Raw genomic sequence first — 115090 nt, 5'->3', positions numbered from 1 at the left:
AGCTCGGCCGGGGTGTGATCCCGCTTCTGAAACAGCCGCTGGAACGGCCGGGTGCGAGTCAGGAGGAAGAGCGTCATCAGCATCAGCGCAGCCCGCTCAAACACCGCCAACAACATCATCTGATTTTCGAGCATGGGGCCCTCCGGCCTATGGCCACGAGGGGCGCACTATAGAAGGAATCTGGCCATGGACGGCTGACCCCGATCAAATCAGGGGCATTAGACCACAACGGCTGGGTTGAAAAGAGAGGGGCCCTCTCATCGGGCCCCAGTGTACCGCAGGCAGGTACCAGAGAGGCATCGGGCTGCCATATTCAGCCCGATGGAGAAGGCAAGGACGGCATCAGGACGACAGGGTCGCCAGCCTGGCGGCGAAGCCCATGAAAAACAGGCCGATCAGGCCATTGCCCAACCGGGCAAGCCCCTGTTTACGGCGAAAGAAGCGGGCAACCAGAGTGCCGCCGAAGATCAGCAGGGTGAGATAGACGAAGCTCATGGCTTCCAGCATGCCCGCCAGCACCAGGTAGGAGACCCAGGTGTGGGCATAGCTGAAGTCGATGAACTGCACGAAGAAGGAGACGTAAAAGAGGATCGCCTTGGGGTTGGTGAGGCTCAAGGTGAGGGCCTTGGAGAAATAGCGCTCCCCCAGCTCCACCGCAGACTCCTGTCCTTCGCGCCGGGCAATGAAGTTGGCATGGAGGATCTTCACCCCCAGATAGAGCAGGTAGATGGCGCCGAGGTAACGCACCAAGGTAAACAGCAGGGGGGTGGTACGAATGAGGGAGGCAATCCCCAGGTAGGCGCAGAAGATCAGAATGGCATCGCCGACAAAGACGCCGAGGGCGGCGCGATAGCCCGGTCCAATGCCCCGTACGGTGGCGGTACGCAGCACATAAATGGAGTTGGGCCCCGGCGCAATGATGATGAAGAAGAGTCCCACCAGATAGGTCCAGACGTTGATGACTCCCAGGCTTTCGAACATGTTCCCTCCATGGCGGGCGATGGGCCGGATAGCGGCGGCAGGCTTTCTATACTAATCCGCCGCGCGCCAAGCACAAGATCTGACCTGCCATCCACACACCTTCAGGATGAACGCCTTGCACACCGATCGCGAGCAACCCTGGCGTTCGCCCACTTTGGTTATGTCCAGATGTACCGGGATAGGGCATGGTAGAGGGAGTATGAAACCGCAGATACCTCACCCATGGACAAGACCTTGATTACCGACACGCCGATCGCCGCGACACCCTCGGCCGACCCCCTGAACACCACCGCGTATCCGGTGATTGCCGCCATCAGCTTCTCGCACCTGTTGAACGACATGATGCAGTCGGTGCTGCTGGCCATCTATCCGTTGCTGAAGCTGGGGCTCGATCTGTCGTTCACCCAGATAGGGCTCATCACCCTTACCTACCAGTTCACGGGCTCGTTGTTGCAGCCGCTGATCGGCCTCTACACCGACCGCAGACCTATGCCGTATTCGCTGCCCCTCGGCATGGGCTTCACCCTGCTCGGCTTGCTCTCCCTGTCACAGGCGGGCAGCTTTGGCGCCGTGCTGCTGTCGGCCATGCTGATCGGCATGGGTTCGTCCGTCTTCCACCCGGAATCCTCCCGGGTCGCCCGCATGGCGGCTGGCAACCAGCCAGGTCTGGCCCAATCCCTGTTCCAGATCGGCGGCAACCTCGGCTCTGCCATAGGCCCGCTGCTCGCCGCGCTCATCATAGTGCCGCAGGGACAAGGCAGCGCGGCCTGGTTCTCGCTGTTCGCCCTGGTGGGCGTCATGGTGCTCTGCCTGGTCGGGCGCTGGTCCAGCCATCACGGGGCCAACTTCCACAAACGGATGAAGGCCCATGCCGGCAGTGGCCTGAGCCGCCGCCAGATCGGCTGGTCTCTGGCCATCCTCGGTCTGTTGATGTTCTCCAAGTTCTTCTACATGACCAGCCTGAGCAGCTATTACACCTTCTATCTGTTGGACAAGTTCAATCTGTCGCTGGATAGCGCCCAGTTCCATCTGTTTGCGTTCCTGTTTGCCGTCGCGGCGGGCACCGTGCTCGGCGGGCCGGTCGGTGACCGCATCGGCCGCAAACGGGTGATCTGGATCTCCATCCTGGGCGTCGCCCCCTTCACCCTTCTGCTGCCCCACGTCGACCTGTTCTGGACTTCGGTGCTCTCGGTGATCATCGGCCTCGTCCTGGCGTCGGCCTTCTCCGCCATCCTGGTCTACGCCCAGGAGCTGGTGCCCGGCAAGGTCGGCACCATCTCCGGCCTCTTCTTCGGCTTCGCCTTCGGCATGGGGGGCATAGGCGCCGCCCTGCTGGGTCAGCTGGCCGATGCGACCAACATAGAGACCGTGTACCAGCTCTGCGCCTACCTGCCGCTCATCGGCTTGCTGACCGCCTTCTTGCCGACGATCCGCAAGGGCTAGCGGCCACCCCGCGAGGGATACAACCCATAAAAAACGCGGCCTGAGCAGGCCGCGTCTGAAGTTGATGAAGGCAAGGGTAGGTCAGCAGTACTGGCCAGCTACCCAGCCGGAAGACCAGGCCCATTGGAAGTTGTAGCCACCAAGCCAGCCGGTCACGTCCACCACCTCGCCGACGAAGTAGAGACCGGGCACCTTGCGCGCCTCCATGGTCTTGGAGGAGAGCTCGTTGGTATCCACCCCCCCCAGGGTCACCTCGGCGGTGCGATAGCCTTCGGTGCCGTTCGGCAGTATCTGCCAGTCCCCCAGCAGGGTGGCCACCGCCTCCAGCTCCCGCTCGTTGTACTGACGCATGGGCTTGCTGTGGAGCTGCCCCAGCTCCACCAGCTTGTCGACGAAGCGCTTGGGCAGCTCGCGTCCCAGCACGGTTTTCAGCTCCTGGGCCGGATGGGCCTGGGCCCAGGCCTTGAGGGCCGCCGGTATATCCAGCTCGGGCAGCAGGTTGATGTGGATCTTCTCCCCCGCCAGCCAGAAGGAGGAGATCTGCAGGATGGCGGGGCCGGAGAGGCCGCGGTGGGTGAACAGCATGGCCTCCTTGAAGCGGGTGCCATCCTCGGCGGTCACCGCCACCGGCAGGCTGACCCCGGCGAGATCGGCGAAGGCCTCTTTCTGTTCCTGATGCAGGGTGAAGGGCACCAGACCGGCACGGGTGGACAGCACAGTGAGGCCGAACTGCTCCGCTAGCTTGAAGCCGTAAGGGGTGGCGCCGAGTTTCGGCATGGAGAGGCCGCCGGTGGCGACCACCAGCGACGAGCAGGCGATCTCGCCCTTGCTGGTGTCGAGCAGGAAGCCGTCGTCCGTCTTGCTGACGGAGAGGATCTCGGTCTGGCACTGCAGGGTCACCCCGGCCCAGTCACACTCGGTGAGCAGGATGTCGACGATATCCTTGGCGCTTTCGTCGCAAAAGAGCTGGCCCAGGGTCTTCTCGTGGTAGTTCAGGCCATGCCTGTCCACCAGCTCGATGAAGTCCTGCTGGGTGTAGCGCGCCAGCGCCGACTTGCAGAAGTGCGGGTTGCCCGAGAGGAAGGCGTGGGGACCGGCCTGATGGTTGGTAAAGTTGCAGCGACCGCCGCCGCTGATGAGGATCTTGCGCCCCGGTTTCTTGGCGTTGTCCAGCAGCAGCACGGATCGCCCCCGATAACCGGCCTGGGCCGCACACATCAAGCCGGCCGCCCCGGCCCCGATCACCACCACATCCACCTGCTTCATCGTCACTCACCCATCAAAAGAAAAACGGCCCCTGCCAAGGGACCGTCATCGCATCCGGCAGAAACCACAGCGGCGGTTTCATGGCTGCATCAATCGAAAACGGCCCACGAGGGGGCCGTATTGTACTGGCTGAACACTAAGTGTCCACGACTATCAGGCGTTGCCGTCCATGATGCTGGCAGGGGCGCCCTTGGCCAGCTCCGCCAGCTCCTTGTCGATGAAGTAGAGACCCTTGCCATCCTCCCCCACCAGTGACAGGCGATCGACGATGCTCTTGAACAGCTTCTCCTCTTCGTGCTGCTCGGCCACGTACCACTGCAGGAAGTTGAAGGTGGAGTAGTCCTGGGTGGTGAATGCCACATGGGCCAGGCCGTTGATGCACTTGGTGATGTGGTACTCGTGCTCCAGGGTGGTGCGGAAGATGTCTCCCAGCGAGTTGAACTCGTGGGGAGGCGCATCTATGGCCCCCAGCAGCGGCATGCCACCGGTCTCGCTCACGTAGGTGAACAGGCGCTCCATGTGCTGGCGCTCCTCGGCGGCGTGCTTGCGCAGGAAGGTGGCAGCCCCTTCGAAGCCCTTGTCCTCGCACCAGGCGCTCATCTGCAGGTAGAGATTGGAGGAATAGAATTCAAGATTAATCTGCTCGTTCAACTTCTCGATCATGGCTTTGGCCAACATGATGATTCTCCACTGTGATTTGGTCACGATTGTCGCCACTGTTGCAGTCTGACGCAACCAGATACGACGGCCAGCACTCGCAGTTGTGACCCGGACGCATCTCATCCTGTCACCCATACGGTTATAGAGAAGCAAAGAAACATGGTGTAGGTAGCGTCAGCCATTATGATGGCGCCAGTGGTCGGGGAAAGGATTCAATGAGATTCATTATGGCACTGGCGCTGCTCTGGATAACCCAGTTGCAGGCCACTCCCTCCTTGCTGGAAGAGGCAGAATTGCAGGCGGCGCAGGATCCCGTCGGCTACTTGCAACGCCTCGACGCCAGCCCGCAGCAAAACATGGAGCTGTTCTACGCCAGAGCCCTGGCCCAGGCCGCGCTGGGCCGTTACCAGCAGGCCCTGCTGGACAACGCCCGCGCCCGCGGGCTGGCCAGTGCCCAGCAGGAGCTCCGGCGCCTGCTCGACTTCAGATTGCAGCAGATTGCCCTGACCCTGGATACCGAGGCCCCCGAGCAGGCCCTCCACCTGCTGACCCAGCTCAGGCCGGCCGTCCTGGGCTATGCCCAGCAGGAGTCCGAATGGCATGCCCTCAATGGCCTCGCACTCTACCGTACCCAGCAGCTGAAGGAGGCGATCGCCGAGCTCAAGACCGCCTTCCAGCTCAAGCAGAAAGGGCCAAGAAGCGCCCTCGCCACCCTGCAGCGTGCCCGCCTGCTGATGACCCTTGGCAACCTCTATGCCGATCTCAGCCTCCACCGGGAGGCCGAGAGCTACTATCAGGATGCCCTCGGGCAGATGGTGCGACTGAACGAGCCCAACAGCCAGGTCATCATCCGTGCCAACATGGCGCGGCTCTACATCGACATGGCACGCCCCGATCGGGCGCGCGAGCTGCTCGATGCCCTGCTGGCCACCCCGGGGCTGTCACCGCACTATCGTGCCATCGTGCTCGGCTATCAGGCCATGGTGTTCAATGCACAGCGAGACTGGCACTCGGCCTGGCAGAGTCTGGAAGAGGCGCAGGCCATTTATGAGGGGCTGGGTTACCCTCAGGCGGCCTCCCGGCTGACCGAGATCCGAGCCAGAACGCTGCAGGGACGGGGGGAGACCCAGCTGGCCTTGCAACTGCTGACGACCCAGCCAGGCCCGGTCAGCATAGAGGGCAAGGCGATGCAGGCCAGACTGCTGGCCGATCTGGGGCGCTACTCCGAGGCCTACGGGGTCATGACCCGCTACATGCAGCACTACAAACAGCACTTCAACCAGACCCTGAGCCAGCATGCCGCCGCCTTCCAGGTCGAGATGGACCTGGCCCGCAGCGAGGCCAGCAACCTCGCCTTGCAGCAGGAGAACGAGAACAAGCGCCAGCAACTGCTGTATCAACAGAGCGCCCGTTACTACCAGATGATGCTGGTCGTCCTGCTGATCGGCGCCCTGATCCTGCTCGGACTCACCACCCACAGGCTGCACCGCAGCTCGCGCCACCTCTACAAGCTCGCCACCTTCGATCAGCTGACCGGGCTGCCGAATCGGCGCGCCCTGCTGGAGCGGCTGGAACAGCAGTGGCAGCTGGATGCGCCGCTGACCCTGCTCATCATCGACATCGACCATTTCAAGCAGATCAACGACCGCCACGGCCACCAGACCGGCGATCAGGCCATCCGGCAACTGGCTTGGGAACTGAAGAACTGGGCGCCGGATCTGCAACAGGTCGGGCGCTGGGGAGGAGAGGAGTTTCTGGTGGCCATGGCGCAGGATGGCATCACCTGCTGGCGGCTGGCCGAGCAGTTGAGAAACCGGATCGCCTACCTGGCCGCCCCTCACATGACCATCAGCATTGGGGTGGCAGAGCGATCACCGGACGACGACAGCCTCAGCCAGCTGATCCACAGGGCCGACATGGCCATGTACCAGGCCAAGCGTCAGGGACGCAACCAGACCATACTGGCACCGACCTCCAACCAGCCCGTCAGCAACGTCGCCTGAGGCCGGGTCGGGAAGCCATCGTGACTGCTTGATGATCGTGCATCAGACAACAGATGCCAGGGGCGCAACCAGACCATGCTGGCGCCAGGCCCCAACCAACCCGCCGAACTCACCTGCCATGTTGCCTGAGGCAGGTAACGGACTCAGGGCAACAGCTCGGTCATGGAGGCGACATCTACCGGCGCCCCATAGTCGACGCCCGGCAGCTCGAAGCCGTTGAGCTGCATGAAGTCCTGGCGCAGCCCGGCGAAGTCCCCCAGGGCATGGAAGTTGTCCGGCGTCACCTTGGGCCAGAGCGCCGAGACGGCGGCCTGAATGGCCGGGTCGAGCTCATGGTCATCCATCCGGATCAGCCGGTTGCCGTCGGCCACCACCCCTTGCGGACCGTACATCTTGGTGGCAAACAGCCGCTGCATCTGCTCGATGCAGCCCTCGTGCACGCCCCGCTCCTTCATCACCCCCATCAGCAGGCCGAGGTAGACAGGCAGCACAGGAATATAGGCGCTCGCCTTGGTCACCAACGCCTTGCAGACCGACACCCAGGCGTGGCCGCCGAGCTCGGCTAGTTGCAGGTTGATGGTCTCTGCGGTGGCGTGCAGGTGCTCCTTGGCGTAGCCGATGGTGCCGTCTCTATAAAGGGGATAAGTGGATTCCGGGCCAATGTAGGAGTAGGCGACTGTCTGCACCCCTGGGGCCAGACAATCGGCCTGCTGCAACGCCTGCAGCCAGAGCTGCCAGTCTTCACCCCCCATCACTGTGACGGTGTCGCGGATCTCCTCCGGAGTGGCAGGCGCCAGGGATTGCTGCACCAGGGCGTCCTGTTCCAGATCCAGCCCCCAGCCGCTGAAGGGCTGGCCCGTGGTCTTGAGCACCGAGCGTACCTGCCGGCCATCCGGCAGCACCCGGATGCCGCTGGCCAGGGAGTAGATCACCAGATCCACCTGCCCCAGCTGCTGACGGATGGCGTCGATGGCCTGCTGACGCATGGCGTCCGAGAAGGCATCGCCGATCAGGTTGATGGCAATGCGCCCCTCCTGCTCCGCCGCCTGTCGAAACCAGATGTTGTTGTACCAGCCCGCGCTGCCGAGCCCCTTGTCGGAGGGCCCGCGTTCGAACGAGATGCCCAGAGTATCTGCGCCGGCGCCGAATGTCAGCGCGATGCGCGACGCCAGCCCGAAGCCGGAGGAGGCACCCAGCACCAGCACCCGCCTGGGCCCGTTGAAGGAGCCCGCCGCCTTGACGCTGGCGATCTGCTGCTGCACGGCGGCACGGCAACCGATGGGGTGGCAGTTGCGGGCGACGCAGCCCTGGATCTGGGGATGAATGATCATGAATGAATCTCCAAGGAATCGATGGAATACGAGGAGCGGCGGCCGCTAGCACATCGATCATCGCCAGCGTCTCCACGGGAATTGGCTAGAGCATAACCAAGAAGCCGGTGATTACCTTGATGTCGGGCGGCATATGGGCAAGAAAAGGGGGCATAAAAACAAGAGGGAGCACAAGGCTCCCCAAAGCGTTATTCAGATGCTTTTTGTTGTGTTGTGTTCATTGCGAAGCACGGGCACATCCTATTCTTCTCCCTGGATCGGGGCAATAGACCGGTTGTGATCGGCTTCAAACTCCTGTTCAAAATATGTGCAACCCGGTCCCCAAGATGGCAACCAGGGCGTACGGGTTTTCCATGCAAATCCCGAAACTGTGGTGACATCGCCGTTTTAGTTTCAGCGGACATTGGTATAGTGAATCCAGGATCAGTGAGGAGAACTCCCATGAGTGGAACCTATTACAAGCACATACTGGCCGCGATCGACCTGTCGGAAGACAACCGCAAGGTGATCGACAAGGCGGTCGACCGGGCCCGTTCCAATGGCGCCAAGCTGTCGGTGATCCATGTGGACGTGGACCTCAAGGATCTCTACACCGAGATGATCGATATCGACATCGACAACGTGCAGGATCAGGTGATCGCCGAAGCGAAAGAGAAGCTCGAGACCTTCCTGGCCTCGGTGGACTACCCCATCGAGAAGAAGCTGGTGATCTGCGGCGATCTGAGCGAGCGAGTCAACCAGGCGGTCAAGGATTACCAGATAGATCTGCTGGTGTGCGGCCATCGCCAGAGTTTCTGGAGCCTGCTCACCTCCAGCGCCCGCCAGCTGATGAATACCGTGCCCTGCGATCTGCTGGTGGTGCCCTTGCAGAAGTGATTAAACAGGCGTAGCTTGTTTATCCATGAACATCACAGCTTTCAATCGCAACAACTGGTGGTGCTGCTTATAAACAGGCGGCACCGCTTTTCTATGTGAAATTCCCAGAAGAAAACACCGTGACCGCCGAGAGGCGGTCATTGTTTTCATCCCTTTGTCGCCTCCCGGCCCACCCCAATCGGAGAGAGTGACATGCAAGACCCCGTTATCCTGACCGGCGATCGCCCCACCGGCAAACTGCACATAGGCCACTACGTCGGATCTCTGCGCCAGCGCGTCGAGGCCCAGCACCATTACCGCCAGTTCGTGATGATCGCCGACCTGCAGGCGCTGACCGACAACGGCCACAACCCGGCCAAGGTGACAGATCACGTGCTGGAGGTGATGGCCGACTACCTGGCCGCCGGCCTGGATCCGGCCAAGACCACCTTCTGCCTGCAGAGCGCCCTGCCCGCCCTCGCCGAGCTCACCACCTATTACCTCAACCTGGTCAGCGTCGCCCGGCTGGAGCGCAACCCTACGGTGAAGGCCGAGATCCAGCAGAAAGGGTTCGAGCGCAGCCTGCCGGCCGGTTTTCTGGTCTATCCCGTCAGCCAGGCCGCCGACATCACCGCCTTTCGCGCCACCCATGTGCCGGTCGGCGAGGATCAGCTGCCCATGCTGGAGCAGACCAACGAGATTGTGCGCCGCTTCAACGCCCTGGTAGGAAAAGAGGTGCTGACTGAATGTCAGCCCATCCTGAGCGACACCGGCCGCCTGCCCGGCATCGACGGCAAGGCCAAGATGTCCAAGTCCCTCGGCAACACCATAGAGCTCGGCATGTCGGCGGAAGAGATCAAGCAGGCGGTGTTTGCCATGTATACCGACCCCAACCACCTCAGGGTGAGCGATCCGGGCCAGGTCGAAGGGAATACTGTGTTCGCCTATCTGGATGCCTTCCACCCGGACAAGGCGCTGGTAGCCGAGATGAAGGCCCACTACCAGCGCGGCGGGCTCGGCGACATGCGCTGCAAGCAGGTGCTGAACGACTGCCTGCAGACCCTGCTCGCCCCCATGCGGGAGCGGCGCCAGGCGGCCATCGCCGACAAGGAGCAGCTGCTGCGCCTGTTGCAGCAGGGCACCTTGCAGGCCCGCGCCCTCACCGACGAGGTGCTGGCTGAGGTGAAGGGGGCGATGGGGCTGGACTACTTCGCCGGGTTGCGCTGAGTCGGCGCCCCCAGCGCGTCTGCACCGTAGCGCTCGAAGGCGAGCCGGTGCAGCAGCCCCTTGAACCAGCCGATCGCCTCGTCGTGGGCGCTGAGCGGGTGGCCCGCCATCAGATAGACGATGGGAATGGCGGGCTCCAACTGATGCAGCCGCAACGGGTAGTAGCGGCAGAAGTGGCGCCCGATCATCTCGGGCACCACCACCAGATAGCGGCCGGTCGCCATCAGCTGCGGCACCGCCATAAAGCTCGGTAATCGGACACCCAATTCGCGCTCGACCCCGAAGCGGGCCAGCCAGAGATCCACCATGGCCTGGCTGTGCCCCCAGCTGGAGGTGTGGATGTGGGGGCGGCTCACCAGCTCGTCCGGCCCCAGCTCATCGGGCAGCTCGCTGCCGAGCGGTGACAGGCAGACCAGGGGATTGCTGAACCACTCCTCGCGCCACAAGCGAGGGGAGAGATGGTTGGCGCCCGCAAAACCGATCACCAGATCCAGCTCCCCCTTCTCCAGCTCCCGCTCGTAGTCGCTGTCCGCCAGCTCGCACACCTCCAGCCTGCAATGGGGCGCCTGCTGCACCATGCGCTCCACCAGGGTCGGCACCAGGCCGTGCTCCACCGAGCCCGGGGTGGCGATGCGAAACACCCGCTGGGCGCTGGCGGGATCGAATCCCTTGGCCTGGCGCAAGCCCTGCTCCAGCATGGCCAGCGCCTGGCGCACCGGTCCGGCCAGCGCCTTGGCTCGCTCGGTCGGCATCATCTCGCGCCGGCTCATGACAAACAGGGGGTCATCCAGCGCCGTACGCAACCGCCCCAGCGCATGGCTGACGGTGGACTGGGAGAGGTGCAGCCGCTCGGCGGCACGGGTGACGTTGCGCTCCTGCATCAGCATGTCGAACACATTGAGCAGGTTGAGGTCGAGGCGGGAAAGGGGGATTTCCATCGATATTGGCCATAGTTGAATGACGACAATTCATTTTTGGCATAGTAGCAGATTGCATAGAATGCGCAGGCGAATTACACGGAGATTAAAATGCGTAGCTATCTGTTGTTGCTGGCGATTGGCCTGTTGTGGGGCTCCCAGTTCATTTTCATGCATCAAGCCGTCACCGAACTGCCCCCCATCATGGTGGCGGCCGGTCGCGCCCTGTGCGGCAGCCTGACCCTGGGTCTGCTCTGCCTGTTCATGCGCCTCAAGAGCGAGCACACCCCCTGGCGCACCTATATGTTGATCGCCCTGCTCGATGCCACCATCCCCTTCATCATGGTGGCCTGGGGTCAGCAGTATGTGGACAGCGCCATCGCCGCCGTGGTCATGGGTTGTATCCCCTTTGTGACCATTCTGGCTGCGCCCCTGTTTATTTCTGGTGAAAGAATCACCAAGGGCGGTCTGCTCTCGGTGGCCATCGGCTTCGTCGGCGTGCTGGTGCTGTTCTGGCCGAAACTGGCCAACGGCATGAACGCCGGTCTGCTCGGTGCCATGGCCATACTGTTTGGCGCCAGCTGCTTCGCCATCGGCCTGCTGATGATCAAGCGCTTCGCCAAGGACCACCCCGTGGTGGTGGCCCGCAACATCCTGATCTCGTCAGCCATCCAGCTGCTGCTGGCCGCGCCCTTCGTCACCGATCTGAGCGCGCTCACCCTGCCAAGCCAGCAGGCCATCGGCGCCGTGACCGTGCTCGGGGTGTTCTGTACCGGTCTGGTCTACTTCCTCTACATGGCGCTGATCCAGAAGGCGGGCCCGACGTTCGCCTCCTTCAGCAACTACCTGGTGCCGCTGTTCGGCGTCATGCTGGGCGCCTTGTTCCTCGGCGAACAGGTGCATTCCACCACGGCCGTGGCACTGGCGCTGATCCTGGGATCGGTCGCTCTGAACCAGTGGGCCCAGCAGCGCCGTACTCGTCGGGAGGCCAGCCTATGTCAGGCATCCTGACCACCCTGTGCGGCGGTCTGGTGCTGATAGCTGGCTGGCAGTATCGCCACCGACTGGCCGGACTGCTCGGCCTGCTGATGCTGACCCTGCCCTGGTTCTTCGACAGCAAGCTGCAGGCCATGCTGAGCTATGCCCTGAATGCCTGAATGCCATCTCTAATGTGTGACGAGAGTGTGTCTCTCCTGTTTTTGGGACCGTTTTTAAAAAAACCTCCGATTTGTCCCCGCTACCGGCGCTCTGCGCCGGTTTTTTTATGCCGGTTTCCCGCCCTCCGAGCAATAGCGGTAGCTGAGCCGCTCGTTCTTGCGCGGCCCCGTGATCTGCCAGGCGAGCAGGAAGCCCTCGCCGGTTTCGGTCAGCTCGGCGCTGTAGTGATCCTGGCCGCACAGGTGCGCCTCGGCGGTGAGCCAGCGCCCGTCCCCCTGGGGCAGCAGCTCGAACAGCAGCACCGGCGCCTGGTGGCGAAGGTGGGAGAGGCTGATCCCCCACTCGCCGCGCTGCCACCAGAAGCTGTTGTGCATGGCGAGCACCCGGCCATGGGGCGTGGTGTAGCGCCCCTGCTCCGTAAACAGCCAGCCACCTTGATGATCGGTCACCCGCACCTCTCCCTCGCCACGGCCGTTCCAGTCGGTCGCAGAGCCCGCTCCGTTGCTCGCCTCGAAGGCAAAAGTGCCGATCCGTGGCAACTGTTCCCATAAACGCTGGATCGCGCTTTCCAACTCGGCCATCATAGCGCCCTCCAAATTGACAACTGACGACAATTCAATCACATGAACTACTTGATAGGGGTTACCCTGCTCTGGTCCTTCTCCTTCAGCCTGATCGGGGTCTACCTCGCCGGCCAGGTGGACGCCTACTTCTCGGTGCTGACCCGCATCGCCCTCGCCAGCCTGGTGTTCCTGCCCTTCCTGCGCCGCCGCTGGCTGCGCCCCGATCTGGTGGTCAAGCTGATGGCACTCGGCGCCATCCAGCTCGGCATCATGTATCTGTTCTATTACCACTCCTTCCTGCTGCTGACGGTGCCGGAAGTGCTGGTGTTCACCATCTTCACCCCCATCTACGTCACCCTGATCCACGATCTGCTGGAAGGGCGCTTCAAGCCGACCTACCTGTGGGGGGCGCTGCTGGCGGTGCTGGGGGCGGCCGTCATCCGCTTCGACGGCCTGACCGAGAGCTATGTGATGGGATTCCTGGTGGTGCAGGGAGCCAACCTCTGCTTCGCCCTGGGCCAGGTGGGCTACAAGGTGCTGCTGGCGCGAGAGGCGCAGCAACCGCCCCAGCTGGCGGTGTTCGGCTGTTTCTATCTGGGGGCCCTGGTGATCGCCCTGCCCGCCTGGTGGCTGCTGGGCCAACCACAATACCCGACGAGTGGATTGCAGTGGGGCATTCTGTTGTGGCTGGGGATTGGCGCTTCCGGGCTCGGCTACTTCCTGTGGAACAAGGGGGCCACCCTGGTGAGCAGCGGCGTGCTGGCCATCATGAACAACGCCCTGATCCCCGCCGGTCTGCTGGTCAATCTGGTGCTCTGGGGCAAGGATACGGATCTGTTCAGGCTCAGCGTCGGTGCCCTGCTGATGCTGGCCTCCCTCTGGATCTGCCAGCGTCAGCCGGCGCATAGCGCGGACTGACGAACCACCAGGCCTGCGGGTACAGGCCTCCTTTGACCCACAGGCGTCAGCGGGTGAGTGAGCGCTGACTAAAAATCAGCCAACCACAGTGTTGCGTTCCCGTCTGGCCTGGCCGTGGCATGAGGCCAGCCGGGCCAGCAGGTGATCGAGCTGCTCGGCGTTCTGGCTCTGCACCAGGCCTATGCTGACGGTCACCGGCCGCTCGGGCAACAGGCTGGCATCGGCGATCTCGAGACGTAACCGTTCGGCAATCTCGAGACCGCTCAGCCGATCGGTCTGGGACAGCATCAGGATGAAACCGTCCTCATCCCAGCGGGCGAAGGGATCTTCCCGCCGCAATTCGCGGCGCACAATGCGGGCCAGCTTGGCCAGCATAGCGTCACAGGCGGCCTCGCCAAACAGCTGCAATATCTTGCTGCGGTGATCCACGGTGAACTGCAGCAGGCAGAAGCTGCCGCTCTCGCTGGCCAGTCGCTCGTCCAGCAGCGACTCGAAGTGGCTGCGGCTCTCGAGTCCGGTGAGGGGGTCGGTGTCGTGGCGATCGTCCAGCTGGGGCATGGCCGCGTCCAGATGGCGCACCACCCCCAGCAGCTGGCCCAGTTCGTCGCGGCGCACCCGCTCTTCCAGCCGGATGTAGTGGCCCTGATGGTGCAGGATGCGGTACTCGAGCCGCAACCCGCTGCTGCGCCCCTCCCGACAGGCATCGATGGCCTCCCCCAGACGAGGCCCGTCATCCGGGTGTACCCTATCCAGCCAGCCGAGGTCATCCAGCTCGTTCCCCGCCAGCCCCAGCAGTTGCAGGCAGGAGGGATCGCGCCTCAGGCCCTGTTCGGCCGACCAGGTCCAGATCCCGGCCTCCAGCATCGCCATGGCTGCTGCCATCAGCGTCACCTCAAGCGGGGTAATGACCTCAACCCCGGGAGTCTCATACCTTTCCATCACGCGCCTCGACACCGGATCTGACTATCTGCCCATTCAGCAGCACTCAATAAGTAACATTGGCGATTGCGCCGAGCAACAGCGTCAACCCGCTTTTCCCAGATGCCCCTTTATCCGCACCCGCCACGCCCTCAGCCCTGATAGCCTTTCATCAGCTCTTGCCAGTTCTCCGGCACGAAATGGAAGCTGGTGTGCAGTTGGGACTCCTTGCTGAAGGAGCGCTGCAACCGTTCCAGATTGGCCTGCTGCCAGCTGCCGGGGGAGCGGATAGCCCCCTTGTCAAAATCGATCACCCACACCTTGCCCTCCTTGTCGAGCAGCAGGTTGTGACTGTTGAGATCCGCATGATAGACCCCGGCCTCGTGCAGCCGACGCACCGTCTGACCCACCTTGTGCCACACCTCGTCAGTGAGCGGCCCCTGCTTGAGCAGGGCCACCAGATCCTTGGCACCGCGAATGCGCTCGATCAGGATGTCGGCGCGATAGAAGGGCCCCTGCTTGACCATACGGGCCGCGAATGGCCGTGGCACCGGCAGCCCCTGTTCGCTCAGCTGGGCCAGCAGACGATATTCGGCCATGGCGCGGCTCGATTCCACCCCTTCGAACCAGAAGCGATCCCGTACCAGCTTGCCCACCATGCCACCGCGATAATAGTGGCGCAGCACCAGGTGGCGCGACTCATCCTTGACGAACCAGGTCACTCCGCGGCCGATGGCGGAGCCCACCACCTGCCGATGGGTCTGCCACCAGGCCGGATCGAACAACGCGGGGGAAGGGTCGCGGAAGGCGCCTTCGGCATACCAGCAGATCTGGTTGTGGGCGGTCTGTGTCAGCATCATGAGTATTCCGGTCGATAGTGGGGCGCAATGCATCCCGTCATGGGGACTGTGCCGGTCGGGCAGCTGGCGCAATTTTACAATCCACAAGGGAGTTTGCATAATGCCATCCATCCATTTTGCCACCGTTGCGCCACATCATGCCGCTGTTCCAAACGCCGCCCTCCTCCATCTGCATCCTGCGGCTCTCCGCCATCGGGGATTGCTGCCATGCGCTGGCGCTGGTGCGCGTCATCCAGCGAGCCTGGCCAGAGACTCGCATCACCTGGGTAACCGGCAAGATAGAGGCCACCCTGTTTGCCGATCTGCCCGGGGTCGAGGTGATCCCCTTCGACAAGAGCAAGGGCTGGCGTGGCTACCGTGATCTCTGGCGCACCCTCAAGGGCCGAAAATTCGATGCCCTGCTCCACCTGCAGGCGGCTCTGCGTGCCAGCATCGCCACCCTCGGCATCAGAGCAAAGATCAAACTCGGGTTCGACAAGGCGCGGGCCAACGACGGCCAGTGGCTGTTTACCAACCATCAAGTGCCTTCCCCCGCCTCCCCCCATGTGCTGGATGGTTTCCTCGCCTTCGCCAAAGAGCTCGGCATCCAGGATCTGACCCCGGACTGGCAACTGCCCATCAGCGCCGAGCATCAGGCGTGGGCAAAGGAGAAGATTGGCGGCAAACCGACCCTGCTCATCTGCGCCGCCGCCAGCAAGGCGTTCAAGAACTGGACCGCCGAAGGCTATGCCGCTCTGACGGATCACGCCGCCAGCAAGGGGTTTCAGGTCTATCTCTGCGGCGGGCCGGCCAGGCTGGAGCGGGATCTGGCTGCCGACATCCAGCGCCTGAGCCAGAGCAAGCCAGTGGATCTGGTGGGGCAGACAAACCTCAAGCAACTGCTGGCACTCATCAAGGAAGCCAGCCTGGTGCTGGCCCCCGATACCGGCCCCACCCACATGGCGACCCTGACGGGCACGCCGGTGATCGGCCTCTACGCCCATCACAACCCGGAGCGCACCGGCCCCTATCTGTGTCGCGAACACGCGGTCAGCGTCTACCAGGAGCTGATCGAGCAGGAGACCGGCAAGCCGCTGGCGGCACTCGACTGGCGTACCCGTCTCAAGGATCCGGACGCCATGCGCAAGATAACCAGCGAACGTGTCATCGCCGCCTTCGATAGGCTCTGTGCCGAGCGCCAGCTGCCGGGCTGAGGGGCAACTCGGAAATTCCGAGCCCTGAGGCAGGGATAATCTGATGGCCCGAGCCGGGTGCCGGGGGCAGAATAGCGGCCGATGTGGGTAACGCTCCCGCAGCAAGCAACGAATACTTTGATCGGCTGGAATATGATTCCGGCCGTTTTTTTATCCGCCCCCTTCTGCTAACATTCGCCGCCTTTACAACCCCCTGACTCAAGAATTTCCCGCGTTTTGCGAGCGACTGTCTCCCTTTCGGGCACATGACGGCAGCCTCTGCTACAACCAAAACACGGGTCATCGCTTAAAGGTACAGACATGGCGCAACAAGGCACTCTCTATATCATCTCCTCCCCGAGCGGGGCCGGTAAGTCCAGCCTGCTCAATGCCTTGCTGACCCAGCACAACGACGCCGGCAAGATGCAGCTCTCCGTCTCCCACACCACCCGCGCCACCCGCCCCGGCGAAGAGCACGGGGTGCACTACCACTTCGTGCAGGTGGAAGAGTTCAAGGCGCTGATCGAGCGCGGTGATTTTCTGGAGTGGGCAGAGGTGTTCGGCAACTACTACGGCACCTCCCGCGCCGCCATCGAGGCCTGTCTGGCCCAAGGCATCGACGTCTTCCTCGACATCGACTGGCAGGGCGCCCGCCAGATCCGCGAGCAGATGCCAACCAAGTCCATCTTCATCCTGCCCCCGAGCCGGGAAGAGCTGGAGCGCCGCCTGATCGGCCGCGGCCAGGACAGCAGTGACGTGATCGCCGGCCGGATGGCGAAAGCCATTGCCGAAATGGTGCACTACGACGAGTATGACTATGTCATTATCAATGAAGACTTTGAGCAGGCACTGTTCCAGCTCAGGGCCATCATAGAGTGCCAGCGGCTGGAATTGCGCCAGCAGCAGCAGGCCCAACAAAACTTGCTGCAACAGCTACTGGCAGAATAGGCCAAAAACAAGTAAACTTTTGCGTCATTTTTAAACACTGCTTTTTCAAACACAGAAAGCCCAAACACTGGAGTCCTGCATGGCACGCGTTACTGTAGAAGATGCTGTAAAACAGGTAGGTAACCGTTTTGACCTGGTGCTGGTCGCCGCACGCCGCGCCCGTCAAATCGCGGTACAAGGCAAAGATCCCCTGGTCGACGAAGAGAACGACAAGCCGACCGTGATCGCCCTGCGCGAGATCGAACTGGGTCTGGTCAACAACCAGGTAATGGATACCCAGGACCGCTACGAGCAGCAAGAGCAGGAAGCCGCCGAGCTGGCTGCCGTTGCTGCCATCGCCGAAGGCCGCGGTTAAGTCAGTCATTTCTCATGGTCGGCGCCCGCCCGGGTGCCGACTGTTCTTCCCATTTACAACCGCTCGAAAACCTCGCAAACTCGAGGGCATACCCTCAATTCTACGGATTGTCGTTTCACCGCTGCGGGGACTGTCTTGTATTTATTTGAAAACCTTAAAGAAATAGCCAGTTCCTACCTGCCTTCCGAGCAGGTTGAGAAGCTCAGGCAAGCCTATGTGGTGGCCCGTGACGCTCACCAGGGACAGATGCGTTCCAGCGGCGAGCCTTATATCACCCACCCGGTTGCCGTTGCTCGCATTCTTGGCGACATGCGACTCGATCACGAAACCCTGATGGCCGCCGTGCTGCACGATGTCATCGAAGATACCCCTGTCACCAAAGACGATCTCGCCGAGCTGTTCGGCAACGCCGTTGCAGAGCTGGTCTCCGGCGTATCCAAGCTCGACAAGCTGAAGTTCCGCGATCGCAAGGAAGCCCAGGCCGAAAACTTCCGCAAGATGGTGATGGCCATGACCCAGGACATCCGGGTCATCCTGATCAAGCTCGCCGACCGCACCCACAACATGCGCACGCTCGGCTCATTGCGGCCGGACAAGCGTCGCCGCATCGCCCGGGAAACCCTCGAGATCTTCGCCCCCATCGCCAACCGCCTCGGTATTCATACCATGAAGAACGAGCTGGAAGAGCTGGGCTTCGAGGCGCTCTATCCGATGCGATCCCGCGTGCTGCGCGAATCGGTGCGCCGCGCCCGCGGCAACCGCCGCGAGATCATCGACTCCATCCAGAGCGAGATTGAGGGTCGCCTGCGGGAGGCCGGTATAGATGCCCAGGTCAGCGGCCGCGAGAAGAACCTGTTCTCCATCTACAACAAGATGGAGAAGAAAGAGCTGCAGTTCCATGAGGTGATGGATATCTACGCCTTCCGCGTCAGGGTGAAGGACATAGATACCTGTTACCGGGTGTTGGGGCAGATGCACAGCCTCTACAAACCGCGTCCCGGTCGCTTCAAGGACTACATCGCCATCCCCAAGAGCAACGGCTACCAGTCTTTGCACACCTCATTGGTGGGGCCGCACGGGGTGCCGGTGGAGGTGCAGATCCGTACCGAGTTCATGGATCAGATGGCCGACAAGGGTGTCGCCGCCCACTGGGCCTACAAGCAGGATGGTGACAGCTCGGGCACCACGGCCCAGATCCGCGCCCAGCGCTGGATGCAGAGCCTGCTGGAGTTGCAACAGAGCGCCGGCAGCTCGTTTGAATTCATCGAGGGGGTCAAGACCGACCTCTTCCCCGACGAGATCTACGTGTTCACCCCGGAGGGCCGCATCATGGAGCTGCCCGCCGGCGCCACCCCGGTGGACTTCGCCTACACGGTGCACACCGACATCGGTCACGCCTGCGTCGGCTCCCGGGTCGACCGCCACCCCTATCCGCTCAGTAGCCCGCTGCATTCGGGTCAGACGGTGGAGATCATCACGGCGCCAGGCGCCCGCCCCAACGCAGCCTGGCTCAACTTCGTGGTGACCACCAAGGCACGCTCCAAGATCCGCCAGTTCCTCAAGAACCTGCGCACCGAAGAGTCGGTGGTGCTGGGTCGTCGTCTGCTCAACCATGCACTGGGCGCCAAGAACATCGAAGACATTCCCGAGCCGCGCATCAAGCAGGTGCTGGCCGACACCAAGCACGAGAACCTGCAGGGCCTGCTGGCCGACGTGGGACTGGGCAATGCCATGAGCGTCATGGTGGCGCGCCGCATGCTGGGTGACGAGCTGCCCCCGGAAGAACAGCCGAAATCCAGCAGCAAGAAGATGCCCATCAAGGGGGCCGACGGCATGCTGGTCACCTTCGCGAACTGCTGTCGTCCGATCCCCGGGGATGCCATCATCGCCCACATCAGCCCGGGCAAGGGACTGGTCATTCACCAGGAGTCCTGCCGCAACATCAAGGGTTACAGCCGCGAACCGGACAAGTACCTGCCGGTGCAGTGGGAAGTGGACAAGGAGCAGGAACAGGAATTCCGTACCGGCATCAGCATCGAGATCGTCAACCACCAGGGTGCCCTGGCGGAACTGGCCAACGTGATTGCTGCCACCGGAGCCAACATCCACGCCATCAGCACAGAAGAGAAGGATGGCCGGGTCTATCTGGTCACCCTGCTCATCACCACCAAGAGCCGCATCCACCTTGCCAACATCATGCGCAAGATCCGGGTGATGCCCAATGTGCTCAGGGTGAGCCGACAGAAAAACTGAACACAGGCGGCGCAAGCCGCCTGCTGCTTTTCAAGAGACACTCATGGCCCCATGCAGCAGGCCACCGGCCTTGTTGCGTGCACCAGCCTCACGACATAGAAACCGATATGACTCCTGAACGCTTTAAACGGATCTCCGACATGCTGGCCCAACGCCAGCTCGATCTCACTGTCTGCATGGAAGAGGTCCACAAGCCTCACAATCTGGCCGCCATCGTGCGCACCGCCGATGCCATCGGCATCCATCGGGTTCACGCCGTCTGGCCCAAGACCTGGATCCACAAGCGCAAGGGCACCGCCCGCGGCAGCCAGAACTGGGTCGACGTCAAGCTGCACCCGGACATCGGCAGCGCCGTGGCCGAACTGAAAGCCTCCGGCATGCAGATCCTGGCGACTCACCTCTCGGAGAGCTCGGTGGACTTTCGCGCCATCGACTACACCAAGCCGACCGCCATCCTGGTGGGCCAGGAGAAGCACGGCATAGGGGAAGAGGCGCTAGCCCTGGCCGATCACCATATCGTCATTCCCATGGTGGGCATGGTGCAGTCCCTCAACGTCTCGGTGGCCGCCGCCGCCATACTGTACGAAGCCCAGCGCCAGCGCGAGCTGGCCGGCTGCTATCAGCGCGGCTGCCCGCTCGACCTGGAGGAGCAGAACAGCATACTGTTCGAGGGGGGTTATCCCATCTATGCCCAGCTCTGCAAAGAGAAAGAGATGCCCTATCCCCAGCTCGGCCCGGCCGGCGAGATCCTGGCGGACGAGGCCTGGTGGCAACGGATGCAGCTGACCCGCAAGGGCTGGGCCGCACAACAGGACGATCCCCTGGATATGGAGTATCCAACCGATGAAGTTTAACGCTCTGCCCCTGCTGGCCCTGACCCTGTTTTCTGCCGGAGCCCTTGCCGTGACCAATCCCTATCAGCTGACCACGGAAGCCGACGTCCCCGCCCTCCATCAACAGACCCTGCCGGATTTCTGGCGCGACCATGCCGCCCCGGGGGAGTTCAAGGGCAAGGACGGGGTGACCATCCGCTATGCCGCCCTGCGCCAGACCAAGGTGGACAGGGCCATCCTCCTCGTCAACGGCCGGGTCGAGAGCTACCTCAAGTATCAGGAGCTGGCCTGGGATCTGTGGCGTCAGGGCTACAGCCTCTATCTGATCGACCACCGCGGCCAGGGGTTGTCGGATCGCCTGCTGGCCGACAAGGAGAAGGGCTATGTCGCCGACTTCGACGACTATGTGCTGGATCTGAAGCAGTTCCATGACCAGGTCATACTGGCGGACAAACCCGCCAAGCTGTTCCTGCTGGCCCACTCCATGGGCGGCGCCATCTCGGCCCGCTATCTGGAGCGCTGGCCAGATGATGTCGAGGCGGCCGTGCTCTCCTCCCCCATGATGGGCATCAACCTCGGCGGCCTGCCCAAGTGGCTGGCCCAGGGGCTGGCAGCCACCATGGATACGGTCGGCAGCTGGTGGGGCGAGCCCCCCTATGGCCCGGGCCAGACCGGCTATGTCTCCCATGAATTTGCCGACAACGGCCTGAGCCACAGCGAGTCCCGCTACCAGGCATTCCGCCAGCTCTATGAGCAGCATCCGCAGATCAAGCTGGGTGGGGTGACGGCCCACTGGATCCGCGAGGGCATCAAGGCCGGGGATGCCGCCATCGCGGAGGCAGGCAGGATCAAGACGCCACTGCTGCTGATCCAGGCCGGGGAAGACGGCATTGTCGATAACCAGGCCCAGGACAGCTTCTGCGCCCGGCTCCAGTGTGAAGGGGGCAAGCCGCTGCGGATCGAGGGGGCCTGGCACGAGCTGTTCATCGAGGCCGATGCCCAGCGCCTGCCTGCCCTGACCGCGACCCTGGACTTCTTCGCCCGCTTCTAGTGGCCGGTTGCTTGACTTGCCAGGGGCTTGGCCAGCGTCCTGCGTCCAGCATGGCGTCACTTGCCACCCAGGCGCAGTCTGCACCGGCACGGCATCAGACCCCAGGACTGGTTATTTTTTGGATCCCTAAATAAATGGGGCCACACCGGACGCTGGGGTACACTGCCCCGGCGTTCCACTGATGCCGAGGTAATGATGTTCAAGGTAGTTGTGTCCGATCTCGATGGTACCCTGCTCAACGGGCAGCACCAGATCTCCCCCCGCACCCGGGATACCCTGCACCGTCTGGTGGATCAGGGGATCAAGTTCGTGGTGGCCACCGGCCGTCACCATGTGGATGTGCGCAGCATCCGCGATGCGCTGGGGCTGGATATCTACCTCATCACCTCCAACGGCGCCGTGGTGCACGACAAGCAGGACTCTCTCGTCTTCAACCAGGCACTGCCGAGCACGGTGGCGGCCGAGCTGATCGCGCTGGAGCGTGACCCCTCCATCCACATCAACGTCTACTACGGCGACGAGTGGCTGGTGGAAGAGGAGATGCCCTGGCTGCTGCAGTTCCATCACGACTCCGGCTTCAGCTATCGCCTGACCGATCTCGCCAGCCACCCGCTGGACAAGATCAACAAGGTCTTCTACATCGGCGAACACGAGAAATTGCTGCAGATAGAGGCAGAGCTCAACCAGCGTTATGGTGATCGGATCAACGTCACCTTCTCCCTGCCGGATTGCCTCGAAGTGATGCACGCCGGGGTACACAAGGGCAATGCCGTGCGCGCCGTGCTGGAACAGCATGGGCTTGAGATGTCCCAGGCGGTCGCCTTCGGGGATGGCATGAATGACTTCGAGATGCTGAGCATGGTGGGCCGCGGTGTGGTGATGGGCAACGCCCATGATCGCCTCAAGCTTGCCCTGCCGAACCATGATCAAACCCTGAGCTCGGACGAGGATGGCGTCGCCGTTTATCTGGAGCGACTATTCGCCCCCGTTGTCGCCTGATCTCCTCGCCATGAGTGCAAAAGGGTGGTCTATAGACCACCCTTTTTACATTCTTGGTATCCTCACCATATCGAGCTGGGGGGCATCAGACGCTCCAGCAGGCTGCCGGTCGGCGTCCAGGTGAAGCTCTGATTGGCGCCACCGTAGCACTCGGCCAACCGCAACGGCACGGCGGATCTGTGGCGACGACCGGCCACATCCAGGCACAGTGACACCTGTCGGTTGAACAGACGATCCCCCTGCCACTGCCATTGGTGGCTGTCATTCTCGCACCCTCCCACGACGAGGCCGTCTGTGCCCGTGGCGATCAGGCAGCCCTGCGCCAGCAGCAAGGCTCCCGCATCCCAGATAAACAGCTGGTTGGGCCCCTGATCGCAAGGCTGGGTGAGCAGGCGGCCCTGCTCGTTCAGGGCCACGCAGAAGCCACCGTCGGTCACCAGGGTGGCCGGGGGAATCGGTGTTGAGCTGGAGGCGGCCTCCAGCAGCAGGTTCTCTGGTCTCGGCGGCAAGACACAACCGCCGAGCAGCAGTGCCATCAGGGCAAGCAGTCGGATATGAAAGGGCATGAGGTGCGTAGGCCTGTGTCTGAGTGGGTCGTTGAGTGTCCACTGTTCTCGTGGCTCCCGGCCAAGCATAACGAACCCATGGCGAACAGGCGCCTGCAGAAATGTAAGCAGAGGTGACAAAGACATAGATACGCAGAAAAGCAAAAACCCCGCCGAAGCGGGGTCTTCATAATGTGGTCGGTGATAAAGGATTCGAACCTTTGACCCTCTGGTCCCAAACCAGATGCGCTACCGGGCTGCGCTAATCACCGATGGGTATTTCCAAAATACAAAGATGACCATCTGGTCATCCTCGTCATACAGCAAGTATGGTGCGAAGAGAGGGACTCGAACCCTCACACCCGGGGGGCACTAACACCTGAAGCTAGCGCGTCTACCAATTCCGCCACCTTCGCATACCTGACAAGCTGTAAAATGGGGTGGCTGATGGGGCTCGAACCCACGACAACCGGAATCACAATCCGGGACTCTACCAACTGAGCTACAGCCACCACAGCTGTTTTGTTCCACAACAACGCCCGCTTAACCGGCGCACGTTGATGGTGCGCCCGACAGGATTCGAACCTGTGACCTCTGCCTCCGGAGGGCAGCGCTCTATCCAGCTGAGCTACGGGCGCTACGCTGTCGAACGGGGCGCATTATTGATGATGGCGCCCACCTTGTCTACTCTTTTTTTGTCACAAGGAATCAAGCGATTGTTTTTCAATCTTTTTGTGCAGTTTTATACCTATTCTTCACGCTTTCGAGCCAAATCATCTTCACGTGACCCGCTTGTGCATACTCATCTTGCAGTAAACTGACTGGCATCCCTTGACTTGTCCTCTCCTCCACCTAGAATGAATGAACGTTCATTCAGTCACCGAAATCTGATCACCATGGATAAGAAAGAACGCATCTTCGAGGCGGCTCACGAGATCCTCGGCGAGCAGGGCTTCTACGGCCTCTCCATCGCCATGGTTGCCAAGAAAGCCAGGGTCGCGGCCGGGACCATCTATCGCTACTTCAGCGACAAGGATGATCTTGTCCGCCAACTCTACCTGCACACCATTCTCAAGTGTCATCCCCAGATCATGGAGGGGGTGCAAATAGAGGAGGTGTCATATCGTCAGTATCGACGCCTCTGGCTCAATATCGACGCCATCTTCACCAACTATCCCAACGCACTCAAGTGCAAATTGCAGTACGAAAGTTCTCCATTGGGGGCTGAATTGGAGCGGGATCCGGTCATAATGGCGACGTGGGCGCCACTTGAGCGCTTCTTCGAGCAGGGACGCCAGCAGGGATTGTTCATTGATCTCCCCGTCCTGGTGCTACAGGCATTGAGTCTGGATTGCGTGGCCAACCTGGCACAGCAACGCCGGGTTCACGATTTTGTATTGACGCAAGAACAGCTGGAGACGGTCATCCGAGCCAGCTGGAATGCCATTTTAAACCCTAATCATTCCATCACAGGAGCCTGTTCATGAAAAAGTGGATGGCCATCATGTTGCTGATAGCACTCGCCCTGTTCGGCAGTGTCATCGGCTTCAATATGTTCAAACAGAAGAAAATTGCAGAGTTCATGGCCAATCGACCCGAGCCAGAGTTCCCGGTGACCGCCATGGTGACCAAGGCGCAAGACTGGGTCCCCACCATAGAGGCGATCGGCTTCATCGAGCCGAACCAGGGGGTCACCCTCTCCAGTGAGCTGGCAGGCACCATCGACAAGATCAGCTTCGAATCCGGGGCACAGGTCAAGGCGGATCAACTGCTGCTAAGCCTGGATTCCAGCGTGGAAAAAGCCAACCTGAACTCATCCCAGGCCAGACTGCCTGCGGCTCGAGCCAAGTTCCAACGCTATCAGAACCTGTACCAGAAAAACTCCATCTCCCGCGATCAACTGGATGATGCCGAAGCGAGCTACCGCTCTCTGGAAGCGGACATCGAGAGCCTGAAGGGCACCATTAACCGCCGCGAAGTCCGCGCCCCCTTCGGTGGCGTCGTGGGTCTGCGCAACGTCTTCCTCGGCCAGTATCTGGAACCCGGTACCGAGATCGTGCGGTTGGAAGACACCAGCGTGATGCGCCTGCGCTTCACCGTGCCTCAGACCGACATCTCCAAGATTTCCCTCGGCCAGACCATCAAGATCAACGTGGATGCCTATCCCCAGACCCAGTTTGACGGTCAGATCACCGCCATCGAGCCAGCGGTCAACTACCAGAGCGGCCTGATCCAGGTACAGGCCAACATCCCGAACAACGGCGGCCAACTGCGCTCCGGCATGTTCGCCCGTGCCAGCATCATTCTGCCCACGGTGAAAGACCAGATAGTGATCCCGCAGTCTGCCATCTCCTTCACCCTGTATGGCGAGAACGTCTATGTCATCCATGAGGCAGACGGCGTGAAACGCGCCAAGCAGGTGGTTGTCAAGGCGGGCGAGCGTCGCGGCAATGATGTCCATGTGTTGTCCGGCATCAAGGCTGGCGATCAAATCGTGCTGTCGGGCCAGGTTCGCCTGAGCAACGATACCAAGGTGCACGTGGTCGACAACGATGCCCTTGCCGTTCCGGCACAAACCCCGATGCTGTAAGCGCGGAGATCTGCGATGCGATTTACTGACATATTCATAAAACGGCCGGTGCTGGCGATCTCGCTCAGCTTCCTGATAGCCCTGCTGGGCTTCCAGGCCATCTTCAAGATGCAGGTGCGGGAATACCCCGAGGTGATCAACACCGTCATCACGGTCAACACCAGCTACTATGGCGCCAGCTCGGATCTGATCCAGGGCTTCATCACCCAGCCGCTGGAGCAGGCGGTCGCGCAAGCCGACAACATCGACTTCATGACCTCCTCCAGCCAGCTGGGCAGCTCCACGGTGACGGCCTACATGAAGCTGAACACCGACCCCAACGCCGCGCTGTCCGACATCCTGGCCAAGGTCAACTCGGTGCGATCCCAGTTGCCCAAAGAGGCGGAAGACCCTTCGGTCACCTCCTCCACGGGTTCCACCACGGCGGTGCTCTACATGGGCTTCACCAGCCCTGAGCTGAACTCCAGCCAGATCACCGACTATCTGGAGCGGGTCATCAAGCCCCAGCTGTTTACCGTAGGCGGGGTGTCCAAGGTGGACCTCTACGGCGGGGTCGAATTTGCCCTGCGGGTGTGGCTGGATCCGGCCAAGATGGCTGCCTTCGATCTGACCGCCAGCGACGTGATGACGGTGCTCAACAGCAACAACTATCAGTCCGCCACCGGTCAGGCCACCGGCTATTTCACCCTGTTCAACGGCAATGCCGAGACCCAGGTCAGCAATACCGATGAACTCAAGCGCCTGGTCGTAGCGACCCGGGATGGCAAGGTGATCCGCCTCTCCGACATCGCCAAAGTGTCGCTGGAGAAGAGCCACGACATCTATCGCGCCAGCGCCAACGGCCGTGAGGCCGTGGTGCTTGCCATCAATGCCGCGCCGACCGCCAACCCCATCAACATCGCCCACGATGTGCTGGAGCTGCTGCCTAGCCTCAAGAGCAACATGCCGAGCACCATGCAGGTCAACATCCTGTATGACTCCACCATCGCCATCAACGAGTCCATCCACGAGGTCATCAAGACCATACTGGAGGCGGCCGCCATCGTACTGGTGGTGATCACCCTGTTCCTCGGCTCCTTCCGGGCCGTCATCATCCCCATCATCACCATACCACTGAGTCTCATCGGCGTGGTGATGATGATGGACATGTTCGGTTTCTCCATCAACCTGATGACCCTGCTGGCCATGGTGCTCGCCATCGGCCTGGTGGTGGATGACGCCATCGTGGTGCTGGAGAACGTCGACCGCCACATCAAGGAGGGGGAAGAGCCGTTCCGGGCCGCCATCATAGGTACTCGTGAAATCGCCGTGCCGGTCATCGCCATGACGGTGACCCTGGCTGCGGTGTACGCGCCCATCGCCCTGATGGGGGGCATCACCGGCTCCCTGTTCAAGGAGTTCGCGCTGACCCTGGCGGGGGCGGTGTTCGTCTCCGGCATCATCGCCCTGACCCTGTCACCCATGATGTGCGCCAAGATGCTCAGGGCCAACGAGACCCCGAGCAAGTTCGAGAGCACGGTACATCACCTGCTGGATCGGATGACGGCCCGCTACGACAGCATGCTGCATGCCGTGATGCAAAAGCGCATCGTGGTCATCCTGTTCGCCGTCATCGTGTTCGGCAGCCTGCCGCTGCTGTTCAAGTTCATCCCGAGCGAACTGGCCCCGTCCGAGGACAAGGGGGTCATGGCCGTGCTGGGGACGGCACCGTCCAATGCCAACCTGGACTACATCGAAAACACCATGGCGGACGTGAACAAGGTCCTGGATGACCAGCCGGAAATCGCCTACTCCCAGGTCTTCTCCGGGGTGTTCAACGCCAACCAGGCCTTCGGCATCGCCTCCATGGTGCCCTGGAGCCAGCGTGAGGCGAGCCAGAAAGAGGTGCTGGATCGAGTGGCCGGCCTGGTGAAGGACATCCCCGGGATGGCCATCACCACCTTCCAGTTCCCCGAACTGCCGGGGGCCTCCAGCGGCCTGCCCATCCAGTTCGTCATCACCACCCCGAACAGCTTCGAAAGCCTGTTCCTGATCGCGGGTGAGATGCTGGCGGCCACCCAGGCCAACGGCCAGTTCGTCTATTCGGATCTCGATCTGAACTACGATTCGGCCACCATGAAGATCAGCATCGACAAGGACAAGGCGGGTGCCTACGGCATCACCATGCAGGACATCGGGACCACCATGGGCACCATGATGGCAGACGGCTACGTCAACCGGATCGATCTGGATGGCCGCTCCTACGAGGTGATCCCGCAGGTGGAACGCAAGTACCGCCTCAACCCCGAGTCCATCAAGGGTTATTACGTGCGCGCCGCCGACGGCAAGTCGATCCCGCTGGGCAGTCTGATCAAGATTGAAGTGGTTGGCGAGCCCCGCGCCCTGCCCCACTTCAACCAGCTGAACTCCGCCACCATAGGCGCCGTACCGGCACCGGGTGTGGCCATGGGAGATGCGATCAACTGGTTCAAGGCCACCGCCGAAGAGAAGCTGCCGCAAGGCTATCGCTACGACTTCATGGGGGAAGCCCGCCAGTTCGTGACCGAAGGCAACGCCCTGTACGCCACCTTCGCACTGGCGCTGGCCATCATCTTCCTGGTGCTGGCCATCCAGTTCGAGTCGGTACGTGATCCTCTGGTGATCATGGTGTCGGTGCCGCTGGCCATCAGCGGGGCCCTGATTGCCCTGGCATGGGGCATGGCCACCATGAACATTTACTCCCAGGTGGGTCTCATCACGCTCGTTGGTCTGATCACCAAGCACGGTATTCTGATCTGCGAGGTGGCGAAGGAGGAGCAGTTGCTGCACGGCATGAACCGGATGCAGGCCGTGATGCAGGCCGCCAAGGTGCGTCTGCGTCCCATCCTGATGACCACGGCGGCCATGATCGCCGGTCTGATCCCGCTGCTCTATGCGGCAGGTGCGGGCGCGGCCCAGCGCTTCAGCATCGGCATCGTGATCGTGGCGGGTCTGGCCATCGGCACCCTGTTCACCCTGTTCGTGCTGCCGGTGATCTACACCTTCCTGGCCTCCGAACACAAACCGCTGCCGGAATTCGACGAGTCCATTCCGGCCAAGGCAAAGGGAAGTCATTGATCCTCAGCCGACACCAACAAGGCCCCGAAAGGGGCCTTGTTTTTATCCATTTCATGACCCACGACATGAGTCCATGAAGCAGTTAAACTAAGCCGTTCGCAATCCAGACCGCAAGGATGCCATGTCAGGAATCTTCTCCAGGGCCATCGGCCTTAACGGACTCTCTTATCGTCTGCTTTCCTACATTCTGATCTGCAGTACCGTGCTGGCGCTGGTCATCACGGTGCTGCAGCTCGCCTGGGACTACAACAAGGACGTGACCGTCATCGAGGCCAGCATCGACCAGATCGAGGCCTCCTTCCTGCAACCCATCTCCGCCAGTCTGTGGAACCTGGATGAGGAGCAGGTCAAGGTGCAGATCGAAGGCATCATGAACCTGCCCAATATGCAGTTCGTCATGGTCAAGGAGATGCTGGGCAACTCGGAAGTGCCGCTGCTGACCCAGGGTGTGGAGCAGGCGCAATACGACATCTCCCGCGAATTCAGCCTCACCTATCAGGGGGAAGTGGTCGGCAAGCTGTTCGTCGCCGCCACCCTGGAGCAGGTCTACCAGCGACTGATCGAGAAGTCGGTGCTGATCCTGGTCAGCCAGACCATCAAGACCCTGGTCGTCTCCCTCTGCATCCTGGTCATCATCTATTACCTGGTGATCCGTCATATCAACCGCATCGTCAGCTACGCCCAGAAATTGAGCCTGGATCGGCTGGCGGTGGAACTGACGCTGGAGGGGCGCCCCCTGCCCCGCAAGCATCCGGACGAGTTCGATGCGCTGGCCGCCACCCTCAACCAGATGCGTACCCGCCTGAACGACGAGTTCACGGCCCGCCATCAGGCGGCGGATCAACTCCAGCAGGAGCGGGACTTCTCCGCCACCCTGATCAACTCGGCCAACATGGTCATCTGCTGCATGGAACCGGATCTCAACATCGCCAGCATCAACCCGGCCGCCATCCTGCTCACCGGTTACCATCATGAGGAGTTGCTCCAGCACAACTGGCTGGATCTCTTCGTCAGCCAGGAGCAGAGGGCCGAGCTGGCAGCCATCCTGTCGGACCAGGGCTCTCTCGATGACAGGGAGATCATCATGCATGACCAGCAGGGCCACGAGCTCGTCCTGCAGTGGACCTTCGCCCCCTTCTACGAGGGACCGAATCTCAAGTATCTGATTGGTTTCGGTTATGACATCACCCGTCTGAAGAAGGTGGAGCGGGAGATCACCCTGTTCAACGAACAGCTGGAAGGCAAGGTGGTGGAGCGTACTCGCAGCCTGAGCGATGCCAACGACCAGCTGGGCAAGGCCTATGACGACCTGAAACAGGCGCAGCAGACCCTGGTGGAGTCGGAGAAGATGGCCTCTCTCGGTTCCCTAGTGGCCGGCGTGGCCCACGAGATCAACACTCCCATCGGTATCAGCGTGACCGCCTCCTCCTATCTGCAGGAGCAGGTGGCCGACTTCAAGCAGCACCTCGAAGCCAAGCAGTTGTCACGCTCCTACCTCAACGAGTTCACCCAGAATCTCGACGAGTCGATGCAATTGCTGCAGGGCAACCTGAGGCGGGCCTCCGAGCTCATCGCCAGCTTCAAGCAGGTGGCGGTGGATCAGTCGTCCGAGGCGCGCTACAACTTCAGCCTCGCCGACAATCTGCATCAGGTGGTGGTCTCCCTCGGCTACAAGCTGAAGAAGGCCCAGTGCGAAGTCGACATTCAATGCGATCCCAAGCTGGCCATCTACTCCTTCCCCGGCAGCTTCACCCAGATCTACTCGAACCTGATCCTCAACTCCATCCATCACGGTTTCGACGGCTGGGACAGGCCCAAGAAGATCACCATCAGGGTGGAGCAGCAGGGTGACGAACTGGTCATCGATTACAGTGACAACGGCCGCGGCATCCCCCCGGAAATACTGCCGCGCATCTTCGATCCCTTCGTCACCTCCAAGCGGGGCCAGGGGGGGAGCGGGCTCGGCACCCACATCATCTACAACCTGGTGGTGCAGTTGCTCCGTGGCCGCATCCATTGCGCCAGCGAACCGGGCCAGGGAGCCCAGTTCCATATTCGCCTGCCCATCCAGCAGAACTGAGCGTCGGCTCTTGTGAGCCGGCCACTTTGTCCCCATCATGCTGTGATTGCATTCTTAACGAGCGGAGAACCTCGCAATGGCACAGCATTTTGACTATATCGCCATCGGCGGCGGCAGCGGCGGCATCGCCTCGGCCAACCGGGCTGCCATGTATGGCAAGAAAGTCGCCCTGATTGAAGCCAAAGAGCTGGGGGGTACCTGTGTCAACGTCGGCTGCGTACCGAAGAAGGCCATGTGGTATGCCGGCCAGATCGCCGATGCCCTGAGGTATGGATCCGACTACGGCTTCGATACCACCCTCAATCACTTCAGCTGGGCCAGGCTGGTCGAGTCCCGTCAGGCCTACATCGGCCGCATCCACAAGTCCTATGAGAACGTGCTGGGCAAGAACCAGATCACCGTCATCAAGGGCTTTGCCCGTTTCGTCAGCAGCAACACCATCGAGGTTGATGGCGAGCAGTACAGCGCCGATCACATACTGATCGCCACCGGCGGCCGCCCCGAGGTTCCGACCATACCGGGTGCTGAATTCGGCATCGACTCCGACGGCTTCTTCGAGCTGCAAGCCCAACCCAAGCGGGTCGCCGTGGTCGGCGCCGGCTATATCGCCGTGGAGATCGCCGGCGTGATGCAGGCTCTCGGCTCCGAGACCCACCTAGTGGTGCGCAAGCATGCGCCGCTGCGCAACTTCGACCCCATGATCCACGAGACCCTGGTGGAGATCATGGCCCAGGAAGGGCCCAAGCTGCACACCCACGCCGTGCCCAAGGCCGTGGTCAAGAACGCCGACGACAGCCTGACCCTGCAACTGGAAGATGGCCGCCACCTCACGGTGGACTGCCTGATCTGGGCCATCGGCCGCGTGCCCGCCACCGACAACCTCAATCTGGCCGCCACCGGCATCACCCTGGACGAGCAGGGCTTCATCCCGACCGACAAGTTCCAGAACACCGCCGTCGCCAACCTCTATGCAGTGGGTGACAACACGGGGCGCATCCAGCTCACCCCGGTGGCCGTCGCGGCCGGTCGTCGCCTCTCGGAGCGGCTGTTCAACAACAAGCCCAACGAGCACCTCAACTACGATCTGGTACCGACCGTGGTGTTCAGCCACCCGCCCATCGGCACCATAGGGCTGACCGAGCCGGAAGCCATCGCCGAATATGGCGAGAGCCAGGTGAAGGTCTACCGCAGCCAGTTCACCGCCATGTATTCGGCCCTGACCCAGCATCGCCAGCCCACCCGGATGAAGCTGGTCTGTGTCGGGCCGGAGGAGAAGGTGGTCGGTCTGCACGGCATCGGCTTTGCGATGGACGAGATCCTGCAAGGTTTCGGCGTTGCCATGAAGATGGGCGCCACCAAGGCAGACTTTGACAACTGTGTCGCCATCCATCCGACCAGCGCGGAAGAGTTTGTGACCATGCGATAAGCACGTTTGAAGCTGGCCAGTCACTATCAGGCCAGCTTCAACAACTGTGTTCCCACGCCTCATCCCACCAGTGCGGAAGAGTTTGTGACCATGCGATAAGCACGTTTGAAGCTGACCGGTTGCTATCAGGCCAGCTTCAACAACTGCGTTCCTACGCCTCATCCCACCAGTGCAGAAGAGTTTGTGACAATGCGATAAGCACGTTTGAAGTTGGCCTGTCGCTATCAGACCCGCTTCAACAACTGCGTTCCCACGCCTCATCCCACCAGCGCGGAAGAGTTTGTGACAATGCGATAAGCACGTTGAAGCCGGCCTGATCACCATCAGGCCGGCTTCAACAACTCAGTTCCCCTTTCCTCGCCTCCTCCCAACTGCATGACAGTGTGGACCACCACACGCCAACTACTTCCTGTAGCAGCGCTATCACCACACGGCGAGATTCGACCACGGTCTGCGCATCAGTACTGCCATCACACTCCGGTTCTTCCACTGTGGGCTGTCAGATTGAATGGCATGACGAGCGTATCTCCTCGCATTGCATTCAAGCCCAATCTGGCACATTGAGGCGTTCAGGCTTGCGGCTGATATCGTTCGGCCGCATGGGCTTGGCGAAGATCCGACATCAGCCCTTGACGTGCCTCATCTAGAGCTATCCAGCGTTCGGCGACATCAAGCGGCGGAATCGTCACCAACTCGCGGCGATCGAACCCGACCAGTGCGGCATCAACCAGCTCGCCTACTTCCATCACCTCGGGGAGAGTGTTGACATCCACACCAGCATGCGCCCAGATTTCGGTACGGGTTGCTGCCGGCAGCACGGCTTGCACGTAGACCCCTTGGGGTGACAGCTCATGAGCCAGCCCCTGCGACAAAAACAGCACGTAGGCTTTGGTCGCACCATAGAGAGAGATACCGAACTCGGGCGAAAATCCCACCACAGAACCAATGTTGACGATGCTCCCTGTGCCGGATTGCGCAAGGCGCGGTGAGATCGCTGCGGCGAGCCGCGTCAATGCGGTTATGTTGAGCGCGATCTGGGATTCGATGGCCTCGGGAGATTGATCCAGAAAATGCCCGGATTGCGGCATGCCTGCATTGTTAATGAGGATGCCGATACGTGCGTCATGCCGCAGGCGAGTTTCCAGTGCCGGCAGCTCTGCCGAATTGGTCAGGTCAGCCTGCAGCACCTCAACGGCAATCTGGTGTTGCTCACGCAGGCGCATGGCCAGCGCATCCAGGCGCGACTTGTTGCGCGCAACAAGAACAAGATCGTGGCCACGGCGAGCAAAACGTTCGGCATAGGTGGCACCGATACCGCTGGAGGCGCCGGTGATAAAGACGGTCGGAAGTGTGGTCATGTTATTTCCTTGATATGAGTTGCGTGGGTGAACGAGCCAATGCGGCCGTGATCACGGCTTGATGCTGACGACGACCTTGCCCCTGGCGTGGCCCTTGGCGAGGTACTCCAGCGCTTCTTTGGCTTGGTCGAACGGGAATACCTTGTCGATGACCGGCTTGATGCGTTCAGCGTCGAGCAGTTCGCCGATTTCGGTGAGTTGGTCACCATCGGGACGCACAAACAGGAACGAGTAGGCGACGTTCCGCTTGTTCGCCCGCGACCTGATTTTTCGGCTCATCAGCCCGAACAGGAGGCGGAGCAATACGTTCAGCCCCCGGGCCCGCGCAAAGGCAGCATCCAGCGGGCCGGTGAGGGAGATAATCTTGCTGCCCGGTTTGAGGATATCGATGGCTTTTTCGATCGCATCGCCCCTGACGGTCCCCAGCACGGCGTCGTAGCCGTGCAGTTGGTGCTCGAATGCCTGCTGCTTGTAATCGACCACCTCATCGGCCCCCAGCTCGCGCACCAGTTCGATGTTACCTGTGCTGACGGTGGTGCCCACCTTGGCCCCCAGCAGCTTGGCAAGCTGGATAGCAAAGGTGCCGATGCCACCGGATCCGGCAGGGATAAACACCTTTTGGCCAGCCTGCAGATTGGCGCGCTCCTTCAGCGCTTGCCATGAGGTGAGCCCGACCATCGGGATCGAGGCGGCTTGCACGAAATCCAGATTGGCTGGTTTCAACGCCGCAGCGCGCTCAGGCACCACCGCAAATTCGGCCAGGGATCCGCTACCGCGATCGAAAATACTGGCGAAGACGGCATCGCCCGGTTTGAAATGGGTCACCTGACTGCCAACCTCGGTCACGACACCGGCCAGATCGCTGCCCAATGTGGCGGGAAGCTGAAAATGAAGCACCGGTTTGAACATGCCGGTCGGAATCATGTTGTCGATCGGGTTCAGGCCGGCGGCATAAACCTGAACCAGCATTTCGTCCGCCTTCAGTGCGGGACGCGGGAGATCCGTGAGCCCAATCTCCGGCGACTTGCCGTAGCGTTTGAATGTGAGTGCTTTCATGGTTCGGTCATTCATCCTTGGCTGTGCATCGGGGTCAGGTCTGCGTCATCCGCGAGGAATGCCAGCACCTCGGGCACAAAGGCCCGATAGTGCTGAAAAATGCCACCGTGCCCCGAGTCGGGGTAAATCGTCAGTCGGGCATTTGGCAGCCGGCGAGCCATGTCCGCTGACAGTCGGCTATCGACCATCAGGTCATGGTCACCATTGGCCACGAACACCGGTTGCGTGATGACCGAAAGATCATCCGGCGCACTCAATCCCGCACTCCGGATCGCCTTGAGCTGGGCATATCTGGCCTGCAGGGAGATGGGCTGGTCACGGTCAGCCGTGCGCGCTTTCAGACGAGAGAAATATTCTTTTGCCGCACGCTTGCCATCCGGGGTGCGGGGAAAAAACAGGAAGTGCCGCGGATCCTTCAGCGTCAATGCCGCTTTGAGGTAGGCGGTGGCGGCAATCTTGTTGATCTCGTCGATACCGCCACCACCCCGCGGCCCGGTTCCGGCAAGCACAATCCGGCGCACCAGATCCGGCGCCTGCAAAGCCACCATTTGCGCCACACCACCACCTAACGAAAACCCGAGCAGATCGACCTGCGACAATCCCATGGCGCGAATAAAGGCGATGGCATCACGTCCCATCTCCTCAATGGTATGTGGCACCGCTCCCCCCGAGGCGCCGACGCCGCGATTATCGAAAGCGATAACCCGGCGCTTCGCCGCGATGCCATCGATAACACCGGGATCCCAGTCATCGAGTACCGCCATCAGATGGTGCAAAAAGATCACCGGCACACCGGTGTCGGGGCCCAGCGCCCGATAGGCAAAAGATGTTCCGTTCACATCAATGGTGCGGGTCGGCACATCTTTCCAATGCATATGCCCTGTCTGACGTAGTGTTGTCACCGGGCGGTGACCGGCAGATCTCCCGGTTATCGAGGCGATCCCCATCTTCTTTGTAACCATGTCCGAGATCTCCGTGTTGGGTGGATTGTTTGTGGTTGCAGTGTTACTATCAAATTGATATCAACTTACTATCAATTCACAACCAAGTCACTATCAAAACAGTATGAACATGAAAAAAAGTTACGATACCCCATGCCCAATCGCGCGCAGCATGGCGATTGCTGGTGATGCATGGAGCATATTGATCCTGCGCGATGCCCATGCCGGTCTCACTCGCTTTGACCAATTCCGGAAAAGTCTGGGGATAGCACCCACGATGTTGACCCGCCGACTGGCGACGTTGACCGAAGAGGGTTTGCTGGAAAAAAGGCTGTATTCTGAACATCCACCCCGTGAGGAGTATCTGCTGACCGCTGCCGGTCGCGATTTTCTACCGATACTCTTCATGATTGGTGAGTGGGGTCGCCAATATCGGGGCGACGACAACATGATCCGTTTCTTCGATATGGAGGCCGGCACAGAAATCAAGGCCATCGTGGTCGATGAAGTGACCGGGGCAAAGATTGGGACCCGCCCGCTGCGCGTGGTGATGCCTGATGAAAACTGACCGATGATTTGACACTCGCATCGTCTTTCACCCAAACCCGGCTCAGGCCGGGTTTTTTGATCCCTCACCACCCGATCTCCTCTGAAACCGGCGTTCTTTACGCCGATTTTACGATCCCCAAATGCCCCTTTATGGCGCCTTTACGGCCGTTTTACATACCCTTTCAGCGTCAATGACACCAACGGAGTCGATATGGATTTGCATCGACTCTCGGCGCTAATTATCTCAACGGAGTCGTTATGAATTGGCTATACCTGCTGCTGATCCTCGCTCTGATCGGTTATCTGATGCGTGCACTGATGCACAGCGACCACGAGTGAGGGATCTGATATGTGGCAAGAAATAATCTATCCGGTGGCCTTCGTGCTGCTGGTCCTGCTGCCGGCACCCCCGCTCGGCAGCTATATGTATCGCGTGTTCGAGGGCAAGAGTCGCTGGCTCGCGCCGGTCGAGCGCGCCACCCTGGCCTGCTGTGGCACGGACGGACGGGAGCAGGACTGGAAGTCCTACGCCCTCAGCCTGCTGGCCTTCAACGGCGCCGGATTCGGTCTGCTGTTCCTGATCCTGATGGCCCAGGGCCTGCTGCCCCTCAACCCGCAACAGCTGCCGGGCCTGAACTGGCAACTGGCCTTCAACACCGCGGTCAGCTTCATGACCAACACCAACTGGCAAGCCTATTCCGGTGAGGCCAGCCTCTCCTACTTCAGCCAGATGGTGGGGCTCACCACCCAGAACTTCGTCTCCGCCGCCACCGGTGCCACTGTCGCTATCGCACTGTTTCGCGGCCTCTCCCGCCAGCAGACCATACACCTTGGCAACTTCTGGCAGGATCTGGTGCGCTTCTGCCTCTATGTGCTGCTGCCCATGGCGTTGATCATGGCGCTGCTGCTGGTGTGGCAAGGGGTTCCCCAGAGTCTGTCGGCCTATCTGCCGTTCCACGCCCTGGAAGGTCAGGAGCAACTGTTACCGCTCGGCCCTGCCGCCTCGCAGATCGCCATCAAGCAACTCGGCTCCAACGGCGGCGGTTTCTTCGGCGTCAACTCGGCCCACCCGTTCGAGAACCCGACCGCACTCTCCAACTGGCTGGAGATGGTCGCCCTGCTGACCATTCCTGCCGCCCTGGTCTGTACCCTGGGCCGTTACGTGAAGGATACCGGCCACGGCCGCGCCATCCTCACCGCCATGACGCTGCTGTTCGTGCTGGGGCTCGGTCTGTCCGTCTATCAGGAACTGCAACCGGATCCGGCGCTCGCCCAGCTCACCACCCAGGCAGGCAACTGGGAAGGCAAGGAGAGCCGTTTCGGCCCTGTACTCTCCAGCATCTGGGAAGTGGCAACCACATCGGCCTCTAACGGCTCCGTCAATGCCATGCACGACAGCTTCACCCCGCTGGGTGGCATGGTCGGCATGATCAACATGCTGCTCGGTGAGGTCATCTTCGGCGGCGTGGGTGCCGGTATCTACGGCATGATGCTATTCGTGCTGTTGACCGTGTTCCTGTGCGGCCTGATGGTTGGACGGACCCCGACCTATCTCGGCAAGCGTCTCGGGATCACCGAGATGAAATGGGTAGTCGCCAGCATGCTGGTGATGCCGGTCGGGGTTCTGGTGATCGGCGGGGTAACGCTGCTGATGCCGGATGCCGCCACCATCATGGGTCACGACGGTCCTCACGGTCTGTCACGCCTCATCTATGCCTACGCCTCGGCCGCCGGCAACAACGGCTCGGCCTTCGGGGGCTTCGCCGCTGCAGACAACTGGCAGTGCGTCGCCATCGGTCTGGCCATGCTGCTCGGTCGCTTCGGCTACATCATTCCGGTACTGGCCATCGCAGGTCAGCTCTCGCGCGCCTCCCAACAGGATGCCGGCGAGGGTGACTTCCCCATCCGCGGTCCGCTGTTCATAACGTTGCTGATCATCACCGTGCTGCTGATAGGCGGTCTCTCCTTCCTGCCGGTACTGGCGCTGGGCCCCGTCGCCGAGCATCTCCTGATACTGGGGGCGCTCTGATGACCCTGTTCATGTCAGTCACTTTACCGATGCCAATGACCGAACATCTGATGCTGGGAGCATTCAAATGAGCAAGTCCATCTCCATCCCTGCCCGTACCGAAAAGGTGAAGGGCAAGGGCAAGAAACAGACCTCACAAGTCGTGCAGGCCATGATCGAAGCCTTCTATCGCTTCAACCCCAAGGCGCTGTTTGGCAGCCCCATACTGTTCACCCTCTGGCTGGCCGCCGTGATGGCGACCGTGGAGTCCCTGCTGGGCCAGCCCCTGTCCGGGGTCACTCCCAGCCTGGCCTGGCAGCTGACGGCCTGGTTGTGGCTGACCCTGTGGTTTGCCAACTTCGCCGAAACTCTGGCAGAAGGCCGCGGCAAGGCGCGGGCCGACAGCCTGAAGGAGGGCATGAGCCAGCTCCAGGCACGCAGGGTGCGGGATCCGAAAGATGGCCAGGGCGAATGGGTCGCGGCCACCAGCCTGCAAAAAGGGGATCTGGTGCTGGTGCGCTGCGGCGAGATGATCCCGGCCGACGGTGAAGTCGTTGCCGGTATCGCCTCCGTCAACGAGGCCGCCATCACAGGTGAATCCGCCCCCGTCATCCGCGAGTCCGGCACCGACCGCAGCGGCGTGACCGGCAACACCACTGTGGTGTCCGACGAAATCTGGGTCCGTGTGACCAACAATCCCGGCGAGAGCACGCTCGACAGAATGATCGCGCTGGTCGAGGGAGCCAAGCGCCAGAAGACCCCGAACGAGATGGCACTCGATGCCCTGCTGGTGGGTCTGACCCTGATCTTCCTGCTGGTGGTCGCCACCCTGCCCTGGTTCCTCGACTACAACGGCACCCAGGTACCGCGGCTCTACCTGCTGGCCCTCTTCATCACCCTGATCCCGACCACCATAGGGGGCCTGCTCTCCGCCATCGGCATCGCCGGCATGGACCGGCTGGTGAAGCTGAACGTGATCACCAAGTCAGGTCGTGCCGTGGAAGCCGCCGGTGACGTGCGCACCCTGCTGCTGGACAAGACAGGCACCATCACCTTCGGCAACCGCATGGCCGACGAGCTGATCCCAGCCCCCGGCGTCGATCCCTCCCTGTTGGCCCAGGCCGCCATGCTGGCCTCCCTCGGCGACAACACCCCCGAGGGCAAGTCCATCCTGACCCTGGCCGGCAAGAGCATGGCCAAGCCGAGCCAGCTCGAGAGCGACAAGGTGATTCCCTTCAGCGCCGAGACCCGGTTGAGCGGTCTGGATCGCAACGGTCATCAATATCGCAAGGGGGCCGTGGATGCGGTGCTCAACTACCTCTCCCTCGATCGCAAGGGAGTGCCCGAGCTTATCCTGAAGGCGGTCGACAACATCGCCCGTCAGGGCGGTACCCCGCTGCTGGTCTGCACCCACGAGCAGTTGCTGGGGGTGGTGTACCTCAAGGACATCATCAAGCCAGGCATCAAGGCCCGCTTCCAGATCCTGCGTCACATGGGGATCCGCACCGTGATGATCACCGGGGACAACCCGCTGACCGCCGCCGCCATCGCCGCCGAGGCCGGGGTGGATGACTTCATCGCCGAGGCAACCCCGGAGAAGAAGCTGGCCTATATCCGTCAGGAGCAGGCCGATGGCCGCATGGTCGCCATGTGCGGTGACGGCGCCAACGACGCACCGGCCCTGGCCCAAGCGGACGTAGGGCTGGCCATGAACGAAGGCACCCAGGCCGCCAAGGAGGCGGGCAACCTGGTGGATCTGGACTCCAACCCCACCAAGCTGCTGGACGTGGTACTGGTGGGCAAGCAGTTGCTGGTCACCCGGGGTGCCCTGACCACCTTCTCCATCGCCAACGATGTGGCCAAGTACTTCGCCATACTGCCGGCCCTCTTCATCGCCGCCTACCCGCAGCTGGGGGCGCTGAACCTGATGCAGCTCGGCAGCCCAGAGAGCGCCATACTGTCGGCCATCATCTTCAACGCCCTGATCATAGTGGCGCTGGTACCGCTGGCGCTGCGGGGGGTCAACGTGAAAGGCTCTGCCGCCAGCCTGCTGCGCCGCAACCTGTTGATCTATGGTCTCGGTGGCCTGGTCGTGCCCTTTATCGGCATCAAGTTGATCGATCTGGTCATCACAGGCCTGGGTCTGGTGTGATGAAAACGCCGCACGATGGTATCCACAGCCAGATCGTGCCCCCATACATGGGCATCAAGCTGACCGACCTGGTCATCACAGGCCTGGGTCTGGTGTAACCACATAACGGGTGCAAGCCTGGCCTGCATCCCATCAATCTGTTTGGAGCAAGAGAATCATGATAGCAATCAGAACCCTGCTGACCCTGACCCTGCTGCTGGGTGTTGGCTACCCCCTGGCCGTCACCGGACTGGCCCAGCTGCTGTTCCCCTGGCAGGCCAACGGCAGCCAGCTGACAGATGCCAAGCAGCAGCTGGTCGGCAGCGCCCTGCTGGCGCAGAAATTCGAGCGGGCGGAGTACTTCCACTCCCGCCCCTCCGCCAGCGACTTCACCACCATAGGCAGCGGCGCCAGCAACCTGGGGGTGAGCTCCCCCCTGCGCAGCGAATTTGCCAAGGCCCAGGGTAACTACCAGTCCCCCGCCATGCTGACCCGCTCAGGTTCGGGCCTGGATCCCCACCTGCCTCTGGATGCCGTGCTGGCCCAGGTGGATCGCGTCGCCAAGCAACGCGGGCTGGATCCCGCTTCCCTGACGGAGCAGGTCAAGTCGTCGACACAAGCTGGTATCCTTGGCCCCCAGGTGGTCAACATACTCCAGTTGAATCTGTTGCTCGATCAGCACAAGGACGCATGATGGCGCGCCAGGCTGCCCCGAGTTGGAGGGCGACCCAGATTGTCGAACCGAGCCGGCAGTTGCTCCATAAGGATGATGATGCGTAATGTGGTAAAAGCGGGTGCCTTGCTGGCAGGCATGAAGCAGGAGCACGGGAATGCGTGATGAGGCTCGGGCCGACGCCTTGCTGGCAAGCCTGGAACAGGAACACAAGGGCAAGCTGAAGGTCTTCCTCGGCGCCGCCCCCGGCGTAGGCAAGACCTACGCCATGTTGCAGGCGGTACGGGAACAGGCCAGGGAAGGAGTCGACATTCTCATCGGCGTGGTCGAGACCCACGGGCGCCAGGAGACCCTGGCGCTGCTCGACAAGCTCGCCATCCAGCCACGCAAACTGCATCACCACCGCCAGCAACGACTGGAGGAGATGGACCTGGATGGCTTGCTCGAACGCAAGCCCGCCATCGTAGTGGTGGATGAGCTGGCCCACACCAATGCTCCCGGCAGCCGCCACGAGAAACGCTGGCAGGATGTGGAGGAGTTGCTCGGCGCCGGCATCGATGTCTACTCCACCCTCAATGTTCAGCACCTGGAGAGCCTCAACGATCTGGTGTGGCAACTGACCGGGGTCAGGGTCAAGGAGACCCTCCCCGACCAGGTGCTGCTGGAAGCGGACAGCATAGTCCTCATAGACCTGCCCCCCAAGGAGCTGCTTGGCCGGCTCAAGGAGGGCAAGGTCTATGTGCCCCATCAGGCCAAGGCCGCCCTGCAATCCTTCTTCTCTCTCAACAACCTGACCGCCCTGCGCGAGCTGGCGATGCAGACTGCCGCCAGCCACGTGGAAGGGGATTTGCAACTGCAGTGGCAGGCGGCGGGCAAGACCACGCTACCGCTGCGGGGCAAGCTGATGGTCTGCCTCGGGGATCAGCACGGCGCCGCCTTGGTACGTTACGGCCACCGCTTCGCCCAGCGTCGCCAACTGCCCTGGCTGGTAGTACACATCGACAGCAAGGGGCAACGTTCCCCTGAGCTGGAGCAGGCGCTGGCGCTGGCCTCCCAGCTGGGTGCCAGGGTGCTGACGCTCTCCAGCCCGGCGGTCGCCGATGCCCTGCTGGAGACGGCCGAACAGCAGCAGGTCTCACAGCTGTTGCTTGGCAAGCCCCACAGCCCACCCTGGCGCCGCTCCCTGGTGCAACACCTGCTGAAACAGGCGCAGGGATTCGAGATCACACTGGTGGACACCGGGAAGCGCAAACCCAGCCTGAAGTTGCACCCTGCAGGCCCCAGGGAGATTCGCCAAAGCCTGCTGGCCCTGCTGATCATGGGAACGACCTCGGCCATCGCCTGGGGCTTCTCTCACTGGCTGCCCTCCGCCTCCCTGCCACTGCTGTTCGTGCTGGGGGTGCTCGCCACTGCCCTCTCCACCAGCCTGGTGCCCGCCATCCTGGCGGCAGTGCTGGGGTTCGTCGGCCACAACCTGCTGTTCACCGCCCCCTACTTCTCCCTGAGCGTCGCCAACCACAGCGACCTGCTCAATCTGTTCGTGCTGCTCATCGTCGGCATGACGGCCGGGCGTCTCGCCTCCCGCCAGCGCCAGCAACTGGTGGGCTTGCGCGAGACCCAGCAGCTTGGCAACGCCCTGCTCTCTCTCAGCCAGGGATTGGCCACCGCCAGCAGCCCGGTGGAGGTGCTCAGGCAGGGTACCCAGGCCATCTCCCTGGCCCTGGGACAGCCCGTGTTTGCCCTGGATGAGGAGTACCAATACAGGGCCGGAGACGAGGTACGGGGACCTGGCCAGACTGACAAGGCCGCCATCGACTGGTGCCTGGCCCAGAAGCAGAGCGCGGGGGCTCACACCGCCACCCTCAATGCGGCAGAGGCCCAGTATCACCACCTCACCGATGATCTGGTGCTGGGGATACGGCTGGCCAGCCCGCTCGCCTCCTCCGCCGAGCACCAATTGCAGGCGTTGCTCACCGACATCCGTGCCGCCCTCGCGCGGATCGATCTCAACGAGCGGTTGGCCGACAGCCAGTTGCAGGCGGAGACGGATCGGATGCGTGCCGCCCTGCTCTCCTCGGTCTCCCACGATCTGAAGACACCGCTCGCCACCATCATGGGGGCCGGCAGCACACTGCTGGAATACGGTGACCGGATCAGTGCCGAGGATCGCAACGAGCTGCTCCACTCGGTGCAGGAGGAGGCGCGCCGCCTGCACAGCTATGTGCAGAACCTGCTGGACATGACCCGCATCGGCTCCCCGGACTTCCAGCTGAAGCGGGAGTGGGTCGACCTCGCCGACCTGGTGGAGAGTGCCCGCAAGCGGCTGGACTCCTCCTGGCGCCAGCACAGGCTGCTGATCCACTTCGATCAGCAGATCCCACAGCTCTATGTGCACGGCGCCCTGATCGAGCAGGTGCTGGTCAACATCCTCGACAACGCCTCCCGCTACTCGCCAGCCGGCACCCCCATCGAGTTCAAGGTGATGCTGGCGGACCCCGACCTCATCATCGACATCATCGATATCGGGGTTGGCATCGCGGAATCGGATCGGGACAAGATCTTCAATCTGTTCTACACCCAGCCGGTGGGGGATTGCGGTAGTCGCGGCACCGGACTTGGACTCGCCATTTCCCGCGCCATGATAGAGGCCCACGGTGGTCGCATCTGGGCATTCTCCGGCCCCAACGGCAACGGTACCTGCATGCGCATCTCCCTACCGCTCTCCCTCAACACACCTGAGGTATGATGTGCACATTCTGGGTGCAGGATGATATCGCCCCACTTTTCAACACTCGCCGTCGGAGGCTAGATGGCTCATATCCTGGTCATAGATGATGAAGCGGCCATTCGCCGCTTTCTGCGGATCAGCCTGATTGCCGAAGGGCACCAGGTGAGCGAGGCGGTGGGTGTCAACGAAGGGCTGGTGCAGTATCGCCACCTCAATCCCGATCTGGTGATCCTGGATCTCGGCCTGCCGGACGGGGATGGTATCCAGATCTTGCAGGCCATCCGCGAGCATCACCCCAACCCAGTGCTGGTACTGTCGGCTCGGGATTCGGAACAGGAAAAGGTGCGGCTGCTGGATGCGGGGGCCAACGACTACATGAGCAAGCCGTTCGGCATCGGGGAGATGATGGCCCGCATCCGCGCCTTGCTGCGCCAGCGAGCCGGGGTCAGCAGCGGCGAATGCCGCCACTTCCCGCAATGTGGTCTGAGCCTGGATACCGGCAGTCACAAGGTGACTATGAAGGATGAAGAGATTTCCCTGTCTCGCAAGGAGTTCGCCCTGCTGCAGGCCCTGGTGTGTCACCCCGGCAAGCTGGTGATGCAGACCCAGCTGCTCAACGACATCTGGGGGCCAAGCCACAAGGAAGATACCCACTATCTGCGCATCGTCATTGCCAGCCTGCGCAAGAAGCTGGGGGATAACCCCCAGCAACCCAGTCTGATCGAAACAGAACCCGGCATCGGCTACCGTTTTATCGGTAGCTGATGTTTCACGTGGAACGCCGTCCGCTGCACAGTACGGCCACCAGACCACAGCCAAGGATCAGCAGACCCAGATCCTGCAAGCCGGCCGCCAACGCCAGCCCCAGGCTGAGCAGCAGGTAGTAGGCCAGCCCGAACAGGGCACCGGCGCTGCCTGCCACCTCACGATAAGCCAGCAAGGCCTGACTCAATACGTTGGGGATAGCGATACCGTAGGCCACCACAACGCCCATCATGGGCAGCAGGAACCAGAGCGAACTCTGACTCGCCCACACTGCAGCACCCGCTCCCAGTGCCAGCGATGCGGCCAACTGGATGAGTGAGGCCGGTTGCCACCCTTTGCCCAGCAGGCGCTTGTTCAGCAGGCTACCGAGCAGGGTCGCCAACGCCAGTACGGCACCGGAATAACCAAACTCGCTGGCACTCCACCCCTGCTCTGCGAACAGAAAGGGCGCTAGGCTGTAGTAACCGAACAGCATGGTATTGAACAGGGCGACCAGCAGGGCGCTGCGCCAGAGTCCACCATCCCGAGCCATCCGGCACGCCAGTGGCCACAGGGCAATACTGGTCGTGGTTTCTGGACGGGTTTCCGGCAACCGCCAGCTGGCGATCAATCCCAGCACCAGGGCCAGCACCATCAGGCCGCTGAAGACCCCCAGATAACCAAACTGCTCGGCCAGCAGACCACCACTCACCAGCCCCAGCACAGGGCTGATGGACAGGGCCGCCCCCATCACAGAGAAGACCTTGGCCAAATCACTGCCCTGGTAGCTGTCACGCAGCATGGTCTGGGTCACGACCGATCCCACGGCGGCCCCAAAGGCCGAGATGATCCTGGCCAGCAGCAGAGTTTCAAATTCGGTCGCCAGCAACGCCAGCAAGGTACCGAGTCCGTAGGTCAACAGACCGGCCAGCATGGCCGGGCGCCGCCCTATCAAATCACAGAGCCGACCCCAGCAGACGACACCCACGGCAAACGCCAGAAAATAGACCGACAGGGTCTGGGAGGCCTGCCCGTCGCTCACCCGGAACTGGGTGGCGATCTGGGTCAGCGCCGGGCTGTAGATGGTCTCCACTATCTGGGGGAACATCATCAATCCCACCACCAGCCAGAGCGGTGGCAACTTGTTGTTCATGACAAATCTCCTTAAATAAGAGGTTGCCATTCTAGAGAGATTCTAAATGTCTGATTACAATATCCAGGACTATAAACATCAATAATCGGACATATGGCCTTTATTCTTCCCGATCACCCTTTCGACCCCGACCGCCTGAATGGCGGCGTGATCGGCATTGCCTCCGCGCTGGGTTGGCATGATTCCGGCCAACATGTGCATCAATGCCACCAGCTGCTGTTTGCCCAGGCCGGGTGCATGACGATAGAGCTGGGCAACCAGGTCTATCTGTTGCCACCCAGCCGGGCGGCCTGGCTGCCGGCTGGTGTGCCCCATCAGGTTTTGATGCGCGGTGTGGTGGCCTATCGCTCCCTTTACTTCACGCCACAGCCAGAGCTGCCAGCCAGCGTGCAGGTGGTGGCAGTCAATCCACTGCTGCGGGAAATCATTGAACGAATGGCGCTCTGGCCATGGAATAAGCCTGAAGCGGAACAGCGCCTGACATTGGCGCTGTTCATGGAGGAGCTGGCGCAAGCACCGCGGGAAACCTGGCAACTGCCACTACCAACGGATGCGCGACTGGGGGCTTGGCTACAGGAGATAAAGCGGGGCAACATCCTGCCCGAGCGGCTCAACCGGCTGGCCGAGCGGGTGGGTGCCAGTGACAAGACCATAGGTCGCATCTTCATGAAGGAGACCGGCATGAACTATCAGGCCTGGCGCCAGCAGTGGCGATTGTTGCGCGCCATGGAGCTGCTGGCCGAGGCCGTGCCCATCAGCCGGATTGCCGCTGCGCTGGAGTTTTCCAGCGACAGCGCCTTCATCAGCTTCTTCAAGCAACACACGGGGCAAACTCCCCTGCGTTACCTCAACTCTCGGGGTGAGTCGCATCAGCCGAGCTAGCTTCTACCACCAGGGTATCGAGCGCCAGTGGCTTCAAGTTGCTGAGGGCATCCAGCACCACAGCCCGGGATGCCTGCTGCTGCTGGGCAAGCATCTCCTGCCCCAGTTTGGCGGTATCCAGCTCAGGTCTGAGGTTTTCAGTTGCCATGACATTCAGGCTCAGGGTGCTCATTATCAGGGTCGCGATCAGGGTCTTCATCTTGCTTGCTCCGGTATGGTTGAGATGACCAGAGAGTTATTCCAATAGTCGTGCCAATTATGTAAGCAATTGATTATGTTTAAGTAAAATAATTTTTGATGCCATTTAAGACATTACTGACCATACTGTTGGTTATTTTGAAACCCATAAGTGGTTATTTTTACCACATCCATTTTCCGAAGCCCGTTCCACGTGGAACGTCCCATGATTTTGATCGACACCTGCTTTTAAACTGAGATATGGTGCTAGCTCCCCCGTAACTGACTCTGGATCTGTCACCGAATGGAATTCTCCTTGTTCGGCGAGAAGTTCACTCGCCACGCCGGCATTACCCAACTCATGGATGACCTCAATCAGGGTCTGCTCAATCCGGACGCCATCATGCTGGGAGGCGGCAATCCGGCCCCCATCCCCGCCATGCTGGAACGCTTTCAGACCGAGGCCAAGCAGCTGCTCGACAATGGCGAGCTGATCAAGGCCATGGCCAACTACGATGGCCCGCAAGGCAAGGACAGGTTCACCAAGGCGCTGGCCGCCCTGCTCAAGAGAGAGCTGGGCTGGGACATCTCGGCCCGCAACATAGCCCTGACCAACGGCAGCCAGAATGCCTTCTTCTATCTGTTCAACCTGCTGGCCGGCGAGTTCGCCGATGGCCGCAAGAAGAAGGTGCTCTTCCCCCTGGCCCCCGAATACATCGGCTATGCGGACTCGGCCCTGGCGGAGGATCACTTCGTCGCCTACAAGCCCACCATAGAGAAGCTGGCCAACGGCCAGTTCAAATACCATGTGGATTTCGAGAGCCTGGAGGTGGGCGATGACATCGGAGTGATCTGTGTCTCCCGTCCGACCAACCCCACAGGCAACGTGCTGACCGATGAAGAGATTGAGCATCTGGATCAGATCGCCCGCGACAAGGGGATCCCGCTGCTGCTCGACAACGCCTATGGCGTGCCCTTCCCCGGCATCATCTTCAGCGAGGCCAAGCCGTTCTGGAATGCCAACACCATCCTCTGCATGAGCCTCTCCAAGCTGGGCCTGCCGGGCACCCGCTGCGGCATCGTCATCGCCGACGAGAAGATCATCCAGGCCATCACCAACCTGAGCGGCATCATCAACCTGGCGCCTGGCAGCCTGGGGCCCGCCATCACCATCCCCATGATAGAGAGCGGCGAGATCATCGCCCTGAGCGAGCAGGTGGTGAAACCCTTCTACAAGCAGAAGGCCGACTTCGCCGTGCAACTGCTGCGAGAAGCCATTCCCGATCCGCGCTTCCACATCCACAAGCCGGAGGGTGCCCTCTTCCTCTGGCTCTGGTTCGAAGGCCTGCCGATCCACTGCCAGGCGCTCTACGAGCGGCTGAAGGCGAAGAACCTGCTGATAGTGCCGGGTCACTACTTCTTCCCCGGCATCGACGATCCCGAGTGGCGCCACAGTCAGGAGTGCATCCGCCTCAACTACTCCCAGAGCGAGGAGCTGGTGCGACGCGGCATCGCCATACTGGCGGACGAAATCAACGCCATTTACCGCGGCAGCTGACTTGCCTGCAGATAAAAGAAAGGCCTGCGATCGCAGGCCTTTCTCGTCTCTGGTGTCAGGCTCCCCGGCCTGACATTCCCGGCTTAGCTCGGCAGCGCCAGCTGATCGGGTTTGCCGATGGGGATGGCGCGGGGCTTGAGTGCCTCCGGCAATTCGCGGGCGAGATCTATGGTCAGCAGACCATGCTCCAGTCTGGCCCCCTTAACCTCCACGTGCTGGCTCAGCTTGAAGGCGAGCTCGAAGTCACGCTCGGCGATCCCCTGATGGAGGAACTGACGCTCGCCAGCCGCAACGGCCTTGCGCCCCTTCACCTTGAGGGTGCCATTTTCGGTCTCCAGCTCCAGCTCGTCGCGCTCGAAGCCAGCCACGGCAACCGTGATGCGGTAGCCGTCATGCTCCCGCTTTTCGATGTTGTAAGGGGGATAGGCCGCCGCCTTCTGGTCGAACAGACCTTCCAGCTCGCGGGCCATCCGCTCGAAGCCGACGGCATTGGAAGAGAGGTGAGAAAAATCGAGGTTACGCATAATCCTATCCTTCTAGTAAGCAACAGGTTTGACTCTCCACAGGCCCGTCATCGGCACCCGGGAAATTTGAAAATCGCTGTGAGTTCAAGCTGTCAGCCGTTGATCTCGATCTTGCGGGGTTTCATCGCCTCAGGCACTTCACGGGCCAGATCGATGTGCAGCAGACCGTTTTTCAGATCGGCACCCTTCACCCGCACATAGTCGGCCAGCTGGAAGCGACGCTCGAAGCCGCGTTCGGCTATGCCCTGATAGAGATAGTGGCGCTCGGTGTCAGCCTGCTTGTTGCCCTTCACCGTCAGCAGATTTTCCTGGAAGCTCAGCTCCAGCTCTTCCTGGGTAAAGCCCGCCACCGCCATGCTGATGCGGTAGTCGTTGTCACCCAGCTGCTCGATGTTGTAGGGGGGATAACCGGCATTGCCATTGCTGGCCGCAGATTCGATGAGATTGGCCAGACGATCGAAACCAATGGCAGAACGATAGAGCGGAGAAAAGTCGATAGAACGCATAGTATTACCCTCTTATGAGCGATAACGAATTGTTTGCCCTCCATATGGACGGGCACCTGGTCGAAACCTCTGTCGAGCGTTCCGGCCTTGTTACCTATATAGGGGCTCACTTTTTCCTTTCAAGGGATTTTTTTAAGATTTTTTACTTATGAGGTGCTCCATCCAGTTGGCCCGATAGTGATGATAATCGACCCGTGGGCCACTGATGGCAACGCGCTCCGCCCCCCATAATGGGTTGCATATACACCAGCCAATATGGAACCATCCCATGAAGATTACCCAGGTTCGCAACGCCACTCTGCTGCTCGACTATGCCGGCACCCGCTTTCTGATCGACCCCATGCTCTCGGCCAAGGGTGCCTTCCCCGGCTTTGAGGGCACCGCCAACAGCCAGCTGCGCAATCCACTGGTCGAGCTGCCGCTGCCGATCGATGAGCTTGTCGATGTGGATGCCGTTATTGTCACCCACGATCATCCTGACCACTGGGATGATGCTGCCAGAACGTTGGTCCCCAAGCATCTGCCGCTCTTTGTACAACATCAGAAAGATGCCGATGCCATTCGTGCCAGTGGCTTTGAGGATGTCCGCCTGCTGAGCGAGCAGGCCGAATTTGCCGGTATACACCTGCAGCAGACCGGTGGCCAGCACGGCAGCGATCAACTGATGGCGGTACTGGGTGAGCGCATGGGTGAAGTGTGCGGCGTGGTCTTCTCCCACCCAGATGAGCCGAGTCTCTATCTGGCCGGTGATACGGTCTGGAATGCTCAGGTGAAACAGGCCCTGCAACTGCACCAGCCCGAGGTGATCATCCTCAACTGCGGCGATGCCCAGGTGCCGGGGCTCGGCTCCATCATCATGGGCAAAGAGGATGTCGCCGCCGTATATCAGGCTGCACCACAGGCCACCCTGATCGCCAGCCACATGGAAGCGGTCAACCACGCCGTGCTGTCACGCCAGGAGCTGCGCACCTATCTGACAGATCGAGGCATGACGGATCGGGTACGAGTGCCGGAGGATGGCGAGGCTCTCTCACTGTAACTGACAGGGCCATGCCGAACATCGAGCATGGCCCTTAGGCTTTCGACTGCAAACGCTTATGATGATTGCTCTGCGCAGAGAGGATGCCAACGCCATGCCTTCCCCCATCGTTGCCGTGGTGACCTTCGATCACTTCAGCCCTTTTCACTGCGCAGTCCCCTGCCTCATTTTCGGCGATATCCTGCCGGGTCAGCCGCTGTTCGAGCTCAGGCTCTGCTGTGGTGACGCCAGCATCCACTCCCATTCGACACAAGGTTTCACCATTCAGGCACCCTATGGGCTGGAGGGGCTGACCGAGGCGGACATCATCGTCATCCCCTTCTGGCACGATCCGGCAGTTCGGCCGCCCGTGGCGCTACTCGATGCCCTGATCGCCGCCAGAGCCAGAGGCGCCCGGCTGGTCGGACTCTGTCTCGGCACCTATGTACTGGCCTATGCCGGCCTGCTGGAGGGACGCAGGGCCTCGACCCATTGGGAGTACGAGCAAGACTTCATGAGCCGCTTTCCCGCCGTGCAACTCGATACCAATGCTCTCTATGTGGACGACGAGGGGTTGGTCACCTCGGCAGGCACCGCGGCCGGATTGGACTGCTGCCTCTATCTGGTGCGGCAGTACTACGGCTCGGCCATCGCCAACAAGGTGGCGCGGCGGCTGGTGATCCCGCCCTACCGGGAAGGAGGTCAGGCCCAGTTTATCGAGCAGCCGGTTCCCGCCTCCACCCGCGATACCAGGATGAACCAGTTGCTCGATCATCTGCGCGCTCATCTGGCCGAACCCCATACCCTGGATACTCTGGCGGCCCATACCCTGATGAGCCGGCGCACCTTTACCCGCCGCTTTCATCAGGCCACTGGTCTTTCGGTAGGTGAATGGCTGCTGGCGGAGCGGCTCAGGCGCAGTCAGGAGTTGCTGGAGGTGAGCGGTCATTCCATTGAGCGTATCGCGGAACTGATTGGCTTCAAGAGCGCCACCTCCCTGCGCAATCACTTCCGGGCACGTTTCGCCGTCTCTCCCAGCGAGTGGCGCCGAGCATTTGGCGGCAACAAGCCATGATGATGCACTTTGTACCCTTTCAACCCGCTATGGCAGGATAACCAAAAATCCCGAGGAGACATCCCATGTCCCGTTCCGAACGCCTGCTGGCCCTGCTCCAGCTACTGCGCGGCCACCGCTACGCCATCACAGGCACAGAGCTGGCCAGCCGGCTTGGCATCAGTCTGCGCACCCTCTATCGGGACATCGCCACCCTGCAGGCGCAAGGCGCCCATATCGAGGGAGAACCGGGTATCGGCTATGTGCTGCGCCCCGGCTTCATGCTGCCGCCGCTGATGTTCAGCGAGGAGGAGTTGGATGCGCTGGTATTGGGGTCGCGCTGGGTGGTCGCCCACGGCGACAGCGCCTTGAGTGCCTCTGCCTGCAGCGCGCTGGCCAAGATAGAGGCCGTGTTGCCCGCCGACTATCGCCAGCAGCTCCAAAGCAATGCCCTGCTGATCGGCACCTCTCGCGGCGACAGCCCCGTCGACGAGGCTCCACTGCGCAGCGCCATCCGCCAGCAACGCAAGGTAACCCTGAGCTATCGGAATCTCAAGGAGGAGAGTTCGGAGCGCACCGTATGGCCCTTTGCCCTCGGCTACTTCGAACAGGTGCGGGTACTGGTCGCCTGGTGCCAGCTGCGCCAGGGCTTTCGTCACTTTCGGGTAGATCGCATCACCTGGATGAAACAGGAAGAGAGCCGCTATCCCAAAAACAGAGAGAGCTTGCTGAAAGCGTGGCGCGCCACCCAGCAGATCCCGCAACCCAAATTCATTGCTGACAGAAACTGACAGCAGGTGACGCCATGCTGACGGGGTCGGCGCAGATGCGCCCTCCCCGAAACAAGGAGCGTCACCATGTTGTTAGTCCCGCCATTCACCATTCTCTATGTCGCCAATCCGGCGCGCAGCGCCCGCTTCTATCACGAGCTATTCGGCCGCCCGCCGGTAGAGGAGTCCCCCACCTTTGCCATGTTCGCGTTCGAATCGGGAGCAAAACTGGCGCTCTGGTCCAGCGCCACCGTCGAACCCGCAACTACCCAGAGTGCAGGGGCCATGGAGCTGGCCTTCCCACTGCCCGACGAAACCAGTGTCGATACGGGCTTGGCCGAATGGCAGGCTCACGGCCTGACCATCATCCAGCAGCCGACCCGGATGGAGTTTGGCTATACCGGCATGGCGCTTGATCCCGATGGCCATCGCCTACGCCTCTACTGCCTGGCACCGGGACTGGGCTGAGTCGGAATTATCAACACCAAGGTGGTTTCATGTTTCACGTGGAACGTGCTATTTTTCCTCTCCCTGAAAACAAAAAAGCCGCTCACAAGGAGCGGCTTTTTACTGTCTGACCGAGTCGATTAGACGTCGAGGTTGGCCACGCGCAAGGCGTTGGTCTCGATAAAGTCACGACGGGGTTCGACCGCATCGCCCATCAGGGTGGAGAAGAGCTGGTCGGCACCGACGGCGTCGTCTATGGTGACGCGCAGCATGCGACGGGCTTCCGGATCCATGGTGGTTTCCCACAGCTGATCCGGGTTCATCTCACCCAGCCCTTTATAGCGCTGGATGTAGATGCCACGCTTGCCTTCGCCCATCAGCCAGTCGACGGCTTCCACGAAGTTGGCCACCGGCTTCACCTTCTCGCCACGCTTGATGAAACCGCCATCCTCGATCAGGTTGGCGATCTCCTTGCCCAGGGAGACCAGCTGACGGTATTCACCGGATTGCAGGAAGTCGTAGCTGAGCGGGTATTCGCGGTCGACACCGTGCTGACGTACCACGGCGTGGGGCACGAACAGACTGCGCTCTTCGTCACGACGAACCTGGATCTGGTACTGGATGCCGTGGTTGCTCTCGTTGAGCACGGCTTCCATTCCCTGGCACCAGGCCAGCAGATCGCTCTCGCTGGCCAGCAGGGTCTCGTTCAACTCAGGCTGATAGATCAGCTGGGTCAGCACGGCATCCGGGGCGCGGCGGGACATGCGGGTGATCAGGTGAGAGACGGCACGGTGCTGGTTGACCAGACGCTCAAGCGCCTCGCCACCGATAGCCGGGGCAGACTCGTTGACGTGCAGGGTAGCACCGTCCAACGCCATGGAGGTCTGGTACTGCAGCAGCGCATCTTCGTCTTTCAGATACTGCTCCTGCTTGCCCTTCTTGACCTTGTAGAGCGGCGGCTGGGCGATGAAGACGTAGCCACGCTCGATGATCTCCGGCATCTGACGGTAGAAGAAGGTCAGCAGCAGGGTACGGATGTGCGCACCATCGACGTCCGCATCCGTCATGATGATGATGTTGTGGTAGCGCAGCTTGTCCGGGTTGTACTCGTCGCGACCGATACCGCAGCCCAGTGCCGTGATCAGGGTGCCTACCTCTTGCGAGGAGATCATCTTGTCGAAACGGGCCTTTTCCACGTTCAGGATCTTGCCCTTGAGCGGCAGGATAGCCTGGTTCTTGCGGTTGCGACCCTGCTTGGCGGAGCCGCCAGCAGAGTCCCCTTCCACTATGTAGAGTTCGGAGAGGGCCGGATCTTTCTCCTGGCAGTCAGCCAGCTTGCCGGGCAGACCGGCGATGTCCAGCGCACCCTTGCGGCGAGTCAGTTCGCGGGCCTTGCGGGCCGCTTCACGGGCACGGGCCGCATCGATGATCTTGTTGACCACGATCTTGGCGTCGCCCGGGTTTTCCAGCAGGAAGTCCGCCAGCTTCTCGCCCATTGCCTGTTCAACGGCAGTCTTCACTTCGGAAGAGACTAGTTTGTCCTTGGTCTGGGAGGAGAACTTGGGATCCGGCACCTTGACGGAGATGACCGCAATCAGGCCTTCACGGACGTCGTCGCCACTGGCGGCAGACTTGGCCTTCTTGCTGTAGTCCTCTTTATCCATGTAGGAGTTGAGGGTACGGGTCAGCGCGGTACGGAAGCCCACCAGGTGGGTGCCCCCATCCCGCTGCGGGATGTTGTTGGTGAAGCAGTAGACCCCTTCCTGATAGGCGTCGTTCCACTGCATCGCCACTTCGACGCCGATGCCATCCTGCTCGGTGGTGAAGTGAAACACCTTGGGATGGATCGGGGTCTTGTTCTGGTTCAGGTATTCGACGAAGGCCTTGATGCCGCCCTCGTAGCAGAAGTGAGCCTCGCGGCCATCCCGCTCGTCCATCAGGCGGATGGAGACACCGGAGTTCAGGAAAGAGAGCTCACGCAGACGCTTGGCCAGGATCTCGTAGTGATACAGGGTATCGGTAAAGATGGTCGGGCTCGGCCAGAAGCGGACTTCGGTACCTGTGCCCGTGCTGTCGCCAATCTGCTTGAGCGGCGCCTGCGGCTCACCCAGGTGATAGGTCTGCTCGTAGACGTGGCCGTTGCGACGTATGGTCAGCAGCAGCTTGTCAGAAAGGGCGTTCACTACTGAGACACCCACGCCGTGCAGGCCGCCGGATACCTTGTAGGAGTTGTCATCGAATTTGCCGCCGGCGTGCAGCACCGTCATGATGACTTCGGCGGCGGAGCGGCCCTCCTCCTCGTGCATATCGACCGGGATACCCCGGCCGTTGTCACGCACGGAGACGGAACCGTCGGAATGGATCTTGACCTGAATATCGGAGCAGTAGCCAGCCAGAGCCTCGTCAATGGAGTTATCGACGACCTCGAACACCATGTGGTGCAGGCCCGAGCCATCATCCGTATCGCCGATATACATCCCCGGGCGCTTGCGGACCGCATCCAGGCCCTTCAGCACCTTGATATTCGAGGAGTCGTAAGTATTTTCACTCATAGCTTACTCTCTGCCTTCTCTAACGTTTCGGAGATCTTGCCTTGTTCCACGTGGAACAGCTTGCAGTCACTCGCATCCATCATGTCTGCGAGCTGACCGGTATCGATGGCGGTGATAAACACCTGGGACGCGCACTGCTTCAGCCTTGCAGCCAGCAGGCGACGTTTGTCGACATCCAGTTCAGAGGCAAAATCGTCAATTAAAAAAATACAGCCACGGCTGCTATGTTGATTCAAATAGAGCCCTTGAGCCAGTCGCATGGCACAGACCAGCAACTTCAACTGACCCCTGGACAAAATATCCTGAGCGGGTACCCCGTTCGCCTTGAGCCGCACATCCGCCTTCTGCGGACCGACCCCAGTGTACCCCAGCGAACGATCCCGCTCGAACCCCGCCTCCAGCAAGTCGCCGAGGGGAGTCTCTCTCTCCCAGCCCCGATAGAAACCGAGGCTGATGTCGAATTCCGGCAGAAAATCCGCCGTCATCTCCTTGATCAGGGGGGTAATGGCCTGACAATAACTGGCGCGAAACTCCGCCAGCTCACCCCCGAGCCGCACCAGCTCCTGATCCCAGAATGCCAGCTGGCGATACTGGCTGCTCTGGCGCAGCAGCGCATTGCGCTGTTTCAGCAGCCGCCGCACCCGCCCCCACAGGGAGAAGAAGGTCGGCTCCTGATGAAAGACACCCCAGTCCAGCCAGGCCCGACGAGCCTGAGGCCCGCCGGTCAGCAGGTTGAAACCATCGGGGTGGATCAACTGCACCGGCAACAGCTCGGCCAGATCGGCCAATCGCTGGGCCTGGGCCCCGGCGATCTTGAGCTGGGTCTCGCCCCCCTTGTCCTTGGCAAGCCCGATGGGCACCTGACGCCCTTCCAGCTCGCACTGGGCAAACAGGGTAAACGCCCTCTCCCCCTGGCGGATGACCCGCCCGGTCAGGTGAGTACGAAAAGAACGACCGAGACCGAGGTAATGGATGGCTTCCAGCACGCTGGTCTTGCCGCTGCCATTGCACCCGACCAGGATATTGAGGCCGGGGGACAGCGCAAGACTGGCATGCTGGATGTTGCGAAAGTCGCTGAGCTGGAGTTTGACCAGGGACACGACTAGATCCGCATCGGCATCACCACATACTGGGCATCTTGGCTGTCAAAATCCTCAATAATGGCACTGCTGATGGAATCGCTCAGGCTGATCCGGATTTGGTCACATTTTAACGTATTCAGCACGTCCAGCACATAGGAGACGTTGAAGCCGATCTCCATCTCGCCAGCGGCATATTGTACGTCAAGCAGCTCCTCGGCTTCTTCCTGTTCCGGGTTGTTGGCGGTGATGCGCAGCAGGTTTTCCTGCAGATTGAGACGCACCCCACGGAATTTCTCGTTGGAGAGGATGGCGGCGCGGGCGAAGGCCTGGCGCAGATCCTCACGACCGGCGATCAGGGCCTTGTCGCTCCCCCGGGGAATGACGCGACGCCAGTCCGGGAAGCGGCCATCCACCAGCTTGGAGGTAAAGATGAAGCCATCCAGGGCGGCGCGCAGGTTGCTGCGACCGACCTGCAACCGCACCGGCTTGTCTTCCGCCTCCAGGAGGCGAACCAGCTCCAGCACGCCCTTGCGGGGCAGGATGACCTGATGATCGGGCAGCGATTCCCCGACCACTTCGCGGCGACAGGTGGCCAGGCGGTGACCGTCGGTGGCGACGGTGCGCAGGCCATGACCCTCGCTCTCGAACAGCATGCCGTTCAGGTAGTAACGCACATCCTGGCTGGCCATGGAGAACTGGGTCGCATCGATCAGCTTCTTCAGCTCAAGCTGGCTGATGTCGAACTCGAGCACGGATTCCCAGTCCTCGATGTTCGGGTACTCGGTCGCCGGCAGGGTAGAGAGATTGAAGCGAGAACGACCGGAGCGGATGATGAGGCGATCCCCTTCGGTGTTGAGACGGATATCCGCCCCTTCCGGCAGGCCGCGGCAGATATCCAGCAACTTGCGCGCCGGCACTGTGGTGCGCCCATCCTGGCTGTCGCTGCTGAGATAGACCTGGCCTATCATCTCCACCTCGAGATCTGTCCCGGTCAGCGACAGCAGGCCATTGCTGACATCGAGCAGGACGTTGCCGAGGATGGGCAGGGTCGGCCGGCCACCCAGGGCACCGGACACCAGTTGCAGAGGACGTAACAGGGCCTCACGGCTAATTTCGAGCTGCATCTGTGCTCTCCGTTGTGATTAGGAGGAAAATTTTCGGATCAGGTTGGAATATTCGAGCCCCATCTGTCCACTCCGTTCCGTTATCAGGACGAAAGGGTACGGATCAGGTTGGAATAGTCTTCCTTGATGTCGTGACTCTCCTCCTTCAGCTGCTCGATCTTGCGGCAGGCATGAAGAACGGTCGTGTGGTCACGGCCACCAAAGGCATCCCCTATCTCCGGCAAACTGTGGTTGGTCAGCTCCTTGGCCAGGGCCATCGCCAGCTGACGCGGGCGGGCAACGGAACGGGAACGACGCTTGGACAGCAGATCCGCCAGCTTGATCTTGTAGTACTCCGCCACCGTCTTCTGGATGTTGTCGATGGTGACCAGCTTCTCCTGCAAGGCCAGCAGGTCGCGCAGCGCCTCGCGCACGAAGTCGATGTTGATGGCACGGCCGGTGAAGTTGGCGTTGGCGATTACCCGGTTGAGGGCGCCTTCCAGTTCACGGACGTTGGAGCGCAGCCGCTTGGCGATGAAGAAGGCCACTTCGTCCGGCAGATGGATCTGGTTCTCGTCCGCCTTGCGCATCAGGATGGCGACGCGGGTCTCCAGCTCAGGCGGCTCGATCGCCACCGTCAGACCCCAGCCAAAGCGGGACTTGAGGCGATCTTCGACACCGTTGATCTCCTTCGGATAACGATCCGAGGTCAGGATGATCTGCTGGTTGCCTTCGAGCAGGGCGTTGAAGGTATGGAAGAACTCCTCCTGGGAGCGCTCCTTGTTGGCGAAGAACTGGATGTCATCGATGAGCAGGGCATCGACGCTACGGTAATAACGCTTGAACTCTTCAATGGCGTTATTCTGCAGCGCCTTCACCATGTCCTGCACGAACCGTTCGGAGTGCATGTAGATGACTTTGGCGTCTTTCTTGCGTTCCTTGATGGCGTTGCCAACGGCGTGCAGCAAGTGGGTCTTGCCCAGACCGGTGCCGCCATAGAGGAACAGCGGGTTGTAAGCGCCACCCGGATTGTCGGCCACCTGACGGGCCGCCGCTCGGGCCAACTGGTTGGACTTACCTTCGACGAAATTCTCGAAGGTGTAGTTCACGTTGGTGTTGCTCTTGTGGTTCGGCTCGGGCTTGGTTTCAGCCTTGCTTTCCCAGCTCTTGTGAGAGTTATTCACAGGATCGACACCGCGCGCCGGCGCTCTTGCGACCGCGACGGGATGGGGACGATTACCGATGTCAAAACGCAGGGTGGGAGCATCGGCTCCGCACAGCTCGTTGATGATGCCATTGACCCGGAGCAGGTACTTGTCGCGTACCCAGTCCAGAACGAAGCGATTCGGTGCATACAGGGTCAGAGTATTGTCACTCAACTCCGCTTGAAGCGGCCGGATCCACATGCTGAATTCTGCCGAGGGCAACTCATCTTGCAGCCGGTTAAGGCACTGCTGCCATAGCGAAGCAGTCACTCTAGACTCCCGTCAATTGATTAAGTAAAGACCGGCTATTCTACGTTTTTAGTGGCTGGATCTCCAGTTGCCGCCGCACGGATCCAGCAAATAAGATCCTTGACTTTCAAGGATCCAACGCCCCAGGATCTGATTTCATCCCCAAAGTTACCCACAGCCACCGACCGGTGATGTGGACAGAATGAGAGCCTGCTGCTGCGGTTATTTTATATAACCAAATATCATTTATTCTTTATATTTTATTCCAATAACATCAGCGCCAACCCGTGATTACAACTAAAAATACAGAACTACAGAGAGAGGAATCCCCATGAAAACCACCATCAAGCTGATTTCCGGCGCCGCCATTCTGCTGGCCAGCCTGTCCGGCCAGGCCATCGCCCAGGAAACCATCAAGGTCGGCATGTCCGGCAAGTATTTCCCGTTCACCTTCGTCAAGCAGGACAAGCTGCAGGGCTTCGAGGTGGACATGTGGAACCAGATCGGTGAGCGCACCGGTTACAAGGTCGAGTTCGTCACCGCCAGCTTCTCAGGCCTGTTCGGCATGCTGGAAACCGGTCGCGTCGATACCATCTCCAACCAGATCACCATCACCGATGAGCGCAAGGCCAAGTACGCCTTCTCCCAGCCCTACGTCTATGACGGCGCCCAGATAGTGGTGCGCAAGGGCAACAGCACCATCCACGGTCTCAAGGATCTGGAAGGCAAGACAGTCGCGGTGAACCTGGGCTCCAACTTTGAAGAGCTGCTGCGCAAGAACGACCCCAACAAGAAGATCGACATCCGTACCTATGACTCCAGCTTCGAGCAGGACGTCGCCCTGGGTCGCATCGATGCCTTCGTGATGGACCGCGTCTCCACCGCCCAGCTGATCAAGGAATCCAAGCTGCCGCTGCAGCAGGCAGGCGCACCGTTCGAAACTATCGAGAACGCCCTGCCCTTCCTGAAGACCCCGGAAAAACAGGCCGTGCTGAAGAAGGTCGACGAAGCCCTGACCGCCATGCGCAAAGACGGCTCCCTGACCAAGATCTCGGAAAAATGGTTCGCAGCGGACATCACCAGCAAATAAATGATGGAATTTGATCTCGAGTACACGCTAGGGCTGTTTCCCATCCTGCTCAAATACCTGGGCACCACGATGGAAATGGCCCTGTGGGGATTCGTATTGGCACTCGTACTGTCGCTGATCCTGGCGATAGTACGAGTGTTTCGCGTTCCCGCAATTCACTGGCTGGCGATGCTGTATATCTCGTTCTTCCGGGGGACCCCCCTGCTCGTCCAGCTGTTCCTGCTCTACTACGGGCTGCCGCAACTGTTTCCGATCTTCGTGGGAATGGATGCCTTTACCGCCGCCATCATAGGTCTGACCCTGCACTTCGCCGCCTACATGGCCGAGTCGATCCGGGCCGCCATTCTCGGCATCCACAAGAGCCAGATGGAAGCCGCTCTCAGCATCGGCATGAGCCGGCTGCAGGCGATGCAGCGGATCATACTGCCGCAAGCTGCCCGCATCGCGACACCATCGTTGATGAACTACTTCATCGACATGATCAAGAGCACCTCACTGGCGTTTACCCTGGGAGTGGCGGAGATAATGGGCAAGGCGCAGATGGAAGCGGCCTCCTCCTTCAAGTTCTTCGAGAGCTTCATGGCGGTGGCCCTGGTCTACTGGGTGGTGGTCATCTTCTTCACCCGCTTGCAGCACCTGCTGGAAGTACGCCTCAATCGTGCTTACTAAGAGGATGCCAGCGATGATGAACACACCATTACCCATTTGCGGCACAGGCTGGAAGTACCTCTCAACGGCCGCGCCTATTAAAGGAGACCTGTCATGATCAAGTTAACGGGTCTTTCCAAGGCCTATGACGGCAATCAGGTATTGAACGGCATCGATCTGGAGGTGAAGAAGGGTGACATTGTCGTCATCATCGGTCCCTCTGGCACCGGCAAGTCAACCCTGCTGCGCTGCCTCAACCTGCTGGAGACTCCGGATGCAGGCACCCTTGCCATCGATGATCTGCAGCTGGATCTGGCCCATGCCAGCGAGCAGCAGGCCATTGAGCTGCGCAAGCGCGCCTCCTTCGTGTTCCAGAACTATGCCCTGTTTGCCAACAAGACGGCGCTGGACAACATAGCTGAGGGGCTGATCACTGTCTGGAAACAGCCGAAGGCGGAGGCCCGTGCCACCGCCCTTGGCATCCTCAAGGACATCGGCCTCGCCGACAAGCAGGACGCCTACCCGGCGTCACTGTCCGGCGGCCAGCAGCAGCGGGTCGGCATAGGCCGCGCCATGGCGGCTCACTCCAAGGTCATCCTGTTCGATGAGCCCACCTCGGCCCTGGATCCCGAATGGGTCGACGAGGTGCTGGGGCTGATGAAGGAGCTTGCCCGCCAGCATCAGACCATGGTGGTGGTGACCCACGAGATCGAGTTTGCCCGTGATGTCGCCGACCGGGTGATCTTCATGGAGGGGGGCCGGATCGTCGAACAGGGCCCGCCGGATCAGATATTGGTCGATCCGCAGGATCCCCGCACCCGGGAGTTCCTGCGAAAAGTCCTTAAATAGCTCTCTCTTTGGCGGCCTGGCCGCCTTTTTTCTTGGTGGATCCTTGTTTAACCCGGGGTTGCCAGTATAATTCGGGGCCCTTGATCCTCTGGATCCTGCCAGCTTCTCCTGCTTATTGTTGAGCCAGAAGAAGATGAGAGGGAACGGCGGATTGACGAGAAGCCGAACTCTGTTTAGAATTCGGCCTCTTTTGCTAGTCGTCACACGCTATAGCTGGCGCGTCGGCTAAGTGTGACAATCAAAACTGTACAGAAATACGGAATCGAATCATGAAACGTACTTTTCAACCGTCCAACCTGAAGCGCAAGCGCTCTCACGGTTTCCGCGCTCGCATGGCTACCGCCAACGGCCGCAAAGTTCTGGCCGCTCGTCGTGCCAAGGGTCGTGCCCGCCTGGTAGTCTAATGCCTACCCAGCACACCTTCTCTCGGGAGTTACGTCTGTTAACTCCCGAACACTTCAAACGCGTTTTCGCCGAGCCTGTCCGGGCCGCTTCTCCGCAAATTACGCTTCTTGCTTGCCTCAATTCCCTCGAACACCCCCGTCTTGGCCTAGCTGTGCCCAAAAAAGCACTCAAGCGTGCCGTCTGGCGTAACCGTGTCAAACGAGTGGTACGGGAGAGCTTCCGTCTCAATCAAGCCAATCTGCCCGCTATCGACATCGTCGTCATAGCCAAGGGTGGCGTGAAGGAGATGGACAACGAAGAGCTGTTCAAGTTACTGGAAAAGCTATGGCGCACTCTGTCACGCCGTTGCAATGGGTAGCTATCAAACTGATACGCCTGTATCAGCTAATCATTAGTCCCCTGCTCGGGCCGCGCTGCCGTTTCACCCCGACTTGTTCCCAATTTGCGATAGAAGCAATCCGACTTCACGGTTTCATAAAAGGCGTTTGGTTAGCCAGCAAACGTCTATTAAAATGCCATCCCTTATCCGAGGGTGGTTATGACCCGGTTCCGCAACCAAAGCGAAGAAACTGAAGACTATGGAATCACAACGCAATTTACTCCTGATCGGTTTGCTGTTCGTGAGCTTCTTGCTCTGGCAACAGTGGGAGTCCGACAAGGCTCCGAAGCCGGCCCCGACTACCGTGGCCCAAACCGAACATTTCGTACCTGAAGCCGGTCAGACCGGTGATATTCCTCAGGTTTCCGAGCAAGCCAACGCCACCACCGCACGCAAGCTGGTCACCGTCTCCTCCGACGTGCTCAAGCTGACCCTGGATACCCAGGGCGGTGACATCGTCTCTGCCGAACTGCTGGCCCACAAGCTGGAAGAAGGCAAGGAACAGCCATTCACCCTGCTGACCAGCCAGCCTGCGCACCTCTATGTTGCCCAGAGTGGTCTGGTGGGTCGCGATGGCCCGGACAGCCAGCCCCAGGGTCGTCCCACCTATGAAGCCGCCCAGACCAGCTACCAGCTGGCCGACGGTCAGGATCAAGTCGTCGTGCCGATGACCTGGACCGACAGCAAGGGCGTGGTCTTCACCAAGGAGTTCGTGCTCAAGCGCGGTGACTACGCCATCGGCGTCGATTACAAGATCGACAACAAGTCTGCCGAGCCGGTTCAGGTGCAGTTCTATGGTCAGCTGAAGCAGACCGTGACCACGCCGAAGGACCAGGAAGGTCATGCCATGGTGGCCAGCGCCTACCGTGGTGGTGCCTTCTCCAGCGAAGATACCCGCTACAAGAAGTACACCTTCGACGAGATGAAGGATGCCGACCTGAACAAGACCACCAAGGGTGGTTGGGTCGCCATGCTGCAACACTACTTCGTCTCAGCCTGGGCACCTAATGCCGAGGACACCAACAGCTTCTACAGCCGCGTGATCCCGGGTAAAGACCAGGCCATCATAGGCTACAAGGCGCCGCTGGTTGACGTGGCTGCCGGTCAGCAGGCCGAAGTAAGCGGCAAGCTGTGGGTCGGTCCCAAGCTGCAGGATCAGATGGCCAAGGTGGCAAACCACCTGGACCTGACCGTCGACTACGGCTGGCTCTGGTTCATCGCCCAACCGCTGCACTGGCTGCTGACCGTGTTCCACGGTTTCGTCCAGAACTGGGGTGTAGCCATCATCATGCTGACCCTGCTGGTTCGCGGCATCATGTTCCCGCTGACCAAGGCCCAGTACACCTCCATGGCCAAGATGCGCATGCTCCAGCCCAAGCTGGCGGCGCTCAAGGAACGCTTCGGTGACGATCGCCAGAAGATGTCCCAGGGCATGATGGAGCTGTACAAGAAGGAGAAGGTCAACCCGCTCGGTGGCTGTCTGCCGATCCTGGTGCAGATGCCCATCTTCATCGCCCTGTACTGGGCACTGATGGAGTCTGTCGAGCTGCGTCACGCGCCGTTCGCCTTGTGGATCACCGACCTGTCGGTGAAGGACCCCTTCTTCGTGCTGCCAATCCTCATGGGTGCCTCCATGTGGTATCTGCAGAAGATGAGCCCGACCACCATCACGGACCCGATGCAGCAGAAGGTGATGCAGTTCATGCCGATCATCTTCACCTTCATGTTCCTCTGGTTCCCGGCAGGTCTGACCCTGTACTGGCTGGTGAGCAACGTCATCTCCATCACCCAGCAGACCATCATCTATCGTCAGCTGGAAAAGAAAGGCCTGCATACCCGCAGCTAATCGTTCCCGATGGCAAGATGGATGACAAAAGAGGCGGCCTTCGGGCCGCCTTTTTTATTACAATGACCCCACTGCTGTGAACCATCAGCGAACAAATGAGTCAAGCAAGATGACAACAGATACCATCGTGGCCCAGGCCACCGCCCCCGGCCGGGGTGGCGTCGGCATAGTCCGCGTCTCGGGCCCCGCCGCCGAACGAGTCGCCGAAATCGTACTCGGTCGACTGCCCAGGGTGCGCTATGCCGAATATCTGCCGTTCAAGGACGAGCAGGGCCAGCCTCTGGATCAAGGCATAGCCCTGCTGTTCAAGGCCCCCAACAGCTTCACCGGCGAGGATGTGCTGGAGCTGCAGGGCCACGGCGGCCCCGTCATCCTGGACATGCTGATCCGCCGCATTCTGCAAATCGAGGGCATCCGCCCTGCTCGTCCCGGCGAGTTCAGCGAGCGCGCCTTCCTCAACGACAAGCTGGATCTGGCCCAGGCCGAAGCTATCGCCGATCTTATAGAGGCTTCCAGCGAGCAGGCGGCCCGCAGTGCCATGCACTCCCTGCAGGGTCAGTTCTCCGGCAAGATCCAGCAGCTGGTGGAGAGTCTCACCCGGTTGCGTATCTATGTGGAGGCCGCCATCGACTTCCCGGACGAGGAGATCGACTTCCTCTCAGACGGCAAGGTGGCGGGCGATCTCTACGCCATCATGGCAGAGCTGGATGACGTGCGCGGCGAAGCCAAGCAAGGCGCCCTGCTGCGGGAAGGGATGAAGGTGGTGATCGCCGGTCGTCCCAACGCCGGCAAATCCAGCCTGCTCAACGCCCTGGCCGGCCGCGAGTCCGCCATCGTCACCGAGATCGCCGGCACCACTCGCGACGTGCTGCGCGAGCACATCCATCTGGATGGCATGCCGCTGCACATCATAGACACCGCCGGCCTGCGCGATACCCAGGACAAGGTGGAGCAGATCGGCATCGAGCGTGCCTGGGCCGAAATTGAACAGGCCGATCGGGTGCTCTTCATGGTGGATGGCACCACCACGGATGCAGTAGACCCGCGGGAGATCTGGCCGGAATTTGTTGATCGGTTGCCAAAAAAGATTGGCCTCACAGTTGTGCGCAACAAGGCCGACCTGACTGGCGAAGATCTGGCTCCGAGTCAGGAGCAGGGCCACGCCGTCTATCGCATCTCCGCCAAGACCGAGCTGGGGCTGCCCGCCCTGCGCGAGCACCTGAAAGCCTGCATGGGCTTCCAGGGCAACACCGAGGGGGGCTTTATGGCTCGCCGCCGCCACCTGGACGCACTGGAGCGCGCCGCCGAGCGGCTGCTGGTGGCCAGGGAGCAGCTCGAGGTCTTCGTGGCCGGCGAGCTGGTGGCCGAGGAACTGCGCCTGGCCCAGGAGTCCCTCAGCGAGATCACCGGCGAGTTCAGCTCGGACGATCTGCTGGGTCGCATCTTCTCCAGCTTCTGCATCGGCAAATAAGCCTGCACGGCAGGCAATGAAAAGCCCGGGATCATCCCGGGCTTTTTTTGTGCATTTTTTATCCGCAAACCTAGAGGCGGCGCAGGCACCACATGAAGTAAGCGCCCCCTAACAAGGTGGAGACCAGTCCGACAGGCACCTCCTGCGGGAACAGGATCTGCTGGCCGACCCAGTCCGCCAACACCATGAGCAGGGCCCCGCATCCCGCCGCTCCGAGCAGGTGCCAGCGCGCACGCACCAACCCCATCAGCTTGGCCATGTGGGGGGCCAGCAAACCGGCGAAGGAGAGCGGGCCTATCACCATGGTCGCACTGGCGGTGAGCACGGCCACCAGCAGCAGTATGATGAGCTGGGTGCGGTTGAGACGAATGCCGAGCGCAGTCGCCACCGCCGGCCCCATGGGCATCAGATCGAGCCAGCGGCTCACCAGCAGGCAGGCCGCCAGCATCAGCAGCGCCAGACCGGTCAGGCCATAGGCCACCGGCGGGGTGACGTAATAGGTGGAGCCGGACATCCAGGAGAGCAACTGCTGCACCCGCAGGTCGCCGTTGGCCAGGGCGATGGCCTGCAGCGGCTCGAACAGCGCCGTGATGGCGATGCCGGAGAGCAGGATCCGCTCCGGCTGGAAGCCGTTTTTGCGGTTGATCAGCACCAGCAGCAGCAGGCAGACGAAGGCTCCCAGCACGCCCCCCAACAGCATCATGGGCAGCGGCAAGGCAGGCAGCAGCAACGCCGTCACTATCACCCCCATGAAGGTACCGCCGCTCACCCCCAGCAGCTCGGGGCTCGCCATGGGGTTGTTGCTGACCCGCTGCAACAGAGTGCCAGCCAGGGCCAACAAGACGCCGGCGGCACCGGCCGCCAGGGTACGCGGCAGGCGCCACTCCAGCTGGGCTTGCCACCTGAACCAGCTCGGCCAGCCCCAGCCGTTCATCCCCTGGCCAAACAGCAGAGAGGCCAGCATGACGGCCACCAGCCCGGCTACCAGGATAGCGATGAAACGCGCCGGCGCCGGATGCCGCGCCACCACCAGCCCGACAGCCGCTCTGGGGGTCGCCTTGAAGCTGAGGCGCGGGATCAGCCACAACAGCAGCGGCGCCCCCAGCAGGGCCGTCATGGCGCCGGTCGGGATCAGCACGGGCCAGAAGCGGGTCAGGGATTGCAGCAGCAGATCGGTGGCTGCCAGCAGCAGGGCGCCCAGCACGGGGGCCCACAGCAGGCGTAAACCGAGCTGCCTCACCCCCAGCATCCGCACCATCACAGGGGCCGCCAGCCCGATGAAGCCGATCAGCCCCACTACGCTCACCACGCAGGCAGTGATGAAGACCGCGAGGCCGAGGCCGGCGAAGCGCAGCTGCTTGAGGGAAACCCCCAGACTACGGGCGCTGGCATCGTCCAGCTCCAGCACGCCCAGGGGGCGAACCAGCAGCGCCGCCAGCACAACCGCCACCAGCAACCGTGGCAGCAGGTAGAGGACGCCGCTCCAGCTGTTCTGGGCCAATGAGCCGCTGCCCCACACCAGCAGGCCCTTGAGCTCCTCCTGAAAGAACAGCAGCAGCCCCATGCTGATGGCCGCCAGATAGAGGTTGATCACCAGCCCGGCGAATACGATGACCACAGGGTTGAGCTGGTGACGCCAGGCCAGGGCAAACACCAGCGCCATGGCAAGGCTGCCCCCCACCATGGCGATCCACTCGCGCCCGATCAGCAGCCAGGAGGGGGCAAACAGGGTCACCATCATCAGCGCCAGCTGGGCGCCGGAGGCTACCCCTAGCGTGGTGGGGGACGCGAGGGGATTGCGCAGCACCTGCTGCATCAGGGTGCCGGCTAGCCCGAGGGCGGCACCGGCCAGCAGGCAGACCACCAGCCGCGGCAGCCAGCTGAAGTGAATGACCGCCTGGCGGGCGTCGTCCAGATTGGGCGAGAAGATGGCCTGCCACCAGGGCGCATCCGGCAACTGGTGGGCCAGATCCCAACCGGCCAGCACGCCGGTGAGCAGCAGCAGGCAGAGGCCGGGGCGCAGCAGAGAGGCGGGAAGAAGGTGATTCATCGGGTGCCCCCCTTGGTGTTCACATGGGTTGCCGGATCGGAGGGTGACGCCTCTCGCAGGGCCTCACTCAACAGGTCGGCGAAGCGGCGGGCGGCCAATATGCCGCCGAAACTCCAGACGGCGGGCAGATGGAGCACCTTGCCCTGCTTCACCAGCGGTAGATGCTGCCAGAGCCCGGGCTCCTGCAGCCGCTCGCTCACCCCGACCGGGACAGGATCCACCACCACCAGTCGGGCCTCAGGCAGGGTAAGGAATTGTTCCAGACTGACCACAGAGAACCCCCAGGCATTGGTCTCCCCCTGCCAGGCGTTGCGTAGCCCCAGCCGGGTCATCACCGCCTCGAACAGGCTGTGGCGACCGAATACCCGTACGTGGCGCTCGTCGATAAACTGCACCAGCAACAAAGGTGGCAGCTCCGCCGGCAAGCTTGTTTTCATCCGGGCCAGATCCCTGTCCAGTACGGCGAGCTGGCGTTCGGCCTCGGCGGTTCTGTTCACCAGCGCGGCTATGGTCAGGGTCGCCTCGCGCAGCCGCTGCCACAGATCCGCATCGGGTTCATAGAGGGCGATGGATTGCACCGGGGCGATGCGGGACAGGGTTGACTCCAGCGACGCCATCAGCGGCGAGATGAGGATGAGGTCGGGCTTGAGCTCGGCCAACAGCTCGCGGTTGGGCTGCATCCGCAGGCCGATATCCACTACATCCACCGGCAGTGTCGGCTCCCCGACCCAGGCGCGATAGGACTCCACATCCCCCATGGCCAGCGGTGTCACGCCGAGGGCCAGCAGGGTTTCGGCTATGGTCCAATCCACGGTGGCGATACGCGGAACCGTACCGTCGGCAGCAGGGGCTGCGGGCTGTGTCTCGGCCTGCGCCGCCAGCGGCAGCAGCAGGCTGACGAGGCAGGGGGCAATTTTAAGTAGACGATTCAAGAGAGGACCCCGGCTAGACGATGGCGATGGCGTGGTCATGAGCCGGGTGGCGAATGACTTCCATCGGGATGCCATAGATGGCGTGCAGGGTCTCGCCAGTCATGATCTGTTCGGGCTCACCATGGGTCAGCAGACGACCGCCGTGCAGTGCCACCAGCCGATCGCAGAAGCGGGACGCCATGTTGATGTCGTGAATGACGATGATGACCCCGAGGTTGAGCTGGCGACTGAGCTGCCTGACGAGGGTGAGCACCTCCACCTGATGAGCCACGTCCAGGGCGGCCAGCGGCTCGTCCAGCAGGATGAAGCGGCTCTCCTGGGCCAGCAGCATGGCCAGCCAGACCCGGCCCCGCTCGCCGCCGGAGAGGGTATCCACCAACCTGTCGGCAAAGCATTCGGTATGGGTCAGGGCGATGGCCTTGTCGACCTGGCGGTGATCTTCCGCCCCCATGCGGCCCAGCAGGCCGCGCCAGGGATAGCGCCCCATCTCCACCAGCTCCCGGCCGAGCAGGTTCTCGGCGCTCGGCAGATGCTGGGGCAGATAGGCCACCTGACGGGCGAAGTCCCGGTTGCCCCACGCCTGCAGCGGCTTGTCATCGAACAGTATCTCGCCATCGCTCAGGGGCTGCTGGCGTGCCAGCAGCTTGAGCAGGGTGGATTTGCCCGAGCCGTTGTGGCCGATGAGGCCATAGACCTGACCCTGCTCGAAACGCAGGCTGGTGGGTTGCAGCAGGGTGCGGTCGTTGACCGCGAAGCTCGCGGCTTTCATCTCAAACATGATCTGCTCCCGTGCCAGCTCTGTGCTCGACGCTCGGGTCGGTGAGCGCCATGGCTCGGCGAGCGTTCACCATAAAGCCGGCAGATTTCCTCTCAAACATGATTCATTCCTGTGCTGAAAGGGGTTGGCGCTTGCCTCCCCCTTGCGGCCGGTATCAGACCGGCACCTCGCTATCCAGATGAGCGACGGCATCCCGGCTCACCTGCTCGCGCCGCTCGCCGGTCAGCTCGGTGAGCTGGCCCTGACGCATCTCCAGCAGGCGGTCCGCCAGAGAGAAATAGAGATCGTCGTGGCTGATGGCGATCACCGTCTTGCCCATCTCCTTGAGGCGTGGCAACAGCACCTGATAGAAGATGCGGCGGAACTGGGGATCCTGATCCGCCGCCCACTCGTCAAACAGCATTACCTCGCGCTGCTCCGCCAGTGCCAGCAGCAGGGCGACCCGCTTGCGCTGCCCCTGGGAGAGATCGATGTTGGCGATGAAGCCCTCCTCGATGGCAAGCTTGCTGCCCATCTGCAGCCGCTCCAGCCACTCGGCCACCAGGGCCTCTTTCGGCTCTGGCCCCAGCAGGTGCTGGAACAGGTGATAGTCGGTGAAGATGGCGGAGAAGAGCGCCAGGTAGGCGTTGCGATCGGCAATGGGTTCACCATCCAGCAGGATCCGGCCAGAGACCGGCTGATAGAGCCCGGTCAGCAGCATGGCCAGGGTCGACTTGCCGGAGCCGTTGCCGCCAATGATGAAGATCTGCTCCCCCCGCTCAATGGTCAGATTGATGGGGCCCACGGCGAAACCGCCCTCCCCCTGATAGTGAAAGCTCACCTGCTCCAGCTCGATGCGTTGCCAGGCAGTGGGGGCCGGCGGCAGCGGGAACTTGGGCTCCGGCTCCGCCAGATTCAGGGTCGCTATCTTGTCAAACGCCACCTGGGCCGAGATCAGGGTCGGCAGGGCGCCAATGCCCTGCAGCAGCGGAGTGCGCAGGAACAGCAGGGTCAGGGCGAAGGTGGCCGCCACATTGGTGTTGGCCCAGCCGAGGCCATTGGCCAGGAAGAAGACCAGGCCTATGGCCCCCAGCATCATGATGTTCGACCAGTTCACCGCGCTCAGGTGATAGGTATCGGCGCAGATAATCTCCCGGCGGTAATCCTGGGCGTTCTGCTCATAGAGCTGGTGATAGACGAAGTGGGCACGCTCGCGATTGAGCGCCAGCTCCTTGCTGCCCGCGATGATGGACTGGTAGTTCTGGTAGAGCCTGTCTTCGGCCTGACGCATCCGGGCCAGGTGGCGATAGACCCGGTTCACCAGCAGCCAGCCCACCACCATGGTCACGGTGACCCAGAGCGCGGTGACACCGAGCAGGGCGGGAGAGAGCAAGCCGAGGTAGATGATGGAACCCAGAGTGAGCACCAGCCCCTGCACCAGCTCCGGCAGGCGCACGAAGGCGATGGTGATCTGGCCGATGTCGCTGGAGAGGGAGGCTAGCAGCGGCCCCTGCCCTATCTGGCGAATGCGGGCGACGTCGGTGTCCAGCAGTTGCTTGAGCAGGCGGCCGCGCAACCGGTAGACGAAATGATGACCGAGGGTGGTCAGGGCCAGCTGAGAGCCGAGCGTGATCACCAGCAGCAAAAAGATAAGGCCGACAAGCTGACCCAGGATCGGCAGCGGATCGCCGACTGACTCGATAAGGTATTGGTTGATAAAGGCAATGACACCTATCCCGCTGACAGCACTGAGCAGGCTGAGCAGGGTAATGGCGATGAAGGGCCAACGGTATTGGCGGTAAACCAGTGACAAGAGTTCCATGACAGGCCTGTGTACAAAAAGAAGGAGGGCAGGAACTTGAGGCTCCCGCCCGGCCTGTATTTTACCAGCGGTAGTTGACTGAGCCGACGATGCTGCGCGGCTCACCGTAGTAGCAGTAGTAGTCACAGCTCGCTACATAGGTGTCGTTCAGCAGGTTGTTGACGTTGACCTGGGCACGCCAGTTCTTGGCGAAGTCATACCCGATCATCGCATCCCACACCGTCTGGGCCGGCACCTGGGCCGAACCGTAGATGGGGGTGTAGTCCGCATTCACGGCACCTATGCCGACGCTGGATCCGATGTAACGCACCCCGGTGCCCACTTCCAGCCCGGAGACCGGACCCTGCTGCACCTTGTAGTTGCCCCAGAAGGAGGCCTGGTGACGCGGGATCAGGCTGGCCTGGCGATCACCGTTGCCGGTGTCGTTGGTCTTGGCATCGGTGTAGGTATAAGCAGCGGTCAGACGCAGCGCCTCTGTGGCCTGCACGCTCCCTTCCAGTTCGATCCCCTGGGAGGTCACTTCACCGGCCTGGGTCTGCTGGCCGGATCCTGTAGAGACGAGCGAGTTGGTCTGTTCCAGATCGAACAGCGCCAGGTTGATGTAGCCATCGAGGAAGCTGGGGGCGTACTTGATGCCGGTCTCATACAGCTTGCCTTCCAGCGGTTTGTAGGAGTTCTTGGTGTTCGGGTCTATGCCCGGCAGCACTTCGAACGACTCCGCATAGGCGAAGTACGGGGAGAGGCCGTTGTCGGCCAGGTACATCAGGCTGCCGGAGAGCGAAAGGTTGTCGTCATACTGCTTCTCGTTCTTGCTGGTGGCTTCGCTGATGTTGTGGGTCTCCACATAGTCGAAGCGGCCACCTGCGGTCAGCAACCAGCGATCGTCCCAGCGGATCTGATGCTGGGCATAGAGGCCGCTCTGACCCTTGGTATTCTTCTGATAGGTGGCGGTGGACTCGTCGAAGCCGGGGAAGCCGCTGTAATCCGGGTTCATGGTATTGATGGACCCCATGCCGTAGTTGTCGGCCTCGACCCCTTCATTCACGTGGCGCTGCAGATCTATCCCCAGCAACAGGGTCTGCTCGGTGCTGTCCGTGTTCCAGTAACCCACCAGCTGGTTGTCCATGGTGGCACTCTTGGTGTCGCCGTCACGGTAGACCAGGCCACGGTAGGCGGTAGTGCCTTCATAGGTCGGGAAGATATAGGTCTGGCGCAGCAGTAGATCGTTGTAGTTGAAGCGGACGTTCTGCTTGAACTCCCAGGTCTGGTTGAACTGGTGGGCCAGCTCGTAACCGGTGGAGATCTGGGTGTTGCGGTTGCGATCGTAATCCGGCTGACTCAGGTTGGTGGCGGGATCGATCTGGCCGCCCTCGGTATTGAGGGTGCCATAGACGGGGAAGAAGCCGTTGGTGGGCACCCCTTCATCGTGCAGGAAGCTGGCCAGCAGGGTGAGGCTGGTGCGATCCGAGATGTCCAGGGTCACGCTCGGCGCCAGGTAGGCGCGCTCGTTATAGGTGCCATCCAGCACGCCGTCGCGCTCTTTATAGAGTGCAACCATGCGATAGCGGCTGTCGCCGGTCAGATCGTCGGAGAAATCGACCCCGACCTGACGCAGATCCCGGTTGCCCAGTTGCAGATTGACCAGGCCTTGCGGGGTCGCGGTGGGGCGCTTGCTGATGGAATTGATCACGCCGCCGGGAGGCGCCTCGCCGTAGAGGATGGAGGCCGGGCCCTTGAGCAGTTCCACGCTTTCCAGACCGAAAGGCTCCGGGGTCCAGACATAGTAGCCGGTGCCGAACAGGCGGTTGCCATCGAGGTATTGGGCGGCATCGAAGCCACGCACCTTGAACCAGTCGGTGTTGTTGTCGGAGCCATAGAAACCGGTGAGCACGCCAGAGCGGTAGCGCACGGACTCGTCGAGCTGCTGCACGGCGTGCTGATCCAGCTCCTCGCGGTTGACCACGGAGACGGCGCGGGGGGTCTCGGCCATGGGCACCTCGACCTTCATGGCGGTGCCGGTGACCACCATGGTTTCAGCCGCCTTGGGCAGCTCTTTATCCGCTTGTTCAGCAGCCAGCACAGGCAGGCTCGCCAGCAGGCAGGAGAGCGGCAACAGCTGGGCCCCCCTCTTTCGCATCACTGCATTCTGGGTATTTTTTTGCGCAATCATATAAGTGTCTCAAATATCAATGAGTTATATTTTGGTTTCTTATTATGGGTGCCCAATGCGGCCGGTCTGCCCGACTCCTTAGGCGAATAAAGCGGCACAATGCTACTACAGGAGCCATGATCGAATCGATTCAATAATTGCTAATCATTTGCATCTCTATTGTTACCTGCTGTATCAATGGACGATTTTTCCGGCAGAAAGACTCATTCAGGAGAGTGATCAAAAGAAGGGAACACAGAGGAAGATGAAAAAAGATGGCGAGGGCGGCCTCTGCCATAAAAATCGTGAAGGATCCTTATCCCCAAGCTTTATCCATATTTATCCACATCCTTTGGCGGTAGAATCCCGGCTCTCCATTTATTTCGATGACATCAGGATCCATTCCATGGCCAAACTCAATCTTGTCGTCGGCTCCATGCTGGGCGCCGCCGAATATGTCGCAGATCATGTCGCCAGCCTGCTGGAACAGGCGGGCCACCAGACCCGGATCCACAACCCGGCCAGGCTGGCCGAGGTGCTGGCGGAGCCGGATGCCATCCTGCTGGTGATCACTTCCACCCACGGTGCCGGCGACGTGCCCGACAATCTTCAGCCCTTCGCCAAGGATCTTGCCGACCAGCATCCTGATCTCAACGCCTTGAAATATGGAGTAATCGGGCTTGGTGACCGCAGTTATGACACCTTCTGCCAGGGCGGCAAGACGCTGGATCGACTGCTGGCCGAATGTGGCGCCAGCCGGATCGGGGATCGTCTGGAGATAGACGTGACCCAGCATGAGATCCCGGAAGATGCCGCCGAAGCCTGGATCCATGACTGGATGCAGATGATCGCCTGATCAGGACCCGGGAGATCCGGTAAAAACACCTCGATCTCCCCGCTTGTCCACAAATTCCTATCCACCAGGTTATTAACAGATAGATCCGGGAGAGTTGTTCTACACGGTTACCCACAACGCCCAGGGGTATTGTGCATAACTATAGTGTTAAGCTCTGTAAAACCTATAGTTATCCATGTATGAGATCTTGTCCAGTTCTGGTCTGTGTATAAAACCACTGGTTATCCCCCCGTTCACGGCCCTGGGATCCAAGCTTTTCCACAAGCTGGGATCGTCTTTAAACGGATGATCTTTATGATCAAAAAGGGCTTATCAACAGAAATCGTGGATCCTAATAAAAGATCCAGTAAAAGATCGATCTAAAGATCCTTAAGATCTACTAACGGATCCTGCATCCATACTGATCCTGAAGTAGACGTTCCCCTAAAGAGGCGAAACGGATAGAATGATCCGCCCTTCAGCCCAGGCAAATAAAGATCTTCAGGCGTGCAGATCAAGGTGATCCCCAATGCAATACCATGAACAATTTGATGTGATCGTCGTCGGTGGCGGTCATGCAGGAACCGAAGCAGCAACAGCGGCAGCCCGTATGGGTCTGAATACTCTGTTGTTGACCCACAACATCGATACGCTGGGACACATGTCCTGTAATCCGGCGATCGGCGGGATCGGCAAGGGACACCTGGTCAAGGAAGTGGATGCCCTGGGCGGGATCATGGCGCAGGCCATCGATCTTGGCGGGATCCAGTTCCGTACCCTCAACTCCTCCAAAGGGCCCGCGGTGCGAGCCACCCGTGCCCAGGCGGATCGCCTGCTATACAAGGCCGTGGTGCGCCAGACCCTGGAGAATTACCCGAATCTGAAGATCTTCCAGCAAGCCTGTGACGATCTCGTCATGGACGGTGATCGCGTCGCCGGCGTGGTCACCCAGAGCGGGATCCGCATCAGCGGCAAGACGGTGGTGCTGACAGTCGGCACCTTCCTGAACGGTCTGATCCACATCGGAATGGAAAACTACAAAGGCGGCCGCGCCGGGGATCCTCCCTCGATCGCCCTGGCCCAGCGTCTGCGTGAGCTGCCGCTGCGCATCGATCGGCTCAAGACTGGCACGCCGCCACGCATCGATGCCCGTACCGTCGATCTCTCCGTGATGCAGCAGCAGCACGGTGACGATCCTCGTCCCGTCTTCTCGTTCATCGGCAACGCCAGTCAGCACCCGCGTCAGGTGCCCTGCTACGTTACCCACACCAACGAGAAGACCCACGAGGTGATCCGCAACAACCTGGATCGCAGCCCCATGTATGCCGGGGTGATCGAGGGGATAGGCCCCCGTTACTGCCCGTCGATCGAGGACAAGATCACCCGCTTCGCCGACAAGACGGCGCACCAGATCTTCGTCGAGCCGGAAGGCCTGACCACCCACGAACTCTACCCGAACGGGATCTCCACCAGCCTGCCGTTCGACGTACAGGTGCAGATCGTCCGTTCGATCCGTGGCTTCGAGAATGCCCACATCACCCGCCCCGGCTACGCCATCGAATACGACTTCTTCGATCCGCGGGATCTCAAGGCCAACATGGAGAGCAAATGCATTCCAAACCTCTTCTTCGCCGGCCAGATCAACGGCACCACAGGCTATGAAGAGGCAGCCGCCCAGGGGCTGATGGCCGGTCTGAACGCCGGTCTGCGCGCCCAGGGCAAGGACGCCTGGCATCCCCGCCGGGATCAGGCCTACATGGGCGTGATGATGGACGATCTCTCCACCCTGGGTACTCGCGAGCCCTACCGCATGTTCACCAGCCGCGCCGAATACCGTCTGCTGCTGCGGGAAGACAACGCCGATCTACGCCTGACCGCCATAGGTCGCGAGCTGGGCCTGGTGGATGACCATCGCTGGAGCCTGTTCAACACCAAGATGGAGCAGGTGGAGCAGGAGCGTCAGCGCATGCGTTCAACCTGGATCCACCCGCAGCACCCGTCGCTGGAGGCAGTCAACGCTCTGGTGAACACACCTCTGACCCGGGAGCAGAGCCTGGAAGAGCTGCTGCGTCGCCCCGAGGTGACCTACGATGCCCTGATGGCCATTGAAGGGGTTGGCCCAGCGCTGGAAGACACAGCAGCGGCGGATCAGGTGGAGATCCAGATCAAGTACGCCGGCTACATCGAGCGCCAGCACGACGAGGTGGAGAAGCAACTGCGCAACGAGAACACCCTGTTACCGCTGGACATGAACTACCGCGACGTAAACGGTCTCTCCAACGAGGTGATCGCCAAGCTGAACGATGCCAAGCCAGAGACCATAGGTCAGGCCTCCCGCATCTCCGGCATCACCCCGGCCGCCATCTCCATCCTGCTGGTTCATCTGAAGAAACACGGCCTGCTGCGTAAAACTGCCTGAGGAATTCCCCGTTGGAAAACATGCTGGAAAGATTGAACGGCCTGCTCATGCAGGCCGGAATTGTTATCACCGATACCCAAAAGACCCAGTTGGTGCAGTTGGTTGAGTTGCTGCACAAGTGGAACAAGGCTTACAATCTCACCTCGGTGCGAGATCCGGACGCCATGCTGGTCAAGCACATCCTCGACAGCCTGGTGGTGAGCCCTCACCTGCACGGTGAGCGTTTCATCGATGTGGGCACAGGCCCCGGCCTGCCCGGCCTGCCGTTGGCGATCATCAATCCGGACAAGCAATTCGTGTTGCTGGACAGCCTGGGCAAGCGGATCAACTTCATCCGCCAGGTAATCCAGGAGCTGGGGTTGACCAACGTGACACCCGTCAAATCCCGGGTGGAAGAGTATCAACCCGAAGTGGGCTTCGATGGTGTACTCAGCCGGGCCTTCGCCTCGCTGGAGGACATGCTGAGCTGGTGTCACCATCTGCCGTCACCCGAAGGGAGCTTCCTTGCGCTCAAGGGACAATACCCCGAGCAGGAACTGGCACAGTTGCCTGCCAGCATTCGCTTGGTTGCCGCCCATCAATTGGTGGTGCCGGAGCTGGAAGGTGAGCGTCATCTGCTGGAATTCAAACATATCCAGCCCGAATAGGGTCGCAGTTTCATTTAGGGGACAGTGTGGGAAAAGTCATTGCCATAGCCAACCAGAAGGGTGGAGTGGGTAAAACCACCACCTGTGTGAATCTGGCCGCCTCCCTGGCCGCTACCCGGCGCAAGGTGCTGGTGATCGATCTGGATCCGCAGGGCAATGCCACCATGGGCAGCGGCGTCGACAAGTACGAAGTTGAACGCACCGCCTATGAACTGCTGATCGACGATGCACCCATCAACGAGGTGATCATCCCCGAGACCTCGGGTGGCTATCACCTCATCGCCGCCAACGCCGACGTGACCGCGGCCGAAATTCGGCTGATGGAATTCTTCGCCCGCGAGATCCGCCTGCGCAACGCCCTGGCCTCGGTACGGGACAAATACGACTACGTCTTCATCGACTGCCCGCCTTCTCTCAACATGCTGACCGTCAACGCCATGGCCGCTGCCGATTCCGTGCTGGTACCCATGCAGTGCGAGTATTACGCGCTGGAAGGACTCACCGCCCTGGTGGACACCATCAGCAAGCTGGCTGCCGTCGTCAACCCAGAGCTCAAGATCGAGGGGGTGCTGCGCACCATGTTCGATCATCGCAACCGGCTGGCCAATGATGTGTCCGATCAGCTGAAACAGCATTTCGGGGACAAGGTTTATCGCACCATCATCCCCCGCAACGTTAGACTGGCGGAGGCGCCGAGCTTCGGTGCCCCGGCCATGCACTATGACAAATCATCGGTGGGGGCCAAGGCCTATCTGGCCCTGGCTGGCGAGATCCTGCGTCGTCAGGAGCAGGAGTCTCAGCCGATCACCGCAGACCGAGAGAGCATATGACGCCGAAGAAACGTGGGCTGGGCAAGGGGTTGGACGCCCTGCTCAGCACCAGCACGGCCGCCCGCCAGAAACAGGTGATGAGCGACCAGCGTACCGAGCAGGCCATGGCGCCCACCAACCAGGGCGAGCTGCGCAAGCTGCCGCTGGAGTGGCTGCAGTCCGGCAAATATCAGCCACGCAAGGACATGTCCCAGGATGCGCTGGAGGATCTGGCCAACTCGATACGGGCGCAAGGCGTGATTCAGCCGATAGTGGTACGCTCCATCGGCGAGAATCGTTTCGAAATCATCGCCGGTGAACGGCGCTGGCGTGCGTCCCAGCTGGCCCGACTCGAGGTGGTGCCCTGCCTCGTCAAGGACGTGCCCGACGAGGCTGCGGTGGCCATCGCGCTGATTGAGAATATCCAGCGCGAGGATCTCAACGCCATCGAGGAGGCTGTGGCCCTGCAGCGACTGCTGACCGAATTCGAGCTGACCCACCAGCAGGTGGCCGAGGCAGTGGGCAAGTCCCGCACCACGGTGACCAACCTGCTGCGCCTCAATCAGCTCAACGAGGACGTGAAGCGCTTCGTCGAGCACGGGGATCTCGACATGGGTCACGCCCGGGCCCTGCTGGCCCTGAGCGGCCCGGCCCAGTCCGAACTGGCCAAGCTGGTTGCCCAGAAGGGGCTGACGGTGCGAGATACCGAGAAACTGGTGCAGAAAACGCTGGAACCGGCAAAAACCAAGGTCGAGCCCGTCCGTGATCCCCAGTTTGGTTACCTCGAGCGCCAGATTTCAGAAAAAATTGGCAATCAGGTACAGCTTCAGCCGGGCAAGAAGGATAGCGGCAAGTTAGTAATAAGTTACGATAACTTGGCAGATTTGGACCGGGTATTGGGCTATTTTGGTCTGTCAGAATCGTGATTTTTACGCTTTTTGTAGTAATAAAACATCCATTCCTTTCGATATGAACATAACCTTAATTTCGCGCGGAAAGCCGCAAAAATTAAGGATTTTTGCCATGTTGCAATAGCCGTCTCCACGGGTATAATTTGACCGGCTTTTCGAGCTGTGAACCTGGGGTCTTCGGATCCCGATTTTTTACAGTTCTGTAATGTTCAGGGGTAGGTTGGTGAAACAGAAAGTAGCCTTGGAAGGTTTGACGCTGGCCTTGGCTATGCTCGTTTGTCAGCTCGTCCTGATCCTGGCGATCAGTTCCGTCTGGTTTTATCAGACCGGGGCGTTTGCCGGACGTTCTTCCCTCTTTGGGGGAGGAATGTACTGGGTTCCTCAAGCCCTGTTCACACTCTGGGTTCTGCGCCGCAAGGTGACGAAAGAGAGCGTGGGCCTGGTCTTGCGGGACTTTTATGGTGGGGCAGGGATTAAGCTCATTACTACAACAGGACTTTTCGCCCTGATGTTTGGCTCCGGGATCGAGGTCGACACCGTCTCGTTCTTCGCCACTTATATCCTCGCCCTCGTTGTACAGTGGATAGTTTCATTCACGCTTAACAACCACTATTAGGAAAACTCATGTCTGCAACCGGAGAAGTCCTGACTCCTCAGGGATATATCTCCCACCACCTGACCCACCTGCAAGTCGGGTCCGGGTTCTGGACGGTGAATATCGATTCCATGATATTTTCCGTCTTGCTAGGCGCCCTGTTTATCTGGTCGTTCCGCCGCGTAGCCGTCAAGGCCACCAGCGGTGTGCCCGGTAAGCTGCAGTGCTTTGTGGAGATGCTGGTCGAGTTTGTGAATGGTAACGTCAAAGACATCTTCCATGGTCGGAACCCGGTCATCGCACCGCTGGGACTGACAGTGTTTGTCTGGATCTTCCTGATGAACTTCATGGATCTGATCCCCGTTGACTTTATCCCTCACGCTGCACAGTTGATGGGTGTTCCCTATCTGCGTGTGGTTCCCTCTGCTGACGTTAACATCACCATGTCCATGGCTTTGGGCGTGTTCTTCTTGATCCTGTACTACAGCATCAAGGTCAAGGGTATCAGCGGATTTGTGAAGGAGCTGACGCTTCAGCCTTTCAACCATCCCGCTGCCATCCCGGTTAACTTCATCCTTGAAACCGTCACGTTGATTTCCAAGCCTGTTTCATTGGGTCTGCGACTGTTCGGCAACATGTATGCTGGCGAACTGATCTTTATCCTGATTGCGGGTTTGTTACCCTGGTGGTCACAGTGGATCCTGTCCGTGCCTTGGGCAATTTTCCACATCCTGATCATCACTTTGCAGGCGTTTATCTTCATGGTTCTGACCATCGTCTATCTGTCGATGGCGCAAGAAGACCATGGTTGATGCAACTCAAATAATCCTTTTTATACAATCAATTACATCTAAATAAATGGAGATCCTCATGGAAAACTTGAACATGGACCTGCTGTACATCGCTGCTGCAATGATGATGGGTCTGGCGGCTATCGGCGCCTCCATCGGTATCGGTATCCTGGGTGGCAAGTTCCTGGAAGGTGCTGCTCGTCAACCGGACCTGATCCCTGTTCTGCGTACCCAGTTCTTCATCGTCATGGGTCTGGTGGATGCGATCCCGATGATCGCCGTTGGTCTGGGTCTGTATGTGATGTTTGCGGTTGCTGGCTAAGTCTCTACGACTCCCCAGGCATAACCCATTAACTAACTTAAGAGGACATAGGCTGTGAATATCAACGCCACCCTCCTCGGCCAAGCAATTGCTTTTTTCTTCTTCGTAGTGTTTTGCATGAAGTACGTATGGCCGCCGTTGATCGCTGCCATCGAAGCCCGTCAGAAAGAAATTGCTGATGGTCTCTCTTCTGCCGAGCGTGCCAAGAAAGATCTGGATTTGGCCAAGGCCAACGCCACCGATCAGCTGAAAGAAGCCAAGCACCAGGCTGCCGAAATCATCGATCAAGCCAACAAACGCAAGGCCCAGATCATTGATGAAGCCGCTGTTGGAGCTCAAGCAGAGCGGGAAAAAATCCTGGCTCAGGGCCGTGCAGAGATCGAAGCTGAACGTCATCGTGCCAAAGAAGAACTGCGCAAGCAGGTTGCTGCTCTTGCCATCGCGGGTGCAGAGAAGATCCTGGCACGCCAAATCGACCAGGCTGCCAACAGCGACATCGTCGACAAACTGGTAGCAGAACTGTAACGGGAACGGGGCTATGTCTGAACTGACTACAATCGCTCGCCCCTACGCCAAGGCTGCTTTCGAGTTTGCCGTTGAGCACAAGGCGGTTGACCAATGGCTGGAGATGCTCGGTTTCGCCGCACAAGTGGCCGAGAACGAGACCATCCATAACCTGGTAAACGGCTCCGTGGCCGCCGAAGAACTGGCAAACCTGTTTGTCGGTGTCTGCGGTGAGCAGCTCAACGAGCATGGTCAGAACCTGATCCGGGTGATGGCTGAGAATGGTCGCTTGGGTGTGCTGCCGGCTGTCGTTGCTGAATATGTCGCGCTCAAGGCTGAACTGGACAAAGAAGTTCAGGCTGACGTGATTTCGGCGATCGAACTGACCGACCAGCAGAAGGCCGCTATTCAGGCTTCTCTGGAACAACGTCTCGCGCGCAAAGTGAAGCTGAATTGCAGCACAGATGCGTCCTTGATGGCCGGGGTGCTCATCAAGGCCGGTGATCTGGTTATCGACGGCACGGTCCGCGGTAAGCTGGATCGCATGGCCGACGCGCTGCAATCTTGATTGGGGTATTAGAGCATGCAACTGAATTCCACTGAAATCGCCGAGCTGATCAAGCAGCGCATTGCGCAGTTTGATGTCAAAAGCGAAGCGCGTAACGAAGGTACCATCGTCTCTGTGAGCGACGGTATCATTCGTATCCACGGTCTGGCCGATGCCATGCAGGGTGAAATGATCGAGCTGCCGGGTAACCGCTTTGCTCTGGCATTGAACCTGGAGCGTGACTCCGTTGGTGCCGTTGTTATGGGTCCCTATGCCAACCTGGCTGAAGGGATGAAAGTAAAAGGTACCGGCCGTATTCTGGAAGTGCCGGTCGGTCGTGGTCTGTTGGGCCGGGTGGTCAACACCCTGGGTCAGCCGATCGACGGTAAGGGTCCGGTAGACAACGACGGCTACTCGCCGATCGAAGTCATTGCCCCGGGCGTTATCGAGCGTAAGTCTGTTGACCAGCCAGTCCAGACCGGTCTGAAAGCCATCGATGCCATGATCCCTATCGGTCGTGGCCAGCGTGAGCTGATCATCGGTGACCGTCAGGTTGGTAAGACCGCCATCGCGATCGACACCATCATCAACCAGAAAGACTCCGGCATTAAGTGCGTCTACGTTGCGATTGGCCAGAAGGCCTCTACCATCGCCAACGTGGTGCGCAAGCTGGAAGAGCACGGCGCCCTGGCCAACACCATAGTGGTCGTCGCCTCCGCCTCCGAAGCAGCTGCCCTGCAGTACCTGGCTCCTTATGCCGGTTGCTCCATGGGTGAGTACTTCCGTGACCGCGGTGAAGACGCGCTGATCATCTATGATGACCTGTCCAAGCAGGCCGTAGCTTATCGCCAGATCTCCCTGCTGCTGCGCCGTCCGCCAGGACGTGAAGCTTACCCGGGCGATGTCTTCTATCTGCACTCCCGTCTGCTGGAGCGTGCTTCCCGCGTCAACGTCGAGTACGTCGAGAAGTTCACCAAGGGTGCCGTGACTGGACAGACCGGTTCTCTGACCGCGCTGCCGATCATCGAAACCCAGGCCGGCGACGTGTCTGCGTTCGTTCCGACCAACGTGATCTCCATCACCGATGGCCAGATCTTCCTGACCACTCAGCTGTTCAACTCCGGTATTCGTCCGGCGGTTGACCCGGGTATCTCCGTATCCCGTGTGGGCGGTGCCGCTCAGACCAAGATCGTCAAGAAGCTGTCCGGTGGTATCCGTACCGCGCTGGCCCAGTATCGTGAGCTGGCGGCCTTCGCCCAGTTCTCTTCCGATCTGGACGATGCGACTCGCAAGCAGCTGGATCATGGTCAGAAAGTGACCGAGCTGATGAAGCAGAAGCAGTACTCTCCGATGAGCGTGGCTCACCAGTCTCTGGTGCTGTTCGCCGCCGAGAAGGGCTACCTCGCCGATGTCGAACTGAGCAAGATCGTCGACTTCGAAGCCGCTCTGCTCTCTTACGCCAATACCCAGCATGCTGAGCTGATGGCTGAAATCAATGCCAAGGCCGACTACAACGACGCGATCGTTGGCAAGCTGACTGCGTTGCTGGATAGCTTCAAGGCAACCCAGACCTGGTAAGCGTGTGTGGCAGCGCAAGCTGCCACCTGATGGAGAGAAGAGATGGCCGGCGCAAAAGAGATACGTAACAAGATCGGGAGTGTGAAGAACACTCAGAAGATCACCAGCGCTATGGAAATGGTGGCAGCCAGCAAGATGCGCCGTGCGCAGGAACGCATGTCTGCCAGCCGTCCGTACGCTGAAACCATGCGCAAGGTGATCGGCCATATCGCTCAGGGGAACTTGGAATACAAGCACCCCTACCTCATCGAACGTGAGGTCAAGCGAGTGGGTTACATCGTCGTCTCCACCGACCGTGGCCTGTGTGGCGGCCTGAACATCAACCTGTTCAAAGCTGCCCTCAACGATATGAAGCAATGGAGCGCGAAAGGTGCCAAGGTTGACCTGGCACTGATCGGTAGCAAGGCCTCCAACTTCTTTGAACGGCACGGCGCCAAGGTGAAAGCCCACGTCTCCGGACTGGGTGATAACCCGAGCGTCAATGACCTGATTGGTTCAGTCAAGGTCATGCTGAAGGCTTACGACAACGGTGAGATTGACAGGCTGTATCTGGTGTACAACAAGTTCGTCAACACCATGGTTCAGCAACCAAAAGTCGATCAACTGCTGCCTTTGCCCGTAACAGAAGACAGCAAGCTCGCCAAGAAACACCACTGGGATTACCTCTATGAGCCTGATCCCAAGCAGCTGCTGGATACCCTGTTGATTCGCTACGTCGAATCCCAGGTGTACCAGGGTGTGGTAGAAAACTTGGCAAGTGAACAGGCAGCCCGAATGGTTGCCATGCAAGCCGCGACTGACAACGCCGGCAACCTGATTAACGATCTGCAACTGGTGTACAACAAGGCCCGTCAGGCCAGTATTACCCAGGAACTGACAGAGATCGTATCCGGTGCTGCTGCGGTGTAAGGCAAGGGTTATCAAAGGTTTAGAGGATTTGACATGAGTAACGGTTTCATCGTCCAAATCATCGGCGCTGTAGTGGACATCGAGTTCCCGCAGAATGCCGTGCCCCAGGTGTACGATGCACTGAAAGTCATCAGCGAAGGCCAAGGCCAGGGTCTGGTACTGGAAGTTCAGCAACAGATCGGCGGCGGCGTCGTTCGTTGCATCACCATGGGCTCCTCCGACGGTCTGCGTCGTGGGTTGGAAGTAGTTAACAGCGGCAAGGCCATCCAGGTACCGGTTGGTACCTCGACCCTGGGTCGTATCATGAACGTACTGGGCGAGCCCATCGACGAGAAGGGTCCGATCGGCGAAGAAGAGCGTTGGTCCATCCACCGCGAAGCCCCCAGCTACGAAGATCAGTCCAACAGCGCCGAGCTGCTGGAGACCGGCATCAAGGTTATCGACCTGGTTTGCCCGTTCGCCAAGGGTGGTAAGGTCGGTCTGTTCGGTGGTGCCGGTGTAGGCAAGACCGTCAACATGATGGAGCTGATCCGTAACATCGCGATCGAACACAGTGGTTACTCTGTATTCGCCGGTGTGGGTGAGCGTACCCGTGAGGGTAACGACTTCTACCACGAGATGATGGAGTCCAACGTACTGGACAAAGTATCTCTGGTATACGGTCAGATGAACGAGCCGCCCGGAAACCGTCTGCGCGTCGCGCTGACCGGTCTGACCATGGCCGAGAAGTTCCGTGACGAGGGTCGTGACGTGTTGTTCTTCGTGGACAACATCTACCGTTACACCCTGGCCGGTACTGAAGTATCCGCACTGCTGGGCCGTATGCCTTCTGCAGTAGGTTACCAGCCGACCCTGGCCGAGGAGATGGGTGTTCTGCAAGAACGTATCACCTCCACCAAGACCGGTTCCATCACCTCAGTCCAGGCCGTTTACGTGCCTGCGGATGACTTGACCGACCCGTCTCCGGCGACCACCTTCGCCCACCTGGATGCGACCATCGTTCTGTCCCGTCAGATCGCGGCACTGGGTATCTACCCGGCCGTTGACCCGCTGGACTCCACCTCCCGTCAGCTGGATCCGCTGGTGGTTGGCAAGGATCACTACGAGACCGCTCGTGGTGTGCAGATCGTGCTGCAGCGCTACAAGGAGCTGAAGGACATCATCGCCATCCTGGGTATGGATGAACTGTCAGAAGAAGACAAACTGACCGTATCCCGTGCCCGTAAGATCGAGCGTTTCCTGTCCCAGCCGTTCTTCGTGGCCGAAGTATTTACCGGTTCTTCAGGTAAGTACGTGCCGCTGAAAGAGACCATTCGCGGTTTCCAGGGCATCCTGAAAGGCGAGTATGACGATCTGCCCGAGCAGGCGTTCTACATGGTTGGCGGTATCGACGAAGTCGTCGAGAAAGCCAAGAAACTGTAAGCCTCGATAGGAGGGCCCATGGCTGAGATGATCTCATTTCACCTGGATGTAGTGAGCGCCGAAGGGAAACTGTTTTCCGGTCGTGTGCAATCTGCCCAGGTAACAGGCTCCGAGGGTGAGCTGGGTCTCCGCCACGGTCATGCTCCGTTGCTGACTGCCATCAAGCCGGGCCTGGTCCGCTTGATCAAGCAAAATGGTAGCGAAGAGGTGCTGTACATCTCCGGCGGCATGCTGGAAGTACAACCCGAAGCCGTGACCGTGCTGGCCGATACCGCCATTCGTGCCGATGACCTGGATGAGGCGAAAGCCCAGGAAGCCAAGCGTCGTGCCGAAGAGCGGATCAGCAGCTCCCATGGTGATATCGACTATGCTCAGGCGTCTGCCGAGCTGGCCAAAGCAATGGCCCAGCTGCGGGTTATCGATATCGTCAAAAAGAATTACCGCTAATCACGGTGATGTAAAAAGCGACCTTCGGGTCGCTTTTTTTTTGCCCGTTGGATAGACTCCGCCGGGTATTTCCTCATGTTTCAAAGGCTGGCTATGTCTCTCAACGTCGTGATCCTGGCTGCGGGTAAAGGTACTCGCATGCGTTCCGTTCTGCCCAAGGTGCTGCACCCTGTCGCCAACAAACCCATGGTGTCCCATGTGATCGATACCGCCCGCCAGATAGGTGCCGAGCAACTGCACCTGGTCTATGGCCACGGCGCCGAGCTGCTGAAGGAGCGGATCGCCGCCCCGGATCTCAACTGGGTGTTGCAGGCGCAGCAGCTGGGCACCGGCCATGCCGTCGCCCAGGCGATCCCGTTCTGGAAAGATGAAGACGACGTGCTGGTGCTCTACGGCGATACCCCGCTGATCCAGCCCGAGACCCTGCAACGGCTGCTGGCCGCCAAGGCCGACGACGGCATGGCGCTGCTGACCGTGGTGCTGGACAACCCTACCGGCTACGGCCGCATCGTGCGGGAAAACGGCCAGGTGGTCGGCATCATCGAGCAGAAGGATGCCAACGCCGAACAGCTCGCCATCCGCGAGGTGAATACCGGCGTACTGGTGGCCAATGGCGCCCAGCTGAGCGGCTGGCTCTCCCGTCTGGACAACAAGAACGCCCAGGGAGAGTTCTATCTCACCGACGTGATCGCCATGGCCCATGGGGATGGCTGCCCCATTGCCGCCGTCCACCCGGACAGCGCCATGGAGGTGGAAGGGGCCAACAACCGGGTCCAGCTGGCGGCCCTCGAGCGCAGCTATCAGCAGATGCAGGCCGAGAAGCTGATGATCGCCGGGGTCACCCTGATCGATCCGGCCCGCTTCGATCTGCGCGGCACCCTGGAGATCGGTGAAGAGGTGGTGATCGACGTCAACGTCATCATCGAGGGCAAGGTCAAGCTCGGCAACCATGTGCGTATCGGTGCTGGCGCCGTGCTGAAGGATTGCGAGATTGGTGATCACAGCGAGGTGAAACCCTACTCCGTCATCGAGGGTGCCCTGGTGGCGGATCAGTGCTCGGTCGGCCCCTTCGCCCGTCTGCGCCCGGGTGCCGTGCTGGAGCAGGATGCCCACGTCGGCAACTTCGTCGAGATGAAGAAATCCCGTCTGGGGGTCGGCTCCAAGTGTGGTCATCTGACCTACCTGGGGGATGCGGACATCGGCGCCAAGGTGAATATCGGCGCCGGTACCATCACCTGCAACTACGATGGGGTGAACAAGTTCCAGACCATCATAGAGGATGACGTCTTCGTCGGCTCCGATACCCAGCTGGTGGCGCCGGTGCGCATCGGCAAGGGAGCGACCCTGGGAGCGGGTTCCACCATCACCAAGGATGTGGCCGAGCACGAGCTGGTGATCACCCGGGTGCCCCAGCGCCACATCAAGAACTGGGCTCGCCCGGTCAAGAAGAAGTGATGCCCGATCAATGAAATAAAACCGGCGCCCTCAGGGCGCCGGTTTTGTTTTCAGCTCTCCTGGCTCGGGGCTGGGGAAGGGGGCGGGTTGCCCATCACCCGATACCAGTCCAGCTTGCGGGTTAGCACCATGATTAGCGCCAGTATGGCGAACAGCAGCAGGGCGCCGAGCAGCAGGGCTATCTCCTCGGCTTGCAGCAGCCCGAACAGTATGGCGTAGACCAGCCCGAGCAGGGCGGCGAAGCCGAGGCCCTGACGCGGCCCCCCCAGCACATGGCTGAGGTAGAAGCCGTTGAGCGACACGCTGGCGAGGCTGGCGACCAGATAAGCCCAGCCAAAGCCGAGGTGCTCGGTCAGCGCCAGCAACACCAGATAGAAGATGGCCAGCCCCATGCCCACCAGGGCGTACTGGATCGGATGCACCAGCAGCCCCCGGAGCAGCTCGAACATGAAGAAGCTGAGGAAGGTGAGGCCGATGAACAGCAGGGCGTACTTGGCGGCCCGCTCGTTCAGCTGATAGTGATCCACCGGCTGCACCAGGCTGACGCTGAAGGTCGGCAACTCGGCCCCGGCTCCCTTCATCATGCGGGCGAAGCGCCGTTCCATGTCGGTGGCAAACCAGCTGGTCTGCCAGCTGGCGTCGAACCCCTGATCGTTCAGGGTGCGGCTGCCGGGCAGAAAATCGCCGATGAAGTTGGGATGAGGCCAGTTGCCACTCAGGTTGAACCTACTGTCCTGGCCGATCGGCACCACCTCAAGCGCGTTCATGCCCTGCAGGTGCAGCTCGATGTGAAAGCGGCCATCTTCCCCGGGCAGGCTGTCGAGCGGAGCATGGATGCCGGCCAGACCGTCTCCCAGCAGGGCGCCGGGGGTGAACGGAATGCGCCGCTCCCCCAGTTGCAGCTCGGGCACGCTGCTGATGCCGCGGGCATCGGACAGCACCAGGCTGAGGTAGGGCTTGCCCGGGATCAGGGCGGGCTCCGCGGCGTCGAAGCTCAGGTCCGGGTTGCCGGCAACCAATGCCTTGTCGGCCAGGCTGGCCGGCAAGTGGCCGGAGAGGGAGAGCCGGCCGTGATAGACCTGGGCCTGATAGATGCCGAGCTTACGCGGGGTGACCTCCATGCTGGCCCGCACATCCAGCCTGTCCGGCAACAGGTAGCGATAGACCCGCTCCTCGCGCACGAAGCGCTTGCCATCCTGCTCGACGGTGACGGCCCGGGTATAGGGTTGCACCAGCACAGGCCCCAGCAAGCGCTGTGGCCCGCTGCTGCTGGCCATGATGCTGTGGATGGCCTGGCTGCGGTAAGCCTGGCGCTCCCGGTTCAGATCCATGATGGCGTGAACCGGGATCATCAGCAGCAGGCAGAGCAACAGCAGCAGGGCGATCTTGTGGGTGAATATCTGTTTGACCATGGCGCATCTCCTTGTTGGTGAACGGGAGTGTGCCCTGGTCGGGTGAAGCGGGGATGGGGCCCTGTGAAGTGGGGGTGAAGGGGGATAAAAAAACCGGCGCCTTGCGCCGGTCTTGGCATCACAGTTTCTTCAGCTGTTCGGGCAGTGCGGCAAACACCTCTTCCCTGGCCCTGAGGGAGGCAAACTGCTTGCCAGGCTTCTGGATGACGGTGTGGACGAAGATGAGTTTCTGATCCTGCTTGCTGGCCCAGCCGACGAACCAGCCGATCTGCTGATCCCGGTCGAGGCTGCCATCCAGCAGTTTGGGGTAGCCCATGCCGGTCTTGCCATGGATCTGCCAGCCATCGATGTCGGGTTGACGCAGGATATTGGCCGTGTGCTGCAGCGTCTGGGCGGAGACCGGCAGCTTGCCGCTCACCAGTTTGCCGAGAAAGCGTGCCTGCTCCTGGGGGCTGATGGCAAGGCTGGAACTGAGCCAGGCCTGGGTCAGGCCGTCATGTTTGTCCGGGTTGCCCGAGAGATCCCGGTTGCCGTAGTCGAAGCGGTCCACGTATTGCTGGAAGCGCGCCGCCCCCAGCCACTCGGTGAGGCGTTGGGAGTACCAGATCACCGAATAGGTCATCCAATGGCTCGGGGTGGTGGTCTGCTTCCATTCCGGCAAGAAGTCAGGGTCACCGGCTTTGAATGGCAGAGCTGGCAGTTGCTCATCCACCAGGAAGCCGCTGTCATAGCCCATCAGCGCCAGCGGGATCTTGAAGGTGGAGGCGGGAGGCAGCTGGCTGGCGCAGTCACCCTGGGCACTGAAGGGCTTGCCGCTACCATCGGCAAACAGCATGCAGCCGGTGGCGGCGCTGGCGGGCAGGGAGCAGAAGAGACCGGCGGCAAGCAGGCTGGATAACAGAATGCGGGACATGAACATCTCCTTGATTCATCAGAACGCGGGTAGACGGGTCCGGGCAGGACCCTATCCGAGGAGGCGCAGCTTAGCCCGGTTCTGTGTGTTCGGTGTGAAGTTCCCTTCAGCCGGTAGGTAACCAGAGCTCGGCCAGCACGCCGCCTTCCGGCTGGTTGTCCAGGGTCAACCGACCGCCGTGCTGGCGGGCCACCTCGGCGGCAAAGCTGAGCCCGAGGCCGCTGCTCTTGCCCTTGTCTGGCCTGGGCAGGGAGTAGAAGCGCTCGAAGATGCGTGGCAGCGCGTAGTCCGGAATGCCTGGCCCCTGATCCCGTACCCGGAAGCAGTACCCCCCCTCCTCCATGGCGCCGCTCAGCCGGATGTGACCCCCGGCGGGTGAGAAGTCGAGGGCGTTGTCCAGCAGGTTGCCCAGCGCCTGCTCCACCAGCAGGGGATCCCACTTCTGCCTGGGGGCGTCGGCGAGCTCTGCCCCCAGGGCCACCTGACGACGGGCAGCGACTATCTGGCGGGCATCGAGCGCCCGCCTGCCCAGCGTGGCAGGGGCGACGGCCTGTCTGTCCAGCCCCGGCCCCGATTCGAGGCGCGCGAGCTGCAGCATGCGCTCGATCAGCTGCTGCATGCGGGCCGTCTCCAGATTGATGTTGCCGATAAAGCGCCGCGCCACCTCGGGTGGCGGTGCCTCGGCGAGGATCTCCCCTGCCCCGCGGATGGCGGCCAGCGGGCTCTTCAGCTCGTGGGTCAGGCTGTGCACATAGGCTTCGATATAGGCCTTGCCATCCAGCTGGCGGCGCATGGTCTCGAGGGATCGACCGAGCCGGTCCAGCTCGGGGCTGTGGAGCCTTGGCAGACTGGCGGGCTGGCCCTGGCTGACCGCATCGGCGTAGTGCACCAGCTTGCCGATGGCGCGGTTGAGCCACCACACCAGCAGGGTGCCGATGAGCAATGAGATGAACAGCAGCAGGGCGGCCCCCTGCAATAGCTGGTGCTCGCTGCGCTCTATCATGGGCAGCAGGGTGCGGTTGGGCTTGGCAACCGTGAGAGAGCCCAGGATCTCCTCCCCCTCGCGCAGGGGGGCGGCAACGTGCATCACCGAGCTGGCGGGATCGTCCGGATCGCTGCGGGTGCTGCGGGCGCCGTATTCGCCGCGCAAGGTGCGGTAGACGTCGTTCCAGCGCGAATAGTCCTTGCCCAGATCCACCCCGTCCGAGTCATAGACCACCTTGCCTTTAGCGTCGACCACATAGATGCGGTACTCGGCTTGCTGTTTGAGGTGTCCGTCGATCAGGGCGTTGATGGGGCTCTGGTTGAGGCGGGAGAAGGCGCTGGCCAGCCGGCCATCCGCCATCTTCCCCTCCTGCAGATCGTCCAGGGCCAGGGGCGCCAGCAACTGGGCCATGTCCACCAGGGTGTCCTCGGTGGCGCTGCGCACCCCGGGTTTGATCTCCTCGACGAAGATCTCCAGCACAAACCAGGCGGCCAGGGCGAAGATGAGCACCAGGCCGCACAGCAGTTGCAATCCGATTCTCATCTGATCCCCCGGCCGGTGCCCGGCAACCCTGAGTTCATGCCAGCTCCAGGCTGTAGCCCAGCCCGCGGTGGGTCAGGATCAGATTGGCCTCGGAGTCCCGCTCCCGCAGCTTGGCGCGCAGGGTCTTGATGTGGGTGTCGACGGTGCGATCCAGGCTCTCTTCGGCCCCGCTCCACACCAGGTCCATCAGCTGCTGGCGGGAGTAGACCCGGCCCGGCGCCTGCATGAGGGTCTTGAGCAGCAGGTATTCGTAGCGGGTGAGGGTCAGGGGCTGACCGTGGAAGCAGATGCGGGCCCGCTCCTCGTCCAGTGCCAGCAATTGGCTCGGTTGGGGGATTATGGGCTGGCTGCGGCGTAGTATCACCCTCACCCTGGCGCACACCTCCCGCGGCGAGAAGGGCTTGGCCACGTAGTCGTCGGCCCCTATCTCCAGCCCGATCAACCTGTCTATCTCCTCGCTGCGGGCGGTGAGAAACATCAGGGGGATGTCGGTCAGCGCCCGCACCTGCTTGCACAGCTCGAAGCCGCTGATGTCCGGCAACCCCACATCCAGGATCAGAAAGTCCGGGCGCGACCGTTCCAGTCGCGCCAGCAACGGCTGCCCGAGGGGGAACCACTCCACCTCGAAACCATCGGTCTGCAGGGCATAGATCAGGGTGTCGGCGATGCTGGCCTCATCTTCCACCAGCCAGATGACTCGTTTTTGCATGGCGTCCTCGTCACAAATCGGCCTGACCATTCTGGCATCGAACCAAATCGGATCCTATTTGCCGTTTGATTTTTCCCAAAAAGGTATTAATATTTCGCCATTATTTCGAATCGAAACTTTAAGATGACCAAACGCAACACTCAACAGCGCCGTCACACCATAGTGACCCTGGTGCAGGAACAGGGCGAAGTCAGCGTCGATGCCCTGGCCAAGCACTTCTCCACCTCGGAAGTGACCATCCGCAAGGATCTGGCCGTGCTGGAGACCGGTGGTCTGCTGCTGCGTCGTTACGGTGGTGCCGTGCCCCTGCCGAGCGAGATGGTGGTGGACAGTAATCCGGATCAAGTTTCGAAACGAAAGCTGGCCATCGCCCGTGCCGCCGCCGAGCGCATCCGCGATCACAACCGCGTCATCATCGACAGCGGCAGCACCACCAGCGCCATGATCCCCATGTTGGGCAGCAAGCGCGGCCTCATCGTGATGACCAACTCCCTCAACGTGGCCGGCGCCCTGCGCGAGCTGGAGAACGAGCCCACCTTGCTGATGACCGGCGGCACCTGGGATCCCCACTCCGAATCCTTCCAGGGTCAGGTGGCGGAACAGGTGTTGCGCTCCTATGACTTCGACCAGCTGTTCATCGGCGCCGACGGCATAGACCCGGAGCGGGGTACCACCACCTTCAACGAGCTGGTGGGCCTCTCCAGGGTGATGGCCGAGGTGTCCCGCGAGGTCATCGTCATGGTCGAGTCGGAGAAGATAGGCCGGAAGATCCCCAATCTCGAACTGCCCTGGTCGAGCATCCATACCCTGGTGACCGACGAGGGGCTGGCCAGCGAGGCCAGAGCACAGATCCAGGCCAGGGGGATCGCGCTGATTTGCGCTCCCGTGGCGGTTTAACCCAAACATCCAACTATCCAAACGAATTTCCGTTTTTACCTCTTGAGGAGAAGTCTATGTGTGGCATCGTCGGGGCCGTCGCCCAACGTGATGTGGCTGAAATCCTGGTAGAAGGCCTGCGCCGTCTGGAATACCGCGGCTATGACTCCGCCGGTGTGGCGGTGTTCAGCGCCGATCGGCCGCTGCAGCGAGTGCGCCGTCTGGGCAAGGTGGCCGAGCTGGCCAAGGCGCTGGAAGAGCAGTCCGTCCATGGCGGCACCGGCATTGCCCACACCCGCTGGGCGACCCACGGCGAGCCCTCCGAGCGCAATGCCCACCCCCACGTCTCCGAGCATATCGTCGTGGTGCACAACGGCATCATAGAGAACCACGAAGAGCTTCGCAGCCAGCTGCAAGGCATGGGCTACGAGTTCAGTTCCGACACCGACACCGAGGTGATCGCCCACCTGGTTCACCACGAGCTGAAATCCGCCCCCAGCCTGCTGGCGGCCATGCAAGTCACGGTGAAGCAGTTGCGCGGTGCCTATGGCACCGTGGTGATGGACAGCCGTGACGACAGCCGCGTGGTGGTAGCCCGCTCCGGCTCCCCCCTGGTGATAGGTCGTGGCATCGGCGAGAACTTCATCGCCTCCGATCAGATGGCCCTGCTGCCGGTGACCCGCCGCTTCATCTTCCTGGAAGAGGGTGATGTGGCCGAGGTGACCCGTCGCGACGTGCACATCTTCGATACCAATGGCAACGCCGTGGTACGCGAGGAGTTGGAGTCCGAGCTCTCCCACGACGCCGGTGACAAGGGCGAGTACCGCCACTACATGCTCAAAGAGATCTACGAGCAGCCCAAGGCCATCACCAACACCCTGGAAGGCCGTCTGGGCACGGATCACGTGGTGGTCGAGTCGTTCGGCAACGGCGCCCGTGCCATTTTCGACAAGGTGGAGCACGTCCAGATCGTCGCCTGCGGCACCTCCTACAACTCCGGCATGGTGGCCCGCTACTGGTTCGAGGAAATCGCCGGCGTCTCCTGCGACGTGGAGATCGCCTCCGAGTTCCGCTATCGCAAGTCCGTGGTGCGCCCCAACAGCCTGCTGGTGACCCTCTCCCAGAGCGGCGAGACCGCCGACACCCTGGCGGCCCTGCGTCTGGCCAAGGAGTCCGGTTACATGAGCTCCCTGGCCATCTGCAACGTGCCGGGCTCCTCCCTGGTACGCGAATCCGACCTGGCCTTTATGACCCGGGCCGGTGCCGAGATTGGCGTGGCCTCCACCAAGGCGTTCACCACCCAGCTGGCTGGCCTGTTGATGCTGGTGGCCTCCGTCGGTCACTGCCGTGGCAACCTGAGCGCAGAGGCCGAGGCCGAACTGGTCAAGGCGCTGCAGGCCCTGCCGCTGCGCATCAAGGAGAGCCTGGCCCTGGCCAAGCAGATCGAGACCCTGGCCGAAGAGTTTGCCGACAAGCACCACAGCCTGTTCCTCGGCCGTGGCAGCCAGTACCCCATCGCCATGGAGGGTGCGCTCAAACTCAAGGAGATCTCCTACATCCACGCCGAGGCCTATGCCGCCGGTGAGCTCAAGCACGGCCCGCTGGCACTGATCGATGCCGAGATGCCCATCATCGTCGTGGCGCCGAACAACGATCTGCTGGAGAAGCTCAAGTCCAACGTGGAAGAGGTGCGCGCCCGTGGCGGTATCCTCTATGTGTTCGCCGATGCGGACGCCGGCTTCAAGAGCGACGAGACCATGCGGGTGATGAGCCTGAATCACGTGGAAGAGATGATAGCCCCCATCGTCTATACCGTGCCGTTGCAGCTGCTCTCCTACCACGTTGCCCTCATCAAGGGCACCGACGTGGATCAGCCGCGCAACCTGGCGAAATCCGTGACCGTGGAATAAGCCGTTGTCAGACATGAAAAAAGAGTGTATTCGAGTAATAAAGTTGGATACCGGGTAATATAGTTGGATACTAAGTAATAAAGTTGAATACCAAAGCCGCCCTAGCTAAGCTTAATTTATGAGCAATGGCTGGGCGGTTTTTTCATAGCTGGGAAAAAGTACGTCAATACCGAGTTGCAGAATCAGAAGTGGCTACGTGAAGGGAGAGGTAGTGGTCATGGTTCTGATTACAAACCATGGTTAACCGTTAGAGACCTATCCTCTCAAGGTCGTTCACATCGTGTCTTTGGCCATAAATCGCAACGAACCCACCATTTGCTGTCAGATCTGGAGTTGGCCGTATTCTTGCTTTTGGAGTGGAGTCGTTCAACGGTAGATATTCGTGAGCAATTTCCTCTTCGGTTGGAAGATACCAAGGCACTGGCTTTGGAGTCCGGGATAGATCACCCATCCGTTCGCGGCGTTCTCCAAGTGATGAGTTCAGATTTTCTCGTCAACACCACAGACACCAGTCAACCCAAATTCGCATTGCAAGCCAAGTATGCTGAAGCACTGAGTGATACCAGAACCATTGAGAAATTGGAGCTGGAACGACGCTATTGGTTACAAAAAGGAATTCCTTGGTGGCTAATCACGGAGAAGGACATTCCCAGCGTGGTTACGAAAAACATCAGTTGGCTCTATCCGGCACAACGGGATGAGATAGAAATTGATGTCCTGGTGGAGCGAGCGGCGTTCTATCAGCATCACTTTCAGAATGATCCAGAGAGAAGCGTAATTGAGATGGCCAAACAGCTGGATACGGCCTACCAGCAACCCATGGGGCAATCATTGTTGGAGATTAGACAGCTGCTGGCTCAGCGCTGGTTTCTGTTCGACATCTTGACGCCAGTGACCAAGTTGAAAGCCGGGGATTTGCAGTTGGAGAATATTGAGGCGATGTCGGGGGCGTTACGTGTTTCGAATCAATGAAGTTATCAGCGTTGAAGGGATTACCTACCGCATTCTTGCTGAACAGCTGGATGAAATAGTCTGGATTTCTCTGGATGACGAGGCTGCTTTTCCTTCCGTGATCGCGCGACAGGTATTGCTAGACGCTATCGATAACGAAGTGTTGCAGCGGATCGAAGACCCCTATGCCAAGCTTTACTATGCACAGCCTGATGAAGGGACAAAGGCAGGAGAGCTGCGTGATAAAAATTATCAACTTATTCAACCCCTAATATCCAATCCGGAGTGCATGTATCCTAGAGCAAGGAACAGGGTTGTAAATAAAATTATTGCCACACAGGCTACAACCAAAAAAAATCTTTATCGGCTCATCCGACGTTATTGGCAACGGGGGCAGACGCCGAATGCTCTTTTACCTGATTATAAAAACTCAGGCGCGAGGGGCAAGAAGAGGGTATCAAAGGGTGGAAAACTTGGTCGTCCCAGACTGATGGTGACGGGTGCCGGAGTCATCGTTGATGAGCATATAGAACGACTTTTTCGTACTGCTATAGAAAAACACTATCTGCTCAACAATGGTAAATCGTTCGTTGAAACTCACAATCGTTTCAAAGGGATGTATCAAAACTATAACCCTGGTGTTCCTGAATCGGAGTTTCCTACTATTTGGCAGATGAAACACTTCTTCAAGAGGGAATACTCTCAGGTTGAAAAACTGAAGAAAAGAATCAGCAAGATAGATTACAACAAGGATGTCAGGCCGTTACTGGCAACAGCGAACACGCAAGCTCTCGGTCCAGGGTCCCGATATGAGATTGATGCAACGATAGCTGATATCTATCTGGTTTCTGATAGTGATCGACAAAACATAGTTGGTCGCCCGATTGTCTATATGGTCATTGATGTGTTTAGCCGCATGGTAGCCGGTTTTTACATCGGTTTTGAGAATCCCTCCTATGTGGCAGCAATGCAGACTCTGTCTATGGCGATGACTGACAAGATCAAGTTTTGCCAACAGTTTGGTATAGAGATTGATGAATCTGACTGGCCGGTTGCAGGTATCCCTGATGCCATATTGGCTGATCGGGGAGAATTGCTGGGTTGTCAGATCGAATCTCTGGAAAAAAGCTTCTCTACTCGGATTGAGAATACCCCTCCTTTTAGAGGTGATTGCAAAGGCATAGTCGAGCGTTTTTTCAGAACCATACAGGCGGTATTTAAGCCTTTTGCTCCCGGAGTTGTGTCTGGCACCACCATAAAGAAACGGGGAGGAAAGGATTACCGGTTGGATGCGATGCTGAATATCCATGAGTTCACATCCATCATTCTGTCGGCCATCTTGTTTCACAACCGATACCATGTGTTGGAAACCTATGATCGAGATATCGATATGCCTACCGATTTGCCGATGACGCCATTATCACTATGGAACTGGGGATTGCAGCATAGGTCAGGGCGGTTACGGATGGTTCCTGAGGACGCTCTCCGGGTCAGTTTGCTGCCGAGAACTCAGGCGACTATCTCTCCTCTGGGGCTCCGCGTCTTTGGTGTGTATTACACCTGCCAAGAAATTCTGAAAATGGGGTGGTTGCATAGGGGTAAGGATGTCTCCAGGCCTGAATCAGTAGAGGTTGCTTATGACCCGTCTGTTGCTGATATGGTTTATTTGCTTCCTCGAAAAAACAGTGCGGAATATTGGGTCTGTGGGTTGACCGAGCGCTCCCGAGAGTTTCGAGGTTGTTCTTTATGGGATGTATGGTTGATAACCAAGCAACAGAAGGTTGTTGTGGCAGAGGGTAAGCTGGTTGCTGATCGTGAAAAGCGAAGAGTTGATGAGCTGATTGACTCAAAAATTAAGCAAGCGAAAGCCCAGGTTAAAGCTGAAGGCTCATCGGAAGCGTCAGATCGTCAGCGTATTGCTGCTATCAGGGGTAATCGAGCCAAGGCGAAGGACGAAGAGAGAAAATGCGCTGAGCCTGTCACAACATCCGAGCCATCAACTGTGCCTGCAACCGTGATACCTCTTTCTCCAGGTACGGATGACTATAAGTATCCGGATTATATCGACGAGCTCTTCAAGGACGACTAGATGGTATTACCAGCCAATATGGCCAAGGCCGTCTACAACGACCCAGGCATAGAACAGTACCGTGGTAATCCGCTGATAGAGGCGTTGCCACCTATCATGACCACACAGCAGATAAAGCAGGGGTTAAGCGGTTCCATCAAGTTTGATCTAAAGGATATCTATGTTGACGGCCCTTGGCGTGTTCATGTGATATCCCAGTTACTGGATGACTTTTTTCAACCAATAAGCCGCCATTTACAGTTAGAGTCCAAATTATCCATCATGCTCCGGCAGGGATATGTCGGACGTAATCTTAGTGATGGTTCTTTGAATGCACATCTGCAAAATGGTTATGAGCGGGTCATGTCTGGCGAGCTGGATGTTTTTCGGTTCGAGCAGGTTAAATCGACCGCTCGCAGCCTGTCTCTGATCGGGTGCTCTGGTTCTGGAAAAAGCAGCACTATCAACCGGATATTGGCAACCTACCCTCAGGTCATCTACCACGAGCAATACAACTTTACCCAGATCGTCTACCTGAAGCTGGATTGCCCCCATGATGGTTCACTGAAAAGCCTGTGTCATCACTTTTTCAGGGCTATCGATGCGGTGCTGCATACCGACTATGAACGCAAGTATGCACTCAAGCGCCATAGTGTTGAGACACTGATGGCCTTGATGAGCCAAATTGCCAATGTGCATGCAATTGGGGTGCTGGTCATTGATGAGATTCAGCATCTGAGCATGAGCCGCTCCGGCGGGGTGGAGAAGATGCTCAACTTCTTCGTGACGTTGGTGAATGTGATCGGCTTGCCTGTTGTCATGGTTGGCACACCCAAGGCGAGACCTATCTTTGAAATGGATTTGAGATCGGCAAGGCGCGGAGCCGGTTTTGGGTCATTGCTCTGGGAGCCGATGCAGGCAACCAAGCCCACTGTGGATCCGGAAACCAACCAGCTCAAACTTACAGAGTGGATGGCCTTCACCGATAAGCTTTGGCAGTACCAATGGCTGCAACGACGAGAGGAAAGCTTGTCCGATGAGGTACGGGATTGCTGGTTTGATCTGTCCCAAGGGGTGTTGGACATAGTGGTAAAACTCTTTGTTCTTGCCCAGTTACGTGCCATTGCCACCCGTATTGAACGGATCACCCCTCAGTTATTACGACAGGTTTACGAGGATGAGCTCAAGCCAGTTCATGCCATGTTGGCAGCGTTACGCTCCAGAGACCCTGAGTTAATCGCCAGATATTCGGATCTGAGCATCCCGGACATAGACAAAAAGATCCTGGTGCTGAGTGCCAAGATTGATGAGGCAAAAGCTTCTCAGGATTCACATCAGAATCGTTATGATGGCAATGATCAGGCCATCCGCTTGCATAACCTGCTTGTGGGGATGGACTGCCATTCAGAACTGATTGTGCCGTTGATTGAACGTGCTTTTAGCTCCTATCCGAATCTGTCCGTCAGAGAGTTGATGCCCATTGTTCTTGAGTGGTACAACCCGGATGAGAAGCCAGAGAAAAAGACTAAGCCCAAACTTGCTGGCATTGGGCAGAAGGAGTGGCACACGCTGCACTCTGATGACCTGCGTTTCAAATTTTCCCAGTGTGGCAAGGGCAATCTCCTCTACCCTGCATTCAAGAAAGCGGGGCTCACCTTCGATGTAGGTGATTGGTTGAGAAGGATGGGTTAGCCATGCTGAACTTTCCGGTTCCTTATCCCGATGAGCTGATTTACAGCTTGGTGGCCAGAGCCGGAATACACCTGGGGTTAACCAGCCCCAAGCAGCTGCTGGATGAGGTTTTTGCAAACCGGCATGTCATTGCAACGGTTGATCTGCCCAATCATCTGGCCCCTCTAGTCCAATTATTACCGGAGAGTATGGGGCTCGATGTCGCTCGTTTGGCTTATCTGCACACCCTATTTCCTCTGTATGCCCCATTTACCACTGAAGAGCGCAGGCGTCACTGTCTTGAGCAGATGGCTGGGGATTCTCAAGGTGCCATTCATCTGATCCTGGGAGTAGCTGCATCCCGAATTAAACAGTCTCGTGCCCTGCGCTACTGTCCGCAATGTTTGCAAAATCAGCGCAGCGGCCATGGCGAATACTACTGGCAACGGCAATGGCAGGTGATGGGGGCTGATAGTTGTCTGGTGCATGGTGGGTTACTTGAGGCCAATATTGAACGCCATGCTTACCATCGCCATCAGTTTGTTGCCGCCTCCCCGTTAGTTTGTCCCCTACTGCCCCAGCCTGTAGTGGATGCTGGTGTCATCCGGATTACTCGTCAAGTCACGACTTTGTTGCAGCGGCAACCCGATACTTCGCCCTCGTTTTCGCAATGGAGTGCTTTTTATCATCAGCTCGCTAATTTGGTGGGGGGAGCCAAGGGGATGTATGTAAAATATGAAACTATCTATGAGCTTGTCATGGCTCGTTGGTCGGCTAATTGGTTGGATCAGCATGGATTGGCGCTTAATAACGATTCGGGTAATTGGTTGCAGGCTATCTTTCGCAAGCATCGAAAATCTTTCAGCTATCTGGAACATATCGTTGTACTGGATAGCTTGTTGCCTGAGTCTTGGGATATGGACACAGTGCTGGGTGAGGTGCTGAGCATTCCAACGGATATTCATGCTTTTCATCCCTGTCCTCCAGATAAAAAGAGCTCCCTATCGGCAGGGTATCGAGCCAGATGGCAGCAGTTGCTGGAAAGCCATGGGGTGAAGCAGGCCCGTTTATCTCATCAGGCGTTATATGCTTGGCTGTACCGTCATGATCGTCGTTGGCTTCTGGAGTTTAACAGGCAGAACCACCAGAGCAGTGTCAGAGAAAATCAGCGGGTCAATTGGCCACAAAAGGACCGTGTAACTTGCCGCCAGTTACTCAAAATCCTCAATGTGCATGAGCCGAGTTTAGATTGCCCCCGGCTATCTAGGCGATGGTTTCTATCAAAGCTTTCATCAAGCGCGATGATTGAGAAGAACCTCAGAAAAATGCCACTTACAAGCTTGTTTTTGCAGCGATATTGTGAAGATATAGCAGATTATCAGATTCGTCGTTTGGCTCTTTCTGCCAGATCGCTGTTGCAGAGTGGGCATTCATTGAGCCGGTGGCGACTTCTTCGTTTAGCTGGATTGAGTGATGAGCGATTAACCTCGTTGGCTGATGACCTATTGCGAGATGTATTGGGGGCTTGATGCAGGATATCCGTTTTGAAAATATGTCTGACGATACCACCATCTTGGCGATAGGTTCGCTTTTTCGACGGATTGATAACTCCCAATGGGGAATCAATCTGGATCTGTCTCCTAAGGCAGCAACTGCTTCATTGAGGCTCTCGAATATCCCGGTTCTGGCCCGTAAGCGAGTATTGAACCCGACTCAGGAGCATAAGCCTGCGGGGTATCATCTCGTTTTTACTATCGATAACACGGGAACTTGGCAAAGAAAGACACTGGGCGATTACCCGGTTGCGTCGGCGGTTCGTGCCATGGACAAGCGCCAACACTGTTTCTGTTTTCTTGCCAATGACATAGAGATTTATCTTCCCCAAATGGAATTGGCGCGAGCGCTGTTGCTGCATGATGGTTATCTTTCCCGTTCAGCATTGGAGCCGGATTGTCTGAGAAGTGAGTTTTCGATTGAACACGTCAGTCCCGATGTTGCCCGGGTGAATGTGTTGCCTTCCTCCAGCTATCCGCTCAAGTCTCTTGATGACTATGAGTCACGGCGCCTATTGAGCTGGATCTTGATCGATCCGGACGCTCGAGCCTCCTACGAGAGCATAGGTCACTATCAGAAGCTGAACGGTTATGAGAAAGGGGGATATCGGCAATGGGAGTTCGAGTTTACTCCCCCGCCTTTGCAGTCAGTCTCTTTTGAGGTCAGGGGCCGGTTTGATAAACAAACCAGAAGCATGCTGGTTTACGAGATTGCCAGTCTGAAAAATATCAAGGCTGCTATCCCAAATGAGGTCCAGTTTTTCCATCCCAAGCTGCGGGAGTATGTACGTGGGGAGGGGGAGGGCTCGGTGCGCTTGGTAGGTGAACGTCCTCATATTCACTCGGTGCATGATGGTGTGGAAGCCAACGCGGATACCTCACCAGTGTTATTACGGGCGCCAGCCGTAGTCTTTGAATTTTCCAAGGCCTTCAATACACGCAAGGTTGCCGAGAAAAAGCAGGAGGGCGCAAAGGGCAAGGCTGATGAAGAGTTAGGATCTCTGGCTTCAGCCGATGTCAGTACAGAGGAGTCAGTTGTTGGCGGTGTGCTGCCCTGCGCCGAGTGGACTGCCGAATCTGATGAAACAGATGATCTTCACCTCTACGCCAACAAGTTTGATTGCTTTGGGACAATGCTGGATCAGTTGGTCACAGCTCATGGTTGCGTGATTAGATCCAAGCAACTGCGCAAGCTACCAAAACTCTATCGATGTAATCGACATCTGCTTCTGGATGGTAATCCGAGATGCCTGGCAGTTGCCGAAGTAGAGTCGCAGAACCGGATTTTTCATATCCTTGAAGTGGATACCTCAGATGGGATCTGCTCCCTATCAACTCAATTATTGAGGCTGACATCGCAGCAGGGGTGGGAGGAGCAGCTTAGATTATTGGAAGAAGAGCTAACCCAGAAATCACTGCACTGGCCAAGCAAGCGGCTGAAGGAGCTGTGTGGTAAGGATGGCTATTCTGGCATCCCTCATCCGCAGACCAAATCGGTGGATAAGGGCAAGTTGCCTGAGGAGTCGATAGAGCACTGGGCGGCAAGATTTTATAGTTGGATGACGTCAATCTAGCCCAGAGCGAGAGCGTGAACCTTTTGTTAAATTTCGCCGAGTGTTTTGAGGCCAGCATTGAGTACCTTCTCCAGGTATTCACTACTCATTCGAGCAATCTTTTGCTTCCGTCTGACGCTCGCTTTGCGTGAAGTCTCAGCCCTGAGCATGTTTAGCCCCATATGCCAAATACACGCCAAGATTTCTGCTGCATCTGCGCGATAAATCGGGCAATCGTCCTCGCCCATTGTGACGTCCAGCAGCTGACGAAAGACCGGGAGGAGCTGCTGGCGTTCTATGATTTTCCGGGGGGGGGGGACTGGGTGCATATCCGGACGACGAACCTGATAGAGTCGACATTTTCGACGGTCAGGCTACGAAGCAAGAGAGCGCGTAATTGCGGGTCTCGGGAGACCACGCTAACGATGGTTTACAAGCTGCTGGAAGTGGCCCAGAAGAAGTGTAAGCGACTGAAGGGATTTGCGCTGCTGACGTTGGTCGTGAACAACGTGAAATTCAAGGTCGGAGTACAGGTGCTGGATGAGTCAGACAGGAATGCCGCCTGACCGACTCCATACACCAGATTTGACAAAAGCTCAGTGAAGATCCGCCGCACATTTCTGTGGCCCCCAATTATATGACGACAGCACCTAAAAATAAAACAACAACGCTAGAACACTGCTATGCATGTCACAAAAAGTTCTTTTATATATTTACGGTCTCAATCGGATCAGATATAAGTTTTTTACCTCGAAATGTTTCGATGGTGTTAATGGGAGTGTTTAAATATGCAACATGTAAAACAATCTAGCAGCAAATCAGTCAAGGTATTCTCAGCGCAAGTAAACACTAAAGGTAAAGCGAACCTGTCGTCACTTACCGCTATAGCAAAAGCACACCTTGGTAAAAATGGTGAAGGTGATATCTGTGGAAGCTCGACTCGCGTGGTTAGTGGTTAATAATTAACGATATAGATGTTTCCATATAGAAATTTCTAAAGATCAAGAGGGGGGGTTGAGTCCCCTCTTTTTATTACTCAGATGATAGGTAAAACACAATGAATGGATTCAAACTAATAACACCGCATGGCGATTATTTACTTGAGTGTAATACTGACTCAATGTTGGTTAAGGATGTTCTATTAACTAATCGTATTCCATACAACTCCGTTTCGGCATACAAGCTAGATGATACTGGTAAGCCAGAGTGTATCCCGTTCCAAACGTCTACTGTAAAGGAGCTAGAAGAACAGCATAAAGGCTTTGATATCGTTTTTCGAGCTGATCGTAACATCGACTATCAAGCAATTATTGGTAAAGATTTGGATGTATACCGTGATGCGGATTCAGTGCCAACGGCTGAATACACCTTTGATAACCATGATGGCTCAAGCAAAAAACATGTTTTTATGAGTCAGGAAGAGTGCCATGAGTTTGTGAATAGAGAGGTGCTTAAGTTCACAGGAAATTTTGTTGAAGACTATACCAATAAAAATATTGTTGTCGGCATTAGTGGTGGTGGCGATTCAAATACACTTCTAACTAGCCTTATTTATTCTGGCATCCCAAAAGAGAATATCATTCCAGTAATGATGATGGGCATTGCTGATTGGGATAAGGGTTTACATCGTGCGCATAAAATTTGTGAAGATGTTGGTCTAAAACTTAAAGTGGTTGAGTCGAATGAGGTTGATGTTATTATTCGTGGTGAGACAAATGGCGGAAGCTGGGCTGAAGACTTCGAGAGATGCTACCCAGAGTCAGACCTAGAAGTTATTGGAACTTTGGGGATCCGTCTTGTTTTGAGTCATGTTGCAAGAGAGAACGACACAAATATAATTGTAACCGGCCTGAACCTTGAGGATATTCTTGCTGAATCGATGTACTCAATTATTCGTGGTGAAAACCTATCCCCATTCCCTGTAAGAACTATTGACAATATTGATATCTGGTATCCGCTATACCGATGCCCTAAACGAATCCTTGATGGATGCCATCCAAAGCTATCATTAGAAAATTACATGGATAGATACCCAAGTAACCAGTACTGGCGTGCTTGCGGATATTACCTTGCTCAATCCATGTCGACGGTATCCGCAGGCATTGAGTTTCTACTTGTAGATGGCCTTCAGAAACAAAGCCAACAAAACCCACTTGAGCTGAGCTATTACAAAGAACTAGGTTTTAGCGCGTTGCCGAACATTCCGTCAGAATTACTGGAGAAATGGAGGCAGTACATCAATAAAGAGGTTGGGCAACAAGGGGGTTTAAATTGAATATCTTTGCAATCATTCTCGTTGGCTGTTTAACTCAGTTTTCTGGTATCGGCGTTATTGCTACAGCTATCTCTAAGCTTGAGTTGGTTGATAGTTCTGGTGCATTTTCATCTTCAGTATCAATAGCCAATACCTTGGGTGTTAGCTTTACAGGGATTCTACTCGGTGGTTTGTTGGCTCGATATCAAGGGTTTCGGATTGGCTTTTTTGCACCACTATTTTCATCGTTAATGATACCACCACTTATCTTTACAAATAACATCTATGTGATTTTGGCTATAGTTTTTTTTCTCTCTATCATTATTGGTTTAGACAACCCGAACAATAACTCATCACTAAATAAGATGATAAAAGACAAGAAAGATAAAGCCCATACATTCACAAAATATACCACAGCCATGCAATCATCTGTAATTGTCTCTCCGTTGTTGTCTGCGGGTATTGTGGTGTATTTCGGGCATGAAATTTCATTTATGTTCTTTATGCTATTTTATCTTTTAACTTGCCTGCCTTGGGTTCTGAGTAAGGAGTTGAGACAACTAGCATCGAACAAGGAGCTGCAAAGTCAAAATTTATGGTGTGGTTATAAAATCATTATGGACAGTCCAGCTCTGCGAGGCCTTACCATATCAAGGATTTTGAACAACCTACTATTTACTGGTCTAATTGTGCTGATACCAATGATGGTGGCAAAAGCATCGTCAACAAATGAGCAGTTCACTTTTATTCAAAATGTAGTTTTGTCACTTATTAGTGCAGGTTTTGTTGTTAATGGCTTGGTGTCAAACAATATACTAAAAATTCATCCAACTTTAGCTTCGACATTCGCCAAAATGTCCACGCTGTTTGCAGCGCTCGCTATCGCAGTATCAGCAAGTTTTGGTTTTGCTGAATATTCCCTGTATGTGATGGCTGTGATGATTGGGTGGGGGCAGTTCTATTTCCGGATATCAGGAATGACACTTGGTCAAGCAGTAACACCTCAAGAACATCTTGGGGAAGTAATCCTAGCTAGCGATACTTTAGTTAGGGGTATTACTGCTGGGTATTCAGTTTGTTTGCTCTTTTTGGTGAATGCATATGACTCCTTTGTGCCTCTTTTCATTTTTTGTATCATTGGATCTGCTGCGCCGGCTTTCTTGAACCGCTGCTCAAAAATTTACAGAGATGGACTTTCAAGTGAGGTGTGAATGAAAATTTTAACTAAATTAAACCAGAGCCTTATTGATAACGGGAGCGAGATTAGTAAGGTAAACCGAATTTTGTCGATATTGCTGAGTGACGGGATTCGCGCATTCGAGACAAAAGCAAAATGTGTCGTGATATCAGGTGAGTCCGGATCAGGAAAGACCAGATTGGCTAACATTATGTCAAATGTTAGCTATAGGACAATGGTTACAATTGATGCCAAAGATTTGTCCGAAGTTGGGTACACAGGTAAAGATCCAACAACGATATTTGAGAAGTTGTATTTATCAACAGAAAACGACAAGAATAAGGCTGAACTAGGCATCGTTCATATTGATGAGTTCGATAAGCTATGTGCGTCTCCATCTGTTGGTAAGGATGTCAATGGGGTTGGAATTCAACAGTCACTACTGAAGCCACTAGATGGGATCGAGGTTGGCATAAACAACCCTAGCGTGTCGAGAGTAAATCCACAACCAACTGTAAATTTGAATACTAAAAACATGATTTTTATATTAACTGGAAGTTTTAACGGAAAACCCATTAGAACCCCAAATGATTTAATTAAATGCGGTTTTATACCTGAACTTGCGAACAGAGTAGATTTTTTCCTTCATCTTGACCGTCCATCAGAGGAAACCCTCCGTCGGTTGGCCGCCAGCGATGAATATTATGGTGCTGCTATTGAGTATGCAAGTAGCAATAAATTAGAGATCTCATTTAAGGAAGATTTTAAAACCAAGTTAGCAAAACTCGCTTACAAGCTCGGAGGAAACTACAGATCTGTTAGTTATCTTTTTAACAATGTGGTTTACGGGAAGATTGCCGAGCTGGTGATAAGCGGAAGTGCAGAGTATGTCTTCAGTGGTGAGGATTTGGAGCTAGATTATGATTAATATCTATGATTTAAGGGAGTTTTACTCATTAACTATTGATGTGATTCTTAATCGAATATACACAAACTCTAGTCAGATCATTCTCTCAGGGAGAATTGATGAAAAGATTCAATTTGGCCTTAACCTTTCGGCTTTATGGGTAACTTCGCATCACCTTGAGAGGCGCTTGAAAGCAATGGCATCACCGCCTATTATTGACAATCTTATTTTAGACAACTCATATAAGGTACATGACTTAGAGTCTGTCTTGCAGTGTTGCAACAAAATATTGAGCTACAAGGAAGATGTATTGCTTGCTCATGAGCTTGAGACTGTCCAATTGATAAAAAGCCAACTGTCAAAATCAATGACCTTTGTAGGAGATGAAAAAATTGCTGAGTTTCCTCCTGCGAGATCAGATGATATGACCTTTAGTGAGAAGAAAGCATTTAGTGTCAATAGCAACGAAGAACTGGTTTCAAACAATGATAGCTACATTGCTTTTCTGTACTATGTTCTTGTTGATGTAGAAATTTCTGCAATGGAGATTTGCTCACATCAAATTTTAAAAAATAAGAACATGCCAAGAGAGTTTACACTAGATTTTGCAAAACAAATCTGGGATGAAGCTCGACACGCTCAATATATTTATCAATTATTTATAGAAAAAGGTGGCGACCTTAAAAGTCAGTCATATACAAACAACGTTATCGCGCGTTACATGCAGTCTAATTCGCTATTGGAGTCCCTAGTTATCCAGCAAATACTTCAAGAGGGAAATGCTGTTGAGATAAATTTATCTCTTATCAAGGAACTTACCATATTGAACCGATTGCCTGAAGCAAATGCATTTTACAATATTAATAACGATGAGGCTTACCATGTCAAAATTGGTAATAAGTGGATTGGTTATTTGATGGAAGCTAATGAGATTCAGGAGGAAGAATTGCTTGAGCTAATGTTAAACGCTGCGGATAAAATTGATATACCTCTGTTTGGTAAGGGCGGGTGGGATTCAGATATAAGGGCGCAAGTGGGTTTTCCTTCTTGGTTTATTGAGGTTAGAGAACAGATATACAATCACTGACATATACCATCTCCATACATAATGTATAAAAGCAACAATGGAGATTATGATCTGGTTCTTTACACGACTTCATAACGAAGGGTTATGTAACAAGTTTGGTTATTAGTAGAGCCTGTAAATAATTCTGTGTAACTGCCCACTCCATTACAGGTGACCGTTCAGACGATCACCGAACTCGATAATAAAGCGATTCAGGGCAGGCTTCCAATTCTGGATTGGCATGGTCCATTTCTTGGCGGCCTGCTGTATCGCGAGAAACGCCACTTTGGGCGCCGACTCATCGGTCGGGAACAGCTTCCTTTGCTTGGTCGCTTTGCGCAGCACGCTGTTCAGTGACTCGATCGCATTGGTGGTGTAGATCACCTTCCGGATTGCGGGGGGATAATCAAACAGCGTGATCAGATTGTCCCAGTTATTCTGCCACGAGCGCGCTATCTGTGGGTACTGGCTATCCCAGCGCTCGCCGAAGGTCGCGAGTGCCTGCTGAGCCTCACGTTCCGTCGCAGACTGGTAGATCTGTTTCAGTTCAGCCGTCACCGCCTTGTAGTCCTTCCAGGAGACATAGCGCAACGAGTTGCGGACCATGTGGACGATACACAGTTGCACCTTGGTCTGGGGATATTCCACGGCAATGGCATCAGGGAAGCCCTTGAGACCATCCACACACGCGATCAGGATGTCTTCCAGGCCGCGGTTTTTCAGCTCGGTCAGGACCGATAGCCAGAACTTTGCCCCTTCGGTCTCGGCCAGCCACAGGCCCAACAGCTCCTTGTGCCCCTCCATATTGATGCCCAGTGCCAGATAGAGCGACTTGTTGATCACCCGCTGGTTCGCGCGGATCTTCAGCACAATGCAGTCCAGATAGTAGTATCCCACTTTATTACTCTATCCTTTCTCGCTATCGGCGCTGGATTTGCAAATTGGTATTCTACTTTATTTTTATGTAGGTGTTTTTTTATGAAGAAGAATGCGCTATGTAGAATGATTGAGTATCCAACTTTATTACACGCATACAAAAGAGCCGCTGTTGCGGCTCTTTTTGTTTGGCTGGCGGGGCTGCCGTTACGACAGCCGCAGGTTGGTGATGGTCACGTCGTCCAGCGAGGGCACTATGATGCCGCTGGAGATGCTCTTGGCGATCGCCTGGTTGCGGTTCTTCGAATCCGTCTTGTTGGTGACCTGATTGAGGTGGAAGTTCACGGTACGCTCGCTGATGCCCAATATGGTGGCTATCTCCCAGGAGGTCTTGCCCTCGCTGGCCCAGAACAGGCACTCCTTCTCCCGGTCCGACAGCTCGGCCAGATGCTTCATCAGGTCCGGCCTGCTCTTTATCAGCTGCAGCGCCGCGTTGAAGATGTAGCTGGCACAAAATGACAGCATGGGAACGTTTTCAAACATCAGGTCAGAGTTGGACCTTTCCTTGCTGATGAAGGAGAGGATGCCGTGTTCCCCCTGAGGGGTGTGCAGCGGGAAGGAGACACCGTTTCTCACGCCAAAGTCGGCGGCGAGGTTCATCACTTCCCGGCTGGCGCTGGGCAGCCAGGGGGAGTCGCAGTCGAGCTTGTTCCAGAAGATGGGCTGGGTCTGCTTCAGGCCCAGGAAGACCACAGGATCCTGGGTCAGGTAGTGCCGCTCCGTGTAGGCATCAAACCAGCTGGTCGGGCAGTTGTTGAACAAGGCCACGTGTGATTTCTGCATGCTGATGGGGAAAATGATCAGCAACCGAAAGTAATCAAAGCCCATCTGATGGCTGAAGCGCTCCAGTTGTTGCTGGATATCGCTGGTTTTCTTGGCCTTGGTGAACCGATCTATGTGTTCCCAGATCGCATCGTTAAACATGTAAGTCTCCTTCTTCGACCACTTATCATCATGATCGAAAAGACATTTTTTAGTTATTTAAAATGGTGTTGTGACTACCAACGCCAGTTGTTCCCGTGCTTGTCTAAAAAGTATCCTGTTTTTTCAGCCACAGGCCAAGAAAATCATCTGATTGCCACTGGCACGACTCTTTGAGACAATGAGAATAGTTATCATTGTTAAGATTGTGTACCATGAAAAAGATCTGGGGTCTGGCCTTGTTGCCATTGGCCGTTCATTTCGTCGCCTCGGCAGACGATCTGGTCGCGCCCGCACTGAAAAACAGCATCGCGGATGGGAAAGCCTCCCAACAGCGCGTAGAAAAGGCGGCCGATGCCGCCGTTGCCGCCCGGCTGGAGCTGCAAAATGCCCAGCTGCAACTGCGGGATCTGGAAGCCTACAACCGCTACATGCAGTCTCTGGTGGCCGATCAGCAGAATGAGCTGGGCAAGCTGACTCAACAGCTGGAAGCGGTGCAGGAAACCCGTCAGGGCCTGATCCCGCTGATGTTGCAGATGCAGGCGGATCTGGAACAGCTGGTGCAGGATGACATTCCCCTGCGCAAGGAGGACCGTCTGGCGCGGGTCGAGCAGCTGAAGGTGACCCTGGCCCGGGCGGACGTGAGCGAGGCGGAGAAGTTCCGCCAGTTGCTGCAGGCCTACCAGATCGAAGCCGAATACGGCAGCCGGATGGATGCCTATCCCGCCCAGCTGGCGCTGGATGGTGCCGAGCGCCGGGTCGATGTGCTGGCGCTCGGTCGCGTCTCCCTGCTGGCCATGACAGCCGATCGCACCCAGGGCTGGCGCTGGTCCGCCGAGAGCAAGACCTGGTTGCCGCTGGATAGCGAGTGGCTCACCCCCCTTGCCGATGCGCTGGACATGGCGGCCGACAAGAAAGTCCCGCAACTGTTGCATCTGCCCCTGTCTGTCGCGCGTAGCCAGGAGGCTCAGTCATGAAATGGTACCCCCTTCTGATCACCTTCTCCCTCTGCTCCCAGCTGGCCCTTGCCAATGAAGAGTGGCAACAGCAGGAACGGGCCCGCGAGCAACAGGCACAGCAGGATCTCGCATCAGTCTCCACCGAATTGCACAGTGCCCGCGCCAGGCTGGCTGAGGCCCAGCGCCTGAGCAAGGAGCTGGCTGGCCAGTTTGCCAGCAATGAAAAGCAACTGGTCGAACTCAACATCCGCTGGGAGCAAGCCTCCGGCGACATGAACGAGATCTTCGCGGTGACCCGTCAGGGCGCCAGCGATGCGGTCAAGCTGCTGGGTGACTCCTCGGTGCAGGGCCAGTATCCGGATCGCCTGACAGCCTTGAAGGCCATGGCCCAGGACAAGCAGGTGCCGGATCGCGCCGCCCTTGCCCTGCTGCCCGCTACCCTGCTGCAGGAGATCCGCGAGTCGGGTCGGGTTGTCCAGTTCGATGGCAAGGTGCTCAATGCCCAGGGCGCGGCCAGTGAGCAGGCGCTGACCCGGGTCGGCAGCTTCGCGCTGTTTGGCAGCGAAGGCTTCCTGCAACCGAGCGGCGAAGGGCTGATCCCTGTACTGGGGCTGCCCGGCGGCTTGCTGTCCGAGCTGACCGCCTATCAGGGCAAGGAAGGCGAGGCGTTGCCGCTGGATCCCTCCCACGGCGTCCTGCTCGAGATGCAGGCCCAGGCGCCGACCTTCTGGCAGCAAGTTCAGCAAGGGGGCCAGGTTGGCGCCATCATAGTGCTGCTGGCCGCCATCGGCCTCGGCATTGCCGCCGTACGGCTCTGGACCCTTTCCCGCGAACTGACCCTGGTGCGTCGCCAGCTCAAGAGTGGCGAATACCACGCCGACAACGCCCTCGGTCGGGTGCTTACGGTGGCGGACAAGCACCCGGAGCTGAGCATGGAGACCCTCGAACTGAGGCTGGACGAGGCCATACTGCAGGAGACGCCCCGGATGGAGCGTGGCATCGGCATGGTCAAGGTGATCGCGGCCATCGCCCCCATGCTGGGGCTGCTCGGCACCGTCACCGGCATGATAGGCACCTTCCAGGCCATCACCCAGTTCGGTACCGGCGATCCCAAGATCATGGCGGGCGGCATCTCCATGGCGCTGATCACCACGGTTCAGGGGCTGGTGGCCGCCATTCCGCTGATCCTGGCCCACAGCCTGCTGCAATCCCGTTTCACCGAGCTCTCCAACGTGCTGGAGCAGCAGGTCGCCGGCATTCTGGCCGAGCGAGCCGAGAATAACGGGGACGGGATGGAGCGGGTGGCATGATGGTCGACATCTGGCAACAGTTGCAGAGCTTCATGGGCCGTGGCGGCCCCGTGCTCTGGGTCATCCTGGCCTTGCTGGTGCTGATGTGGATTTTGATGATCGAGCGGTTGCTCTACCTCAACCTGGGCTTCGGCCCGCTGCAGCGGCAGCTGTTCGGCCGCTGGCAGGGGCGCAGCGAGCGACACAGCTGGCACGCCAAGGCGATCCGCAGCCGCTGGCTGGCCGAGGCCGAACTCGAGCTCAACCGCCATCTCATCTTCATCCGCACCCTGGTGGTGCTCTGCCCCATGCTGGGTCTGCTCGGCACAGTGACCGGCATGATAGGCGTATTCGATGCGTTGGCCGCCGCCAACCGCTTTAACCCGGAGAGCATGGCGGGCGGGATCTCCCGCGCTACCATCCCCACCATGGCAGGCATGGTGGTGGCGCTCTCCGGCGTGTTGTTACTCAGTCGTCTCGAGAGCCAGGCCAAGCGTGCGCTGGCCAAGACCCGGGACGGCCTGCGAGAAGAGAAGGTAATGCAATGAGACGGCAATCCAAACGCCAGCGTGATGAAGTGCAGATCGACATGACCCCCATGCTGGATATCGTGTTCATCATGCTGATCTTCTTCATCGTGACCACCTCCTTCGTACGGGAAGCCGGGCTAGAAGTGCACAGGCCCCAGGCGAGCCAGGCCAAGGCGCAGAAGTCCTCCAGCATCATGCTGGCGATCGGCGCCCAGGGGCAGATCTTCCTCGACCGCAAACAGGTGGATGTGGAGCGGGTGCAGGCCAGTCTGGCCCGTCTGCTGTCGGAGCAGCCCGAGGCCAGCCTGGTGATCCAGGCTGATGAACGGGTGCCCCATGGCAAGGTGGTGCGGGTGATGGATGAGGCCAAGGCGGCAGGCATCGCCAATATCGCCGTGGCGGTGGCGCCGAAATGAAGTTCAAGCTGATGAGCCTGGGGCTGGGGATTGCCCTCAGCCTGGGGATCCTGCTGTTCATGGCCACGTTGGTGGAACCCCCCCGGGGAGAGAAGGCCTCGTCCGAGCAGAAAGCCATCGTCATCAACATGCAGACCGAGGTGAACGAGGTGCAGGTGCGCGAGCGCCCGGTACCCCAGGAGCCGGAACCCTTGCCGGAGCCTCCCGCCGCTCTGGCGTCCACGCCCATGCCCATGCCGGCAGCGGCCCCGCTGCCCTCGGTGCAGCCCAGCCTGGATCTGGTATCCAGCCTGAGCGCAGTGCAGGTATCTGCCCCCGGGGTCGCAACCAGCCCTACCCCGGTGGCGAGCGGCAGCTTCCATGGTCAGTCACAGGGCGCGGGCATAGGGGTCGGCGACATGCTGACCCCCTTGCAGCGGGTCGAACCCGTCTATCCCTATCGGGCCCAGCAGGCCGGCATAGAAGGCTCGGTGACCCTGCGCTTTAGCGTCGATGCCGAGGGGCGGGTACAAGATGTGGAAGTGATCGACGCCAAACCCAAGCGGCAGTTCGAGCGGGCGGCGATTCAGGCCGTCAGCAAGTGGCGCTACCAGCCAAGACCGGGTGCCACCGACAAGCTGGTGCAAACCATCAATCTCAAATTCAAATTGGAGTCATAACCATGTTGCGGATCTGGATCTGCCTGCTGGCCCTGGTCAGCCAAGCCTGTCTGGCCATGGAAGTGAGCCCTCATTTCTCCCGTCAGCTGGAGCCTGTGATGAAGCTCTATCAGTCGGGTCAGTGGCAACAGGCCCAGAACAAGGCGACCGGGCTCAAGCCTGGCTCCGATGCCGAGCGCGCCTGGCTGGCCCAGTTGCAGGCTTCACTGGCGGCCAACCTGCAGCAGACCGCACAGGCGAGTCGCTACGTGGAACAGGCGCTGGCCTATAAAGAGTGGCCCGAGCAGCAGCAGCTCCAGTTGCTGCGTCTGCGTGGGGATATCCAGGCCCAGCAATCCAACTGGTCAGGCGCCATCGCCAGTTACAAGGCGGCACTGGCACTCAAGTCCGACGATGTCTTGCGCTTGCGTCTGGCCGGCCTCTATTACCACAACAAGCAATACGGCGAGGCGGTCAGCCAGAGCGAGCAGTTGCTGAAGAAAGGTTGGTACAAGCAGACGGCGATCATTCGCCTCTCCGCCCTCACCGCCTTGCAACGTTATGGCGCAGCGGCAGAGCAGGCAGAAGAGCTGATCCGCCACGAACCAAAAGAGAGCAAGTGGTGGCAACAGGCGGTATCGCTCAACCTCTCCGCCAAGCGCGGGGACCAGGCGCTGGCGCTGTTGCAGACCGCCATCGATCGTCAGTTGATGGACGATGCGGCCGCCCGCAACCAGCTGATCCGGCTTTATGCCTGGCAGGGGCTACCCTATCGCGGTGCCCGTCTGCTGGAAGCGGCCATGGCCAAGGGACAGATGAAGGCGAGTGCCGAGAACCAGCAACTGCTGGCCCAGTTGTGGGAAGGTGCCCGCGAGTGGCCCAAGGCGGTAGATAGCTGGCAACTGCTCGCCAAACAGCATGCCCAGCCCAAGGCGGTCATGCGCGTCGCCGAGCTGTTGTTGCAACAAGGCAAGACAGAAGCCGCCATGACCCAGCTGGTGGCCATGAAGTCAGCCAAGGGTGAGCAGGGCAATAGAGCCAAGGCGCTGCTGGTGCAGGCACATCTTAATAAGGAACAGTATGCCCAGGCGCTGGAGCTGGCTCGCGAGCTGCAACAGCAGGACAACTGGCAACAGAAGGCGACCAGCTGGGTCAACTACATCCAGGCCCAGACCGATGGAGTGAACAAAAAAGCGGCATGAAACGGAGCTAAAACTCGCATTTCATGAGGTTCAGCCTGCTTTTTCAGCAAACTAACGCATTTTTACAAAAAGCCCTTGTCATCCCGGCGCGGCTCCCTATAATGCGCCCCTACCAGCACGGCGGAACACGCCGGACTGATGAGTCT

102 protein-coding genes, 4 tRNA genes and 3 pseudogenes (1 of these 109 cut by a window edge) are annotated in these 115090 nt (G+C 59.1%); 72 read left to right on the top strand and 37 right to left on the bottom strand.

Annotation, left to right across the window (positions count from 1 at the left end; translation table 11 throughout):
- Together KW824_RS18710 and leuE are read right to left on the bottom strand one after the other, a co-directional pair.
- On the bottom strand, positions 1-134 hold the beginning of the coding sequence (locus KW824_RS18710; RefSeq protein WP_218410700.1) for a sensor histidine kinase. It extends 1540 nt beyond the left edge of the window; the window shows 134 of its 1674 coding nt (coding positions 1-134); the start codon lies at positions 132-134; its stop codon lies beyond the left edge, outside the window.
- A gap of 208 nt (positions 135-342) precedes the next feature.
- On the bottom strand, positions 343-981 hold the full coding sequence (gene leuE / locus KW824_RS18705) for a leucine efflux protein LeuE (protein WP_218410698.1): 639 nt from the start codon (positions 979-981) through the stop codon (positions 343-345).
- A gap of 222 nt (positions 982-1203) precedes the next feature.
- Here leuE and KW824_RS18700 point away from each other — a divergent pair, with 222 nt between their 5' ends.
- On the top strand, positions 1204-2424 hold the full coding sequence (locus KW824_RS18700; RefSeq protein ID WP_218410696.1) for an MFS transporter: 1221 nt from the start codon (positions 1204-1206) through the stop codon (positions 2422-2424).
- Positions 2425-2505: 81 nt separating this feature from the next.
- Here the strand turns inward: KW824_RS18700 and KW824_RS18695 are convergent, their stop codons facing one another.
- Positions 2506-3690, bottom strand: a complete 1185-nt coding sequence (locus tag KW824_RS18695) for an NAD(P)/FAD-dependent oxidoreductase (RefSeq protein ID WP_218410694.1) — start codon at positions 3688-3690, stop codon at positions 2506-2508.
- Positions 3691-3843: 153 nt separating this feature from the next.
- Complete coding sequence (gene ftnA / locus KW824_RS18690) at positions 3844-4368, bottom strand: non-heme ferritin (protein ID WP_025325223.1); 525 nt, start codon at positions 4366-4368, stop codon at positions 3844-3846.
- 209 nt (positions 4369-4577) lie between these two features.
- Between ftnA and KW824_RS18685 the strand changes: the two genes are divergently transcribed.
- Positions 4578-6353 carry a diguanylate cyclase domain-containing protein gene (locus KW824_RS18685; RefSeq protein WP_218410712.1) on the top strand — a complete coding sequence of 592 codons (1776 nt, stop codon included), beginning with the start codon at positions 4578-4580 and terminating at the stop codon, positions 6351-6353.
- A gap of 143 nt (positions 6354-6496) precedes the next feature.
- Here KW824_RS18685 and fabV read toward each other — a convergent pair whose 3' ends face one another.
- Positions 6497-7684 carry an enoyl-ACP reductase FabV gene (gene fabV, locus KW824_RS18680; protein WP_218410692.1) on the bottom strand — a complete coding sequence of 396 codons (1188 nt, stop codon included), beginning with the start codon at positions 7682-7684 and terminating at the stop codon, positions 6497-6499.
- Positions 7685-8125: 441 nt separating this feature from the next.
- Between fabV and KW824_RS18675 the strand changes: the two genes are divergently transcribed.
- Both KW824_RS18675 and trpS read left to right on the top strand, forming a co-directional pair.
- Positions 8126-8560, top strand: coding sequence for a universal stress protein (locus KW824_RS18675; protein WP_005326399.1), 435 nt, complete (start codon positions 8126-8128; stop codon positions 8558-8560).
- A 192-nt stretch (positions 8561-8752) separates the two neighbouring features.
- A complete protein-coding gene (trpS, locus tag KW824_RS18670; protein WP_218410690.1) occupies positions 8753-9766 on the top strand; it encodes a tryptophan--tRNA ligase in 1014 nt (337 codons plus the stop codon).
- Here the strand turns inward: trpS and KW824_RS18665 are convergent.
- On the bottom strand, positions 9745-10704 hold the full coding sequence (locus KW824_RS18665) for a LysR family transcriptional regulator (RefSeq protein WP_218410688.1): 960 nt from the start codon (positions 10702-10704) through the stop codon (positions 9745-9747). The two genes, trpS and KW824_RS18665, sit on opposite strands and share 22 nt — an antisense overlap.
- 90 nt (positions 10705-10794) lie before the next feature.
- On the opposite strand from KW824_RS18665, the gene KW824_RS18660 reads away from it, so the two are divergent.
- Positions 10795-11694, top strand: coding sequence for a DMT family transporter (locus tag KW824_RS18660; protein ID WP_171272920.1), 900 nt, complete (start codon positions 10795-10797; stop codon positions 11692-11694).
- Complete coding sequence (locus KW824_RS18655; protein ID WP_005326376.1) at positions 11679-11840, top strand: hypothetical protein; 162 nt, start codon at positions 11679-11681, stop codon at positions 11838-11840. Before KW824_RS18660 ends, KW824_RS18655 begins: the two co-directional genes overlap by 16 nt.
- 105 nt (positions 11841-11945) lie before the next feature.
- Here KW824_RS18655 and KW824_RS18650 read toward each other — a convergent pair whose 3' ends face one another.
- The gene (locus KW824_RS18650) at positions 11946-12422 is read right to left on the bottom strand and encodes a DUF6314 family protein (RefSeq protein ID WP_218410686.1); all 477 of its coding nucleotides are present in this window, start codon (positions 12420-12422) and stop codon (positions 11946-11948) included.
- Between the two features lie 42 nt (positions 12423-12464).
- On the opposite strand from KW824_RS18650, the gene KW824_RS18645 reads away from it, so the two are divergent.
- A complete protein-coding gene (locus KW824_RS18645) occupies positions 12465-13322 on the top strand; it encodes a DMT family transporter (protein ID WP_182787106.1) in 858 nt (285 codons plus the stop codon).
- 75 nt (positions 13323-13397) lie between these two features.
- Here KW824_RS18645 and KW824_RS18640 read toward each other — a convergent pair whose 3' ends face one another.
- Positions 13398-14261, bottom strand: coding sequence for a sensor domain-containing diguanylate cyclase (locus tag KW824_RS18640; RefSeq protein WP_218410684.1), 864 nt, complete (start codon positions 14259-14261; stop codon positions 13398-13400).
- Between the two features lie 131 nt (positions 14262-14392).
- Positions 14393-15097 carry a 3-deoxy-D-manno-octulosonic acid kinase gene (locus tag KW824_RS18635; RefSeq protein ID WP_218410711.1) on the bottom strand — a complete coding sequence of 235 codons (705 nt, stop codon included), beginning with the start codon at positions 15095-15097 and terminating at the stop codon, positions 14393-14395.
- 140 nt (positions 15098-15237) lie between these two features.
- On the opposite strand from KW824_RS18635, the gene KW824_RS18630 reads away from it, so the two are divergent.
- The 7 genes from KW824_RS18630 (at position 15238) to KW824_RS18600 (ending at position 22711) form a co-directional block, all read left to right on the top strand.
- On the top strand, positions 15238-16293 hold the full coding sequence (locus tag KW824_RS18630; protein WP_218410682.1) for a glycosyltransferase family 9 protein: 1056 nt from the start codon (positions 15238-15240) through the stop codon (positions 16291-16293).
- A 300-nt stretch (positions 16294-16593) separates the two neighbouring features.
- Positions 16594-17220: a guanylate kinase gene (gmk, locus tag KW824_RS18625; protein ID WP_005326356.1), complete on the top strand. Its 627-nt coding sequence runs from the start codon at positions 16594-16596 to the stop codon at positions 17218-17220.
- 79 nt (positions 17221-17299) lie between these two features.
- Positions 17300-17575 carry a DNA-directed RNA polymerase subunit omega gene (gene rpoZ / locus KW824_RS18620; RefSeq protein WP_005307060.1) on the top strand — a complete coding sequence of 92 codons (276 nt, stop codon included), beginning with the start codon at positions 17300-17302 and terminating at the stop codon, positions 17573-17575.
- 135 nt (positions 17576-17710) lie between these two features.
- Positions 17711-19828 carry a bifunctional GTP diphosphokinase/guanosine-3',5'-bis pyrophosphate 3'-pyrophosphohydrolase gene (spoT, locus tag KW824_RS18615; protein WP_005326354.1) on the top strand — a complete coding sequence of 706 codons (2118 nt, stop codon included), beginning with the start codon at positions 17711-17713 and terminating at the stop codon, positions 19826-19828.
- Positions 19829-19935: 107 nt separating this feature from the next.
- A complete protein-coding gene (gene trmH / locus KW824_RS18610) occupies positions 19936-20682 on the top strand; it encodes a tRNA (guanosine(18)-2'-O)-methyltransferase TrmH (RefSeq protein WP_218410680.1) in 747 nt (248 codons plus the stop codon).
- Complete coding sequence (locus KW824_RS18605) at positions 20672-21712, top strand: alpha/beta fold hydrolase (RefSeq protein WP_218410678.1); 1041 nt, start codon at positions 20672-20674, stop codon at positions 21710-21712. The genes trmH and KW824_RS18605 overlap by 11 nt, the downstream gene beginning before the upstream one ends.
- A 195-nt stretch (positions 21713-21907) precedes the next feature.
- Positions 21908-22711, top strand: coding sequence for a Cof-type HAD-IIB family hydrolase (locus KW824_RS18600; protein ID WP_041207118.1), 804 nt, complete (start codon positions 21908-21910; stop codon positions 22709-22711).
- Between the two features lie 62 nt (positions 22712-22773).
- On the opposite strand, the gene KW824_RS18595 is transcribed toward KW824_RS18600, so the two are convergent.
- The 5 genes from KW824_RS18595 to KW824_RS18575 all read right to left on the bottom strand — a co-directional run bounded on the left by KW824_RS18595 (position 22774) and on the right by KW824_RS18575 (position 23894).
- Entirely contained in the window at positions 22774-23277 is a 504-nt protein-coding gene (locus tag KW824_RS18595; RefSeq protein ID WP_256351419.1) for an RICIN domain-containing protein, read from the bottom strand.
- Positions 23278-23451: 174 nt separating this feature from the next.
- Positions 23452-23528: transfer RNA gene (locus KW824_RS18590), tRNA-Pro, on the bottom strand.
- Positions 23529-23586: 58 nt separating this feature from the next.
- Positions 23587-23672, bottom strand: a tRNA-Leu gene (locus KW824_RS18585).
- 20 nt (positions 23673-23692) lie between these two features.
- A tRNA-His gene (locus tag KW824_RS18580) sits at positions 23693-23768 on the bottom strand.
- A gap of 49 nt (positions 23769-23817) precedes the next feature.
- Positions 23818-23894 (bottom strand) — tRNA-Arg (locus KW824_RS18575).
- 258 nt (positions 23895-24152) lie between these two features.
- Between KW824_RS18575 and KW824_RS18570 the strand changes: the two genes are divergently transcribed.
- From KW824_RS18570 to gorA, 5 genes are all read left to right on the top strand, one after another.
- The gene (locus tag KW824_RS18570; RefSeq protein WP_043132702.1) at positions 24153-24743 is read left to right on the top strand and encodes a TetR/AcrR family transcriptional regulator; all 591 of its coding nucleotides are present in this window, start codon (positions 24153-24155) and stop codon (positions 24741-24743) included.
- Positions 24740-25846, top strand: a complete 1107-nt coding sequence (locus tag KW824_RS18565; protein WP_005326342.1) for an efflux RND transporter periplasmic adaptor subunit — start codon at positions 24740-24742, stop codon at positions 25844-25846. The genes KW824_RS18570 and KW824_RS18565 overlap by 4 nt, the downstream gene beginning before the upstream one ends.
- A gap of 15 nt (positions 25847-25861) precedes the next feature.
- Positions 25862-28942, top strand: a complete 3081-nt coding sequence (locus KW824_RS18560) for a multidrug efflux RND transporter permease subunit (RefSeq protein WP_005326341.1) — start codon at positions 25862-25864, stop codon at positions 28940-28942.
- A gap of 121 nt (positions 28943-29063) precedes the next feature.
- On the top strand, positions 29064-31022 hold the full coding sequence (locus tag KW824_RS18555; RefSeq protein WP_042650653.1) for an ATP-binding protein: 1959 nt from the start codon (positions 29064-29066) through the stop codon (positions 31020-31022).
- Between the two features lie 76 nt (positions 31023-31098).
- Entirely contained in the window at positions 31099-32448 is a 1350-nt protein-coding gene (gorA, locus tag KW824_RS18550; RefSeq protein ID WP_218410676.1) for a glutathione-disulfide reductase, read from the top strand.
- A gap of 569 nt (positions 32449-33017) precedes the next feature.
- On the opposite strand, the gene KW824_RS18545 is transcribed toward gorA, so the two are convergent.
- From KW824_RS18545 to KW824_RS18535, 3 genes are read right to left on the bottom strand one after another with little or no spacing between them, the layout of a single operon-like run.
- The gene (locus KW824_RS18545) at positions 33018-33806 is read right to left on the bottom strand and encodes an SDR family oxidoreductase (protein ID WP_218410674.1); all 789 of its coding nucleotides are present in this window, start codon (positions 33804-33806) and stop codon (positions 33018-33020) included.
- A gap of 51 nt (positions 33807-33857) precedes the next feature.
- Positions 33858-34862, bottom strand: coding sequence for an NADP-dependent oxidoreductase (locus tag KW824_RS18540; protein WP_218410673.1), 1005 nt, complete (start codon positions 34860-34862; stop codon positions 33858-33860).
- A gap of 11 nt (positions 34863-34873) precedes the next feature.
- Positions 34874-35824 carry an alpha/beta fold hydrolase gene (locus KW824_RS18535; protein ID WP_256351418.1) on the bottom strand — a complete coding sequence of 317 codons (951 nt, stop codon included), beginning with the start codon at positions 35822-35824 and terminating at the stop codon, positions 34874-34876.
- Between the two features lie 109 nt (positions 35825-35933).
- Here KW824_RS18535 and KW824_RS18530 point away from each other — a divergent pair, with 109 nt between their 5' ends.
- The 6 genes from KW824_RS18530 (at position 35934) to KW824_RS18505 (ending at position 44657) form a co-directional block, all read left to right on the top strand.
- Positions 35934-36371: a helix-turn-helix domain-containing protein gene (locus KW824_RS18530; RefSeq protein WP_226170909.1), complete on the top strand. Its 438-nt coding sequence runs from the start codon at positions 35934-35936 to the stop codon at positions 36369-36371.
- A gap of 330 nt (positions 36372-36701) precedes the next feature.
- The gene (gene kdpA, locus KW824_RS18525) at positions 36702-38381 is read left to right on the top strand and encodes a potassium-transporting ATPase subunit KdpA (RefSeq protein WP_218410672.1); all 1680 of its coding nucleotides are present in this window, start codon (positions 36702-36704) and stop codon (positions 38379-38381) included.
- 67 nt (positions 38382-38448) lie between these two features.
- Positions 38449-40512 (top strand): potassium-transporting ATPase subunit KdpB, encoded by a 2064-nt coding sequence (gene kdpB, locus KW824_RS18520; RefSeq protein WP_218410671.1) that lies wholly within the window; start codon positions 38449-38451, stop codon positions 40510-40512.
- A 157-nt stretch (positions 40513-40669) separates the two neighbouring features.
- Positions 40670-41185: a potassium-transporting ATPase subunit C gene (locus tag KW824_RS18515; RefSeq protein ID WP_218410670.1), complete on the top strand. Its 516-nt coding sequence runs from the start codon at positions 40670-40672 to the stop codon at positions 41183-41185.
- A 136-nt stretch (positions 41186-41321) separates the two neighbouring features.
- Positions 41322-43910, top strand: a complete 2589-nt coding sequence (locus KW824_RS18510; RefSeq protein WP_218410669.1) for a sensor histidine kinase KdpD — start codon at positions 41322-41324, stop codon at positions 43908-43910.
- 63 nt (positions 43911-43973) lie between these two features.
- Positions 43974-44657, top strand: coding sequence for a response regulator (locus tag KW824_RS18505; RefSeq protein WP_218410668.1), 684 nt, complete (start codon positions 43974-43976; stop codon positions 44655-44657).
- A gap of 4 nt (positions 44658-44661) precedes the next feature.
- Here the strand turns inward: KW824_RS18505 and KW824_RS18500 are convergent, their stop codons facing one another.
- Entirely contained in the window at positions 44662-45789 is a 1128-nt protein-coding gene (locus KW824_RS18500; protein WP_043132721.1) for a multidrug effflux MFS transporter, read from the bottom strand.
- Between the two features lie 93 nt (positions 45790-45882).
- On the opposite strand from KW824_RS18500, the gene KW824_RS18495 reads away from it, so the two are divergent.
- Positions 45883-46671, top strand: coding sequence for a helix-turn-helix transcriptional regulator (locus KW824_RS18495; RefSeq protein WP_182310297.1), 789 nt, complete (start codon positions 45883-45885; stop codon positions 46669-46671).
- Here KW824_RS18495 and KW824_RS18490 read toward each other — a convergent pair.
- Positions 46637-46870 (bottom strand): hypothetical protein, encoded by a 234-nt coding sequence (locus KW824_RS18490; protein ID WP_042650669.1) that lies wholly within the window; start codon positions 46868-46870, stop codon positions 46637-46639. The two genes, KW824_RS18495 and KW824_RS18490, sit on opposite strands and share 35 nt — an antisense overlap.
- A 282-nt stretch (positions 46871-47152) precedes the next feature.
- Between KW824_RS18490 and KW824_RS18485 the strand changes: the two genes are divergently transcribed.
- Positions 47153-48406: a valine--pyruvate transaminase gene (locus KW824_RS18485; RefSeq protein WP_218410666.1), complete on the top strand. Its 1254-nt coding sequence runs from the start codon at positions 47153-47155 to the stop codon at positions 48404-48406.
- A gap of 83 nt (positions 48407-48489) precedes the next feature.
- On the opposite strand, the gene KW824_RS18480 is transcribed toward KW824_RS18485, so the two are convergent.
- Both KW824_RS18480 and KW824_RS18475 read right to left on the bottom strand, forming a co-directional pair.
- Positions 48490-48930, bottom strand: a complete 441-nt coding sequence (locus KW824_RS18480) for an Hsp20 family protein (RefSeq protein ID WP_042650671.1) — start codon at positions 48928-48930, stop codon at positions 48490-48492.
- A 92-nt stretch (positions 48931-49022) separates the two neighbouring features.
- Positions 49023-49436: an Hsp20 family protein gene (locus KW824_RS18475; RefSeq protein WP_025325189.1), complete on the bottom strand. Its 414-nt coding sequence runs from the start codon at positions 49434-49436 to the stop codon at positions 49023-49025.
- Positions 49437-49704: 268 nt separating this feature from the next.
- Between KW824_RS18475 and KW824_RS18470 the strand changes: the two genes are divergently transcribed.
- From KW824_RS18470 to KW824_RS18455, 4 genes are all read left to right on the top strand, one after another.
- A complete protein-coding gene (locus KW824_RS18470; protein ID WP_139751711.1) occupies positions 49705-50475 on the top strand; it encodes an MBL fold metallo-hydrolase in 771 nt (256 codons plus the stop codon).
- Between the two features lie 94 nt (positions 50476-50569).
- Positions 50570-51529: a helix-turn-helix domain-containing protein gene (locus KW824_RS18465; RefSeq protein ID WP_218410708.1), complete on the top strand. Its 960-nt coding sequence runs from the start codon at positions 50570-50572 to the stop codon at positions 51527-51529.
- A 65-nt stretch (positions 51530-51594) separates the two neighbouring features.
- On the top strand, positions 51595-52299 hold the full coding sequence (locus KW824_RS18460) for a YafY family protein (protein ID WP_218410664.1): 705 nt from the start codon (positions 51595-51597) through the stop codon (positions 52297-52299).
- Between the two features lie 69 nt (positions 52300-52368).
- A complete protein-coding gene (locus KW824_RS18455; RefSeq protein WP_218410707.1) occupies positions 52369-52746 on the top strand; it encodes a VOC family protein in 378 nt (125 codons plus the stop codon).
- A 119-nt stretch (positions 52747-52865) separates the two neighbouring features.
- Here the strand turns inward: KW824_RS18455 and gyrB are convergent, their stop codons facing one another.
- From gyrB to dnaA, 4 genes are all read right to left on the bottom strand, one after another.
- A complete protein-coding gene (gene gyrB / locus KW824_RS18450) occupies positions 52866-55277 on the bottom strand; it encodes a DNA topoisomerase (ATP-hydrolyzing) subunit B (protein WP_042650676.1) in 2412 nt (803 codons plus the stop codon).
- Complete coding sequence (gene recF, locus KW824_RS18445) at positions 55274-56377, bottom strand: DNA replication/repair protein RecF (RefSeq protein ID WP_005326309.1); 1104 nt, start codon at positions 56375-56377, stop codon at positions 55274-55276. The genes gyrB and recF overlap by 4 nt, the downstream gene beginning before the upstream one ends.
- Positions 56378-56379: 2 nt before the next feature.
- Positions 56380-57483 carry a DNA polymerase III subunit beta gene (gene dnaN / locus KW824_RS18440; RefSeq protein ID WP_025325184.1) on the bottom strand — a complete coding sequence of 368 codons (1104 nt, stop codon included), beginning with the start codon at positions 57481-57483 and terminating at the stop codon, positions 56380-56382.
- 83 nt (positions 57484-57566) lie between these two features.
- The gene (gene dnaA / locus KW824_RS18435; RefSeq protein WP_041206622.1) at positions 57567-58937 is read right to left on the bottom strand and encodes a chromosomal replication initiator protein DnaA; all 1371 of its coding nucleotides are present in this window, start codon (positions 58935-58937) and stop codon (positions 57567-57569) included.
- Positions 58938-59247: 310 nt separating this feature from the next.
- Between dnaA and KW824_RS18430 the strand changes: the two genes are divergently transcribed.
- From KW824_RS18430 to mnmE, 8 genes are all read left to right on the top strand, one after another.
- Positions 59248-60006 (top strand): amino acid ABC transporter substrate-binding protein, encoded by a 759-nt coding sequence (locus tag KW824_RS18430; RefSeq protein ID WP_042650677.1) that lies wholly within the window; start codon positions 59248-59250, stop codon positions 60004-60006.
- Positions 60007-60675 carry an amino acid ABC transporter permease gene (locus tag KW824_RS18425; protein WP_082030189.1) on the top strand — a complete coding sequence of 223 codons (669 nt, stop codon included), beginning with the start codon at positions 60007-60009 and terminating at the stop codon, positions 60673-60675.
- A gap of 93 nt (positions 60676-60768) precedes the next feature.
- A complete protein-coding gene (locus tag KW824_RS18420) occupies positions 60769-61503 on the top strand; it encodes an amino acid ABC transporter ATP-binding protein (RefSeq protein ID WP_005326294.1) in 735 nt (244 codons plus the stop codon).
- Between the two features lie 269 nt (positions 61504-61772).
- A complete protein-coding gene (gene rpmH, locus KW824_RS18415; protein ID WP_005307156.1) occupies positions 61773-61907 on the top strand; it encodes a 50S ribosomal protein L34 in 135 nt (44 codons plus the stop codon).
- Positions 61907-62266 (top strand): ribonuclease P protein component, encoded by a 360-nt coding sequence (rnpA, locus tag KW824_RS18410; protein ID WP_218410663.1) that lies wholly within the window; start codon positions 61907-61909, stop codon positions 62264-62266. Before rpmH ends, rnpA begins: the two co-directional genes overlap by 1 nt.
- The gene (gene yidD / locus KW824_RS18405; protein WP_010672280.1) at positions 62233-62481 is read left to right on the top strand and encodes a membrane protein insertion efficiency factor YidD; all 249 of its coding nucleotides are present in this window, start codon (positions 62233-62235) and stop codon (positions 62479-62481) included. The genes rnpA and yidD overlap by 34 nt, the downstream gene beginning before the upstream one ends.
- Positions 62482-62486: 5 nt before the next feature.
- Positions 62487-64133: a membrane protein insertase YidC gene (gene yidC / locus KW824_RS18400; protein WP_041206623.1), complete on the top strand. Its 1647-nt coding sequence runs from the start codon at positions 62487-62489 to the stop codon at positions 64131-64133.
- 109 nt (positions 64134-64242) lie between these two features.
- Entirely contained in the window at positions 64243-65604 is a 1362-nt protein-coding gene (mnmE, locus tag KW824_RS18395; RefSeq protein ID WP_218410662.1) for a tRNA uridine-5-carboxymethylaminomethyl(34) synthesis GTPase MnmE, read from the top strand.
- Between the two features lie 70 nt (positions 65605-65674).
- Here the strand turns inward: mnmE and fhuB are convergent, their stop codons facing one another.
- The 5 genes from fhuB to KW824_RS18370 all read right to left on the bottom strand — a co-directional run bounded on the left by fhuB (position 65675) and on the right by KW824_RS18370 (position 73335).
- Positions 65675-67654 carry a Fe(3+)-hydroxamate ABC transporter permease FhuB gene (gene fhuB, locus KW824_RS18390; RefSeq protein ID WP_218410660.1) on the bottom strand — a complete coding sequence of 660 codons (1980 nt, stop codon included), beginning with the start codon at positions 67652-67654 and terminating at the stop codon, positions 65675-65677.
- A complete protein-coding gene (locus tag KW824_RS18385) occupies positions 67651-68586 on the bottom strand; it encodes an ABC transporter substrate-binding protein (protein ID WP_232092324.1) in 936 nt (311 codons plus the stop codon). Before KW824_RS18385 ends, fhuB begins: the two co-directional genes overlap by 4 nt.
- Positions 68587-68599: 13 nt before the next feature.
- Positions 68600-69364 carry an ATP-binding cassette domain-containing protein gene (locus KW824_RS18380; RefSeq protein ID WP_182787065.1) on the bottom strand — a complete coding sequence of 255 codons (765 nt, stop codon included), beginning with the start codon at positions 69362-69364 and terminating at the stop codon, positions 68600-68602.
- A gap of 154 nt (positions 69365-69518) precedes the next feature.
- Positions 69519-71165: a multidrug ABC transporter permease/ATP-binding protein gene (locus tag KW824_RS18375; protein WP_182787063.1), complete on the bottom strand. Its 1647-nt coding sequence runs from the start codon at positions 71163-71165 to the stop codon at positions 69519-69521.
- 61 nt (positions 71166-71226) lie between these two features.
- On the bottom strand, positions 71227-73335 hold the full coding sequence (locus tag KW824_RS18370; RefSeq protein ID WP_182787061.1) for a TonB-dependent siderophore receptor: 2109 nt from the start codon (positions 73333-73335) through the stop codon (positions 71227-71229).
- 385 nt (positions 73336-73720) lie between these two features.
- Here KW824_RS18370 and mioC point away from each other — a divergent pair, with 385 nt between their 5' ends.
- The 15 genes from mioC (at position 73721) to glmU (ending at position 87505) form a co-directional block, all read left to right on the top strand.
- A complete protein-coding gene (gene mioC / locus KW824_RS18365) occupies positions 73721-74170 on the top strand; it encodes an FMN-binding protein MioC (RefSeq protein WP_218410658.1) in 450 nt (149 codons plus the stop codon).
- Between the two features lie 508 nt (positions 74171-74678).
- Positions 74679-76568: a tRNA uridine-5-carboxymethylaminomethyl(34) synthesis enzyme MnmG gene (gene mnmG, locus KW824_RS18360; RefSeq protein ID WP_218410657.1), complete on the top strand. Its 1890-nt coding sequence runs from the start codon at positions 74679-74681 to the stop codon at positions 76566-76568.
- A gap of 20 nt (positions 76569-76588) precedes the next feature.
- Complete coding sequence (rsmG, locus tag KW824_RS18355) at positions 76589-77215, top strand: 16S rRNA (guanine(527)-N(7))-methyltransferase RsmG (RefSeq protein WP_041207123.1); 627 nt, start codon at positions 76589-76591, stop codon at positions 77213-77215.
- Between the two features lie 26 nt (positions 77216-77241).
- A complete protein-coding gene (locus KW824_RS18350) occupies positions 77242-78045 on the top strand; it encodes a ParA family protein (RefSeq protein ID WP_043132402.1) in 804 nt (267 codons plus the stop codon).
- Positions 78042-78950 carry a ParB/RepB/Spo0J family partition protein gene (locus tag KW824_RS18345; RefSeq protein WP_005326273.1) on the top strand — a complete coding sequence of 303 codons (909 nt, stop codon included), beginning with the start codon at positions 78042-78044 and terminating at the stop codon, positions 78948-78950. Before KW824_RS18350 ends, KW824_RS18345 begins: the two co-directional genes overlap by 4 nt.
- Before the next feature lie 190 nt (positions 78951-79140).
- Entirely contained in the window at positions 79141-79551 is a 411-nt protein-coding gene (locus tag KW824_RS18340; protein ID WP_041206627.1) for an ATP synthase subunit I, read from the top strand.
- An 8-nt stretch (positions 79552-79559) separates the two neighbouring features.
- On the top strand, positions 79560-80342 hold the full coding sequence (gene atpB / locus KW824_RS18335; protein ID WP_025328868.1) for a F0F1 ATP synthase subunit A: 783 nt from the start codon (positions 79560-79562) through the stop codon (positions 80340-80342).
- A gap of 58 nt (positions 80343-80400) precedes the next feature.
- Positions 80401-80643, top strand: coding sequence for a F0F1 ATP synthase subunit C (atpE, locus tag KW824_RS18330; RefSeq protein ID WP_005307205.1), 243 nt, complete (start codon positions 80401-80403; stop codon positions 80641-80643).
- Between the two features lie 54 nt (positions 80644-80697).
- Positions 80698-81168, top strand: coding sequence for a F0F1 ATP synthase subunit B (atpF, locus tag KW824_RS18325; RefSeq protein ID WP_041206628.1), 471 nt, complete (start codon positions 80698-80700; stop codon positions 81166-81168).
- Positions 81169-81181: 13 nt separating this feature from the next.
- Positions 81182-81715 (top strand): F0F1 ATP synthase subunit delta, encoded by a 534-nt coding sequence (atpH, locus tag KW824_RS18320; RefSeq protein ID WP_043132405.1) that lies wholly within the window; start codon positions 81182-81184, stop codon positions 81713-81715.
- A 15-nt stretch (positions 81716-81730) separates the two neighbouring features.
- The gene (gene atpA, locus KW824_RS18315; RefSeq protein ID WP_005326253.1) at positions 81731-83272 is read left to right on the top strand and encodes a F0F1 ATP synthase subunit alpha; all 1542 of its coding nucleotides are present in this window, start codon (positions 81731-81733) and stop codon (positions 83270-83272) included.
- 42 nt (positions 83273-83314) lie between these two features.
- Positions 83315-84181: a F0F1 ATP synthase subunit gamma gene (atpG, locus tag KW824_RS18310; protein WP_041206629.1), complete on the top strand. Its 867-nt coding sequence runs from the start codon at positions 83315-83317 to the stop codon at positions 84179-84181.
- Positions 84182-84214: 33 nt separating this feature from the next.
- Positions 84215-85603, top strand: coding sequence for a F0F1 ATP synthase subunit beta (atpD, locus tag KW824_RS18305; RefSeq protein ID WP_041206630.1), 1389 nt, complete (start codon positions 84215-84217; stop codon positions 85601-85603).
- A gap of 18 nt (positions 85604-85621) precedes the next feature.
- Positions 85622-86050, top strand: coding sequence for a F0F1 ATP synthase subunit epsilon (locus KW824_RS18300; RefSeq protein ID WP_025328862.1), 429 nt, complete (start codon positions 85622-85624; stop codon positions 86048-86050).
- Between the two features lie 93 nt (positions 86051-86143).
- Complete coding sequence (gene glmU / locus KW824_RS18295; protein WP_218410655.1) at positions 86144-87505, top strand: bifunctional UDP-N-acetylglucosamine diphosphorylase/glucosamine-1-phosphate N-acetyltransferase GlmU; 1362 nt, start codon at positions 86144-86146, stop codon at positions 87503-87505.
- 50 nt (positions 87506-87555) lie between these two features.
- On the opposite strand, the gene creD is transcribed toward glmU, so the two are convergent.
- The 4 genes from creD to blrA form a co-directional block, all read right to left on the bottom strand.
- On the bottom strand, positions 87556-88917 hold the full coding sequence (creD, locus tag KW824_RS18290; RefSeq protein ID WP_218410653.1) for a cell envelope integrity protein CreD: 1362 nt from the start codon (positions 88915-88917) through the stop codon (positions 87556-87558).
- Between the two features lie 118 nt (positions 88918-89035).
- Entirely contained in the window at positions 89036-89830 is a 795-nt protein-coding gene (gene blaOXA / locus KW824_RS18285) for an OXA-427 family carbapenem-hydrolyzing class D beta-lactamase (RefSeq protein ID WP_218410651.1), read from the bottom strand.
- A gap of 106 nt (positions 89831-89936) precedes the next feature.
- Positions 89937-91358 (bottom strand): beta-lactam sensor histidine kinase BlrB, encoded by a 1422-nt coding sequence (gene blrB / locus KW824_RS18280; RefSeq protein WP_218410649.1) that lies wholly within the window; start codon positions 91356-91358, stop codon positions 89937-89939.
- A gap of 34 nt (positions 91359-91392) precedes the next feature.
- Positions 91393-92067 carry a beta-lactam response regulator transcription factor BlrA gene (blrA, locus tag KW824_RS18275; RefSeq protein ID WP_171272949.1) on the bottom strand — a complete coding sequence of 225 codons (675 nt, stop codon included), beginning with the start codon at positions 92065-92067 and terminating at the stop codon, positions 91393-91395.
- A 123-nt stretch (positions 92068-92190) separates the two neighbouring features.
- Here blrA and KW824_RS18270 point away from each other — a divergent pair, with 123 nt between their 5' ends.
- From KW824_RS18270 to KW824_RS18240, 7 genes are all read left to right on the top strand, one after another.
- Positions 92191-92964: a DeoR/GlpR family DNA-binding transcription regulator gene (locus KW824_RS18270; RefSeq protein ID WP_042650286.1), complete on the top strand. Its 774-nt coding sequence runs from the start codon at positions 92191-92193 to the stop codon at positions 92962-92964.
- 56 nt (positions 92965-93020) lie between these two features.
- Positions 93021-94853, top strand: a complete 1833-nt coding sequence (gene glmS, locus KW824_RS18265) for a glutamine--fructose-6-phosphate transaminase (isomerizing) (RefSeq protein ID WP_218410647.1) — start codon at positions 93021-93023, stop codon at positions 94851-94853.
- Between the two features lie 315 nt (positions 94854-95168).
- Complete coding sequence (locus KW824_RS18260) at positions 95169-95825, top strand: TnsA endonuclease N-terminal domain-containing protein (RefSeq protein ID WP_218410645.1); 657 nt, start codon at positions 95169-95171, stop codon at positions 95823-95825.
- Positions 95809-97893, top strand: coding sequence for a Mu transposase C-terminal domain-containing protein (locus KW824_RS21245; RefSeq protein ID WP_218410644.1), 2085 nt, complete (start codon positions 95809-95811; stop codon positions 97891-97893). Before KW824_RS18260 ends, KW824_RS21245 begins: the two co-directional genes overlap by 17 nt.
- Entirely contained in the window at positions 97894-99564 is a 1671-nt protein-coding gene (locus KW824_RS18250) for an AAA family ATPase (protein WP_218410642.1), read from the top strand. It begins immediately after the preceding gene.
- Positions 99565-99566: 2 nt separating this feature from the next.
- Positions 99567-101072, top strand: a complete 1506-nt coding sequence (locus KW824_RS18245; RefSeq protein WP_218410640.1) for a TnsD family Tn7-like transposition protein — start codon at positions 99567-99569, stop codon at positions 101070-101072.
- The gene (locus KW824_RS18240; protein WP_218410638.1) at positions 101072-102670 is read left to right on the top strand and encodes a Tn7-like element transposition protein TnsE; all 1599 of its coding nucleotides are present in this window, start codon (positions 101072-101074) and stop codon (positions 102668-102670) included. The genes KW824_RS18245 and KW824_RS18240 overlap by 1 nt, the downstream gene beginning before the upstream one ends.
- A gap of 26 nt (positions 102671-102696) precedes the next feature.
- On the opposite strand, the pseudogene KW824_RS18235 reads toward KW824_RS18240, so the two are convergent.
- Positions 102697-102912 (bottom strand): annotated as a pseudogene (locus KW824_RS18235) (ISAs1 family transposase); the annotation flags it as partial.
- On the opposite strand from KW824_RS18235, the pseudogene KW824_RS18230 reads away from it, so the two are divergent.
- The 5 genes and pseudogenes from KW824_RS18230 to KW824_RS18210 form a co-directional block, all read left to right on the top strand.
- Positions 102904-103215, top strand: a pseudogene (locus KW824_RS18230) (transposase); the annotation flags it as partial. The pseudogenes KW824_RS18235 and KW824_RS18230 overlap by 9 nt on opposite strands.
- Positions 103216-103706: 491 nt before the next feature.
- On the top strand, positions 103707-104924 hold the full coding sequence (locus KW824_RS18225) for a hypothetical protein (protein ID WP_081934696.1): 1218 nt from the start codon (positions 103707-103709) through the stop codon (positions 104922-104924).
- Complete coding sequence (locus tag KW824_RS18220) at positions 104921-106114, top strand: MFS transporter (RefSeq protein WP_182310295.1); 1194 nt, start codon at positions 104921-104923, stop codon at positions 106112-106114. Before KW824_RS18225 ends, KW824_RS18220 begins: the two co-directional genes overlap by 4 nt.
- The gene (locus tag KW824_RS18215) at positions 106115-107008 is read left to right on the top strand and encodes an AAA family ATPase (protein WP_182310294.1); all 894 of its coding nucleotides are present in this window, start codon (positions 106115-106117) and stop codon (positions 107006-107008) included.
- The gene (locus KW824_RS18210) at positions 107001-108074 is read left to right on the top strand and encodes a DUF455 family protein (RefSeq protein ID WP_182310293.1); all 1074 of its coding nucleotides are present in this window, start codon (positions 107001-107003) and stop codon (positions 108072-108074) included. Before KW824_RS18215 ends, KW824_RS18210 begins: the two co-directional genes overlap by 8 nt.
- 144 nt (positions 108075-108218) lie before the next feature.
- Here KW824_RS18210 and KW824_RS18205 read toward each other — a convergent pair.
- A pseudogene (locus KW824_RS18205) lies at positions 108219-108938 on the bottom strand (IS256-like element ISAs3 family transposase); the annotation flags it as partial.
- 198 nt (positions 108939-109136) lie between these two features.
- On the bottom strand, positions 109137-109913 hold the full coding sequence (locus KW824_RS18200; protein ID WP_005326226.1) for a LuxR family transcriptional regulator: 777 nt from the start codon (positions 109911-109913) through the stop codon (positions 109137-109139).
- A gap of 212 nt (positions 109914-110125) precedes the next feature.
- Between KW824_RS18200 and KW824_RS18195 the strand changes: the two genes are divergently transcribed.
- Genes KW824_RS18195 through KW824_RS18170 form a run of 6 tightly spaced genes read left to right on the top strand, consistent with a single transcriptional unit; the run spans position 110126 to position 114944 of the window.
- Positions 110126-110887 carry a DUF3450 domain-containing protein gene (locus tag KW824_RS18195; protein ID WP_161507789.1) on the top strand — a complete coding sequence of 254 codons (762 nt, stop codon included), beginning with the start codon at positions 110126-110128 and terminating at the stop codon, positions 110885-110887.
- The gene (locus tag KW824_RS18190; protein WP_218410636.1) at positions 110884-112179 is read left to right on the top strand and encodes a MotA/TolQ/ExbB proton channel family protein; all 1296 of its coding nucleotides are present in this window, start codon (positions 110884-110886) and stop codon (positions 112177-112179) included. Before KW824_RS18195 ends, KW824_RS18190 begins: the two co-directional genes overlap by 4 nt.
- Complete coding sequence (locus tag KW824_RS18185; protein WP_025328851.1) at positions 112176-112706, top strand: MotA/TolQ/ExbB proton channel family protein; 531 nt, start codon at positions 112176-112178, stop codon at positions 112704-112706. Before KW824_RS18190 ends, KW824_RS18185 begins: the two co-directional genes overlap by 4 nt.
- A complete protein-coding gene (locus tag KW824_RS18180; protein WP_005326222.1) occupies positions 112703-113104 on the top strand; it encodes a biopolymer transporter ExbD in 402 nt (133 codons plus the stop codon). The genes KW824_RS18185 and KW824_RS18180 overlap by 4 nt, the downstream gene beginning before the upstream one ends.
- Positions 113101-113763: an energy transducer TonB gene (locus KW824_RS18175; protein WP_025328849.1), complete on the top strand. Its 663-nt coding sequence runs from the start codon at positions 113101-113103 to the stop codon at positions 113761-113763. Before KW824_RS18180 ends, KW824_RS18175 begins: the two co-directional genes overlap by 4 nt.
- Positions 113764-113765: 2 nt before the next feature.
- Positions 113766-114944 carry a hypothetical protein gene (locus tag KW824_RS18170; RefSeq protein WP_218410634.1) on the top strand — a complete coding sequence of 393 codons (1179 nt, stop codon included), beginning with the start codon at positions 113766-113768 and terminating at the stop codon, positions 114942-114944.
- Positions 114945-115090: the final 146 nt, after the last annotated feature.

Source organism: Aeromonas sp. sif0611, assembly GCF_019218845.1.
Taxonomy (GTDB): Bacteria; Pseudomonadota; Gammaproteobacteria; order Enterobacterales; family Aeromonadaceae; genus Aeromonas; species Aeromonas media.
The sequence above is the reverse complement of the archived record's forward strand: the minus strand, read 5'-3'. Positions and strand labels throughout refer to the sequence as shown.

Bases quoted from the DNA above. Each gene is read 5' to 3' on its own strand.
- leuE (WP_218410698.1), bottom strand. From the start codon at position 981: ATGTTCGAAAGCCTGGGAGTCATCAACGTCTGGACCTATCTGGTGGGA.
- KW824_RS18700 (WP_218410696.1), top strand. From the start codon at position 1,204: ATGGACAAGACCTTGATTACCGACACGCCGATCGCCGCGACACCCTCG.
- KW824_RS18695 (WP_218410694.1), bottom strand. From the start codon at position 3,690: ATGAAGCAGGTGGATGTGGTGGTGATCGGGGCCGGGGCGGCCGGCTTG.
- ftnA (WP_025325223.1), bottom strand. From the start codon at position 4,368: ATGTTGGCCAAAGCCATGATCGAGAAGTTGAACGAGCAGATTAATCTT.
- KW824_RS18685 (WP_218410712.1), top strand. From the start codon at position 4,578: ATGGCACTGGCGCTGCTCTGGATAACCCAGTTGCAGGCCACTCCCTCC.
- fabV (WP_218410692.1), bottom strand. From the start codon at position 7,684: ATGATCATTCATCCCCAGATCCAGGGCTGCGTCGCCCGCAACTGCCAC.
- KW824_RS18675 (WP_005326399.1), top strand. From the start codon at position 8,126: ATGAGTGGAACCTATTACAAGCACATACTGGCCGCGATCGACCTGTCG.
- trpS (WP_218410690.1), top strand. From the start codon at position 8,753: ATGCAAGACCCCGTTATCCTGACCGGCGATCGCCCCACCGGCAAACTG.
- KW824_RS18665 (WP_218410688.1), bottom strand. From the start codon at position 10,704: ATGGAAATCCCCCTTTCCCGCCTCGACCTCAACCTGCTCAATGTGTTC.
- KW824_RS18660 (WP_171272920.1), top strand. From the start codon at position 10,795: ATGCGTAGCTATCTGTTGTTGCTGGCGATTGGCCTGTTGTGGGGCTCC.
- KW824_RS18655 (WP_005326376.1), top strand. From the start codon at position 11,679: ATGTCAGGCATCCTGACCACCCTGTGCGGCGGTCTGGTGCTGATAGCT.
- KW824_RS18650 (WP_218410686.1), bottom strand. From the start codon at position 12,422: ATGGCCGAGTTGGAAAGCGCGATCCAGCGTTTATGGGAACAGTTGCCA.
- KW824_RS18645 (WP_182787106.1), top strand. From the start codon at position 12,465: ATGAACTACTTGATAGGGGTTACCCTGCTCTGGTCCTTCTCCTTCAGC.
- KW824_RS18640 (WP_218410684.1), bottom strand. From the start codon at position 14,261: ATGGAAAGGTATGAGACTCCCGGGGTTGAGGTCATTACCCCGCTTGAG.
- KW824_RS18635 (WP_218410711.1), bottom strand. From the start codon at position 15,097: ATGCTGACACAGACCGCCCACAACCAGATCTGCTGGTATGCCGAAGGC.
- KW824_RS18630 (WP_218410682.1), top strand. From the start codon at position 15,238: ATGCCGCTGTTCCAAACGCCGCCCTCCTCCATCTGCATCCTGCGGCTC.
- gmk (WP_005326356.1), top strand. From the start codon at position 16,594: ATGGCGCAACAAGGCACTCTCTATATCATCTCCTCCCCGAGCGGGGCC.
- rpoZ (WP_005307060.1), top strand. From the start codon at position 17,300: ATGGCACGCGTTACTGTAGAAGATGCTGTAAAACAGGTAGGTAACCGT.
- trmH (WP_218410680.1), top strand. From the start codon at position 19,936: ATGACTCCTGAACGCTTTAAACGGATCTCCGACATGCTGGCCCAACGC.
- KW824_RS18605 (WP_218410678.1), top strand. From the start codon at position 20,672: ATGAAGTTTAACGCTCTGCCCCTGCTGGCCCTGACCCTGTTTTCTGCC.
- KW824_RS18600 (WP_041207118.1), top strand. From the start codon at position 21,908: ATGTTCAAGGTAGTTGTGTCCGATCTCGATGGTACCCTGCTCAACGGG.
- KW824_RS18595 (WP_256351419.1), bottom strand. From the start codon at position 23,277: ATGCCCTTTCATATCCGACTGCTTGCCCTGATGGCACTGCTGCTCGGC.
- KW824_RS18570 (WP_043132702.1), top strand. From the start codon at position 24,153: ATGGATAAGAAAGAACGCATCTTCGAGGCGGCTCACGAGATCCTCGGC.
- KW824_RS18565 (WP_005326342.1), top strand. From the start codon at position 24,740: ATGAAAAAGTGGATGGCCATCATGTTGCTGATAGCACTCGCCCTGTTC.
- KW824_RS18560 (WP_005326341.1), top strand. From the start codon at position 25,862: ATGCGATTTACTGACATATTCATAAAACGGCCGGTGCTGGCGATCTCG.
- KW824_RS18555 (WP_042650653.1), top strand. From the start codon at position 29,064: ATGTCAGGAATCTTCTCCAGGGCCATCGGCCTTAACGGACTCTCTTAT.
- gorA (WP_218410676.1), top strand. From the start codon at position 31,099: ATGGCACAGCATTTTGACTATATCGCCATCGGCGGCGGCAGCGGCGGC.
- KW824_RS18545 (WP_218410674.1), bottom strand. From the start codon at position 33,806: ATGACCACACTTCCGACCGTCTTTATCACCGGCGCCTCCAGCGGTATC.
- KW824_RS18540 (WP_218410673.1), bottom strand. From the start codon at position 34,862: ATGAAAGCACTCACATTCAAACGCTACGGCAAGTCGCCGGAGATTGGG.
- KW824_RS18535 (WP_256351418.1), bottom strand. From the start codon at position 35,824: ATGGTTACAAAGAAGATGGGGATCGCCTCGATAACCGGGAGATCTGCC.
- KW824_RS18530 (WP_226170909.1), top strand. From the start codon at position 35,934: ATGAAAAAAAGTTACGATACCCCATGCCCAATCGCGCGCAGCATGGCG.
- kdpA (WP_218410672.1), top strand. From the start codon at position 36,702: ATGTGGCAAGAAATAATCTATCCGGTGGCCTTCGTGCTGCTGGTCCTG.
- kdpB (WP_218410671.1), top strand. From the start codon at position 38,449: ATGAGCAAGTCCATCTCCATCCCTGCCCGTACCGAAAAGGTGAAGGGC.
- KW824_RS18515 (WP_218410670.1), top strand. From the start codon at position 40,670: ATGATAGCAATCAGAACCCTGCTGACCCTGACCCTGCTGCTGGGTGTT.
- KW824_RS18510 (WP_218410669.1), top strand. From the start codon at position 41,322: ATGCGTGATGAGGCTCGGGCCGACGCCTTGCTGGCAAGCCTGGAACAG.
- KW824_RS18505 (WP_218410668.1), top strand. From the start codon at position 43,974: ATGGCTCATATCCTGGTCATAGATGATGAAGCGGCCATTCGCCGCTTT.
- KW824_RS18500 (WP_043132721.1), bottom strand. From the start codon at position 45,789: ATGAACAACAAGTTGCCACCGCTCTGGCTGGTGGTGGGATTGATGATG.
- KW824_RS18495 (WP_182310297.1), top strand. From the start codon at position 45,883: ATGGCCTTTATTCTTCCCGATCACCCTTTCGACCCCGACCGCCTGAAT.
- KW824_RS18490 (WP_042650669.1), bottom strand. From the start codon at position 46,870: ATGAAGACCCTGATCGCGACCCTGATAATGAGCACCCTGAGCCTGAAT.
- KW824_RS18485 (WP_218410666.1), top strand. From the start codon at position 47,153: ATGGAATTCTCCTTGTTCGGCGAGAAGTTCACTCGCCACGCCGGCATT.
- KW824_RS18480 (WP_042650671.1), bottom strand. From the start codon at position 48,930: ATGCGTAACCTCGATTTTTCTCACCTCTCTTCCAATGCCGTCGGCTTC.
- KW824_RS18475 (WP_025325189.1), bottom strand. From the start codon at position 49,436: ATGCGTTCTATCGACTTTTCTCCGCTCTATCGTTCTGCCATTGGTTTC.
- KW824_RS18470 (WP_139751711.1), top strand. From the start codon at position 49,705: ATGAAGATTACCCAGGTTCGCAACGCCACTCTGCTGCTCGACTATGCC.
- KW824_RS18465 (WP_218410708.1), top strand. From the start codon at position 50,570: ATGCCTTCCCCCATCGTTGCCGTGGTGACCTTCGATCACTTCAGCCCT.
- KW824_RS18460 (WP_218410664.1), top strand. From the start codon at position 51,595: ATGTCCCGTTCCGAACGCCTGCTGGCCCTGCTCCAGCTACTGCGCGGC.
- gyrB (WP_042650676.1), bottom strand. From the start codon at position 55,277: ATGAGTGAAAATACTTACGACTCCTCGAATATCAAGGTGCTGAAGGGC.
- dnaN (WP_025325184.1), bottom strand. From the start codon at position 57,483: ATGCAGCTCGAAATTAGCCGTGAGGCCCTGTTACGTCCTCTGCAACTG.
- KW824_RS18430 (WP_042650677.1), top strand. From the start codon at position 59,248: ATGAAAACCACCATCAAGCTGATTTCCGGCGCCGCCATTCTGCTGGCC.
- KW824_RS18425 (WP_082030189.1), top strand. From the start codon at position 60,007: ATGATGGAATTTGATCTCGAGTACACGCTAGGGCTGTTTCCCATCCTG.
- KW824_RS18420 (WP_005326294.1), top strand. From the start codon at position 60,769: ATGATCAAGTTAACGGGTCTTTCCAAGGCCTATGACGGCAATCAGGTA.
- rpmH (WP_005307156.1), top strand. From the start codon at position 61,773: ATGAAACGTACTTTTCAACCGTCCAACCTGAAGCGCAAGCGCTCTCAC.
- rnpA (WP_218410663.1), top strand. From the start codon at position 61,907: ATGCCTACCCAGCACACCTTCTCTCGGGAGTTACGTCTGTTAACTCCC.
- yidD (WP_010672280.1), top strand. From the start codon at position 62,233: ATGGCGCACTCTGTCACGCCGTTGCAATGGGTAGCTATCAAACTGATA.
- yidC (WP_041206623.1), top strand. From the start codon at position 62,487: ATGGAATCACAACGCAATTTACTCCTGATCGGTTTGCTGTTCGTGAGC.
- mnmE (WP_218410662.1), top strand. From the start codon at position 64,243: ATGACAACAGATACCATCGTGGCCCAGGCCACCGCCCCCGGCCGGGGT.
- fhuB (WP_218410660.1), bottom strand. From the start codon at position 67,654: ATGAATCACCTTCTTCCCGCCTCTCTGCTGCGCCCCGGCCTCTGCCTG.
- KW824_RS18380 (WP_182787065.1), bottom strand. From the start codon at position 69,364: ATGTTTGAGATGAAAGCCGCGAGCTTCGCGGTCAACGACCGCACCCTG.
- KW824_RS18375 (WP_182787063.1), bottom strand. From the start codon at position 71,165: ATGGAACTCTTGTCACTGGTTTACCGCCAATACCGTTGGCCCTTCATC.
- KW824_RS18370 (WP_182787061.1), bottom strand. From the start codon at position 73,335: ATGATTGCGCAAAAAAATACCCAGAATGCAGTGATGCGAAAGAGGGGG.
- mioC (WP_218410658.1), top strand. From the start codon at position 73,721: ATGGCCAAACTCAATCTTGTCGTCGGCTCCATGCTGGGCGCCGCCGAA.
- mnmG (WP_218410657.1), top strand. From the start codon at position 74,679: ATGCAATACCATGAACAATTTGATGTGATCGTCGTCGGTGGCGGTCAT.
- rsmG (WP_041207123.1), top strand. From the start codon at position 76,589: ATGCTGGAAAGATTGAACGGCCTGCTCATGCAGGCCGGAATTGTTATC.
- KW824_RS18345 (WP_005326273.1), top strand. From the start codon at position 78,042: ATGACGCCGAAGAAACGTGGGCTGGGCAAGGGGTTGGACGCCCTGCTC.
- KW824_RS18340 (WP_041206627.1), top strand. From the start codon at position 79,141: ATGTTCAGGGGTAGGTTGGTGAAACAGAAAGTAGCCTTGGAAGGTTTG.
- atpB (WP_025328868.1), top strand. From the start codon at position 79,560: ATGTCTGCAACCGGAGAAGTCCTGACTCCTCAGGGATATATCTCCCAC.
- atpE (WP_005307205.1), top strand. From the start codon at position 80,401: ATGGAAAACTTGAACATGGACCTGCTGTACATCGCTGCTGCAATGATG.
- atpH (WP_043132405.1), top strand. From the start codon at position 81,182: ATGTCTGAACTGACTACAATCGCTCGCCCCTACGCCAAGGCTGCTTTC.
- atpA (WP_005326253.1), top strand. From the start codon at position 81,731: ATGCAACTGAATTCCACTGAAATCGCCGAGCTGATCAAGCAGCGCATT.
- atpG (WP_041206629.1), top strand. From the start codon at position 83,315: ATGGCCGGCGCAAAAGAGATACGTAACAAGATCGGGAGTGTGAAGAAC.
- atpD (WP_041206630.1), top strand. From the start codon at position 84,215: ATGAGTAACGGTTTCATCGTCCAAATCATCGGCGCTGTAGTGGACATC.
- KW824_RS18300 (WP_025328862.1), top strand. From the start codon at position 85,622: ATGGCTGAGATGATCTCATTTCACCTGGATGTAGTGAGCGCCGAAGGG.
- glmU (WP_218410655.1), top strand. From the start codon at position 86,144: ATGTCTCTCAACGTCGTGATCCTGGCTGCGGGTAAAGGTACTCGCATG.
- creD (WP_218410653.1), bottom strand. From the start codon at position 88,917: ATGGTCAAACAGATATTCACCCACAAGATCGCCCTGCTGCTGTTGCTC.
- blaOXA (WP_218410651.1), bottom strand. From the start codon at position 89,830: ATGTCCCGCATTCTGTTATCCAGCCTGCTTGCCGCCGGTCTCTTCTGC.
- blrB (WP_218410649.1), bottom strand. From the start codon at position 91,358: ATGAGAATCGGATTGCAACTGCTGTGCGGCCTGGTGCTCATCTTCGCC.
- blrA (WP_171272949.1), bottom strand. From the start codon at position 92,067: ATGCAAAAACGAGTCATCTGGCTGGTGGAAGATGAGGCCAGCATCGCC.
- KW824_RS18270 (WP_042650286.1), top strand. From the start codon at position 92,191: ATGACCAAACGCAACACTCAACAGCGCCGTCACACCATAGTGACCCTG.
- glmS (WP_218410647.1), top strand. From the start codon at position 93,021: ATGTGTGGCATCGTCGGGGCCGTCGCCCAACGTGATGTGGCTGAAATC.
- KW824_RS18250 (WP_218410642.1), top strand. From the start codon at position 97,894: ATGGTATTACCAGCCAATATGGCCAAGGCCGTCTACAACGACCCAGGC.
- KW824_RS18245 (WP_218410640.1), top strand. From the start codon at position 99,567: ATGCTGAACTTTCCGGTTCCTTATCCCGATGAGCTGATTTACAGCTTG.
- KW824_RS18240 (WP_218410638.1), top strand. From the start codon at position 101,072: ATGCAGGATATCCGTTTTGAAAATATGTCTGACGATACCACCATCTTG.
- KW824_RS18225 (WP_081934696.1), top strand. From the start codon at position 103,707: ATGAATGGATTCAAACTAATAACACCGCATGGCGATTATTTACTTGAG.
- KW824_RS18215 (WP_182310294.1), top strand. From the start codon at position 106,115: ATGAAAATTTTAACTAAATTAAACCAGAGCCTTATTGATAACGGGAGC.
- KW824_RS18210 (WP_182310293.1), top strand. From the start codon at position 107,001: ATGATTAATATCTATGATTTAAGGGAGTTTTACTCATTAACTATTGAT.
- KW824_RS18200 (WP_005326226.1), bottom strand. From the start codon at position 109,913: ATGTTTAACGATGCGATCTGGGAACACATAGATCGGTTCACCAAGGCC.
- KW824_RS18195 (WP_161507789.1), top strand. From the start codon at position 110,126: ATGAAAAAGATCTGGGGTCTGGCCTTGTTGCCATTGGCCGTTCATTTC.
- KW824_RS18190 (WP_218410636.1), top strand. From the start codon at position 110,884: ATGAAATGGTACCCCCTTCTGATCACCTTCTCCCTCTGCTCCCAGCTG.
- KW824_RS18185 (WP_025328851.1), top strand. From the start codon at position 112,176: ATGATGGTCGACATCTGGCAACAGTTGCAGAGCTTCATGGGCCGTGGC.
- KW824_RS18180 (WP_005326222.1), top strand. From the start codon at position 112,703: ATGAGACGGCAATCCAAACGCCAGCGTGATGAAGTGCAGATCGACATG.
- KW824_RS18175 (WP_025328849.1), top strand. From the start codon at position 113,101: ATGAAGTTCAAGCTGATGAGCCTGGGGCTGGGGATTGCCCTCAGCCTG.
- KW824_RS18170 (WP_218410634.1), top strand. From the start codon at position 113,766: ATGTTGCGGATCTGGATCTGCCTGCTGGCCCTGGTCAGCCAAGCCTGT.